The organism is Ralstonia sp. NFACC01 (genome assembly GCF_900115545.1).
Lineage (GTDB): Bacteria > Pseudomonadota > Gammaproteobacteria > Burkholderiales > Burkholderiaceae > Ralstonia > Ralstonia mojiangensis.
In genome coordinates this window covers 566728-680564 of the sequence record NZ_FOWV01000001.1, presented here as the reverse complement: position 1 = coordinate 680564, position 113837 = coordinate 566728, and the positions used below count along the sequence as shown (strand labels likewise).

Sequence of the window (113837 nt, the reverse complement as noted above, 5' to 3'; positions counted from 1 at the left end):
CAGTAGCGGTTGTATTCCGCGCGGCTCAGATAGAAGTTCTCGCGGATGTAGTACGAATAGATCTTGCCTTCCTGCTTGCAGTAATTCAGAAAGCTGAAGCGGCTTTTCGGGTCTGCCAGACTCACCAGATCAGCCAGAAAGGGGTTCTGCAATGTGGTGTTATCAATCAGCATGCCAGGGTGCCAATTGAATTCTTCAGCGCGCTCCAGAAATACACCGTCCAAACCATCAATCGGCTCTGCCAGACAGGCCAGACTTAAATTGAATGGCCCTAAACCAATTGCAATAAAATCATAAACATCGGACCTCATCACGCTTGAACCTCCCGATTTGCAAAGACTGCATTTACCAAACGACAGCACCAGGAACGCGACTGGGCAAGCGCAGCGAACGCGCACGCCCTCCGTCGGCCGGCGGCTTGAGGCCGTGCCTAGGCCGGGTGAATTCAGGTGGGGGTTTGATCACAGCCGATGCGTGCCGGCCGCTGAATGATCATGAATATCGCAAGCGCGATATCGGGAACATATTCGAAATGCCCGGCGATGCAATGCAAGCAATCGCCGGACAACAAGCTAAGTCACAATACTACACAGAAAACGGAATGCTTGTGTGAAGAAAAGGTAATTACCATTGATAAGAAATAGTGGCCATCACATTGCGCGCATCACCCCAATAACAATAGGCATTGCTCAAGCAGGATGCCACGTAATTCTTATTAAAGAGATTCTTGGCAGACAATTGCAGCTTGGCACCCTTGAGCGACGGATCCCAACGTGCAAGGTCAATGCGCAACATCAGGTCCACCAGCGTATACGGCGGCACCTTGAAGCTGTTGGCGTTGTCGCCCCAGCTTGTGCCGACGTAGCGCAAGCCCATGCCGGCGGTGTAGCCCGGCATGAAGCGCCAGTCCACCCAGGCCGACGCCATATGGCGCGGCACCTGATACGGCGTGTTGCCTACGAAGCCCTCAGCCGACTCGATGAACTTCATGTTGGTGAAGGTGTAGTTGGCCAGCACCGACACGGTGTCCGTCACCTGCGTGCGCGCTTCCAGTTCGACGCCGCGCGTGCGGATCTTGCCGCTGGGCACGTAGTAGATCTGTCCCACCGGCTTGGTCGCCACGTTCTCCTGGTCAAGGTTGAACACAGACGCTGCCAGCAGCGTGCTTGAGCCCTTCGGCTGATAACGCACGCCTGTCTCGAACTGCTGGGCGGTGGCCGGTTGCAGCAGATTGCCCCGCTGGTCTGCGCGCAGGCTCGGGTTGAAACCATCCGAGTAGCTGAAATACGGTGCGATACCGTTGTCAAACAGATAGACCACGCCCGCACGTTTGGTGAACTTCGAGCCGCTCCATTCCGACGGCGTGCCAGTACCGTACAGATTGGACGCCTTGGCGTGGTCCTCGCGCACGCCGAGCGTGAAGCGCCAGCGGTCGATTGCAATCTGATCCTGCAAGTACAGGCCAGTCTGCTCAAGCCAACGGTCGATGGGCGAAGCCGTCACGCCGGTCACGCCGGGGCTGCCATACACCGGATTGAAGGCATTGATCGGGTCGGCGCTGCCGGATTCCCAGAAGCCATCGACGTGACGCTTCTGATAATCGAGGCCGAACAGCATCGTGTGTTTCATCGCGCCCGTGGCGAACTTGCCCTCCAACTGGTTATCAACCGTGTATGCGTGCGTGGCTTCCTTGGCGCCCGAATAGTAGCGCGTCAGTTCGTCCGCACTGGCCCAGCCGAAGCCGTAAATCTGGCGCAGGCGCGTATCGCCGAACACGTAGCGGAAGTTCTGGCGCACAGTCAGTTGGTCATTGAACGCATGCTCAAACTGATAGCCGACCATGCGCTCAGTACGACGATATTTTTCGACGGTTGGATCGCCATCGAAAAAGTAGCGGGAGATGTAGCGGCCGTTGCGCGGGAAGAGGCTGCCTTCGGCCGGCACACCGCTGTGATAGCCGCCCTCCGGATCGTGCTGCAAATACGCTTGCAGCAGCAGATGCGTATCAGGCGTGAAGTTGATCGCCAGCGACGGCGCAATCGCAAAACGCTGCTCGCGCACGTGGTCGAACTGCGTGTCCATGCCGCGCGCCAGGCCGGTCACGCGGAATGCCATCACGCCGTTCTGGTCGATAGGTCCTGAGATATCGAACGCCCCTTCCAAACGGTTGCGATTGCCCACCGTGAGCTCCACCTCGTGGTACGGCTGGAAGAGCGGCTTCTTGCTCGTCAGCGCCACCACGCCACCCGGCGACGCACGACCGTACAGGATCGAACCCGGCCCCTTAAGCACGTCAATGCGCTGGAGGAAATACGGATCGACCTGGAACGAGCTGTAACTGCCCTGGTCACTCATCAGGCGCAGGCCATCGAGCAAGGTGTTGTCGACACTGCTGTCGCTAAAGCCGCGCAGCGCAACGTAGTCGTAGCGGTTGGATGCGCCCACCAGTGCGGTGAATGCGCCAGACGTGTAATTGAGCGCCTCTGAAATGCCGCGCGGCTTCTGGTCGTCCAGTTGCTGCTGCGTCACCACCGAAATCGATTGCGGCGTTTCGATGATCGGCGTATCGGTCTTCGTGCCCGCCGCGCTCTGCCTGGCAACGAAGCCTTTGCCGGGACTTTGCGCCGTCTCGCCTCGCCCCACTGCTGTGGTCGCGGGCAGCGTGGCACTGATTTCGCCGGTGGTACGCTGCGCCATCACTTGCGGTGGCAGAACCCCCGCCAGCAGCACTGCGCAACTCAGCCGTGCAGCAAGCGCTATCGGGCCCAGCCTCGTATGGCAAATCGTGTCGGATGGAAAAACCGTTGTTGTGTTCGTTTGCTTTGGCATGGTGTGTTGGAAGATGCGTGTGGTCTCCACACCTATCGACGATCCACACTGCGAAAGCGGAACTGGCTTGAGAAATTTCTTTCGATCAGGTCATCGCACATGTCGCACAACGCTCCACGGCCTGCACAAGATACTTACGCACCATGCGCGTTGACTTGCCAAGCTGTTCGGCAATGCACGCATGGGACTCCCCTTCGATGTAGCGCAACCGCACCGCCTCGCGCGCACTGGGCGACAGCGTTTCCAGCATCGCGCTTGTGTGCTGCAACGCCTGCGCCTGCGCCAGGCGTTGCTCTGGCGACGGTGCATGCTCGAACTGCGCAGACCTCAATGTCAATTCGTCCAGGCATGCGCATTCGACGCGTCGATGGCGCGCCCGGTCGATCATCAAATGCTTGGCGGTAGTCGTCAGATACGCGCGCGGCTCGCGTACTTCGTTCAGCTTGTCGGGCGCAGCCAGCACACGCATGAAGGTGTCGTGCATTACGTCCGCCGCTTCTTCCGCGCACGCGAGCTTTTTGCGCAGCCACGCAAAAAGCCAATCGCAGTGCTGCATATAGAGCGCGTCGATGGACGTATTGGTGTCGTACAGCGGCTCTGGCTGAACGGCAGGCATGCGGGCTCCCGGAAATTAACCGGACGCACGCAGAACACGCACGCATCGCGTCCATACAAATGAGAATCATTCTCATTTTATGGGCGCAAAACCCTCTTCGCAAACGGGAATTCGAAAGGCAGTGCTCAGAATCGGCGGGAGGCTGCTACGTGACGCTAGACCACATCCTCCGGGGACCGGCGCCTCCAAGCCATAAGCGCAACCGCCAGCGCAGCCACCGACAGGCCGATTGCCAGCCCAGTCAACCGCCCGGCGCGACGGGCTTCATCGGCTTGGTGGCGCGCCTCAATCGCCTGGCGCACGGTTTCCCAGAAGGCCTCGCGATGCTCGTTCTCGTCAAAGATGGACATGGCACGCTTCCCCGTTTCGTATGGCTCGCCTTGCCATCGTAGGGAACGCGCGGCAGGTGCGCCACCGCACATTTCGTGTAGGACACGGTGCCCACCGCAACTCAGACAGCAGCGACCGGCTTGGCCCCAGGGCCCGCGAGCCGCCGAGAGACATCGGCATCACCCTGCCCCAGGTCCATCGCATCTGCGCGTTCGGCGGTGGACAACTCGTCTGCGCGATAGCCCGTGCGGTTGAGCAGCACCAGCGTGCACGCCAGCGACACCAGCGCATACAGCGCCGACGACACCGCCACGCCCACGATATTGCCGCTGCTGTTGAGCATCCACTGCGCGAACACGGGCGTGCCGCCACCCACCACGAGCGAACACAGTTGATACGCCAGCGACAGGCCTGTATAGCGGATGCGCGTCGGGAACACGCGCGCCAGAATGCCGCCGATAGCACCGTAGAACATTGAATGCGGAATCGTTGCCAGGCACATGCCGAGCAGCGCAATCCAATACAGCTTGGTCTCGATGGCAAAGAACATCACTGGCATGAGCAGGAACTCAGGCAGCACCATCAGGCAGATGGCTCGACGCATGTCCATGCGCGAAACCAGCCATGCACCGATTGGCTGCGTGATGAACTGGACCACCAACGCAATCGCGATGATGCCGAGGAAAGTGTCCTGCGCGTAGCCGAGTTCCTTCGTCGCCCATGCGAGCGCGAAATTGCTCTTCAGGTACGTCACGTGAATGAGCGGCAGCGTGCCTGCACTCAGCAGCACGAGGCCCCAGTGGTCACGCACCACGTCTTTGAGCGGCAATTTGACGGTCTTCTTCTGCGCCAGCACGCGCTTCATGTCATCCGACTCTTCCAGCTTCAGGCGGATGACCATGCCGACAATCACCAGCAGCGCCGACAGTAGGAACGGCACGCGCCAGCCCCACAGCATGAACTGCGGTGTCGGCAACGCGCTCAGGGCAAAGAACACCAGCGTCGCCAGCAGGTTGCCCGTGGGCGAACCCTGCTGGGCAAACGCCGAGTACAGAATGCTCTTGCGCTTGGGTGCGCTCTCGCTGGCGATCAGCACCGCGCCGCCCCACTCACCGCCCACCGCCACGCCCTGGATCACGCGCAGCACCACCAAGCCCACCGGCGCCCACATGCCAATCTGCGCATAGCCCGGGAGCAGGCCGATTCCCATCGTCGCCAAGCCCATCAGGATGAGCGTGATGATGAGTGTGGTCTTGCGGCCAATCTTGTCGCCCAGATGGCCAAAGATGATCCCGCCGATGGGCCGTGCCGCAAAGCCTGCCCACAGCGTGACGAACGACAGCAGTGTGGCGATGCCCGGGTCCAGCGTCTTGGAGAAGAACACCTTGCCGAAGACAAGTGCGGCAGCAAGGCCGTAGATGTAGAAGTCGTACCACTCGATGGTGGTGCCGATAAACGCGGCCACCGCAGCGCGGCGCGGTTGCAGGTTTGCGGCCGCGTCGGTCTGGGGCGCAGGCTGGTGAAGCATGTTTGTCTCCTTGGTGGTACTGCCGGTTTGGCGCAGCCTCTGCTGGGCTGACTGCCTTGTTGTGGTGAACCTGCTTTATTTCATTTCAGAACACCAGCCTGAAACAAGCGCTGACGGGTGTCTGCGTCAATGCCCAGCGACGCGAGCACGGCATCGGTATCAGCACCGAGTGCGGGCGGAGCGCTGCGATACGTTGCCGGCGTGCGCGACAGCTTGATGGGTGATCCAATCCCACGGTACGTCCCCAACTCGACCACCATCTGCCGGTGCAGCGTATGCGGATGGCGCGCGACCACATCGACACTCAACACGGGCCCGCACGGTACGCCGCCATGGACCAGGTCTTGCGCAAGCGTCTCGCAGTCGAAGCCCGCCAGTTGTGCTTCCAGCGCGTGCTTCAGCTCCGCCCGATGCGCGCAGCGGCTACGGTTGTCGGCAAAGCGCGCGTCTTGCGCCAGTTCCGCCGCGCCGATATGCGCGCACAGCTTGGCGAACTGGCGATCGTTACCCACCGCCAGAAAGATCGGCTCGGTGCCAGTCTGGTAGCTGTCGTACGGCGCGATGTTCGGGTGCGCATTGCCGCTGCGCTGGGGTACCTTGCCCGAGCCGAAGTAGTTCGGCAGATGAGGATGCAGCAGCGATACGCCGCAGTCATACAACGCGATGTCGATCGATTGCCCGCGCCCGCTCTTCTCGCGCTCGGCCAGCGCAAGCAGGATGCCGGCGAGCGCGTTGAGCCCCGTCACCATGTCGACGATCGGCAAGCCGACGCGCATGGGGCCGCCGTCGCGTTCGCCGTTGACGCTCATCAGGCCGGCCATGGCCTGGATGGCGGCGTCGTAGCCGGGTAGCCCACCGAGCGGGCCGTCAGGGCCGAAGCCGGAAACGGCGCAGTGGATCAAGCGCGGAAAGCGCGGTTGCAGGTCGCGCTCGAAATCCATACCCCAGCGGGCGAGCGTGCCAGGCTTGAAGTTCTCGACCAGCACGTCGGCGTCCTCCAGCAATTGCCAGAGCACGGCGCGGCCCTCTTCGTTCGACAGGTCGACCGAGATACCGAGCTTGTTGCGGTTGACGCCGTTGAAGTACCAGGCGGTATCGCTTTCGTCGAAGGGCGGGCCCCAGGTGCGCGTCTCGTCGCCAACAGGTGGTTCGAGCTTGATAACCTGCGCGCCGTGATCGGCGAGTGCCTGCGTGCAATATGGGCCACCGAGCACGCGGCTCAGGTCGATGACCTTCAGGCCGTGCAGTGCGCCGTGGATTGCGCTCATTGCGCGTCTCCTGTCGGCAAGGCCCGCACGGCGAGCGCAAATGACACCTCGCGCTGCTTGACGAGCGCATCGAGCAGCAATGCGTCATCGTTCTCGGGCAAGGCCAGCGGATCGACCGGCAGCAGTTTATGACGCAGCACCAGATGCGCAAGCGCCAGCCGGCGATGGTCCGGCGCCAGACGCACGCCTTCCACCGCCATGAAGATAGCCGTAGTGATGTGATACAGCGCAGAGCCGGCCTGACGCACCAGTTCGTCGCTGCCGTCTTCAGCCACCTTGGCGATTGCGCGGCATACGCGGTCGAGCATAGCGCGCAGCAACTCATCGCTTTGCGGCGGCAGCGTGACGCCATCGAGCATGCCGATGAGATAAGCGCGCAACGGCTCCAACGCGCCTTCGCGCCTCACAGCGCGTGCAATGTCAAGCGCGACGATGTTGCTTGTACCTTCCCAGATAGAGCCCAGATGGGCGTCACGCACGAGGCGCGCATCGCTCCACTCTTCGATGTAGCCGGTGCCGCCGCGCACTTCCATCGCGTCTCCGGTTACGCGGCGCGCATCGCGGCACGCGCGGAACTTGATGAGCGGCGTCAGGATGCGCACACATTTGGCGGCTTGCGCCTCGCCTGCATCGGCCAGCGGCAGCAGTTGCGCGATCTGCATGAACATCGACCGCGCCTGCTCCGTCGGCAGCAGCATCTTCAAAAGCTGGCGCTGCATCAACGGCATGTCGATCAGCTTGCGGCCAAAGGCTTCGCGGTTGCGCGCAATGTGCAACGCTTCGGTGGTGGCGCGGCGCATCAGTCCCGCAGCGCGCACGCCGTTCGACAGGCGCGACATGTTGATCATGTCGGCCATCTGGTGGAAGCCTCGGCCGATCTCGCCGATCAGGTATGCGGTGGCGCCCTCAAGCACGATCTCGCCGCTGGCCATCGAGCGGGTGCCTAGCTTGTCTTTCAGGCGGACGATGCGGTAGTGGTTGCGCGAGCCATCGCGCAGCGTCTTGGGCAACAGGAACAGCGCCAAGCCGTTGATGCCGGATGGCGCACCGTCGGGTCTGGCGAGCACCATGGCGAGATCGGCATCGGCGTTCGAGCAGAACCATTTGTCGCCGTACAGGCGCCACGTTTGCGTGCCGTCGGGCGCGGTTTCCAAGGCGGCACGCGTGGCGATGCGTGCGACGTCCGAACCGGCCGCCTGTTCAGTCATGAACATCGCGCCCTGGTACAGCACATCAAAGTCGCGCGAAGTCAGCATCGGCAGATAACGCGCCACCAACGCCGGATCGCCGAACTTGCGCAATGTGCGCGTGAGCGAATCCGTCATGCTGACGGGGCAGCACAGGCCGAACTCGGCCTGCACGAACAGATATGTGAGCGCGTATTTGACCAGCGGCGGCGGTGCGTCGCCGGCATGGCTCATCGATGCGAGACCAAGCTCGGCATAGGCCACGCGTTCGAGCGCAATGTAATCGGGGTGCTTGTCGATGCTTTGCAAGGCTTCGCCGCGGCGGGTGCGGTGGCGTAGCTGCGGCGGGTTGTGATCCGCGCTGATGGCCCAGGCGTCAAGTTCGTCCGAAGCGCGCTGGCCGAGCGAGTTAAGCTGGGGCTCCAGCTCGCGGTATCGGGCGTCGCCCAGATACAGGCGCAAGAGACGCCCGAGGTCCGGATCGACGTGAAAGAAATTGATGCCCCGGCTGTCGGGGATATTTTGATGGCCGCTGGGATGAATCATAAGCGGCTCGCGGGCGATGTCGTTCATGCGGGGGCCTCGCTGTCTCCTGTTTTGTCCGGCCAGCATAGAAACGCCATCGATAATCGTCCAATACAGGTTTTATCCGGTACGATAAATATCTCTTATCGTTCAACTAGGCCGCCATGGACCTGAAACAGCTGCGCTACTTCGTTGCCGTGGCGGAAGAACTGCACTTCGGGCGTGCGGCGCAACGGCTGTTCATCTCGCAACCGGCGCTGAGTTTCGACATCCGCAAGTTCGAGGATCAACTGGGCGTGCAATTGCTCGCGCGCACCAACAAGAGCGTGGCGCTAACCAACGCCGGCCAAGTGCTATTGGACGAGGCCCGCAAGCTGTTGCAGCAAGCGGCGGAAGTCGAGCGCATCACGCAGCGCTCCGCGCACGGGCTGGCGGGGCGGCTTCGTGTCGGCTTTGTCAATTCGATGCTGTATCGCGGCCTGCCACGCGCGGTGGAGCGCTTCGAGGCCGATCACCCCGCCGTGGAGATCATCCTGCGCGAGATGAACACCGGCGAGCAGGTCCAGGCGATCCAGCGCCAGCAGATCGACCTGGGTTGCGCGTACTGGGGCACGTTTCCCGCCGAAGTCGTTTCCACGCCGATCTTCTCGGAACCTTTCGTCGCCTGCTTGCCCGCTGGCCACGCGCTGGCGCGTCGCAAGAGCGTGGGGCTGGACTCGCTTGCGCAAGAGCCGTTCATCCTCTTTCCACGCACCGTGTCGCCGCACTATCACGACCTGATCATCGCGCTGTGCGTAGATGCTGGCTTCAGCCCCGTGATTCGTCACGAGGCACGGCTGTGGCAAACGGTGGTGACGATGGTGGGGTTCGGCATGGGCGTGGCGCTGGTACCCAAGACGCTGCAGCACGCCGGCGACGCGCGCGTCAGCTTTGTTCCGCTGGCTGGCGGCAAAAAAGAATCGCCCGTGCTGTCATTGCGACGCACGGGCGATGCAGAGCCGGTAGCAAGCCGCTTTCTCGAGTACCTCGAAGCCGCTGCGCAAGAGAACGTGAAGCCTTGAAGGCTTAACTCACAGCGTCTTGCAGAGGAAGATCCGGCTCGTACCGGGCGGGTCGCAAGGGACCTCTCCAAACCGTACCCAGCCGTTGCGTTCGTAAAACTGTGGTGCCTGAAAGCTGATCGTATAGACCACCGCCGAGCGGCAGCCGCGGCGGCGGCCCTCTTCTTCAAACCTGCGCAACACCTCGGTGCCAATGCCCATGCCGCGCAACGTCTCGGGCAGATGGAACAGATCGAGAAACAGCAACCCCAGCGATGTCCGCCCGCTCGCGCCGCCCACCACGTCGCCGCTCTGCGGATCGCGGACCAGCACCGCTAGCGGTTGCCGGTCGCCATAGCCGACGTGTTGATCGTTGAAGTGGTTCAACCCTTTGCCGATGACCTGGATCGATTCATCATCCGCCGCGTCGGTGACGATGATTTCCGGAGCATGCATACCGGCCCTACTGTGTTCGGGCCGGCAGGCTGACGGGGCTCGACTGCGCTGGCGGACGCATATGCGGCATCATGTTCGCGTTCAGGTGGTACATCACCCAGAGCGAACCGCTGAGCGTAATGACCACAAGCACCAGCGTGAACATCAGCGACAGCATGTTCCAGCCGCCCTCGGACTTGGCGTTCATGTGCAGGAAGTAAATCATGTGCAGCACGATCTGCACCGCGCCGATGAGCAGAATCGCCACCGCCGTGGTCGATGATCTGTCGAAGACGTTCCCCATCACCAGCCAGAACGGAATTGCCGTCAGGAAGACGGACAGCACAAAACCCGTCAGGTAACCGCCCAGCGTGGCGTGCGGTCCGACCTCTTCTTCGTGGTGATGACCATCGTGGGCATCACCATGTCCGTTCATCGTTTGATCTTGCGCGCTCATGGCAGCGTTCCCATCAGGTAGACGAAGGTAAAGACGCCGATCCAGACAACGTCCAGAAAGTGCCAGAACATCGACAGGCACATCAGCCGGCGCTTGTTGGCTGTGATCAGCCCGTGCTTTGACACCTGCAGCATCAGCACGATCAACCAGATCAGGCCAAACGTTACGTGCAGCCCGTGCGTGCCGACCAGCGAGAAGAACGAGGTCAGGAACGCGCTGCGCGTCGGCCCCGCGCCCTCGTGTATCAGGTGCGCAAATTCGTAAAGTTCCACCGCAAGAAACGCAGCCCCGAAGGCCCACGTGATGGCCAGCCAGATCTGCATGGCGGAGACCTTGTTCTGCTGCATCTGCAACATCGCAAAGCCGTAGGTGATGGACGACAGCAGAAGGAACGATGTGTTGAGCGCCACCAGTGGCAGCTCGAACAGCTCTGCCCCGGTGGGCCCGCCTGCATACTCGCGGCCCAGCACGCCATACGCGGCAAATAGGCACGCAAATATCAGGCAGTCGCTCATCAGGTACAGCCAGAACCCGAGCAGCGTGCCATTTGGCACATGCGGTTCTTCGGTGACGTGGAACTGGTAGCCGCCCGGCGGTACGTCATCTACCGTGGTGGTACCCGTAGGGCCGGTCACATGCAGAGGTGCGGTCGTGTCAGCCATGGCCTGCCATCAGTTGGGTGCGCGATGCTTCGGTCCGGATCACCTCTTCCGTCGGGATGTAGTAATCGCGCTTGTAGTTGAAGGTGTGAATGATTGCCGAGACGATCGTGGCCCCGAATGACAGGATGGCCAGCCACCAGATATGCCAGATCAGCGCAAAGCCGCACACCGTGGACAGCCCCGCGAGCACGATCCCTGCGGCGGTGCCCTTCGGCATGTGAATGGGCTTGAAGCCCTCCTGCGGACGCCGGTAGCCGTACTGCTTCATCTGCCACCAGGCATCGGCGTCATGTACGAGCGGCGTGAACGCGAAGTTGTACTGCGGCGGCGGTGACGAGGTCGACCACTCCAGCGTGCGGCCGTTCCAGGGGTCGCCGGTCGTATCGCGCAGTTCCTCGCGGCGCCGGAAGCTGATCACAAGCTGGATCAGGAAGCAGGCGATGCCGATGGCGATCAGCAGCGCGCCAAAGGCGGCGATCTGGAACCAGATCTGCAACGACGCATCGTCGAAATGGTTCATGCGGCGTGTCACGCCAAGCATGCCAAGCCAGTACAGCGGCATGAACGCGAAATAGAAGCCGACAAACCAAAACCAGAACGAAGCCTTGCCCCACGACGACACGAGGCGGTAGCCAAATGCCTTGGGGAACCAGTAGGTGATGCCTGCCATGAGACCGAACAGCACACCGCCAATGATCACGTTGTGGAAGTGTGCGATCAGGAACAGGCTGTTGTGCAGCGAGAAATCCGCGGGCGGCACCGCCAGCAACACGCCGGTCATGCCGCCCACCACGAAGGTGACCATGAACCCGATAGTCCACAGCATCGGCGGCTCGAAGCGGATCTTGCCGTGATACATCGTGAACAGCCAGTTGAAGATTTTGGCCCCGGTCGGGATCGAGATGATCATCGTCGTGATCCCGAAGAACGAGTTGACGCTGGCGCCCGACCCCATGGTGAAGAAGTGATGGAGCCAGACCAGGTAAGACAGCACGGTGATCACGACCGTTGCGTACACCATCGACGCGTAGCCGAACAGACGCTTTCGGCAGAACGTGGCCACCACTTCCGAGAAGATGCCGAATGCAGGCAGCACCAGGATGTAGACCTCGGGATGGCCCCAGATCCAGATCAGGTTCACATACATCATCGCGCTGCCGCCCTGCTCGACCGTAAAGAAATGGGTGCCGACATAGCGGTCCAATGCGAGCAGCGTCACGGCGGCCGTCAGCACTGGAAACGCTGCAACGATCAGCGCGTTGGTGCACAGCGCCGTCCACGTGAAGATCGGCATGCGCATCAGCGTCATGCCGGGCGCACGCATCTTGACGATGGTGACCAGCAAGTTGATGCCTGATAGCACGGTCCCAACGCCCGCTATCTGCAACGCCCATATGTAGTAATCGACGCCCACGTCGGGGCTTGCAAGGATGCCCGACAGCGGCGGATAAGCCAGCCAGCCGGTGCGGGCGAATTCGCCCACGAACAACGACATCATCACCAGGACGGCACCGCCCGTGGTCATCCAGAAACTGAAGTTGTTGAGGAACGGAAACGCCACGTCGCGCGCGCCAATCTGCAACGGCATGACAAAGTTCATCAGCCCCGTCACCAGCGGCATGGCCACGAAGAAGATCATGATCACGCCGTGCGCGGTGAAGACCTGGTCGTAGTGATGCGGCGGCAGGTAGCCAAGGTTGTCGCCAAACGCTATCGCCTGCTGGATCCGCATCATGACGGCATCGGCAAAGCCGCGCAGCAGCATCACGATGCCCAGCACGACGTACATGATGCCGATCTTCTTGTGGTCGATGCTGGTGAACCATTCACGCCAGAGGTAGCCCCAGACGCGGAAGTACGTCAGCGCTCCAACCACCACAAGGCCGCCAAGCGCGACGACCGCAAAGGTAGCGAGCAGGATGGGCTCGTGATACGGAATGGCCTCCCACGTCAGGCGGCCAAAGATCATGTTGGCGAGTTCGGAACGCTCGGGCATGGATGTCACCTGGGCCTGTATTGACCAATTCTGGCCGATCAATGTTGGCGAAAAACGTCAAAGGGACTGAAAGAGCTGAAAAGCGCAAAGGGCCGGAACGACTCAGGGCCCTCGGCTACCGCAACAGCCTTCGACCGTCGTTGATGGCCGCATCCGGCGCAAACATCGGCATGGCATCGGCCGTATTGCTGGCGGTACAGATTTCAGCCGACGGGTCGAAGCGCCTTACGTTGCGGTTGCTCGCCATGGTGTCTGCCAGGCATGCCTGGCCATCCACACAGCGGTTCAGGATGCGGTCATAAAGGTCTGGCGCCACGCTGGCGTAGCGCTGCACGGGCTCGCTCTCGCTGGGCTTGGCCAGCTTCAGATAAGAGTCCTTCGACAACGGCGTGCCCGACGACTTGACCTGCTGGACCCACCGATCGAACTCTTCGTTCGACAGCCCATGGAACTTGAACCGCATGTGCGAAAAGCCTGCGCCGCTGTAGTTGGAAGAGAACCCGTCATACACGCCGGGCCGGTTGATCACCGCATGAAGCTTCGTTTCCATGCCCGGCATCGCATAGACCATGCCTGCCAGCGACGGCACGAAGAACGCGTTCATGACCGTGGTAGCCGTGATCCGGAACGCAATGGGGCGGTCGACCGGGGCGGCCAGCTCGTTGACGGTGGCAATGCCCTGCTCGGGATAGACGAACAGCCATTTCCAGTCCATTGCCACCACTTCCACGGTGAGTGGCTTGGTCTCGGCAGGCACCGGACGATTCTGATCCAGCCGCGTTAGCGGCCGATACGGATCCAGTTGATGGGTGCTGACCCAGGTGATGGCGCCCAGCGTGATGATGATCAGCAGCGGCGCGGCCCAGATGGCCAGCTCCAGCACGGTGGAATGGTCCCAATCGGGGTTGTAGTTCGCGTTTTCAGCGCTTTCCCGATATCGCCACGCAAACAGCAGCGTGAGAAAGATCACGGGCACGATGATCAGCAACATCAGGCATGTCGCAATGATGATCAAGTCCCGCTGTCGTACCGCCATGTCGCCAGCCGGCGACAACAGCACGGCGTGGCTACAACCTGTAAGGGTCACCAACAAGGCAATTGCTGCACCTCGCCAAAGCGACCTTCCCGTAATTCCAAGGGGTGTCACTACTGCATTGAAGCGTGGCATGGGTCTCGGAAGTGGCGTTTGGTTAACGTCGCGCTGGGATGGCCCAACGATCTTTCGACTTGTCGTTGCAGTTTAGGCGCTATTCTGGTCTTGTGATGACGGACTTTTAGATCGCCGTACGACACCCCCCTCCCCCGAAATCTCGATGGAGACTCCACGATGGCAAGTCTGACCCACCAGCATCGCGCGTCGCCCACTGCACCTCCGGCACCAGGTCACCATGACGTTGCACCGGCAGAGATCGCCATAGGCGTCGTGATCGGGCGAGCGTCGGAGTACTTCGACTTTTTCGTCTATGGCATTGCCTCGGTGCTGGTTTTCCCTACCGTGTACTTTCCGTTTGCGAGTGAACTGGCTGGGCTGTTGTTCAGCTTCACGGTGTTCTCGTTCGCCTTTATCGGCCGCCCATTCGGCACGGCGCTATTCATGCGCATCCAGCGCCGATGGGGGCGCAGCACCAAGCTGACGGCATCGCTGTTCCTGCTTGGCACGGCCACGGTGGGCATTGCGTTCTTGCCGTCGTATGCGTCGATCGGCCATTCGGCAATCTATCTGCTGGCACTGTTCCGCTTCATGCAGGGCATCGCCTTTGGCGGTTCGTGGGACGGCCTGCCATCGCTGCTTGCACTGAACGCACCGGAGAACAAGCGCGGCTGGTACGCCATGGTTGGGCAACTGGGTGCCCCCACCGGCTTCATCATTGCAGGCGCGCTGTTCCTGTTCCTCTACACCAGCCTGAACTTTCAGGAATTTATCGAGTGGGGCTGGCGCTATCCCTTCTACGTCGCCTTCGCCATCAACGTGGTGGCGCTGTTTGCGCGGCTGCGGTTGGTGGTCACGCACGAATACACGCAACTGCTTGAGGAAGAAGATCTGGAACCCATCAGCACTCTGCAGATGGTGAACGCCCAGGGTTTCAATATCTTCCTGGGCGCCTTTGCTGCATTGGCAAGCTACGCGCTATTCCACCTGGTCACCGTGTTTCCGCTGTCATGGGTGTCGCTGCGCAAGACACAGACGGTGCCTGCCGTGCTGACCGTCCAGATCATCGGCGCAGCGATTGCGTTTGTGGGTACGCTGGTCTCCGGCCTGATCGCAGACCGTTTCGGCCGACGCACCACCTTGGCGGCCATGGCCGTGCTGATCGGCATCTTCAGCCTGGCCGCGCCGTGGCTGCTCGATGGCGGTGTTGCTGGGCAGGACATTTTCATTCTGGTCGGCTTTGGTCTGCTGGGGCTGTCGTACGGACAGGCGGCCGGCGTGGTGACGTCCAACTTCGAAAGTCGATTCCGCTACACCGGTGCTGCGCTGACGACCGATTTTGGATGGCTGTTCGGTGCGGCATTCGCGCCGCTCGTGGCGCTAGGTTTGTCGTCGCTGTTCGGGCTCGGTGCGGTGAGCCTGTATCTGCTCTCAGGCGTGGTTGGGACGTTGGTGGCGCTGAGGATCAATAAGGCGCTCGGAACGCCGGATGCGTAGTGCCGTTGTCTGGACAAATCTCAGAATGAGGTGAGCGGCGCGGCGGGGGCTCGAATCCTCCATGGTTTGGCTTGCCCATGCGCCAAGAACTGAAACACTGGCAAAGTGCTGGCAAGTCAGACTTGCGGCCGAGGAACCCGCATGACCGTGACGCGTATGGACAACGTCGGTATTGTCGTTGCCGACATCGATGCCGCCATAGAATTCTTCGCCGAACTCGGCCTCGAACTTGAGGGACGCGCCCCGATCGAGGGCGACTGGGCAGATGGCGTCACGGGATTGCCCGGCATGCGCGTTGAGATCGCCATGATGCGCACGCCGGACGGTCATAGCCGCGTGGAGATTTCTCGCTTTCTGAACCCGCCCGTGGTCGCCGATCATCGCGTCGCGCCTGTCAACGCACTCGGTTATCTGCGGATCATGTTCACCGTCGACGACATCGACGGTACGCTCGCCCGGCTCGAGAAACGCGGCGCCACCATTGTCGGGGACGTCGTCCAATATGGCGACGTCTATCGGTTGTGCTACATCAGGGGACCAGAGGGAATACTTCTCGGGCTCGCCGAGCAACTGGGCACGTAACGCCTGGCCGCCGGGCACGCCAGCTGCTACCAATCCGCAGTGCGCAAGGGCGCATTTTCAAAGGAGCGGATCATGAACAAGGACCAAGTGAAAGGTACTGTCGAGAAAATGAAGGGCAAGGTCAACGAGGCCGTGGGTAAAGCGACGAACAATCCTGCGCGGGAATTGAAGGGCGACCTTCAGCAGGCTGGCGGCCAAGCGCGCAAGGATGCGGGAGACGTCAAGGAAGCAGCGAAGGATATTGCGAAGAAGTCCCGCTAACTGGCGTGCGCGTGGGCGCGGGACGCTGGCGCTGATGCGCATGACCAAGAAAAAAGGGCGACGAGTTGGTCGCCCTTTTTTCTTGGCTCGCAGGGGGCCGGATATGCTGCCCTCGCACGCGCAACGGCTCAAGGTCGCCCCCAAAGATGGGGGCAAATCGAGTGTAAATCTGGCAAGAGAACGGTTAGATTTTTAATGACCTAAAAATCTAAATCGTTGATCTTCAAAGGAGTTTTGGTGCGAGGGAGGGGACTCGAACCCCTACACCATTGCTGGCGTCAGGACCTAAACCTGGTGCGTCTACCAATTTCGCCACCCTCGCCGGATGGATCGCGGCGCCCCTAGCTAGGGCGCCGGAAAGGAAGCCCGCGATTATATCGCAGTCGGCCGGGGGTTTCCATCCCCCACCCCGCATGGCGTGGTAGAGGGGTTGGAGTCCCCTCCCTCGCACCTGCTCCAAGAACGCAAACGTCAGGCTGCGGGCGCCGCCGCCTGCGCCTCGGGCCGCTTGACGCGGAACCACGCCGCATACAGCGCCGGCAGGAACAGCAGCGTCAACACCGTGGCGATGATCAGGCCACCCATGATGGCGGCCGCCATCGGCCCCCAGAACACGCTGCGCGACAGCGGAATCATTGCCAGCACCGCCGCCGCAGCGGTCAGGATGATGGGCCGGAAGCGCCGCACGGCCGCCTCGACAATGGCATTCCACGTCGGCACGCCGGCCGCCACGTCCTGCTCGATCTGGTCCACCAGAATGACCGAGTTGCGAATGATCATCCCGATCAGCGCGGTAATGCCGAGTTGCGCAACAAAGCCCATCGGCGCACGCAGCAGCAGCAACGTGGCTGCCGCGCCAATCAGCCCCAGCGGCCCGGTCAGGAACACCATCACCGAGCGCGAGAAGCTGTGCAGCTGCAGCATCAACAGCGTGAAGATGATGAAGATGCACAGCGGCATCTGCGCAGCGATGGACGCACCCGCGTTGGCACTCTCCTCTTCCGCGCCGGCAATCTTGATCTGATAGTCCGGCGGCAAGTCGGCGCGAATCTTGTCGAGCAGCGGGTTGATCTGCGCTGTCACGGTCGGGCCTTGCACGCCGTCCACCACGTCGGATTGCACGGTGATGCCGTAGTCGCGGTTCTCACGCCAGATCACGCCGGGCTCCCACGCGAAGCCAACTCGCGCCACTTGCGTCAGGGGCACCGTACGGCCACTGCTGGTCGGGACTTGCACGCGCTGCAGTGCGTCGAGCGTGTTGCGCTCGTCCTCCTGCGGACGCATCACGATGTCGAGCAGCTTGTCGCCGTCGCGGTACTGGGCGATGGGCGCACCGGACATCACCGTCTGCGTGACCTGCGAGATGGACCCCGTCGACACACCCAGCGCGCGCGCCTTGTCCTGGTCGATGTCCAGGCGCAGCACCTTGACGTTTTCGTTCCAGTTGTCGTTCACGCCCACCGTATTTGGGTTGGCGCTCATGATGGCCTTGACCTGATCGGCAATCTTGCGCACGCCGCCAATGTCCGGGCCCATCACGCGGAACTGCACCGGATACGGCACCGGCGGCCCATTCGGCAGCAGCTTCACGCGGCCACGCAGATGGGGGAATTGCGACTTGAGCAACCCGATGACGTGTTGCCGCACGCCCTCGCGCGCCTCCAGCGAAGTGGGCATCACGATGGCCTGCGCCACGTTGGTCTGCGGAAGAATCTGGTCCAGCGGCAGATAGAACCGCGGCGCGCCGGAGCCGATGAACAGCGTCACGCTGTCAACGTTCTGCTCCTTGCGCATCAGCGCCTCAAAGCGTTTCGCTTCGGCTTCGGTCTGGTTGAAGCTGGAGCCCTCCGGCAACCACAGCTCCACCATCAGCTCGGGGCGGCTGGAATCGGGGAAGAACTGCTTCTCGACATACTTGAAGCCGAACACGCCAAGACCGAATGCCACCAGCGTGATCACGATCACCGTCTTGCGATACTCCACGCACCAGTTCACCCAGCCGCGGAAGCGGTTGTAGAACGGCGTGTCGAACAGCTCGTGATGGCCACCGCCTTCCACATGCGATTTGGTCCGCAGCAGCAGGAAGCCGAGATACGGCACAAACACCACTGCGGCAAACCACGAGAGCACCAGCGCCAATGCCGTCACGGCAAAGATGCCGAACGTGTATTCACCCACCGTCGAACGCGCGAGTCCCACCGGAAGGAACCCCGTGGCGGTGATCAGCGTGCCGGTCAGCATCGGCATGGCGGTCGAGGTGTACGCGAAGGTGGCCGCCTCCATCTTGGAGAAGCCCTCTTCCAGCTTGCGCACCATCATTTCCACCGCGATGATCGCGTCGTCCACCAGCAGACCCAGGGCGATGATCAGCGCACCGAGCGAAATCTTGTGCAGCCCGATGTCGAAGATGTTCATGAACAGGAACGTCACCGCCAGCACCAGCGGGATCGTCAGGCCCACCACCAGGCCCGGCCACACGTCAATGCGCAGCTTCGGCTTGGTGTGCAGACCCAGCGAGAGGAAACTCACGCCCAGCACGATCACCACGGCCTCGATCAGCACATGCACGAACTCGCCCACCGAACTCTGCACCGATTTCGGCTGGTTCTGCACCTGCTGCATCTCGATGCCCATCGGCAGCTTCGCGCGGATCTTGTCAACCGTCGCGCGCAAGTCCTTGCCAAGCTGAATGATGTCGCCGCCCTTGGTCATCGAGATGCCCAGGCCGATCACCTCCTTGCCGTTGAATCGCATCTTGGCGTGCGGCGGGTCGACGTAGCCGTGCTTGACCGTGGCGATGTCGCCCAGGCGGATGTTTGTCGTGCCGCCAGGGCCGCGCAGCGTCAGGTTCTCCAGATCGCGGATGTCCGAGAACTGGCCCGACAGGCGGATCTGCACGTTGTCGGTCGGCGTGACCAGCACGCCGCTGGGGCCGATGTTGTTCTGCTGGCTGATCTGCGTGGCGATGCTGTTGATGTCCATCCCCATCTGCGCCAGCTTGGCCTGCTGGAACTCGATGTAGATCTTTTCGTCCTGGTCGCCCAGCAATTCGACCTTGGCGACATTGGGCACGCGCAGCAATTGCTGGCGAATCGCATCGGCGTAGTCGTTGAGCTGCCGGTATGTAAAGCCATCGGCGGACAGCGCATAGATCGAGCCATACACGTCGCCGAAATCATCATTGAAGTACGGCCCGCGCACGCCTTGCGGCAACGTGGGCGCGATATCGCCCACTTTCTTGCGCACGGTGTACCAAAGCTGCTGCGTTTCCTTGGCAGGCGACGTGTCGGCCAGTTGGAAGGTCACGAGCGTTTCGCCTGGCTTGGAGTAGCTGCGGATCTTCCAGGCGTACGGCACTTCCTGCAGCGCCTTCTCGATCTTGTCGGTCACCTGGCGCGACATCTGCTCGGCCGTGGCGCCGGGCCAGAAAGCCTGCACGACCATCGCGCGGAAGGTGAAAGGCGGATCTTCATCCTGCCCCAGTTTGGAATACGCAAAGATGCCGCCGAGCAACAGCGCCACCAGCAAGAAGCGCGTGAGCGGTTGATGTTCAAGCGCCCAGCGTGACAGGTTGAAACGGGAATGTTCCATACGCGCGAAGGTTGGCGTGTTGGGGCGGGAGCCGGATGCGGCTTACCGGCGCGGCGTGATGGCGGACTGCGCCGACGGCTGATCGGCCGGCGCCATCGGCATCACCTTCTGGCCGGCCTTGAGCAGGTGCACGCCAGCGGTCACGATGGTCTGGCCGGGCTGGAGCCCACTCGTCACCAGCAGCACGTTGTCGCGCGGCGCGCCCACCGTCACCGGCACGGGCTTTACCGTTTGCGATGCGGCGTCGTACAGCCACACCACGTTCTTGCCTTGATCCTGCAACAGCGCGCTGATCGGCACGCGTACGCCCATGCCGCCGCTGTCTGCGCCACCGCCGGGCCGCACAAACGTGGCCACTGCCGTCATGCCGAGTCTCAGTTCAGGCGGCGGATTCGGTACCGAAATCTTCACGGTGTACGTGCGCGTGAGCGGGTCGGCCGCCGGTGCAATCTCGCGCACCTTGGCCGGAATGCTGCGCGACTGGTCGGCCCACAACTTGACGCTTACCTCGGGCGATTTGCGCAGCGTATCGACCTGGTCCTCAGGAATGCCGACCACGACTTCCTTCTCGGCCGTCTGAGCCACGCGCACGACCGGCTGACCGGCCGACACCACCTGCCCGACTTCGGCATCGACGCCCGTCACCACGCCATCGGCGTCGGCTTCAAGCGTGGCATATCCGGCTTGGTTCACCTGGTTGCGATAGCCGGCCCCGGCTTGCTCGTAGCGAGCCTGGGCGGCGTCATAGTTGGCTTGATGGCGCTGCTGTTCGGCCGCGCTGATGAAGCCCTTGGCGAACAGCTCGGAATAGCGTTTGAGATCCGCCGCAGCCAGATCGCGGTCGGTCTTGGCGGCGGACAACTGCGCCTGCGAAGATTGCTGGGCGAGGGCCAGATCAGTCGGGTCGAGCCGCGCGAGCACCTGGCCTTTCTTGACGGTGGCGCCCACATCCACCAGGCGGGCGACGATTTTGCCCGGCACGCGGAAGCCCAGGCGCGATTCAATGCGTGGGCGCACGTCGCCTGAGAACTCCGCCGTGCCGGCGCCCTGCTCGCTGGTGACCGTCATGGTGCGCACAGGGCGCACTTCGGGCACCTTGGGCGCCTCCTTGCTGCAGCCGGCCAGCAGTGCCGCGCCAATCAACAAGGCGGCCGATGTCAACATCGGCAATGAACGCGTGCGCGGCCGAGACCGCGTGTCGGAGAAACCGGTGGAGTCGGAATGCGGGTACGGCAAACGCAACGCTGGCATGACACGCTCTCAGTAAATAACTGACCGGTCAGTAATATACCCACGGCAATGCGCAGGGTCAACGACACGGCCGCGTCTGATTGACTTTTCTTGGCACCTGCTCAAGCAAGGCTTTGCGGCATGCTGCGCTGCAACGCGCTGTAGAATGGCCGCCCTGCTTCAAATCTCAACACGACGGCCCTTCCGTGACCCCCGACGACTACTGCGCCGACAAGGCCGCACCGCCCGGCAGCGACGTGTACTACAGCGTATTGTTTCTGGCGCCCGAACGCCGCCGCGCGACCATCGCCCTGGAAGCCGTGCGCCGCGAGCTGGAAGACGCCGTGCGCGATGCGAGCGATCCGGCGGTCGTGCAATCAAAGCTGCAGTGGTGGCGGCAAGAGCTGGCGCGGCTGTTTGACGGCCGCCCCGAGCACCCGGCGGCCAAGGCATTGCTGCCGCATCTGGCCCGCTACGATATCGGCGCCGTGCATCTGGGCGAATTGCTGGCCGGCGTCGAGGCCGATGCCATGCAGAACCGCTATCTGGATTGGCCCAATCTGCGCCGCCACGGCGATCAGGTGGCTGGCGTGGCAGGTCGGCTGACGGCTCGCATTGCCGGACAGGCGCATGCGCGCACGCTTGAATTCGCGCGGCTGATGGCGCTGACCGAACAGCTTGTCCACTTCATCCGGAACCTGGGCGAAGACGTGCGGCACAACCGCATCTACATCCCCGTGGATGAGCTGCAGCGCTTCAACGTCCCGGCCGCCGATCTGTTCAACCGCCGATATGCAGAAGGCTTCAAGCCGTTGATGACCTTTCAGGCCGAGCGCGCCCGGGCAACGTACAAGGAAGCGCTCGCCGCGCTGCCAGCCGAAGATCGCCGCGCCCAGCGCTCGGCGCTGATTCGCGGCGTGCTCGCCATGCGCCTGCTTGACGAAGTGGAAGCGGACGGCTTCCGGGTGCTCACGCAGCGCACGGACCTGACGCCGCTGCGCAAGCTGTGGCTGGCCTGGAAGACGCAGATCCGCGGTTGATCAGGCTTTGATGAGATCCAGCGGCGCAAACCGTCCCGCCAGCACCGGCTGCGAATCCATCCCCCACCAGCGCTCCAGCACCGTGGCATAAAGCGAGCGGAAATCGACCGACGGGTCGAGATTGCCGCCGCCGTCCAGGCGTTCCAGCACCGGCCCCTGCCCTGCCAGCCCGCCCTTGACGCGGCCGCCGGCCACGAAATGCGCGGCGGCCGTGCCGTGATCCGTACCGTTGTTCAGGTTTTCGCGCGGGCGGCGGCCAAACTCGGAATACGTGACGATCAGCGTGTCATTCCAGCGGCCCAGCTCCGTCAATGCGCTCTTGAGCGAAGCGACGCCTTCGCCCAACTGCCGCAGCAGGTTCGCCTGCGTGCCCTGCTGGTTGGTATGGGTATCAAAACTGCCGAGCGACAGGCACACCACGGCAACATCCGCACCGCCATGGCCCGGCGCTGCCACCACCTGCATCGCCGCCTTGATCGAGTTGCCGAACCCGCCGTCGGGAAAGTGCGTCTGGAAAGCAAACTTGCCGGACTTTGGACGCAGACCGTCGGCGGCTTTGACAATGTCTGCCTCGACTTTCAGCACGTGTGCGAGCGTCGCATTGCCCATCGCGTGCGAAGGCATCGCCAGCTTGGCTTCATTGAGGAACGCATCGGGATTTGCCAGCGCCACGGCACGTGCGCCGCCGTCGAGGGGGCCAAGATCAGCGCTGCCGATGATTACGCCATCGGCACCGAACGATGGCGGCACGGGCTTCGCGGCAAATGCACGCGTCAGCCAGCCTTCGCGCAGGTATTGGTCGGAGCGCGAGGCCGTATCCCAGATCTCGATCGAGCGAAAGTGCGAGAGATTCGGCTGCGGATACGACAACCCCTGCACGACCGACAATTCACCCGCCTGCCACAGCGGCATCATTGCCTGCAAAGACGGATGCAGCCCGTAGCGGTCATCCAGTTGCAGCACCTGCTCCCGCTTGACGGCGATGCGCGGCCGCAGCGCGTAGTACTGCGCGCTTGTGTACGGCACCACGGTGTTCAGCCCGTCGTTGCCGCCCTTGAGTTCGATGAGGATGAGCAGGTTGCCATAGCCCTTGCGCTTGTCCTGCCCTTGCGCAAAGACAATCCCCGGTACTGCGCCACCCATGCCGAGCATGGCGCCTGCCTTCAGAAAATCGCGACGTTCCATGATGTGTGCTCCTGCGGCGGTGGCGTTACTTCAACTGGTAAGCCGGGTCCATCATCAGCGTGCGCAGGTACGCCGTACCGGCCAGCTTGACGGGAATCGGCGCGGTCGGCTCGATCGGCAACACCGCACGCTGGATGGAGATGCGCGGTGCAAGTTGCGGCGGGTCATCTCCATCCGCGCCAAACTGCGCAAGCCACTTGGCTGAGTTGAACGACACCATCGTCTGCGACTGCGCCAGCTTGAAGCGACCTTCCTGCCCCATGCCCTTGAGCGCCTGGCCCAGGCCCTGCACGGTGCCGCCCTGCTTCAGGTCTTCGCGCATGGCGGCCACCATCATGCCTGGCTTCTGCTGTTGCGCCTGTTGCTTGGCCGGGGGCGCCTTCATCTCGGTCGAGCGGAACAGTTGATCAAGAAACTGCTTGCGCCCCAGCAGCGTGGTCGAGTTGATCCAAGCATCGCCGCCGGGCCAGCCCTTCACGTTGGGCGGGGCCAGCAGGTTCTGCCCCAACTGCGCAGACTTGATGGCAAACGGCGTCGGGTCGGTGTACTGCACATTGAACTGCTTCAGCGTGCCGACAATCATCTCCACCGGCGACTTCACCAGCGTCGCGTGCGATTGCGGCGCCCAGAACGCCGGCGTCAGGAACAGCCCGCGCAATGCCACTTTGATGTCGTAGCCGCTTGCCCGGAAGGCATCGGCCACGCGCTGCGCCTGTGCCGCATCAACGTCCGGCGAAACGAACTCATGCCAGAGCTTGGTGACGATGAAGTTGGCCGTCTCGGGGCGCGACAGGAGGATGTCGAGCATCTGGTCACCGTCGTAATCGCCGCTCTGGCCGAACACCGTCTTCACGCCCGTGTCATGAATCTGCGGCCGCCAGATGTAGGCGAAATCGTGCTCGCGGTCGATGCTCCAGCCCGTATAGGTGCGCGCGGCTTCCTTGATGTCCTGCTCGGTGTAATGGCCCTCGCCGAGCGTGAACAGCTCCATCACCTCACGAGCGAAGTTCTCGTTCGGCTTGCCCTTGCGGCTTTCGGCGCCATCCAGGTAAATCAACATCGCCGGGTCTTTACCGATGGCGTGCAGCATCGTGCCGAAGTTGCCCACCGCGTTCTGCCGCAGCAGCACGTTCTGCCGGTACATCAACTGCGCAAACGGCACCTTTTGTGAACTGGAAACGAAATGGTTGTGCCAGAACAGCGTCATGCGCTCGGTCAGCGGTGACGGCGTCTTGATCATCTCGCCCATCCACCACGCGCGCAGCTCCAGCTCGTGCGCAGCGTTCTTTTGGCGTGCCGCCTTGCGGGCGTCTTCGTCCGGCAGCTTGTTGTACGGGATGATCGGCTCGTTCACCCACGCTGGGGGCGCTTGCGTGGCAACGGTGCCCGTCTGGGCAAGGACGCGGTCGACGGCTTCGCGGTGCGTGAGTCCGGCATAGGCGTCGAGTTCGCTTTCGGAAGGCGCAAAGCCAACGCGGGTGAGGAAATAGCGCGCATCGTCTCGGTCTAGGCGCTGCTCGTCGGCGGCGGGCGCCTTGGCTTGCGCGCTGTGGCGATGTGGCTTGTTCTGCGTTGCCGCATACGCGGGCTGCAGTGAAAGCGCGCCGGCTGCGGCCAGCGCCAAGAAGATCGTGGTGCTACAGATTCGCATGTCGGTCCCCCGAAACGACCCTACTGCTTTGCCGGGGCAGCGATTCGTGCGCCTTTCCTCGGCCCCTACCTAGCCGCCACGGTGGTAGATATCCCGCGTGACGTCATAGATGTTCTGACGCAATTGCTTGCGCTCCTCGGGAGACAGCTTGCGTTGCCCAGACCCACGATCAGCATTCTCACCACGGCGGTTTTCCATCGCGGCGGCACGGCGGCTGCGTTCATCGCCGCCATGCCCGCGCGCCGGACCCTGCCCCCCCTTTTTTTCCTGTGCGCCGGCCTGCATCGCATGCCCGCCGCCGAAAAAGCCGCCGAATCCGCCAAAGCCACCGCGATCACCGCGCGCGTGCGCCTGCGAGCCGGCCGCACAGAGGGCAAGAACACAGGTCAACAGCGCCGCGCGCCGCCGAAACATCACTGAGCGATTCGAAAAAGGGAGTTGAGAAGCCACGTCTTTGTTGCTGGAAACCGATGCGCCATGCATCATTGCGCGACAATCGATAACAGGCAACCGCATTGCACGCCAGTCCCCTCCGCAGGGGGAAACAGACCCCAAACCGTTGCGAGGAACTGCCAAGGCAGTGTAGCTGCGCGTCCTACAGACTGTTCGCGTGACTCGGTAAATAATGTAACCGTCTGTTTCAATTGGGCTTTTACTGCCTCCTGTTGTCGATTGGGCCCATGTTTTTGTCGTTACCATAAGCGCCATGGAAAATTCCGGTCAAAAGATTCTCGTCGTCGACGACGACCCTCGCCTACGCGACCTGCTGCGCCGTTACCTGGGGGAACAGGGCTTCACGGTGCTGGTGGCAGAAAATGCCACGGCCATGAACAAACTCTGGCTGCGTGAGCGCTTCGATCTGCTCGTGCTCGACCTGATGATGCCGGGTGAAGACGGCTTGTCGATCTGCCGTCGCCTGCGCGGCGCAAACGATCAGACGCCGATCATCATGCTCACCGCCAAGGGCGAAGACGTCGACCGCATTGTCGGCCTCGAAATGGGCGCGGACGATTATCTGCCCAAGCCCTTCAACCCCCGCGAGCTGATCGCCCGCATCCACGCCGTGCTGCGCCGCCGCGGTCCGGCTGAAATCCCGGGTGCGCCGTCGGAGACGCCTGAAACCTTCGCCTTTGGCGATTTCGTCCTTAACCTGGCCACGCGCACGCTCAAGAAAAACGACGAAGAGATCACCCTCACGACGGGTGAATTCTCCGTGCTGAAGGTGTTCGCACGCCATCCGCGCCAACCCCTATCGCGCGAAAAACTGATGGAAATGGCGCGCGGCCGCGAATACGAAGTGTTCGACCGCAGCCTTGACGTGCAGATTTCGCGCCTGCGCAAGCTAATCGAACCGGACGCCAGCAACCCCCGCTTCATCCAGACCGTGTGGGGCCTGGGCTACGTGTTCATTCCCGACGGCGCCAAGTAAGCACCCGAGCAACCTTTCTTTTCCGCATCCGACTTGCGCATCCCGCGTCCGGCCGCGTTGCGGCGTCTGCTGATCAGTGTGTTTGGTTCGCTGTTCTGGCGAACCTTCATGCTGATCGCATTGCTCATCGCGATCTCTCTGGGCGTGTGGTTCCAGAGCTTCCGTATTTTCGAGCGCGAACCGCGCGCGCAGCAGATCGCCATGCAGGTGGTCAGCGTGGTCAAGCTCACGCGGGCGGCGCTGCTGTATTCCGATCCGTCGCGACGCCGCTTCCTGCTACTCGATCTCGTGCAGAACGAGGGCATCAAGGTCTACCCGCGCGAGAAGGAAGACGAATACCGCGAGCCTCACACCAATCCGTATCTGACACAGCTCGTCCAGCAGGAAATCCGCAACCGGCTCGGCGCAGATGCGGTAATCGCCACGGCCGTCAATGACATCCCGGGCGTGTGGGTGAGCTTCCAGATCGAGGGCGACGACTACTGGGTTGCCATCAGCCCGGACCGTTTTGAGCACGTGCCTGGGTTGCAATGGCTGTGGTGGTCGATGGCGGCGCTGGTGCTGTCGGTGCTTGGCGCAGCGTTCATTACGTCACGCGTGAACCAGCCGCTCAAGCGCCTGGCCGATACGGCGCGCGCCATCAGCGCGGGGGATGATCCGAAGGCGCTGCCCGAAGGCGGCGGCACCGAAGTGGCGCAGGCGAATCACAGCTTCAACCAGATGGTGCGCGACCTCAAGCAGCTTGAGGCCGATCGCGCCGTCATGCTGGCCGGCATCTCGCATGACCTGCGCACGCCGCTTACGCGCCTGCGCCTGGAAACGGAGATGAGCCCCGTCGACGAGCAAACGCGCGAACTGATGGTGGCCGACATCGAGCAGATGGACGCGATCATCGGCCAGTTCCTGGACTACGCGCGCCCGAGCGGCGAGATGCTCGAAGACGTGGACCTGACCGAACTCGTGCGCGACACGGCGCCCGTCTACTCCGCACACGACGATATCGACCTGACGCTCAAGCTCGCGCCCGAGGCCATCGCCCGCTGCAACCGCATGGAAACGCAGCGCATTCTCGACAACCTGATCGAAAACGCACGACGCTACGGCAAGACCCCCGGCACGAATCGCGCCGAGATTACCGTCAGCACCTTCCTGCAAGGCAACGAGGTTGTATTGTGCGTGGCTGATCGCGGTGCGGGTGTGCCGACGGATCAGCTTGCGTTGCTCACCCGGCCGTTCTACCGCCTCGAATCGGCACGCAGCGAAGCCAAGGGCGCCGGGCTGGGCATGTCGATCGTCAATCGCATCTTGCAGCGCAGCGGCGGTCGCCTCGTGCTTGAGAACCGCACGCCGCCCGAAACGGGGCTGCTCGTGAGCGCCTGCTACTCGCGCGCCTGATCCGGCACACCGCCTGGCTGGCGCGTCCCGGCACATCCGGGCACACCCCCTGCTTCCCACCGCTGTCATGCGTCGCCGATCAGGTGCGGCGGCAGGCAGCGCTATGGCTGGCGTTGAGAATATCAATTGGCCGGTTTTGAAATCATCGCCAATACTCCAGCCGCCAGGCTGCACGCCTGCGCGTTCTTCGTCTCCGTCCGAACGCCTCAGCCGGACCGGACGGCCGGTGAGCGTGTGTTTGCAAATCCCCGTTTGGGTTCTGCACCCATTGCCACACAACTCCAGGAGAAGCTCATGAAGACCATTGGTGACAAGCTCGAACCGTTCAAGGTCGTCGGCGTCAAGCCCGGGTTCAACAATCACGAGGAGAACGGCCAGTCGGCGTTCGAAGACATCACCGAGACCTCGTTCCCAGGCAAATGGAAAGTCATCTTCTTCTATCCGAAGGACTTCACCTTTGTCTGCCCGACCGAAATCGTTGCCTTCGCCAAACTGAACGATGACTTTGCCGACCGCGACACCGTCGTGCTCGGCGGCTCGACCGACAATGAATTCGTCAAGCTCGCATGGCGCCGCGAGCACAAAGACTTGAACAAGCTGAATCAGTGGTCGTTTGCGGATTCGACAGGCGCCCTGGTCGACCAGCTTGGCGTACGCGAGCACGAGGCCGGCGTGGCGTTGCGCGCCACCTTCATCGTCGACCCGGACAACGTGATCCAGCATGTGTCGGTCAACAACCTGAACGTGGGCCGCAATCCGGACGAAGTGCTACGCATTCTCGACGGCCTGCAAACGGATGAGCTGTGCCCGTGCAATCGCGCGGTTGGCGGCTCGACGCTGTAACGGCCGCGCAGCGCCCTACTCAGCCGAAGCCCGCCCTTGCTGCGGGCTTTCCTTTTCGGTGCTCGCTGACGGGAGGCATTCATGGAATTTTTGCAGACGCTCAAGAGCCGGATTCCGGACTACGCCAAAGACATCCGCCTGAACCTGGACGGCACGATCGCGCGCTCCTCGCTGGAGGGCAATGACGCGGTGGGCGTCGCGTTGGCTGCAGCTTTTGCCACGAAGAGCAAAGTGCTGACCGATGCCATCCGCAATGCCGGGGTGCTCTCACCCGAAGAGGTGAACGGCGCGCTGACCGCTGCCGCGCTCATGGGCATGAACAACGTCTGGTATCCGTACGTCGAGATGGCCGACGACTCCGACCTCGCGCAGCAGAAAGCGGAGTTGCGCATGAACGCCTACGCCAACAACGGCGGCGTCGACAAGCGCAGGTTCGAGATGTACGCCCTGGCCGCGTCCATCATCGGCAAATGCCATTTCTGCATCAAATCGCACTACGACTTGCTGAAGAATCACCAGGGCATGAGCGCGCAGCAATTGCGCGATGTCGGCCGCATTGCGGCTGTCATCAACGCGGCGGCGCAGGTCATCGCCGCCGAGTAACGCGCCGATTGCACAAACGAAAAACGGCAGCCCGGTTCGCTCCGGTGCTGCCGTTTGCCTGGGCGCGATGGCAACGCGAAGTCAGTCCTGATCGGCGGCTTCTGCGCGATAGATCAACACCACCGCCTGCGCGACGATGCCTTCCTCCTTGCCTTCAAAGCCAAGCTTTTCGTTGGTCTTGGCCTTGACGTTGCACCGCTCGGGCGCAATGCCCAAGTCCTCAGCGAGGTTGGCGACCATGCCAGGCACATGTGGCGCGAGTTTCGGCTTCTGCGCGATGACGGTCGCGTCGACATTGCCGACCGCATAGCCGGCCTTGTGCACGCGGCGCACGGCTTCGCGCAGCAGCACGCGGCTGTCGGCGCCGGCAAACGCCGGGTCCGTGTCGGGAAAATGCCGGCCGATATCGCCCAGGCCGGCGGCGCCGAACAGCGCGTCGGTAATCGCATGCAGCAGCGCGTCGGCATCGGAGTGGCCGAGCAGGCCGCGGGTGTGCGGAATCTCCACGCCGCCCAGGATGAGCTTGCGGCCCTCCACCAGCGCGTGCACGTCGTAACCCTGGCCAATGCGGATGTCCATCCAGTTCATGCTTGCGATGCCTCGTCGGGTTGTGCGCTCTGCGCGAGGATGGCCTCGGCGAGCGCGAAATCGTCGGGATACGTCACTTTGAAGTTGCGCAGCGCGCCCGGAACAAGCAGCGGCGGATGGCCGGCGGCTTCAATCGCGCTGGCTTCGTCGGTGACGATGCGATGTTGCAACAGCGCTTCCCGCAAGGCGCGCTCCAGCAGACCAAGCGGAAACATCTGCGGCGTCTGCGCTTGCCACAGTCCATCGCGCGGCACGGTCGCGCCGATGTGCTGTGCTGCATCAGCACGTTTGAGCGTGTCAGCCACGGGCAGTGCAAGGATGCCCCCCGCAGCTTGCGTGCCTTCGGCCTCTACAGCCGCAACCAAACGTGCGATCAGGGCGGGCGTCAAACCGGGGCGCGCCGCGTCGTGAACGAGCACCCAATCGTCATCGCGTGCACCCAGACCTCGCAACGCCGCCAACCCGTGGGCGACGGATGCGTGGCGCGAATCGCCACCGCAATCGACCTCCACCAGCTCGGGCGCGTCAAAACCACCGTCGGGAAATCGCTGCGCCAGCGGTTGTGCGCCGGGCGTTGTCACCACAAGCACGGTGTCGATTTCGGGGCTGGCCAGGAACGCCTGCGCCGTGTGCCACAGCATCGGCCGCCCGGCGATCACCTGATATTGCTTGGGCAGGTCACCGCCGGCACGCGAGCCGGTGCCAGCCGAGGGAATCAGCGCAAAACGGCGTCGGCCAGGGAGGGAGATCGACATGACAGGCGGGAAAGTGAACGTGGGCGCAGCATTTGCGTGGGTTTTGGCCTCGCCAAGCGCGCGATTGCCGCGGATTTTATAATAGCGGTCTGCGTCACGACACCCCGCCTGCACATGCCGGCGGGGTGTCGTGCTTTGTCTTGCAGTCGTGCCCCACAAAACCTGACACCTCATGTCCGATTTTTCGCTCTCCGCCCTGCCCGCCGTCAAACCGGGCTCGCGCTTCGTCTTCAGCGGCCTGCAGGGCGCGGCCGACGCCCTGCTGCTTGCGCGCTACCTGGAGCAGCATCGCGCCGCCGTGCCGATGCTGGCGGTGGTCTGCGCCAATGCCGTCGATGCCCAGCGCCTGGCGGAAGAGCTGCGCTGGTTTGCCCCGCAGGCGCGCGTGAAGCTGCTACCGGACTGGGAAACGCTGCCGTACGACAATTTCTCGCCGCACCAGGATTTGATCTCCGAGCGGCTTGCGACGCTGCATGACCTGCAGAACGGTGCGTGCGACATCCTGCTGGTGCCGGCCTCCACGGCCCTGCAACGCGTAGCGCCCCCGTCATTCCTGGCCGCCTACACGTTCTTCTTCAAGAAGGGCGAAAAGCTGGACGAGGCCGCGCTGAAAGCGCAATTCACGCTGGCCGGCTATGAGCACGTCAGCGCGGTGATGCGCCCAGGCGAATACTCCGTGCGCGGCGGTCTGATCGACTTGTTCCCGATGGGCTCGCCACTGCCATATCGGCTCGACCTGTTTGGCGACGAAATCGAGACCATCCGTTCGTTCGACCCGGATACGCAGCGCAGTCTCTACCCGGTGAACGAAGTCCGCCTGCTGCCGGGCCGCGAATTTCCGATGGACGAGGCCTCGCGCACCGCCTTCCGTGGACGCTGGCGCGAGGTGTTCGAGGGTGACCCGACGCGCTCGCCCATCTACAAAGACATCGGCAACGGCGTGCCCAGCGCCGGCATCGAGTATTACCTGCCGCTGTTCTTTGAAGAGACCGCGACGCTGTTCGACTACCTGCCCGGCGCCACGCACCTTGCCTTCGTGGGCGACATCGAAGGCGCGGTGCGCCGCTTCTGGGCCGACACCACGCAGCGCTACAACTTCATGCGCCACGATCGTGAACGGCCGCTGCTGCAGCCGTCAGCGCTGTATCTGGACGAAGAAGCGTTCTTCGTCGCGGCCAAGCCGCACGCGCGTCTGGTGTTGCGCGCGGAGCCCGGCGATGCACCGCTTTCGCTGCCGTTGCCGAACGTTGCCGTCAACCGCCGCGCGGAAGACCCGCTGGTCAATCTCGAATCGTTCCTGATGCGCAGCAATTGCCGCGTGATGATCTGCGCCGAATCCGCAGGCCGTCGCGAGACGCTTGCGCAAATGCTTGCCGCCAGCGGTCTGCATCCCGAAGGCGTCGCGGACTTCGCCGACCTGATGAGCGGCGATGCCAAGTTCGTGCTGGGCGTGGCACCGCTGTACCAGGGTTTCATCCTCGGCGACGAACGCATCGCGCTGATCACCGAGACCGAGCTGTACGCCCAGACCGTGCGTCGCACTGGTCGCCGCAAGCAGGAACAGGCCACCGCCGTCGATTCGATGGTGCGCGATCTGGCCGAGCTGAAGATCGGCGACCCCGTGGTGCACAGCGAACACGGCATCGGGCGCTACCAGGGGCTGGTCTCCATCGACATGGGCAACGGCGAGGAAGAATTCCTGCACCTCGACTACGACAAGGGCAGCAAGCTTTACGTGCCGGTGCATCAACTGCACGTGATTTCGCGGTATTCGGGCGCCGATCCGGAAACCGCGCCGCTGCATTCTCTAGGCTCCGGTCAATGGGAAAAGGCCAAGCGCAAGGCGGCGCAGCAGATTCGCGATACGGCAGCCGAACTGCTGAATCTCTACGCGCGACGCGCGTTGCGCCAGGGCTTCGCCTTCCCGCTCACGCCCGAGGATTACGCCACCTTTGCCGAGAGCTTCGGCTTTGACGAAACACCCGACCAGGCCGCCGCCATCGCTGCCGTAATCGCTGACATGACGTCGGGCAAGCCAATGGACCGCCTCGTCTGCGGCGACGTTGGCTTCGGCAAGACGGAAGTCGCGCTGCGTGCCGCGTTTGTTGCGGTGATGGGCGGCAAGCAGGTTGCCATCCTGGCGCCGACCACGCTGCTGGCCGAACAGCATTACCAGACGCTGGTCGACCGCTTTGCCGACTGGCCAGTGCGCATAGCCGAGATCTCGCGTTTCAAGAACAAGAAAGAGATCGACACCGCGATCGAAGCCATCAACGCCGGCACCATCGACATCGTGATCGGCACGCACAAGCTGCTCTCGCCGGATGTGAAGTTCGACCGGCTGGGACTCGTCATCATCGACGAAGAGCATCGCTTTGGCGTGCGCCAGAAGGAAGCGCTCAAAACGCTGCGCGCCGAGGTGGATGTGCTCACGCTCACCGCCACACCGATCCCGCGCACGCTGGGCATGGCGCTGGAAGGCCTGCGCGATTTCTCGGTGATCGCCACGGCGCCGCAAAAGCGTCTGGCCATCAAGACGTTCCTGCGCCGCGAGGAAGACGGCGTGCTGCGCGAGGCCATCCTGCGCGAGTTGAAACGTGGCGGGCAGGTCTATTTCCTGCACAACGAAGTCGAGACTATCGAGAACAAGCGCGCCAAACTTGAAGAGCTGATTCCGGAAGCGCGCGTGGTGGTCGCTCACGGCCAGATGCACGAGCGAGAACTGGAGCGCGTGATGCGCGATTTCGTGGCCCAGCGCGCCAACATCCTGCTGTGCACGACGATCATCGAGACCGGCATTGACGTGCCGACCGCCAACACGATCCTGATCCACCGCGCCGACAAGTTTGGCCTGGCGCAGTTGCACCAGTTGCGTGGCCGCGTCGGGCGCTCGCACCACCAGGCGTATGCGTATCTGCTGGTGCATGACGTAGACGGTCTGACCAAGCAGGCACAACGCCGCCTTGAAGCCATTCAGCAGATGGAAGAGCTCGGCGCAGGCTTCTACTTGGCGATGCATGATCTGGAAATCCGTGGCGCCGGCGAAGTTCTGGGCGACAAGCAATCGGGCGAGATTTCCGAGATCGGCTTCCAGCTCTACACCGACATGCTCAACCAGGCGGTGAAGTCGCTCAAAGCCGGCAAGGAACCCGATCTGATGGCGCCGCTTGCGGCGACCACCGAGATCAACCTCGGTACGCCGGCCCTGCTGCCGCAAGACTATTGCGGCGATGTGCAGGAACGCCTGTCGCTGTACAAACGCCTGGCCAACTGCGAAAGCAGCGAGACGATCGACAACATCCAGGAGGAACTGATCGATCGTTTCGGCAAGCTGCCGCCGCAGGCGCAATCGCTCATCGAAACGCACCGGCTGCGCATTGCCGCCGCGCCGCTGGGCATCCGCAAGATCGACACGGGCGCGAATGCCGTCACGCTGCAGTTCATACCGAACCCGCCTGTCGACGCCATCAAGATCATCGATCTCGTGCAGAAGAACCGGCAGATCAAGCTGGCAGGGCAGGATCGCCTGCGCATCGAAAACATTCCCGCCGAATTCGCCGCGCTGACGCAGACCATTCGCCATGCCATGCGGCAATTGGCGTGATCCGGTAGCATCCGCCGATCAGAACAAGGAAACCATCATGAGCACCGCCCCCACACCGTTCTCTACCCTCGACTGGACGAACAAGCTCGTCAGCTTCGACACCACGAGCCGCGGCTCGAACCTGGCGCTGATCGAAACCGTGCGCGACTACCTGCGCGGCGTCGGAGTCGAATCGCATCTGTCGCATAACGACGATGGCAACAAGGCCAATCTGTTCGCCACGATTCCGGCCGCGGACGGCAGCATGCAAGGCGGCATTGTGCTGTCGGGCCATACCGATGTGGTACCCGTGGACGGCCAGAAATGGGACAGCAACCCGTTTGCGCCGGAAGTGCGCGACGGCAAGCTCTACGGGCGCGGCGCATGCGACATGAAAGGGTTCATCGCCGCGTCGCTGGCGCTGGTTCCATCGTTGCTGCAGGCCAGGCTGCGCGAGCCAGTGCATCTTGCACTGTCATACGACGAGGAAGTCGGCTGCGTGGGTGCCCCGCGCATGATCGAAGACCTGATCGCCCGCGGTATCAAGCCCGCCGGCTGCATCGTCGGCGAGCCCACCTCCATGCGCCCGATCGTCGCCCACAAGGGCATCAACGCCTACCGCTGCCGCGTGCACGGCCGCGCCGCGCATTCGTCGCTCACGCCGCAGGGTGTGAACGCCATCGAATACGCCGCGCGCATTATCTGTTTCGTGCGTGACCTGGCCGATGAATTCCGCGCCAAAGGCCCGTTCGATGACGCGTTTGACGTGCCTTTCACCACGGCATCGACGGGTCTCATCAACGGCGGGATTGCGCTGAACACGATTCCCGCGCTGTGCGAGCTGGTATTCGAATTCCGCAACCTGCCGGGCGTGGATGCGCCGGCCATCCGCGCGCGCGTCGAGCGCTATGTGCGTGAAACCATCGAGCCCGCCATGCAGCGCGAGCACCCGGATGCCCGCATCGAACTCGACGAGATTGCAGCCGCGCCGTCGCTGGACGCCTCGGAGCAAGCCGCCATCACGCAGCTTGTGCGTGTACTGACCGAAGACAACGACAAGCGCAAGGTCGCCTATGGCACCGAAGCCGGCCTCTTCCAGCGCGCCGGCATTCCGGCCGTGCTGTGCGGTCCGGGCAACATCGAGCAGGCGCACAAGGCCAACGAATACGTCGAACTGGCCCAGCTCGACGCCTGCGACCGCTTCCTCGCCAAGGTGGCGCGCAGCCTCATGGCCGAGACCGCGTCCGCCTAACGCTTACAGAGCAACGCCTCACCTTTTGGTGGGGCGCATGCCGCCCGGGGCGTTCGCTACAATAACGGGCTTCCCCGGCGCCGAACCGCCGCATCCCGCTCCTGTCACTCCATGCCCGTCATTCTGCAAAGCCTGTCGCCGCTGTCGACCGGCGACATTGAATCCATCCGCAGCCTGTTCGGCAGCGCCACCTATGAGATGCGCGCGCCCAACGTCGCGGCCATCGAATGGGTGCACGAACTGCCCAGCGAATTGCGCGTCCAGCTTGATGCCATCTGCGCCAACCTGAAGCTGGACTACGCTTGGATTCCCGACGAATGGACGTTCGGCGATTTCCGTGTGCTCGCGATGGACATGGATTCGACGCTCATCACCATCGAGTGCATCGACGAAATCGCAGATTTCTGCGGGCTCAAACCGCAAGTCGCCGCCATCACCGAAGCGTCGATGCGCGGCGAAATCAAGGATTTCAACGAGAGCCTGACGCGCCGCGTCGAACTGCTCAAGGGCCTGGATGCAAGCGTGCTGGAGCGGGTCTACGCCGAGCGCCTGCAGCTCTCCCTTGGCGCGGAAAAGATGCTCAAGGCCGTGCAGGCGCTGGGCATCCGCACGCTGCTGGTGTCGGGCGGCTTCGAATTCTTCACTTCACGCCTGCAGGAGCGTCTGAGCCTGGACCGCACGCGCGCCAACACGCTGGAAATCGTGGACGGCAAGCTGACCGGCCGCGTGCTCGGCGAAATCGTCAATGCAGATGTGAAGGCGCAGACGCTCAAGGCGTTCTGCCAGGATCTGGGCGTGTCGCCGCACAACGCCATCGCCATGGGCGACGGCTCGAACGATCTGAAGATGATGGGCGTGGCCGGTCTGTCGGTCGCGTTCCGCGCCAAGCCCATCGTGCAGGCGCAGGCCGACGTGGCGTTCAACGTGGTTGGCCTGGATGGGCTGTTGAATCTGTTCCCGCAGCAGTAAGCCGCTACGGGAATTCCCACCTGCGGGAACGCGTTATTCCGCCCGCAGGTGCGTCTCCATCGCCTGCTTCAAATCCGCAATCAGATCTCGCGGATCTTCCAGCCCGATATACAGCCGCACGAAACCGCCCGCGTTCTCCCAATCGGCTGGCGGCCAGGCAGTCGCCGTGCGCATCGACGGGATGTTGTATGGCAGCGCCAGACTGTGCGCCCCGCCCCACGAAAAGCCGATCGCAAAGTAGCGCAGGCCTTCGATAAAGGCATCGATCTGCGCCTGCGAATAGCGTTCATGCAGCACGATCGAGAACAATCCGCTCGCGCCGGTAAAGTCGCGTTTCCAGTTTTCATGGCCCGGACAATCGGGCAGCGCCGGGTGCAGTACGCGCACGACTTCGGGTCGGTCCGCCAGCCATTCGGCCACTTCGCGGGCATGCGCGTCATGGGCGGCCAGGCGCGTCAGCAGGCTCGGCAGACCACGCAGCACGAAATAGCAATCGTCTGCCGAAACGCCCCAGCCCATGCGCATTCGCGTGGCAAGCAGCTTGTGGTGCAGCGCTTCGTCGTTCGTGATAGCGGCACCCATCAGCACATCGCTGCCGCCTGATTGGTACTTGGTCAGCGCCTGCACGGAGATGTCGATGCCGTGCTCGAACGGCTGGTAGTACACGCCGCCGCTCCAGGTGTTGTCGATGGCGGTGATGGCGCCGGCCTTGCGCGCCACCTCGGCGATGGCCGTGCAGTCGGGCACTTCCATCGTTACGGATCCGGGCGCTTCGAGCCACACGAGCTTGGTGTTGTGGCGCATCAGGTCGGCAATGCCGGCGCCGATCATCGGGTCGTAATAGCGCACGGTGATGCCAAACTGGCGTGCCATCCATTCGCCGTGGTCACGGTTGGGGCCGTAGGCGTTGTCCGGAATCAGCACATCGTCGCCGGATTTGATGAGCGAGAAGTACACCAGCGAAATCGCTGCTAGCCCCGAAGGCAGCAGCAAGGTATGCGAACCGCCTTCGATCTGCGCCAGGGCCTGGCACAGCGTGTCGGAAGTGGGCGTCGCATGCAGCCCATAGCGCCAGTGCACCACGCTGCCGCTACCGAAGGCACGCATGTCGGCAAGATTCTTGAACACCACTGTCGACGCACGATGCGTGGCATGCGAGAACGCCGTGAAACCCGGCGGAATATGCAGGTCCGGATGCACGGCCTGGGTCGCGGGAAACATTGGCGGGAGCTTGGTGTCGTCGGTCACGTGGTTTCCTGTTGGATGGCGTATGAGCGGCTTCGGGCGGCTTACCAATGCGCGCTTGATCGTGTTGGATTGCCGGCTGGCGGTGCGATCTGACCCGGCCCGGCCGGAACCAGCGGCGTCATTGGCGTGGCTGGCGTCGCCGCATTGCTGTTGGCTGCGGCATCGTACGGCGGAATCACGACCACCGCGACGGGCCGCAGCACAAACGGCAGCGTACGGCCGTCGTGCGCGACGTCCGTCCACGTGCCGCGCACGACGCCGTGACCGTCGATGGCGCCCTCCCATGCGCCGGTGACGTGCGTACCGTCATCGGATTCCTCCATGAGAAAGCCGCCGTTTTCATATTCGCCGGTCACCAGGCGCACGCCCGCCGCATTGCCCGGGACGTATTCGCCGTGGACGCTGTCGATCTCACCGGACTTGCGGCCAAGACGCATGCGGATCGGCATGTCGCCGATCACGCCGGTATAGACGGGATATTTTGCGTAGTCGGGCTGGGGTTGCAGCACACGGAGCGGTGGGGTCTGCGCCGAGAACCCGTTGTCTCCCTTCCTGGCCTGAGCGCGGCGCTGGTCGCCATCGGCAATGGCGCGGTTCAGGCCCAGGTCACCTGGCTGCACGTTGGTGCTGCCGGTCGATACGTCGTAGCCGTTGTTGGCGGCCGGCGTCTGCGCGGACACCGGCGCCACGCCTGCAGCCAGCACCAGCGCAAGCAGCGCGCCGGTGGGCCAAATCAGGCGTTCAATCGAAAAAATGGGTTCAGATGCGCTCGAACACCGCCGCAATGCCTTGTCCTCCACCAATACACATGGTCACCAGCGCGTAGCGACCACCGATGCGCTGCAGCTCGTGCAGCGCCTTGACCGTGATAAGCGCACCCGTTGCGCCGATCGGGTGGCCGAGCGAAATGCCCGAACCGTTCGGGTTGACCTTGGCCGGGTCCAGGCCGAGTTCCTTCGTCACCGCGCAGGCTTGGGCGGCAAATGCCTCGTTGGCTTCGATCACATCCAGATCCTTGACCGACAGGCCTGCGCGCTCCAGCGCCTTGCGCGTGGCCGGCACCGGGCCGATACCCATGATCTTCGGATCCACGCCAGCGTGGCCGTACGACACCAGCCGCGCCAACGGCTTGAGCCCGCGCTTCTCTGCCTCCGAGCGCTCCATCAGCACCAGCGCGGCAGCCGCGTCATTCAGGCCCGAAGCGTTGCCTGCCGTGACCGTGCCGTTCTCTTTCGTGAAGACCGGCTTGAGCTTGGTCATATCGTCGATGGTCGCGTCGTGGCGGACGTGCTCATCGGTATCGAACTGGATATCGCCCTTGCGCGACTTGATCGTCACCGGAACGATTTGGTCTTTGAAGTAGCCGGCCTGGATGGCGCGCGATGCACGCTGGTGCGATTCCAGCGCCGTCTGGTCTTGCTGCTCGCGGCTGATGCCGAATTCGCGGGCGACGTTCTCCGCCGTCACCCCCATGTGGATCGCGTGGAACGGGTCGTGCAACGCGCCCAGCATCATGTCGACCATCTTGGCGTCGCCCATGCGCGAACCCCAGCGGGCGGCGGGCGCAAGGTACGGCGCACGACTCATGCTTTCCGCACCGCCGGCAATGGCAACGTCGGCGTCGCCCAGCAGAACGGTTTGCGCGGCGCTCACCACAGCCTGCAAGCCCGAGCCGCACAGGCGGTTCACGTTGAATGCAGGCGTTTCGGCCGACACACCACCGTTCACGGCGGCCACGCGCGAGAGATACATGTCGCGCGGCTCGGTGTTGATCACGTGGCCAAACACCACGTGGCCGACCTCCTCACCCTTCACGCCTGCGCGGGCCAGCGCCTCGCGCACGACGAGGGCGCCCAGTTCGCACGGCGCCACATCCTTCAGGCTGCCGCCAAACGTCCCGATTGCGGTACGAACGCCACTCACCACCACCACTTCACGTGCCATTGCTGTCTCCTGAGCCATCGAAATTGGATGGCGGCCAGTATAAACGCACGACCGTTCGCAAAATTTAGGTACGACTACCTAAGTGGGTCAGACCTCGCCCCACAGGTCGTGGCCGTCCGCGCCGGTAATCTTGACCGACACGAAATCGCCCGCCTTGTAGCGCTTGTAAGGCTTCGACGGCGGCGCGATATAGACCAGGCCGTCGATCTCCGGGGCATCCGCCGACGAACGGCCAATGCCACCGTCCTGATTCACCTCGTCCACGAGCACACGCAGCGACTTGCCCACCTTGCGCTGCAGACGGCGTGCAGACACGCGCTCGGCGACTTCCATGAAGCGCGCGCGGCGCTCCTCACGCACCTCATCGGGCAGCGCGCCCGGCAGATCGTTGGCGGTGGCACCTTCGACCGGCGAATACGCGAAGCAACCCACGCGGTCCAGCTCTGCCTCGGCGATGAAGTCGAGCAGCGTTTGGAACTCTTCCTCCGTTTCACCCGGGAAGCCTGCGATGAATGTGCTGCGGATAGTCAACTCGGGGCACACCTCGCGCCAGGCACGGATGCGGTCCAGCGTTTTCTCGGCGTTGGCCGGGCGCTTCATGCGCTTGAGCACGTCGGGGTGGGCGTGCTGCAGGGGTACGTCCAGATACGGCAGGACCTTGCCTTCGGCCATCAACGGCATCACCTCATCGACGCTCGGGTACGGGTACACGTAATGCAGGCGCACCCAGGCGCCGTACTGCGACGCCAACTCGCCAAGCGCACCCACCAGTTCGGTCATGCGCGTCTTCAGCGGGCGGCCGTTCCAGAAGCCCATGCGGAATTTGACATCGACGCCATAAGCGCTGGTGTCCTGCGAGATGACGAGCAGCTCCTTTACGCCGGCCTTCAGAAGGTTTTCAGCCTCCAGCATCACTTCGGCCACCGGGCGCGAGACGAGATCGCCGCGCATCGACGGGATGATGCAGAAGCTGCAACGGTGGTTGCAGCCCTCGGAAATCTTCAGATACGCGTAGTGCTTGGGCGTGAGCTTGATGCCCTGCGGCGGCACCAGATCGATGAACGGATCGTGCGGCTTGGGCAGGTGCGTATGCACCGCTTCCATCACCTCGCCCAGCGCATGGGGGCCCGTCACAGCCAGCACCTTCGGGTGCACGCTCGTGATGATGTCCTGGCCAGCGGCGTCCTTCTTGGCACCCAGGCAGCCGGTGACGATCACCTTGCCGTTCTCGGCCAGCGCCTCGCCAATCGCATCCAGGCTTTCCTGCACAGCCTCGTCGATAAAGCCGCAGGTGTTGACGACCACCAGGTCCGCCCCGCCGTACGTGCCGGAGATCTCATACCCCTCCGCGCGCAGTTGGGTGATGATCTGCTCGGAATCGACCAAGGCCTTGGGGCAACCGAGACTGACGAACCCCACCTTGGGGCTCTGGGTACTGACGTCGGACATGGGAACAACCTGATGTGGGAGAGGATTTGCGCTGCGCACGTGGATGTGCCGCGCGGTTGCGTATTTTAACCGTTCGCCGCGCCGGGGCGGCCAAGCCGAAGCTGCATCTGTTCGATCACGCACTCGATTTCCAGCGCGTCTTGCAGTCTGCGGATCGCATCGTGCAGTTCCGAGGCCTGCGGCCACGTCCGCTTCAGATAGCTGAGCCACAATTTGACGCGGCCATGCTCATGTTTGGCCGAGATGCGCGCATGCAGCTTTTTCAGATAATCGGCGAGGTAGCCCAGCACAACCGGCCATTCCGCCGCAGACGGCGTTTGATCCATCTGCCCGCGAATGCGCTGAGCCAGGAACGGGTCAGACACGGCGCCGCGCCCGATCATCACGTCATTGCAGCCGCTGACGGCCCGGCAGCGCTCCCAATCAGCCACGGTCCAGACTTCGCCGTTGGCCGTCACCGGAATGCTCACGGCGTCGGCGATGCGTGCAATCCAATCCCAATGGGCGGGTGGACGGTAGCCATGGTCGCGCGTGCGGGCATGCACCACGAGCGATTCGGCACCGCCTTCCGCCAGGGCCGTCGCACAGTCAATCGCACGGGAAGTATCGGAAACGCCGAGCCGCATCTTGGCCGTCACCGAAATATTGCCCGGCACGGCGGCCCGCACGGCATGGACGATGTCGTACAGCACTTCCGGCGTAGCGAGCAGCATGGCGCCGCCGCCGTGTCGGTTCACGACCTTGGCCGGGCAACCGAAGTTAAGGTCGATGCCGTGCGGCGTGAGGGACGCCGCGTATGCCGCATTGCGTGCCAGCCATTCCGGATCGCTGCCGAGGAGCTGGATGGTCATCGGTGTGCCGCTGGCGGTATAGCCGCCGTTGCGGATCTCGGGCGCCTCACGTTCGTACGTGCGCGCCGGCAGCAGCGAGCCCGTCACCCGGACGAACTCCGAGACGCATCCGTCGTAGCCGCCAGCTTGGGTCAGCACGTCGCGCATGACGTAATCCGCGACCCCTTCCATCGGGGCAAGCAACAGGCGGCTCATGCGAAAACGGAAGACGGCCGGCGCACAGGCCGGGAGCGGACATCGAACATGGGGAGACCGAAGGGGGGAATCGTGATCGTCGGAGAGGCGTATGCCTCACCTGAAAGACACGTATTTTACCTTGCCGCCCTCACCCACGCCCGCCCAACAAAAAAGGCGAACCGCCATGCGATTCGCCTCGTTTTACCAGCCCGCCGAACTTACTTCTTTTCGGGCGGCTGGTTGAACGGGAATGTCCCGAACATGTTCTTGGCTTGGCTCTGCATCTGCTCCTGCATTTGCACGAACAGGTTTTTGCTCTGCTCGATGTAGTTGCTCATCATGCCTTGCATCATCGGCCCCTGCATGTTCATGAATTGCGACCACATGTCAGGGTTGAAGGAGTTGCCGCTGTACAGATCCTTCGAGTTTTCGGCCAGCTTGCTCTGGATGTCGACAAACGCCTGGATGTTCTTTTCCAGGTACGTGCCCATCATGCCCTGCATGGCGTTTCCATAGAAACGGATGATCTGAGCGAGCATCGCGCCGGAGAACATCGGCACGCCGCCGGTTTCCTCTTCCAGGATGATCTGCAGCAGGATGCTGCGGGTCAGGTCTTCACCGGATTTCGCATCGACGACGCGAAACTCTTCGGTTTCCATCACGAGTTGCTTGACGTCTGCCAGCGTGATGTACGTGCTGGTTTGGGTATCGTAGAGCCGGCGGTTGGGATATTTCTTGATCAGCCGTTCGGTGCCCTTCTTGCTGGTGGCCATCGTGCCTTTCCGTGTTGGCGATGCTGCTGCGGTGCAGCCGATGCAGTGCGAAATGACTGCACCGAGCGATGCAGCAAAATACGCGGTTGCCCGGCTGTTCCGATCTGCGCGCAAATGCTGCATTCAAGAGCAGCGCAGATGCATCCGGTTATGATCGGACGCCCCGTGTCTCCCTGCGGAGCGCCTCCGTGACTGGATTCTATGCGGATCGCCCTGCAAAGAAAAGGCGACCTCCCCCGGTAAAAACCCGCAGCATTTTGATGCGGCTCATGCACTCGGACAGTGTCCGGAGAGGACGCAAAAAGCCTGCTGCGATGCAATCGAGCATCGCAGCATGCAGGTAAAGGCAAGGGAAAAATTGCTGCACCCATGCTGCAGCATCGCCGCAGCACGGGCATTGAGCGTCAGCCCATGTGCAGGCCGCCGTTGAGGGAGAAGTCCGCGCCTGTGGAGAAGCCAGACTCTTCAGATGCCAGCCATGCGCAGATCGAGGCGATCTCCGTCGGCTCGCCCAAGCGCTTGACCGGGATGGTGCCAATAATCTTGTCGAGCACATCCTGACGAATCGCTTTCACCATGTCGGTGGCGATATAGCCCGGCGACACGGTATTGACCGTCACACCCTTGGTTGCGACTTCCTGCGCCAGCGCCATCGTGAAGCCATGCAAGCCGGCCTTGGCCGTGGAGTAGTTGGTCTGACCAAACTGCCCCTTCTGGCCGTTCACCGACGAGATGTTGACGATACGGCCCCAGCCGCGATCAGCCATGCCGTCGATAACCTGCTTGGTCACGTTGAACAGCGAAGTCAGGTTGGTGTCGATCACCGCATCCCAGTCGGCGCGGGTCATCTTGCGAAACACCACGTCGCGCGTGATGCCGGCGTTGTTGATCAGGACATCCACCTCGCCCACTTCGGCCTTGACCTTGTCGAACGCGGCCTTGGTGGACTCCCAATCGCCGACGTTGCCCTCGGACGGCACGAAATCGAAACCAAGCGCCTTTTGCTGTTCGAGCCATTTCGCCTTGCGCGGCGAGTTCGGGCCGCAGCCTGCGACAACGGTGAAGCCGTCGCGCGCCAAGCGCTGGCAAATCGCCGTTCCGATACCGCCCATGCCACCGGTGACGTATGCGATGCGTTTGGTCATGTCCACTCCTAGTCCTTGTTGTTAGAACTGCCAGGCCTCTTGCCGGGCAGCGGATGCTCAGGTTTCTCGGATTGGCGTGTACGGTATTCGTTCCACCCCACGCCAATCCCACTGCAAAAGACTTACGGACGTTCAACCGCCAGCGCCACGCCCATGCCGCCGCCGATACACAGCGAGGCCAAGCCCTTCTTCGCATCGCGCTTCTGCATTTCGTGCAGCAGCGTGACCAGGATGCGGCAGCCCGACGCGCCGATCGGGTGGCCGATCGCAATCGCACCACCATTGACGTTGACCTTGGACGTATCCCAGCCCATCTGCTGATGCACGGCCAGCGCCTGAGCGGCAAACGCCTCGTTGATCTCCATCAGGTCCAGGTCGGCCACCGACCAGCCGGCGCGCGACAGGCAGCGCTTCGATGCCGGTACCGGCCCCATGCCCATGACCTTCGGGTCCAGGCCAGCACTCGCGTACGCACGGATCGTTGCCAGGGGCGTCAGGCCCAGCTCCTTGGCCTTGGCGGCCGACATCACCACAACAGCGGCGGCGCCATCGTTCAGACCCGAGGCATTGGCAGCCGTCACGGTGCCGGCCTTGTCGAAGGCAGGCTTCAGCCCTGCCATCGATTCGAGCGTGGCGCCATGGCGGACGAACTCATCCTGCGTAAAGGCAATCGGATCACCCTTGCGCTGCGGGATCAGGATCGGAACGATTTCGTCATTGAAACGGCCCGACTTCTGCGCAGCTTCAGCCTTGTTCTGCGATGCCACGGCAAACTCGTCCTGCGCTTCACGCGTGATGCCGTATTCCTTGGCGACGTTCTCGGCCGTGATGCCCATGTGGTACTGGTTGTAGACGTCCCACAGCCCGTCCACAATCATCGAATCGATCAGCTTGGCATCTCCCATGCGGAAACCATCGCGCGAGCCCGGCAGGACGTGCGGCGCGGCGGACATGTTTTCCTGGCCACCGGCCACGACGATCTCGGCATCGCCCGCGATGATGGCGTTGGCGGCCAGCATTACGGCCTTCAGGCCCGAGCCGCACACCTTGTTGATGGTCAGGCCGGGCACCATGTTCGGCAGCCCAGCCTTGATGACGGCCTGACGCGCCGGATTCTGGCCCGAGCCGGCAGTCAGCACCTGCCCCATGATGACTTCGCTCACCTGGTCGGGTGACACCTTGGCGCGCGCCAGCGCTTCGCGGATAACGGCCGCGCCAAGCTCGGGCGCAGCGATCTTCGCCAACGAGCCACCAAACTTGCCCACGGCGGTGCGTACCGCCGATACGATCACAACATCGGTCATTTGCTTACCTTCCACTGTCGAAAGAGAGGGTCGTTGGACGCCGTCAGCAGCCGAAGCCGCGACGGCAACGGGGGTTCATGCGCGCGATCTTACGCTTTCTGTTTGACGTAGCGGCCAGGCGCCGGCTCGATGGCCGGGTAATCCGCATTGCCATAGCTCTTGGGTGCACTCTTCTGCGCACCGGCGTGTGATGCCAGCCATGTTGACCAATCCGGCCACCAACTGCCCGGATGCTCCTTGGCACCCTCGAACCACGCATCGGCGGTATCGGGCAGCTTGGCATTGATCCAATGCGAACGCTTGTTGGCCGCGGGCGGGTTGATCACGCCTGCGATATGTCCCGAGGCGCCCAGCACGAAACGCCGCTTGCCCTTAAGCAGCGGCACAGAGCCATAAGCGGACTTCCACGGCACGATGTGGTCTTCACGCGATCCGTAGATGTAGACCGGCACGTCGATCTTGCCTAAATCCACCGGCGTGCCGTTCACCTTCAGCTTGCCTGGCGTTTTGAGGTCGTTCTGCAGATACGTATGGCGCAGGTACCAGCAGTACCACGGGCCAGGCAGGTTGGTCGAGTCGCCATTCCAATACAGCAGGTCGAACGGCGCGGGCGTCTTGCCCTTTAGATAATTCTCGACAACGTAGTTCCAGACCAGATCGTTCGGACGCAGGAACGAGAACGTGTTTGCCAGCTCCACGCCACGCAGCAGGCCCGGGCCGGTCGGCGCATTGCTGCCGATGGTCTTCTCACGCATTTCCACCTGGGCCTGATCGACGAACACGTCGAGAATGCCGGTGTCCGTAAAGTCGAGCAGCGTGGTCAGCAGCGTCAGGCTTGCGGCCGGATGCTCGCCGCGCTCCGCCAGCACGGCCAGGGCCGTCGACAGGATCGTTCCGCCCACGCAGAAGCCCAGCACATTGATCTGGTCCTGCGCAGAAATTTCGCGCGCTACGCGGATGGCCTCGATCGCGCCGCCTTCGATGTAGTCATCCCACGTGCGGGACGCCATGCTCGCGTCCGGATTGCGCCATGACACCAGGAAAACGGTATTGCCCTGCTCCACCGCATAGCGCACGAGCGAATTGGCCGGCTGCAGGTCCAGGATGTAGAACTTGTTGATGCACGGCGGCACCAGCAGCAGCGGGCGCGCATGCACCTTGGCTGTCAGCGGCTTGTATTGGATGAGCTGGAAATAGTCGTTCTCGAAGACGACGGCGCCTTCGCTGTTGGCGACATTGCGGCCGATCTCGAACGCCGTTTCGTCGGTCTGCGAGATCTTGCCGCGCTCCATGTCCTGCAGCATGTTCAGGATGCCGGTACGCAGGGATTCGCCACGCGATTCAATCAGATGCTTCTGCGCCTCAGGGTTGGTCGCAAGGAAGTTGGACGGCGACATGGCGGCCGTCCATTGCGACACGGCAAAACGAACGCGCTCGCGGGTCTTGGTGTCAGCTTGCACGGCGTCGGCCATTTCCATCAGGGTGCGGGCGTTGAGCACGTAGAACGCAGCGGCGTAGCCGTACAGCGGGCTCTTGCGCCACGCGTCGTTCGAGAAACGGCGATCAGACGGCGCCACGGCCTCGGCGCTTTCGCCGGTGCTCATGTGGCGCCAGATCTGGAGCCACTCTTCGAGATATTTCTGCTGGATTTCGGCCAGCCGATCATGCGGGATCAGCGCGAAGGGAACTGCGCCTTCGCCCATCGCTGCGCCGTTGAACTGGCCAAGACCCTGCGCCGCAGCACCGGGTTGTGCGAAGGCGCCCGCAAAGGCCTGCCATTGCTTGAACTGCTCTGCCCACTGCGTAGGGTCCGACAAGCTCTGCCAGGGAGCTTGAGTGTGGGCGCTAGATGCTTTGGATGATGTCGATTGACGCGATGCCATAGTGCCCTCGATCCGACGATTGCGCCGCTCCGGTTGGAACGGCGGCGCAACTCGTAGTATTGCGGGGCATTGTTGCCTTGCCGTTTCAAGGCTGTCAATCGGAGTTAGTTAATGGTCGGCCGGAAACGCCCAGCCAGCGCGGGTTTTGGCACATTCGCCGAAAATGACTCCGACCGAATGGCTAAGCGCAGAGCCGGGGCTATGGTCCAATTTGCGCGATTTCGTGCGAGACTGCCGCATTACGCCAATGCCGGGCACCGCTTTTTCTCATGTATATCGTCGCCATCGCCTGGCTCTACGTCGTACTGATGATGTCCTTGACTGAGCAATCTTGGATTGCAGGCATCGGCACATTTGTCTTCTACGGCGTGGCCCCGTTATCGCTCTTCCTGTGGATTGTCGGCACGCCGGCACGCAGACGACGCCGAAAAGCCCAGGAAGCCGCGCACGACAAAGCGGACACCACCCCCACACTGAGCAGCGACACAGGCGACGGCGCCGCCTGAGCGCTCACTCTGCGCGCCAGATCAGCGTCGCCATGCGGCCGGTGGTGCGCTCCCGGCGGTACGAATAGAAGCGCTCGGCGTCCCTCATTGTGCACAGGCCGCCGCCGTACACGTCGGTACAGCCAACGCGTGCCAGCCGCAGCCGGGCCAGCGCATACAGGTCAGCAAAGAACTTGTCGGCGGATGCGCCTTCCAAGAAAGCCGCCTGGGTGGCTGGTAATTCACCGGGCTGAGCGGCGTCGATAAACGCCTGGCGCACTTCCGCACCCACTTCAAAACACGATGGCCCAATGGCCGGCCCCAGCCATGCCAGCCACGTTGGATCAGCTTCCTGGCCGCTGGCGCGCAACCGTTGCAGCATCGCATCCAGCGTGCGCTCGATGACGCCCCCGCATAGACCGCGCCAGCCCGCATGCGCCGCACCCACGGTTACGCCGCGAGCGTCGCTCAGCAAGACAGGCAGGCAATCGGCCGTCATGACCACGCAGACGCGATCCCGCCACGACGCCACCGCCGCGTCGGCAACCACAGGCGCAGACGTGCCGACGAGCTGATCAAGATCCGCCACGCCGGTGCCGTGCACTTGCTCCATCCACGTCGGCTCGACGGGTAGCGCTGCACGCAAGATGCGGCGATTCTGTTCAACGGCTTCGGGCGCATCACCGACATGCCGGCCAAGGTTCAGGCCACCGGGCAAGCCACCCGCCAATCCGTAAGGCCCTGCGCTGACGCCACCCAGGCGGGTCGTGGCCAGCGCTTTGACATGCGGATGCGCGGGCCAGTTGGGGACGATCCAGTCAGTTGATATCGGCATCGGGATCCAGGTCCAGGGCTTCCAGCAGATCGGCGAAATCATCCGGCACGCCAACTTCCCAGTGCACTGATTTGCCCGATGCAGGATGTACGAGCCCCAGGCGCACCGCGTGCAGCGCCTGCCGTGTAAATGGCACCGGTAGCGGCGCCTTGATCGTCTGCGGCTTGCCACGGCGGAAATTGCGCGTGTATACAGGATCGCCAAGCAGCGGATGCCCCTCCGATTCAAAGTGCACACGGATCTGGTGTGTACGACCGGTCTCAAGCTGGCAGCGCACCAGAGATACCTGCGCCCGCCCGAGGTCCACCACGTCCAGCGTCTTGAAATGCGTGCGCGCCGGCTTGCCGCTGGCCGTCTCGATGATCGCCATGCGCGTGCGGTCACGCGGGTCGCGGCCGATCGGAGCGTCAATCGTGGCCTCTTCGGGCGTTTCGCCCCACACGAGTGCGAGATAAGTCCGCTTGACAGTACGTGCCTGAAGTTGGCGGACGAGGTCCGTCTGTGCGGGCAGCGTGCGGGCGACCACCATCAGGCCGGAAGTGTCCTTGTCAAGGCGGTGGACGATACCGGCGCGCGGCAACTCCACCGCGTCGGGATAGCGGTGCAGCAGGCCGTTGAGCACCGTGCCGCTCCAGTTGCCGGCGGCCGGATGCACCACCAGCCCGGCAGGCTTGTTGATGACGAGCAGCGTGTCGTCTTCGTACACCACATCAAGATCGATGGGCTCGGCAACGAAGGCGCTTTCGTCTGCCGCGCGTTGCGGGACGACTTCGATGCGGTCACCACCGGAGATGGCCGCGCGAGGGCGCACGACTTCCCCCCGCAGGCGCACCGCACCTGCGTCAATCCATTGCTGCAGGCGGCTGCGCGAATAGTCAGGCAGCAGCTTGGCAAGCGCCTTGTCCAGGCGTTCGCCGTGCATGGCTTCGGGAATCTCGACGATGATCGGTTCGGCAGCCGGTGCCGCATCGGCGGCAGGCAAATCGAGCGCCTCATCATCGAGGGCGTCTTCCGTCTCCGGCGCAGCGAGGGAAACGTCAGCCAGTGCGTCGTCTGACACAGGGCTTGGGCTATAATGCTTGATGCGATTTTTCATTCAGAAAAGGTGCCCATGTCGGTCACGAGCGTAAAGCAGGCGCGTATTGGCAGTCGAATCGGCAGTCGAATCCGCGCACAAATCGGAGCAGTGTTGGTGGCAGGCGTTACATGTCTGACTATCTCGGCCTGCGGCATCCTGCCGGAACAGCAAGACGAAACTGCTGGCTGGTCAGCCAACAAATTATATTCGGAAGCGAAGGATTCGCTCGACGGCGGCGACTACGCCAAGGCGGTCAAGTACTACGAAAAGCTCGAAAGCCGCTATCCGTTCGGGCCGTACGCCCAGCAAGCCCAGATCGAAACCGCCTACGCCAACTACAAGGATGGCGAGACGGCTGCCGCGCTGGCCGCGGTGGATCGCTTCATCCAGTTGCACCCGAATCACCCGAGCGTCGATTACGCCTATTACCTCAAGGGCCTGATCAACTTCAACGACAACCTGGGCTGGCTCGGCCGCTTCTCGAACCAGGACTTGAGCGAGCGCGACCCGAAGGCGGCACGCGCAGCCTACGACGCGTTCAAGACGCTGATCACGCGTTTCCCGAACAGCAAGTACACGCCGGACGCCACCCAGCGCATGCAGTACATTGTCAACGCGATGGCCGAGCATGAAGTGGGCGCCGCACGCTACTACTATCGCCGCGGCGCCTACCTGGCTGCCGTCAACCGCGCGCAGGACGCCATCAAGGATTACGACCGCGCCCCGGCAGTGGAAGAAGCGCTGTACATCATGATGAAGTCGTATGAAGCGCTGGGCATGAAAGACATGCGCGACGACACCGAACGCATCATCAAGCAGAACTACCCGAAGAGCGATTTCCTCGCCTACGGCCAGCGCAAGAAAGACAAGCCCTGGTACCAATGGTGGTAAGCAAGGCTTGAACAGCACAGCAAAAAGCCCGGTCGATTGGCCGGGCTTTTTGTTTGTGCACGCAGATCAGTCTTCAGACCCGCCGGCAGCCGCCTCTTCCGAATCTGGCCGCAGCGAACGCAGAAAATCGGCAGCCGTCTCGGCCTCGCGCGTACGCTTGAACGGCGGCAGGCTCTGCCAGATCTGGCGACCGTAGTTCTTCTCAACGAGCCGCGGGTCGCAGATCATCAGCACACCGCGATCGGTCTCCGAACGAATCAATCGCCCTGCGCCTTGCTTGAGCGTGATGACTGCATGCGGCAGTTGGTGCACGGCAAACGGGCTCAGCCCCTTTTTTTCAAGCGCCTCCATGCGCGCGCTCAGCACCGGATCATCGGGCGGGGCAAACGGCAACTTGTCGATGACGACCAGCGAGAGCGCCTCGCCGCGTACATCCACGCCCTCCCAGAAGCTCTGGCTGCCGATCAGCACGGCGTTGCCCAGCGCCCGGAAGCGGTCCAGCAATTCCGTACGGCTGGCCTGGCCCTGCACGAGCAGCGGGAAATCCCAGCCGCGTTGGGCGAATTCATCTCCCAACCGCTCGGCGGCGCGATTCACGGCGCGCAGCGTTGTGCACAGCAGGAACGTCTTGCCGCCCGCCGCTTCAATCAGCGGCAAGGTGGCGTCGAGCACCGCATCGGTAAAACGCGGATCGCTCGGCTGCGGCAGATCACGCGGCACATACAGCAAGCCTTGCGATGCGTAGTCGAACGGGCTGTCGAGCGTCATGGAGCGATCACGATCCAAGCCCAACTGCGCAGCGTAGTGCGTGAAGTTGCCGCGCACCGAAAGCGTGGCCGAGGTAAAGACCCACGCGCGCGGCTGGCCCGCACGTTGGCGCGAAAAAATCGGCGCGATCGACAACGGTGTCAGGTGCAACTGCACGGAATTGGCGAATACCTCGACCCAGCGCACATGCTCGTCAACGGGGGCCGCACTTTCGCTGTCCGCGCCCGCGTCATCCCCTTCTTTCTTTGGCGCCTTGGGCGGTTTTGGATCGACCCACGCCTCAAGTTTTTCACACAGCGCCACGGCGCGGCGATGACATTGCTCGATGGTTTCGGCGCGCTCAGCCTGGGCTTCCAGCGCGCCGGTAAAGTCGGAAAGTGCCTGCTCCAGCTTCGACAACACCTCGTAGAACGGCTTGGCGAGTGCCGCATCATTGTCGATCTGCTTGATAGACAGGCGAGAACCGTCCTGGCGGAAGACCAGGCGCAGATCACGCGCAGCACGCTCCAGCGGCGCGGCAATCGCAACCCAATCCACCGCATCGCGGGCATGCGAAAGGCCTTCGGCCACGCTGTCACGCGCAAGCTCGAGAATCTGGTTCGTCGAGATGGTCTCGCCAAAGAACAACGTGGCGGTTTCGGGCAGCTGGTGGGCTTCGTCGAAGATGATCGTGTTGGCGGCAGGCAGCAGTTCAGCCATGCCGGTGTCCTTCAACATCACGTCTGCGAAGAACAGGTGATGGTTCACCACGACCACGTCGGCCTGCTGCGCCTCCTTGCGGGCGCGCATGACGAAGCAGTCTTTGTAATACGCACAGTCCGAACCCAGGCAATTGTCGCGCGTGGACGTGACGAGGTTCCACACCGGCGCGTTCTCGGGCACGCTGGCAAGTTCGGCCTTGTCGCCGGTTTTCGTTGTCTTCAGGAAGAGGTTGATCTGGCGCAGCCACGCGGCGTCCTGGCGCGAAGAAAGGCGCCCGTTCTGCGACGTGCGCTCCACGTGGTAATGGCAGACGTAGTTGGCGCGCCCCTTGAGCAGCGCCACCGACACCGGCGCATTCAGCGCCTTGCGCACCGTCGGGATGTCGCGCAGGAAGAGCTGGTCCTGCAGGTTCTTCGTCCCGGTGGAGACGATCACCTTGCCACCCCACAGCATCGCGGGAACAAGGTAGGCGTACGTTTTGCCCGTGCCCGTACCGGCCTCGACGATGATCGAATCGGCGGCTTCGATGGCGTTGGCAACGGCCTGCGCCATCGTCAGCTGCGCACTGCGGGGCCGGTAGCCATCGATACCCTTGGCCAGCGTGCCGTCATCGGCAAAGAGCGTCGCCAGTTCAACATGATGGGCATCGGCAGGTAGCGAGGCGGCGGGAGCCGAAGCGTCGCTGGTATCGGCGTCGGAATCAGCCGACGGCTCGGCCAGCGGGGAAAGCGAAGTCAACGCGGAATCCGTGGAGTCAAATGACGGAGGCCGCACGTGATTGCGGCCTCTCGGAATGAAAATCGAACCAACTTTGGGCAGGCGCTAGGCCGGCACGTCCGGCTCAAGCTGCAACTGTAGCAGGGTGATGGTGTCCTTGAGTTTCAGGCGACGTTTCTTGAGACGGCGCAGCTGCAACTCGTCGTGATCGGCTGTAGCCGCCAGCCGGTCGATCAGAAAATCGAGATCGCGGTGCTCGATCTGCAACTCAATGATGCGACGCGAGATCGTATTCAGATCGCTGTCCATCGCTTTCCTCCCGGAAACCCGGCCTTGGCTGAAGTTTAGAACCCCAGCGGACTGGTGTTGTTCTGGTTTTGCTCGTTGCGGCGCTTGGTTTGTTCGCGGCGCTCTTCCAGTTCTTTCTGGCGCTTCACGGCGTCTTGCTGCTTTTCCTGGAACTGCTTCGCGCTTTCGGCACGCTTGGCGGCGTTTGCAGCGCCCTGCTCCTGCGCGGCCTTCAGCTTGGCGTCGTAATCCGCCTGCTTCTTGGCCGCGGCCTGCGCGTTGGCGGTACGCTGCGGCGCTTCGGCCTGGCGCTGCGCTTCATTCAGGCGCTGCTGCTCCTGCTTGTTCGAGAAATCGGTGCGGTTCTTCTGCTCGGCGGCTTCACGCTGGGGGCGTTCGGCGTTGTACTGAGCCTCGCGGATGGCGCGTTCCTGGTCGCGGCGGGCAGCGCGGTCGGCACGCTCGGCTTCGTCCAGCGCAAGCTCGCGCTCGCGGATGGTGTGCAGTTCCGTGCGGCGCACATCCTTGGCCTTGTCGATGCAGCGCGTGACGAGGAATTTGTCGTAGCAAGCGCGTTCGGCCTCGGCGTACCGGTATTCAGCCCACGCTTTGGCGTTGTTGATGCGATCGTGCTCGGCGCCAAAGTCGGGCGGGGTGGCGGGCACAGCGGCAGCCGGCGCAGCGACCGGCTGGGACTGGCTCCATGCAGGCGTGGCAAGCAGCGCAACACTGAGCACGGACGCCGGCAGAACCAGCTGGGAGGCGCGGCGCGCAGCAGCGCGGCGACGGGCAGAAAACAGGAGCGTAGGCATAACGCGCATTTTATCACCGCGCCTGTGCGGCAAACGCCGCGCGGCCACGGATTTACGCTCAGGAACAGGGTTCGCGTTGTGGCAAAATGCGCGGCTTTCCATCGCACTCTCTGGAAGCAATGACTGATTCCGTGTTGCAGAAGATCGTCTCCCGCATCGCCACTGAACTGGCGGTCAGGCCGCAGCAGGTTGCCGCCGCCGTGCAACTGCTGGACGAAGGCGCCACCGTGCCCTTTATTGCGCGTTACCGCAAGGAGGTGACGGACAACCTGGACGACACGCAACTGCGCAACCTGGAAGAACGCCTGCTGTACCTGCGCGAACTGGAAGACCGCCGCGCGGCCATCCTGGCTTCCATTGAAGAGCAAGGCAAGCTGACCGATGCCCTGCGTACCGCCATCGAGGCGGCCGAGACCAAGCAGGTGCTGGAAGATCTCTACCTGCCCTACAAGCCGAAGCGCCGCACGCGCGCTCAGATCGCTCGCGAATGCGGCTTGGAGCCGCTGGCCCAGGCACTGCTGGCCGACCCGACACTCGACCCTCAAACCGAAGCCGCCAAGTTCGTCAACGGCAATCCGACTGCCGATGGCGGCGTGCCGGACGTGAAGGCCGCGCTGGACGGCGCGCGCGACATCCTCTCCGAGCAGTTTGGCGAGACGGCGGAGCTGCTGGGCAAGGTGCGCGACCACCTTTGGAATCAGGGCCAGGTTTCGTCGACGGTGGTCGAAGGCAAGGAAAGCGCCGAAGAAGAAAAATTCCGCGATTACTACGCATACAGCGAGCCGATCCGCAACGTACCGTCGCACCGCGCGCTGGCGCTGTTCCGCGGCCGCAACGCGGGCGTGCTGTTCGTCAAGCTCGGGTTGGGCGAAGAACAGGACGCGTTAATCCCCCACCCGTGCGAAGTCATGATCGCGCGCCATGTCGGCATCGAAAACAAAGGCCGCGCGGCGGACAAGTGGCTGTCGGACGTGTGCCGCTGGTGCTGGCGCGTAAAGGTCCAGCCGCATATCGAAACCGAACTGCTCACGCAACTGCGCGAATCCGCTGAGGCCGAGGCCATCAAGATCTTCGGTCGCAATCTGCACGACCTGCTGCTGGCCGCGCCGGCTGGCCCCAAGGCGGTAATGGGCGTCGACCCGGGCATCCGCACGGGCTGCAAGATCGCAGTGGTGGACCACACCGGCAAGCTGCTCGAAACCGCCACGATCTACCCGCACGAACCGCGCCGCGACTGGAACGGTTCGCTCGCAACGATGGCCCGTCTGGCCAAGCAGCACGGCGTGGCACTGGTTTCCATCGGCAACGGCACAGCAAGCCGCGAGACCGACAAGCTGGTGCAAGACCTCATGCGTAACGCTCCGGAGCTGAAGCTGACCAAGATCGTGGTGAGCGAGGCCGGCGCGTCGGTGTATTCAGCGTCGGAACTGGCGGCCAAGGAATTCCCGGAGCTGGATGTGTCGCTGCGTGGCGCGGTGTCGATCGCGCGTCGCCTGCAAGACCCGCTGGCCGAACTTGTGAAGATCGACCCGAAGTCGATCGGCGTCGGCCAGTATCAGCATGACGTGAACCAGCGCGAACTGGCCCGCGCGCTGGACGCCATCGTCGAGGATTGCGTCAACGCGGTCGGCGTGGATGTGAACACGGCCTCTGCCCCGCTGCTGGCGCGTGTATCGGGTCTGAACTCGATCCTCGCCAAGAACATCGTCGAATATCGTGATGCCAACGGCGCATTCACCAACCGCGACGCGCTCAAGAAAGTACCGCGCCTGGGTGACAAGACGTTCGAGCAGGCCGCCGGCTTCCTGCGCATCAATGATGGCGACAATCCGCTCGATCGCTCCTCGGTGCACCCGGAAGCGTATCCGGTGGTCAAGCGCATCCTGGACAGCATCAAGAAAGGCATCGGCGACGTGCTCGGCAACTGCGAGGCGCTGCGCGGCCTGACCGCGCGCGACTTCACCGACGAGAAGTTCGGCCTGCCGACCGTGGTCGACATCCTCTCGGAACTGGAGAAGCCCGGCCGCGACCCGCGCCCCGAGTTCAAGACGGCGACATTCCAGGACGGCGTAGAAGACATCAAGGATCTGCAGCCCGGCATGGTGCTCGAAGGCGTGGTGACGAACGTGGCAGCGTTTGGCGCGTTCATCGATATCGGCGTGCATCAGGATGGACTGGTACACGTGTCGGCGCTGTCGACCAAGTTCGTGCGCGACCCGCACGAGGTGGTCAAGCCCGGCCAGATCGTCAAGGTCAAGGTGATGGAAGTGGACGTGAAGCGCAACCGTATCGGTCTGACCATGCGCTTATCCGACGAGCCCGGCCAAGCGCCTGCGCGTACCAGCGGCGGCGATCGCCCGAGTAGTGGCGGCAATCGCCACGGCGGCCAGCAGCGTCGCGCGCCGGAACCGTCCGGCGCCATGGCGGAAGCCTTCGCCAAGCTCAAGCGCTAACGCAGATTCTGTTTAGCGGAACCCGCCCGGTTTTCAGACTCGGCGGGTTTTTTCATGGCTGGGCGCGCCCGTTACACATCCTTACGCGCATGGATATTTTCTAACACTCGCGCGTCGGCGCCACGTCTTTTCCGCCCGTTATGGAGACACAGGCACACACCGCCTGGCACCCACGAGGAGAAACTCCATGAAGACGAGCCACACCCTGATCGCTGCCCTGCTTGCTGTTGCCGGTACCGCCGCTTTCGCACAGACCACGCCGCCCGCTCCTGTGTCGCCTGTTACGCAAGTCCAGCAAGACAATCAGAAGATTCATCAGGACAACCGTGACATCCGTCACGATAACCGCGACATTCGCCACGACCGCGCCGATATCGGCAAAGACAAGGCTGCCCTGGCTGACGAACGCGCCGAGCGCAATACCGCGCAACGCCGCGAAAACCGCGATCTGGCAAATGGCAACGTCAAGGGTGCCGAATACTGGAGCAAGCAACGCGCTCAAGATCAGCATCAGGTCAACGCCGACCGCCGTGACTTGCACCAGGACCGCAAGGACCTGCACGCCGACGTCAAGGATCGCAACCACGACATACACGCCCGCAACCACGAAGTGCACAAACGCGACCGCGATGCCTCGAAGATCTAACCCGGACATCGCCTGACATCCAAACAAAACGGCCCGTGCGTCTCTCTCGCACGGGCCGTCTGTTATGCAGCGATACGATCGGTCAGATCTCGACCTTCGTGCCCAACTCCACCACGCGGTTTGCAGGGATGTGGAAGAAGTCCGACGGCTTGGCGCCGTTCTGATGCATCCACGCAAACAGACGCTCGCGCCACATCGACATGCCCGGCAGCTTGGACGGCACCACCGATTCACGCGCAATAAAGAACGACGTATCCATCAGCTCGCAGCGCGTGCCAATCTGCGGTTGACCCAGTTCGAGCACACGGTACACGTCCGGCGTTTCCTTGAAGCCGTACTCCGCCTTGACGATGTAGATGCCGCTGCCCAAGTCGCGCACGGACACGCGGCGCTTGTCGTCCACGTAGGGAATATCGCGCGTGACGAAGCTGATGAAGATCACGCGCTCGTGGAGCACGCGGTTGTGCTTCAGGTTATGCAGCAACGACACCGGCACGAACTCTGTATTGCCGGTGAGGAAAACGGCCGTGCCCTCGACACGATGCGGCGGATGCGCCAGCAATCCGGCCAGGAACGGCTCGAGCGGGATGCCGTCCTCCAGGCTGCGAGCGCGCAGAAGTTTCTTGCCCTTGTACCAGGTCATCAGCAGGAAGAACACACCGGCGCCCAGCGTCAGCGGGAACCAACCGCCATCGCGGATCTTCAAGAGGTTGGCCGAGAAGAACGCCATGTCGACCACCAGGAAACACAGGCTGACAAGCGTCACCAGCACCGGATGCCAACGCCAGACTGAGCGCATCACCACTGCCGCCAGCACTGTCGTGATGACCATCGTTGTGGTCACGGCAATGCCGTAGGCGGCGGCCAGGTTGTCGGACTTTTTGAACGCCAGCACCACGCCCACCACTAGGATCAGCAGCATCCAGTTGACCATCGGCACGTAGATCTGGCCGATCTCGGCTTCCGAGGTGTAGCGAATGCGCATGCGCGGCACAAAGCCAAGCTGAATTGCTTGGCTCGTCAGCGAGAACGCGCCCGAAATCACAGCCTGCGAGGCAATGACGGTTGCCGCTGCAGCAAGCACGACCATGGGGAGTTGCAGCGCTTCTGGCACCGAACGGTAGAACGGGTTTTCGATGGTGCTCGGATCGGTCAAAAGCATCGCGCCTTGGCCGAAGTAGTTCAGCAACAGGCTCGGCGCCACGATGAAGAACCACGCCCAGCGGATCGGGCGGGCGCCGAAGTGGCCCATGTCGGCGTACAGCGCTTCAGCACCGGTCAGTACCAGGAACACCGAACCCAGCACGATGAACGCCTGCAGCGCATGGTCGTGCAGGAACGAAATCGCATACATCGGGTTGACGGCCCCGAGGATCTGCGGCGCCTTCACCAGATTCATCATGCCCAGCGCGGCCAGCGCAGCAAACCACAGCAGCATCACCGGACCGAACAGCTTGCCGACCACCGACGTGCCGCTGCGCTGGATGAGGAACAGCACTGCCAGGATCACGAGCGTGATCGGCAATACGAACGGCGACAAGGCGGGCGCGGCGATTTCAAGTCCTTCCATGGCGGAGAGGACCGAGATGGCCGGCGTAATCACCGCATCGCCGTAGAACATGCACGCACCGAAGACGCCCAGCATCATCAGCAGCGACATGCGCTTGGAATTGGTATTGGCCGTACGCAGCGACAGCGCCATCAGCGCGAGGATGCCGCCCTCGCCGTTGTTGTCGGCACGCATGACGAACAGCACGTACTTGAGCGACACCACGATCACCATCGCCCAAAACAGCATGGAGATGATGCCGAGCACCGCCCCGCTGGAAAAGGGAATGCCGTGCTCGGGGCTGAAGCACTCCTTGAGCGAATACAGCGGGCTGGTGCCGATGTCTCCGAACACCACACCCACGGCACCAATCACCATGGCGCGCAGGTTCACGTTGGTCTGGGGCGACCCTGTTGCTGTAAGAGCTTGACTCATGAACTTGGAAATCGGCCGAATTGCTGGCCGCTCAAAAAATCGTGCATTGCACAATGAGGGCGGATTGTACTCCCCGCCTCCATCACGCCAACCCCTCAAACGGGCATTCGTTGCCGCAGTGCATCACGATGCACAGCCATATTGGTAAAGCATTCTGCAAGGCTGAAAGAACGTTGCCCAGGCATGCACATCCCCGAATGAAGCACATTGTGCAGCGCCGGGCGGCCGCCTTGGTGCGCTGGCAACATGTCGTGCTTGCTGTGCTGCACATAGCCGAAAGTAGGACTGCAGCCGACAGAACTTTGTAGGAAAATGCCTGACAAACCTTTATTGCAAAATAACGTTGAGTGGCTAGCACCCGGCTAGCCCAACGCTTCTGACTCGGGGACGGCCTTGCCCCACTCATCTATTCGCATCTTGGGGCGTTCCAAGCCTTCGCTGACCGCACTGATTGTGCTGCTGGTCGTGGCTGCCCTATTGTTTGCGATTCCGCGCATGATCCTGCCCTGGGCGCAATCGGCCTTCGTGCAGCAGCTCGATCCCACGGTGTGGGCCGATTACGCTGGCCCGTACGACATGGCAGCCGCGGTGGTGGCCACCAGCGCGATCATCATCTTCCTGCTTCGCCGCTAAGCACGACCGTCAACGCGCGAGTGCGCGAGCGCATTCCGCCACAAGCGCCGGGCCGCGATAGATCAATCCCGTATAGAGCTGTACCAACTGCGCGCCAGCGTCGACCTTCTCGCGGGCGTGCTCGCCAGCGAGGATGCCGCCCACGCCGATGATGGGCACTGCATCGCCCAGCAAGCTATGCAATGCGCGAATCACCCGCGTCGAGCCTTCACGCACCGGCTGGCCGGACAGTCCGCCCGCCTCTTCCGCATGCGCCAGGCCGGCGACGGCCTCACGACTGATTGTGGTGTTGGTCGCAATCACGCCATCCATCTTGTGGCGCAACAGCGCGTCGGCAACGTTGGCAATCTGGTCGTCATCCAGGTCCGGCGCAATCTTCAATGCCACCGGCACGTAGCGCTTATGCAGGTCTGCCAGACGCTGCTGCGCATCGCGCAGCGTACCGAGCAGGCTGTCCAGCTCGCTCGCGCCCTGCAGTTGACGCAGGTTCTTCGTGTTCGGCGATGAAATGTTGACTGTCACGTAGCTCGCATGCGGATACACACGCTCGAGGCAATGCAGGTAATCGTCGACAGCGCGCTCGATGGGCGTGTCGGCGTTCTTGCCGATGTTCAAGCCGAGCACGCCGCCTGCCTCGCGCCACTTTGACGCCTTTACGTTATTGATAAACGCATCGACACCGCCGTTGTTGAAACCCATGCGATTGATGAGCGCGTTGGCCGCCGGCAAGCGGAACATGCGCGGGCGCGGGTTGCCCGGCTGCGCACGCGGCGTGACCGTGCCAACTTCAATGAAGCCGAAGCCGAGCGCGCCGAGCGCATCGATATACGCGCCATCCTTGTCCAGGCCAGCAGCCAGCCCGACTGGATTGGGAAACCTCACGCCCATCACCGTGCGCGGCTGCGGGGCTACGCGTCCGCCAATGCAGCCCGAAAGCCCCATCGCGTGTGCCCGCTTGAGTTGGTTCAGCGTGAAGTGATGCGCGTCTTCAGGATCCATCGAAAACAGCAGCGGGCGGACAAGCGGGTACAGGGCGTTGAGCACGATCAGAATCAAGAGAAGAACGCGAAAGGCCGCATTGTAAACGGCCAGCACGCCGCAATGCACCGTGCGCGCCGCTTTCGAACATGGCCGCGCACGATGTGCTCAAACATCAGTCCGCGCCTGCCTTTGCGGCCCATTAGAGGGGCAACACGCACCATCAAAATGCATGCAGCACGAGAAAGGTGTTGCATCGCCGCACGGATCTCGCTATAATTTTTTATTCGACGGACGCGGGGTGGAGCAGTCTGGCAGCTCGTCGGGCTCATAACCCGAAGGTCGCAGGTTCAAATCCTGCCCCCGCAACCAGCCAGAAAGTCGAATGCGTTTCTACGGACGCGGGGTGGAGCAGTCTGGCAGCTCGTCGGGCTCATAACCCGAAGGTCGCAGGTTCAAATCCTGCCCCCGCAACCAACCAAAGTAGAACGGCTCGCTCCAAGACCTGAGCCGAATCATGAAGCCCGCATACAGCGGGCTTTTTGTTTTTCTACGTTCCTAACGCGCCGTTTTGCGTGCAACTCAGTCGATACTCCCGGCCCACCCTGCGCCGCGCGGGGACGCTTCGCCGCGGTGATACACTGAGACATTCCACCCGCGACGATTCCCTATGAAATTCTGTTCCAACTGCGGCCAATCAGTCGTCTCGCGCATTCCTGCCGGTGACAACCGACTGCGCGACGTTTGCGACCATTGCAATACGATTCACTATGTGAATCCACGCAACGTGGTCGGCACCGTGCCCGTTTGGAACGATCAGATCCTCCTGTGCAAGCGCGCGATCGAGCCGCGCTACGGTTTCTGGACCTTGCCCGCAGGCTTCATGGAAATCGGCGAGACGACCGCGCAGGCCGCCAACCGCGAAACGCAGGAAGAAGCCGGCGCCAATGTCGAAATCGGCGAGCTGTACTCAGTGCTCAACGTGCCGCACGTGCATCAAGTGCACTTGTTCTACCTGGCCAAACTGAACGATCTGGATTTCGCGCCGGGGGAAGAAAGCCTGGAAGTCGCGCTCTTTAATGAAGCCGACATCCCCTGGGATGACCTGGCCTTCCCGACTGTCATCCACACGTTGCGTTGCTTCTTCGCCGATCGCGCGGCCGGCAAGCTGGCCGACGGCAGCTTCCGCCTCCACACGCTCGACATCTACAAGCCGATGCGCTCGGCCGCGATCGACACGCCGGCCACGACGCCGTAACACCTAACTCACGTTGTCCGCATCATGATTGCCTGGCTGGATCCGCATGATCCCTTCCCGCCGGTCGATCGCGCGCTCGGGCCAGAGTCTGAAGCGCCGGGGCTGCTCGCCGCCAGCGCAGAGTTATCGCCCCAACGGCTGCTGATCGCGTATCGGCAAGGCATTTTTCCATGGTATGCCCAGGGCCAGCCGGTGCTGTGGTGGAGCACCGACCCGCGTATGGTGCTGCGCCCCGAAGATTTTCGCGTCTCAACTACGTTTCGCAAGACACTGCGCCGCGTGCTTGACGACCCGGCTTGGGAAATCCGCATCGACCACGGCTTCCGTGAAACGATGGTCGCCTGTGCCACCACGGCCCGCCCGGGGCAACATGGCACGTGGATCACCGAAGATGTCATTCAGGCGTATACCGCCCTGCACCGCCGCGGCTATGCGCACAGCGTCGAGACGTGGCACGCCGGGCAACGCGTGGGCGGCCTGTACGGCGTGGCGCTTGGCCGCATGTTCTATGGCGAATCGATGTTCGCCCGCCGCACCGATGCTTCGAAAATCGCGCTGGCGGCGCTGTGCGCCTTCCTCGGCGGTCGGGGCGTCGCGATGATAGACTGCCAGCAGGAGACCGACCATTTGGCGTCGCTGGGCGGTGCCCCGGTGCCGCGCGAGGCGTTTCTCGCACATGTGCGGGAGGCGGCCAACGCGCCGGCCATTGTGCCGTGGCACTTCGACAAATCGGTGCTCCGCCGGTGGACTGTGCGCAATGAGCAAGCTTAAGGAACTCCCCCTCTCGGCATTGCAGTTCTATGCCACCGCGCCTTACGCATGCAGCTATCTCGATGGCCGCTTGGCGCGCTCGCAGGTCGCCACGCCGGCGCACCTGATCAATGCAGACGTCTATTCGAAGCTCGTGCGCGCTGGCTTCCGGCGTAGCGGCATCTTCACCTACCGTCCACATTGCGACGACTGCCATGCATGTACGCCATGCCGCGTCGTCGTTGATCAATATTCACCGACGAGAGCGCAACGCCGCGCCGCCGAGCGGCATCAAGGGCTGGAAGCGTTGGTGGCACCGCTCACCTATGTCGAAGAGCACTATCAGCTCTATCTGCTGTACCAATCGGTCCGCCATGCGGGCGGTGGTATGGACCACGACAGCCGCGATCAGTACGAGCAGTTCCTGTTGCAGAGCCGGGTGAACTCGCGTTTGGTGGAGTTTCGCGAGCCGCCCGAATCGCCATCGGCGGGCAAGCTGCGCATGGTGAGCATGATCGACGTGCTGGAAGATGGGTTGTCGTCGGTCTACACGTTCTACGACCCGATCGAACAGAAGGCGAGTTACGGGACGTACAACGTCTTGTGGCAGATCGCCCAGGCGCAGGCGCTGGACCTGCCCTACGTCTATCTCGGCTACTGGATCGAACAGAGTCGGAAGATGGCCTATAAAGCGCTGTTCCAGCCGCTGGAACTGCTCGTCAACGGCGAGTGGCGGCGGTTTGAAGACGTGGCGCCACCGGCCACGGAATGATGATCAGCGGGATGTGCGCTCGATTCCCACGTCGACCACACCATACGTACTGATACTGGAACTCTGGCTGTATTGATCGCGCGAAGTCGTACAACCTGCCAAGGCGGCGCCCACGCAAGCCAAACCTGCCGCCCACAATGCGGCGCGCTTCCACCAAGTCATTTTGCTCATAGGTCGATTCCTCTCAGGGCGCGGTCGAAAGCCGCTCGGCGAGCACAGTGTTGTATGCGCGGACCATCCCGGGAATCAGGAACATGTCCACCAGCACCCACAGCCCGCCGATGACGGCCAGCACCCAGCCAGCAGTGTTACCCATGTCGCGAAACGCCAACCATGTGCCGCCGATGTTGGCGATGGCCTGTGCGACGCCGCTGCCCGGCCGCTTCAGATAAAAGCGATGCGCTCCGAGGAAGCCCAGCAGAAACCACCACAGGTAAGCCACGCCCGAACTTTTCTTCTGGGCGTCGTACAACATGATTTCGCGGGCGGTCTGGTTCATGGCATGGGCTGACACGGGAATAAGCTGTCAGACACTAGCACGCATCCCGCGTTCCATGTCGCCTCTCGATTACATGCTGGCGAGCTTGGCCTCAGCCTTGTCCGTCCACAAACGCATTTCGGCCAGCAACGACGACGGCGAGAACGAGCAGCTTTCCTCACCAAACGACACCGCCATATCCAGCCGCTGCAGCAAGGAACGCCGCACCTGGTCGTACGCCGGTGGCAAGATCGCCAGCGGCGCGAGTACGGCATCGTCGCGCCACTGCTTGAGCACGTGCGGCAGGTCGGTCGACTTTGCGTGACGATCGAGCGCGTCGCGCAATGTTTGGAGGGATTCAGCGGTGGTCATGCTCGGGCCTTCTTTTCACGGTACAGCTCGCGGAACGTTTTGCCCGCGGGGGCCGGCATATCACGTGTATCGGTCCAACCTTTGCCGATGGGCAGCGAGTGGATCAGTTTCTTGTCGCCGCCCATCCAGCGCAGCACGCGTGCGGCAACCCAGGTGCCGGCTGAGTACAGTGCCGGTCGCCGTGCCATGAAGCCCCACATGCGCAAGCCAAGGCGCTCCGATTGCGGGCGCAGTTCGCGCTCCATTTGTTTCTCGCGCAGCGTGCGCAGCAAATCCGACAACGGGATGGACGCAGGGCACACGCGGTTGCATTCGCCGCACAGCGTGGCCGCTTGCGGAAGGTCCAACGCGTTCGACAGCCCAACGTAGCTTGGCGTCAGCACGCTGCCCATCGGGCCCGGATACACCCAACCGTACGCATGACCGCCGATCTTCTGATAGACCGGGCAATGGTTCATGCACGCGCCGCATCGGATACAGCGCAGCATCTCCTGGAAGTCGCCGCCGATGAGGCCGCTGCGACCGCCGTCGACGATGACGAAATACATATGCTCCGGGCCATCCTTCTCCCCGGGCGCGCGCGGGCCTGTGAGCAGCGAGAAATAATTCGAGATCGCCTGCCCCGTGGCTGAACGCGGCAGCAGGCGCATGACGGTGGCCAGATCTTCGAGCGTCGGCAGCACCTTCTCGATGCCCGTCACGGCAACATGCACGTGCGGCATGATCGTGCACATGCCTTCGTTGCCTTCGTTCGTGACGATCGCAACGGAACCCGTCTCAGCAATGATGAAGTTGCCGCCCGTCACGCCCATGTCAGCGGACAGAAACTGGGGCCGCAGCACTTCGCGCGCCTCGCGCGTCATCTCCGGAATATCGGTCAAGCGCGGCTTGTTGTGCGTCTTGGCGAAGAGATCGGCGATCTCCTCCTTATCCTTGTGCACCACCGGCGCAATGATGTGCGACGGCGGCTCGCTGTCATTGATCTGCAGGATGTACTCGCCCAGATCGGTCTCGATGCTCTGCACGCCCATCTCGCCGAGCACCTGGTTCAGGCGCATCTCTTCGGTCACCATCGACTTGCTCTTGATGACCTTCTTGACCTCGTGCTTGCGAGCGATTTCTGCGACCAGGCGCGCGGCATCGGCGGTGGTTTCGGCAAACAACACCTTGGCGCCACGACGCGTCGCTTCTGCCTCGAACGTAGCGAGCCAGAGGTCGAGATTTTCTAGCGCGCGGTTGCGGCGCTCCTTCAGCGCTTCACGCGTGGCTGGAAAATCGATGTCCTGGATGGCCGCCGCGCGTGCGGTGACGAACTTGGTTGAGAGCTTGGTGAGGTTCTGCTGCAGGCGCTTGTCGGCGAGCTTCTGCCCGGCGCGCGCCTTGAATTCCATGCTGCGGACTTGCATGCGATTGCGTCTCCGTCGTGTTCTTGGCGTTGCGATTTACGCGTCGCCGGCAAGGACTTGCGCGATGTGCAGCACACGCGTGTGCGTGTCGCCCGTACGGCGCAGCCGGCCTTCGATGTTGAGCATGCAGCCCACATCACCGAGCACCACGGCATCGGCGCCGCTGGCCTTGATGTTGGCGCATTTTTCATCCGCGATGGCGGTGGAGATATCGCCATACTTGATCGAGAACGTGCCGCCGAAACCGCAGCACGCTTCGCAGGCGGGCATCTCGGTCAGTTGCACGCCCGGCAGTTTGCCGAGCAGCTCGCGCGGCTGCGCTTTCACGCCCAGCTCGCGCAGGCCGGAGCACGAATCGTGGTACGTCACGTGGCCGTGAAATTCGGAATCGAGCGCCTCGACACGCGCCACATTGACGAGAAAGTCGGTTAACTCATACACACGCGGCGCCAGGCGCTCGTAGCGGCCTGCGAGCTCCGGATCGTCTCGAAAGAGATCGGCGTAGCCCTTGCGGATCATGCCGCCGCACGACCCAGACGGGATGACGACGTAATCGAACTGTTCGAATTCCTTGAGCGTTTTCTCCGCCAGATCGCGCGCCAGTGGCCGATCGCCGGAGTTGTAGGCGGGCTGGCCGCAACAGGTCTGCGCGGGCGGCACAACGACGTCGTAGCCGGCCTTTTCCAGCAGCTTGAGCACCGAAAACCCGATGTCGGGCCGCATCAGATCAATGAGGCAAGTGACGAACAAACCTACGCGCATGGGAGTCTCTTGTGTTCTGCGGGAAGCTGCCATTATGCGCCCGCTGCCCTGTCCGGCGCGGCCCTCAAGGCACAGAACTTCTTCATGTCAGCGGTGAGTGCGCTTCACGAGGCCCTACCAAGCACAGCCGGTGGCCGACTGAGAAAGCCCTCGAAAATACCCGGAATCATGCGTCGGGATGGTGCGAATTTTCACATTGTGGGATAGAATTTTGCATCGCATCCGCAACCCACTGCACCCATGGCAGAAGCAGATAAGGACCCCGGCAAGACGTCCATCCAGGTCATCGAACGCATGATGATGCTGCTCGACGCGCTTGCCGATCACGCCGATCCGGTCAGCCTGAAAGCGCTGTCCGCCAGCACCGGCCTGCATCCCTCCACCGCGCACCGCATCCTCAACGACATGGTGGCTTGCCGCTTCGTCGACCGCTCCGACCCGGGCAGTTACCGTCTCGGCATGCGTTTGCTGGAACTCGGCAACCTCGTCAAGGCACGCCTCTCGGTGCGTGAAGCGGCCCTCGCGCCGATGCGCGCCCTGCATCGCCTGACCGGCCAAACCGTCAACCTCTCGGTGCGCCAGGGTGATGAGATCGTCTACATCGAGCGCGCATATTCCGAGCGATCAGGCATGCAAGTAGTGCGTGCTATCGGTGGCCGCGCGCCGCTGCATTTGACTTCGGTTGGCAAGCTGTTCCTGGCTGCAGACGAACTCGGCCGTGTGCGGGCCTATGCCACGCGTACCGGTTTGTCTGGTCACACTCGCACCTCGATCACGGACTTGCCCAAGCTCGAACGTGAACTCAACTGGGTGCGCACCAACGGCTACGCACGCGACAACGAAGAGTTGGAACTCGGCGTACGCTGCATCGCTGCCGGTATTTATGACGATTCGCGGCGGCTGGTAGCAGGTCTGTCGCTGTCTGCACCGGCAGACCGCTTGCAGGACAGCTGGCTCGACAATCTCAAGGACACCGCGCTACAGATTTCCAAAGGCATGGGTTACACGTACGACGAGGACGCCGTACGAGCAGAGTGAGCCGCCGGTTTAGCCAACAAAAAAAGCGCGTTCGATGACGCGCTTTTTTTGTTGGGTGACGCCGAGGCTCAAGCGCCGTGCTGCTCCGATGCCAGCACGGTTGTGGGCTGCGTCGACACAGGTACATTCCGCAACGGCGCAGCAGCTTGCGTGGCCGGCTCGATGTGCGGATTGCGCTCCAGCCAATTGCGCACGCGTGTGGCATCCGCAAAGCGCGTGAGATTGCCAGCCGAATCCAGGAACACCATCACGACGTTGCGGCCGTGCACGTTGGCCTGCATCACGAGGCAGCGGCCCGCTTCGTTGATGAAACCGGTCTTCTGCAGACCAATATCCCATTCGCCGCCACGCACCAGACGGTTGGTGTTGACGTAGTGCAGCGTGCGGCCGTTGGCGTTGACCGTATGTTCAGGCGTGGTCGTGAATTGGCGAATGGTCGGCACCTTGTAGGCAGCCATCACGATCTTGGCCAGATCCTGTGCGCTCGACACGTTGCTGCTCGATAGGCCGTTCGAATCGACATAGTGCGTGTCGTTCATGCCCAGCTCGTGCGCCTTGCGGTTCATGGCGGCAACGAATGCCGGACGACCACCCGGATAGTTACGGCCCAGCGCTGAGGCTGCGCGGTTTTCCGACGACATCAGCGCCAGCAGCAGCAGATCTTCACGCGTGAGCATCGTGCCGAAGCGCAGACGCGAGCCGGTGTTGCGCTCGTAGTCGCGATCTTCATCGGTGATTTCAAGCAGCTCGTCCATCGGTTGATGAGCGTCGGTCACGACCAGCGCCGTCATCAGCTTCGTGATCGAGGCAATCGGCAGCACGGCCGACGAATTCTTCTGGAACAGCACTTCGCCGTTGTTCTGGTCCATCACCAGCGCGACGGAGGAACGCAGCGCCAACGCGTCGGGCGTCGAGCGCAGACCCATCGCCTCGCCAAGCGTCGGCGACGCCGGCACAAAGGCTGCGCGCACCGGACGTGCACCGCGCTCGACCATGATCACATGGCGCTTGCCTTTGACGGTGACGACCTTGCGGACTTTGGTGGACGCGGCGTCATCGCTGCTCGCAGCCGCGACTTTGGCGCTGGCCTTGCGATTGACGACGGTCTTGCCCGTGGATTTGACTTTGGCTTTCTTGCTGGCGGCGGGCTTTTTGTCGGTCGTGGCGGCGTTGGCCACGGTAGCGACGGAGACGGCAGCGAGCGCGACGGTCATCAGCGAAACAAAGCCGAGACGTCGAAAAAATGAGGAAACAGACCGTGACATGGTTCGATCACCCGCGCGTGAGATGGCGCAAGTGTAGGCAAAAACAAAATTCTTAGCAAGATGAAGGACTTAGCTCACGGCCTTAAAGTTTGACCTCTGGAGCCTTATCATTCGGTCATCATTTCGACGCAATTGTCTGCTGTGGCAAAGTTCCAATCGCGAAGAAAGTTGCTTAAGCCGCACATGATGTGCGGTGCGGAATCAGCAACGGACGCTGAAGGTACCCCGTGAGTTCCGTCGCACATGCCGACAATCACGGTTTACAACCAGCCCCAACACTTCCTCACAACACGCGCGCGTCATACGCAGAGTCGCAGATCAAAGTCTAACGATGGATCGGTCGTATCTGTTGACATAATTCGACGACTTTTCACCGCCAATTCTCGCTTTGCGCGAAGATGTGCGCTGTAGCGTGCAGGCTGCGGCGCGATGACGACGTCAGTCGAGGAAGCGAGTGAAGTCGGAGACAGGTGCACGTTCGGTGACGAGGGTGTTCTCGATGGCTGCAGGATTCGCGTAGCCCATCGACATGCCGCAGACGACCATTTCGTCATCGGTCAACCGCAGATGCTCGGCGATGATCCGATGGAACTGGGTGAAAGCAGCCTGTGGACACGTATCGATGCCGCGAGCACGCGCACCCACCATCACGGCTTCCAGAAACATGCCGTAATCCAGCCAGCTGCCCTGCTCCATCACCCGGTCGATCGTGAAGATGATGCCGACCGGCGCATCGAAGAAGCGGAAGTTGCGCGCGTGCTGCGCGTGCATGCGCTCCTTGTCGGCGCGCTCGATGCCGAGCAAGCCATAGAGATCCCAGCCGACCTTGCGGCGCCGACTTTGGTACGGATCAATCCATGTGCGCGGGTAGTACGGATACTCCTCGCGATGCAGCGTATCGGCCTCCGGGTGTTCATACGCCGCCAACACGGATTCGGACAAGCGCGCCTTCGATTCGCCCGTCAGCACATACACCTTCCATGGCTGCGTGTTGCTGCCTGACGGCGCACGGCGCGCCACATCAAGGATCGCTTCGATATCTTCACGCGCCACCGGCGTAGGCAGGAACGCGCGAACAGACCGACGCGACGTGATGGCCTGATCGACAAGTTCGACTTCTGCGGAGGTGGGCCGTCGGTCGGTCATGGCGATGCGCAAAATCTCAAGCAGTGACATTGGAGACAAGCGGCTCGAGCACGGCACGCAGTGCATCCGGCAGCGCCACCGGCCGACGCGTTTCGCGGTCAACGTAGACATGCACGAAATGGCCCTGCGCTGCGGCCTCTTGCGCGTCGCCGCGGAACAGGCCTACCTCATAGCGCACGCTCGTATTGCCCAGGCGCGCAACGCGCAGGCCCGCCACCACAGGGTCTGGAAACGACAACGGCGCGAAGTAGTTACATTGGGTCTCGATGACGAGGCCGATGGTGTCGCTGCGCTCGGGGTTCAGCACGCCCTGCTCGATCAGGTAGGCGTTCACCACGGTGTCGAAGTAGCTGTAATAGACGACGTTGTTGACGTGGCCGTAGACGTCGTTGTCCATCCAGCGCGTGGTGATGGTTTGGAAGTGGCGATAGTCGTCGCGCGTCTGGCGTGGCGTGCTCATGGGCAGCGGGCAGGTGGCCGTGGAAAGTGATCAGGATACGCCAGCCGCTGAGCCTCGGTCACTTGCGGATGACGAGCGCCACACCGCACGCGGCAATCACCATGCCCAACGCAGCGAGCGGCGGAAATCGCTCGCCAAACAGCGCCCACGCCATCACGGCGGTCGTCGGCGGTGTGAGATACAGGAGCGACGTCACCTTGGTGGCCGCGCCTTGGCGGATCAGCACGAACAGCAGCGAGATCGCCCCGATCGACAGCGCCAGCACCGACCACACCAGCGAGCCGATCATCGGCAGCGTCCAATGCACCTCACGCGTCTCAAACACAAACATGAACGGCAGACACAGCAGCGCCGAGGCCCCGAACTGAATGCACGCGCCCATCCGCAGGTCGAACACCGGGCAATGGCGCTTTTGATACAGCGTGCCGACGGTGATCGACAGCAACGCGCCCACGCAAAGCGCAAGCGTCGTCACGCCGACGCCCGCCAGATGCAGCTTGTTGGCCACGACCAGACCCACGCCCGCGGTGCCGCACAGCAGCCCCGCCCATTGTCGGCGCGACACGCGCTCCCCACGTAGTGATACATACAGCGCAGTCAGAATCGGCTGCATGCCGACGATCAGCGCCGTCATGCCTGCCGGCATGCCGAGCTTGACCGCTGCCCAGACGCCCGCCAGGTAGCCCCATTGCATCAGCAAGCCGGCCACCGCGATGTGGCCGACGGCCGCCCAGTCGGTTTCGCCTGTGCCGGCGTGGCGCGGCAGCGGTACGCGCGCCAGCCAGACCAGCGGCAGCAGGCACACCAGCACGCCCACGAAGCGTAAAAACAGGAACGTGATCGGCTCGGCGTACGGCATCCCGTACTTGGCCACGATAAAGCCAGTGCTCCAGATCAGCACGAACAGCCACGGCATGGCGACAAAAAACAGAGAGCCACGCGCTGAGGCTGGCGCGACGGAAGACACTTGGGTCATGCGGAAAGCGGAAGAGAGGTCGATGCGCCAGCGGCCTCGTCGCGTGCTGCCCAGCGCTGTGCGTGGCGGGCAGCCAGCGCGATGGTCTGCGCGTGGACGGCCACGGTATCGTCGATATTGTTGCCGTAGCCGCCCGCCATGGTAACGGCAACCGGTATGCGCCGTTGATACCCGAAATCGAAGACTTCCTGGTCGCGCCGGGCCAAGCCATGCAGCGTCAGCTTGAGCCGGCCGAGCCGATCGCCCTCATGCGGATCCGCGCCGGCCAGATAGATGATCAATTGCGGCTTGAAGCGCCCGGCCAGGATGTCGAGTGCGCCGGTCAACGCTTGCAAATAGTCCTCGTCGCCACAGCCATCGTGCAGGCCGATGTCGAGATCCGACGCTTCCTTGCGGAACGGATAGTTCTTCTCGCCGTGCAGCGACAAGGTGAAAACGGTGGCGTCATCGCGCAAGATCGACGCCGTGCCGTTGCCCTGATGTACATCCAGATCAATGATGGCGACCGGAAAATCCGCCGGCGTCCTGCCTGATTGGCGCTGCATCCAGCGCGAGGCAATGGCTGCGTCATTAAATACACAGAATCCGCCGCCCTTGTCCGCGTAGGCGTGGTGCGTCCCGCCCGCCAGGTTGACGGCGATCCCGTCCGCCAGCGCGGCCTCGCTCGCGGCCATCGTCGCGCCGGCCGACCGGCGGCTGCGCTCCACCATTTCCGACGACCAGGGAAACCCGATCTCGCGCTGGCGCGCCGGGTCAAGCCGACCGGCGCTTACCGCCTCAACATATTCGGGCGTGTGCGCCAGCAGCAACGCGTCGTCCTCGGCGCGCGGCGCTTCATACAGAGACAGCCCCGGCACGTCGGCCAAAACCCGTGCCCGCAGGTCGCTGTATTTGCGCATCGGAAACCGATGGCCCGGCGGCAGCGGCAAAACAAAATGGTCGGTGTAGAAGGCCCGCATGTGAATAACAAATCGCAACGCAACAAAAATGGCACTCGGGCGCATCCTAACCTACGCTGCACTCGTATGTTTTTTGAGACGGAATTACCGCCGGAAGTGGTCAAATGCCTTTCTCCTGCACCACGGACGCGCATTTTTCTGCCACAAAAAATTACACCAAACGGTTGGTCGCGCAATTCCTGTGCACGAAAAATCAACGAATTCTGATTTTTGTGCGATGCACAAAGGACGCTTGACACTGGTTTGACATTCAACAACAATGAAATTGTTGCGATGCACCATCCCTAATTCATCGCGATGTCGCCTGGAAGGCCCGACGCTGACCGTCATGCTTTGTACATCTGGGCGATCTAAATTTTCATTTTGATTCCCCGACCCACCTTTGTATTTGGAGAGACAACATGCTGACTCAGGAACAGATCGCTGCGGCGCACAAGGCCAATCTGGAAACGTTCTTCGGCCTGACCAACAAGGCATTTGAAGGCGTCGAAAAGCTGGTCGAGCTGAACCTGCAAGTCGTCAAGGCTACCCTGGCCGAAAACGTCGAACACGCCAAGAAGGCACTGACCGCTAAGGATGCTCAAGAGCTGCTGTCGGTGCAAACCGCCGCTGTGCAGCCGCTGGCTGAAAAGGTTCTGGCTTACAGCCGCCACCTGTACGAAATCGCTTCGGACACGCAAACCGAATTCAGCAAGGCTGCTGAAGTGCAAATCGCTGAAAATAGCCGCAAGCTGCAAGCGCTGGTCGACAACGTGTCGAAGAACGCTCCGGCCGGTTCGGAATCGGCAGTTGCCCTGGTGAAGTCGGCTCTGTCGGCTGCCAACAACGCCTACGACTCGGTGCAGAAGGCTACCAAGCAAGCCGTGGAGCTGGCTGAAAGCAACTTCCACGCTGCTGCCAACGCTGCCAGCAAGGCAACCGCCCAAGCTTCGGCCCAAGCGCGCGCTGCTACCGGCAAGAAGTCGGCAACGACTGCTGCCTAAGCGCTAGGCTAGCGTAGTTACCCGGTTGTTCAAGCGGGCCTCCCTCGGGAGGCCCGTTTTGTTTTGGCCATCGAGCCACTCCTCCAAACACGTCGTTTGCGCGCATTTGCGCGGAACCGAAACGCACGCCCCGCGGTCCATTCCACCGTGTTCGTTAGATTGTCTCCTCGGTCCCGCTACCGAAACCTGTCCTCAGTGGTGATCAGTGGGTACCTTTAGCCCGGCTTCGGCCGGGTTTTTTATGTGCGCCTGAAACGTCTCTGCCCTTCAAATTGCGAACTTTGCAGGCGGCCAACGCTCCATTCTGTATCGCAGCCCACCGCCCCTCCCCCCTTCCCAATGTCTCGCGAATCCCTCGCCAAGCGAAGTCTGATCGTCGCGGCTGCGCTCATCCTGCTGTTAGAAGAGTGGATCTGGAACGTCATGCAGCGGGCGACTGCTCGCTTGGCGGCCCACCCCTGGGTCCAAGCGGCGGAGCGGAAGTTGGCGCAGCTGGAGCCTATCGAAGCTCTCTGCGCATTTGCCCTGCCTATGCTGGCGTTGTTGCCGTTCAAGCTGGCCGCCGTATACGTGCTGGCGCGGGGCCATCTCATTGCAGGCACCTTAGTTCTGGTCGCAGCGAAAATCGTCAGCACGGGGCTGGGTGTACGCATCTATGCCGCCGTGCGACCGCAATTGCACACGATCGCCTGGTATGCCCGCTGGGAATCCGCCTTCCTGGCTTGGAAGCAGCGCATGGTTGCCACTCTGCAGGCAACGCCGACCTGGCAAGCCCTGCAGGTACGAATTGCCGTCTGGCGTGCCCGTCGACATGGGTTGATACAACAGATATGGCGCCGCCTGATCGCAGCCCTGCGCCTGCTACGTCGGCATCGGCGTCCAGCTGATCCTCGGCACTGACGCGCCGCCACATCGCCCCCAAAAAAAGGGCCGCCCAATCGAGCGGCCCCTCCTTTTTGCCAGCCGGATTTTAGGGTGGCTCCCAAAACATGACGGTTAATTGCATTTCAACGCTTGCGAGTGGGCGGCACGTCCGTGCAAACGCCTTCGTAGATTTCTGCAGCCATCCCCACCGATTCACCCAACGTCGGATGCGGGTGGATGGTCTTGCCGATATCCACGGCATCTGCGCCCATCTCGATGGCCAAGCAAATCTCGCCGATGAGGTCGCCTGCATGTGTGCCAACGATGCCGCCACCGATGATGCGGTGGGTTTCCTCGTCGAAGATGAGCTTGGTGAAGCCCTCGTCGCGGCCGTTGGCAATCGCGCGGCCCGATGCAGCCCAGGGGAACACGCCCTTGCCGTACTTGATGCCCTGCGCCTTGCATTGGTCTTCGGTCAGGCCTGCCCAGGCTACTTCCGGATCGGTATAAGCGACCGACGGAATCTGCTTGGCGTCGAAATACGCCTTCTCGCCGTGCGCAGCTTCGGCCGCCACGTGGCCTTCGTGCACGGCCTTGTGTGCCAGCATCGGTTGACCCACGATGTCGCCGATCGCGAAGATGTGCGGCACATTCGTGCGCTGTTGCTTGTCCACTTCGATGAAGCCGCGGTCGGTCACGGCCACGCCGGCGTTTTCCGCGCCGATGCGCTTGCCGTTCGGAGCGCGGCCCACGGCCACCAGCACCGTGTCATAGCGTTGCGGCTCGGCCGGTGCAGCTTCGCCTTCAAACTTGACGTAGATGCCGTCCGGCTTGGCTTCCACTCCGACCGTCTTGGTCTTGAGCATGACCTTGTCGAAGCGGCTCTTGTTCATCTTGTCCCATACCTTGACGAGGTCGCGATCAGCGCCCTGCATCAGGCCGTCGAGCATTTCCACCACGTCGATGCGGGCGCCCAGCGTGCTGTACACCGTGGCCATTTCCAGGCCAATGATGCCGCCGCCAATGACCAGCATCTTGGCCGGCACTTCGCGCAGCTCCAGCGCGCCAGTCGAATCGACGATGCGCGGATCTTCCGGAATGAACGGCAGCTTCACGGCCTCGCTACCCGCAGCGATGATCGCCTTGGCGAAGCGGATGACCTTCTTCTCACCGGTGGTCGCTTTGCCGGCGCCATCCGTCAGCTGCACTTCCAGATGGTTCGGGTCGAGGAACGTGCCGATGCCGCGCACGACCTGTACCTTACGAGCCTTGGCCATGCCGGCCAGCCCGCCGGTCAGCTTGCCGATGACGGATTCCTTGTGCTTGCGCAGTTGGTTGATATCAACCGTGGGCTCGCTGTAGACAATGCCGTGCGCGGCCATGGCCTTGACTTCGTCCATGACTGCCGCCGTGTGGAGCAGCGCCTTCGACGGGATACACCCCACGTTCAGGCAAACGCCGCCAAGCGTGGAGAAACGCTCCACCAGCACAGTGTTCATGCCCAGGTCCGCACTGCGGAAGGCTGCCGAGTAGCCGCCCGGGCCGGAGCCGAGGACGAGCATGTCACATTCGATGTCGGCGCCGCCAGCGTGCTTCGCCGCCTGCGGCGCGGGTGCCGATGCTGCCGGTGCGGCAGCAGGCGCTGCGGCCGGAGCCGGTGCTTGAGCAGGCGCCGGAGCAGCAGCCGCGCCGGCTTCAGCCGTCGCGATTACCGTGCCCTTGCTGACCTTGTCGCCCACCTTGACCTTCACGTCGACGATCTTGCCGGCCACGTCCGACGGCACTTCCATGCTGGCCTTGTCGGATTCCAGCACGATCAGCGACTGCTCGGGCGCCACGGTATCGCCCGCCTTGATCAGCACTTCGATGACTTCCACCGCATCGAAATCGCCGATGTCCGGCACCTTGATTTCCACCACGCTCATTCCTGACTCCTTGTTCTTGTCGTCGGCACCCGGCTTCGCCCGGGCCCGCTGACGCTTTTCAATCCTGCAGACGGACTGTGTGCACCTCGATCGGGCCGCCCGAACTCTTGTCGAACTCCACGCCTGCGGACACGCCCACCCGTGCAACGTCCGCCGCCGACTTGCCCGGCATATCGAACACCGCCGACATGGCACCCAGTGCAAAGTTGCGCCCCGAACCGATGCCCCAAAAACGGTCGAACGCAAACACTTCGCGGTACGAATAGACGCCGTAGATGCCGGTTGCGTTGGCGATCAGACAGGTGATCTGTGACGACTCGTAGGGGTCGTCGTCGTCTTCCTTGGTGTTCACGAAATACTCGTCCTTGAGCTTTTCATGCACCTTGAGGAAGGTCCGGAAGACGTCGTCACGCGTGCCGAGGCGGCACTCATCTGCCAGACCCGCCAGCAGACTCCGCATGACCGGGAAGTGGGCCGTCGTGCCCGCCAGCGCGATCAGAGAATCGCCCACCTGGAAGATCTTCTGGTTCTGCTCGTAGCCACGCGCCAGGCGCGTATCGCCGAACGTCACCAGTGAATCGGCCGCAATCGCCACTTCGCCGTCTTTCTTGACCACCACGCACGTCGTCATGTCGTCCTCGCCATCAGTCCACTGACCAGTCCGCCGACCGCTGCAAACCCAACCGGGCCGGCACGCACAGGCCCGAAGCCAGATGCGTGCCGCGCCCGCGTGGGCTTACAGGCTGACGCGGCGGAAGTCCGCCAGCACGCTGGCCAGATACGCGTTGAAGCGTGCAGCCTCCGCGCCGTCGATCACGCGGTGATCGTACGACAGCGACAGCGGCAGCGTCAGGCGCGGCACGAATTGCTTGCCGTCCCAAACGGGCTTCTGATAACCACGCGACAGGCCAAGGATGGCCACTTCCGGTGCGTTGATGATCGGCGTGAAGTTCGTGCCGCCAATACCACCCAGCGACGAGATCGAGAAGCAGCCGCCCTGCATCTGGTCCGGTTTGAGCTTGCCTTCGCGGGCTGCCTTCGACAGATCGGCCATTTCCTTCGCGATGTCGATCAGGCCCTTCTTGTCCGCATCGCGGATCACCGGCACCACCAGCCCATTCGGCGTATCGGCTGCAAAACCGATGTGGAAGTACTGCTTGAAGACCAGGTTGTCGCCGTCCAGGCTCGCGTTGAACGTCGGGAATTTCTTCAGCGCGCCCACGACCGCCTTGATCACGAACGCCAGCATCGTGAACTTCACGCCGGCCTTTTCGTGGTCCTTGTTCATCTGCACGCGGAAGGCTTCCAGCTCGGTGATGTCCGCTTCGTCGTTGTTGGTGACGTGCGGAATCATGACCCAGTTGCGGTGCAGGTTTGCGCCGGAAATCTTCTTGATACGCGACAGCGGCTTGGGATCGACCGGACCGAACTTGGTGAAGTCGACCTTCGGCCATGGCAGCAGGTTCAGCTCGCCACCGCCGGCCGGTGCACCCGCGGCAGCCTTGCCCGGTGCCGCGGCCTGACCGCTCATCACACCCTTGACGTAGCGCTGCACGTCTTCCTGCGTGATGCGATTCTTCGGACCTGTACCGCCCACGAGATTCACATTGACGCCCAGCTCACGCGCGTACTTGCGCACCGAGGGGCTGGCGTGGGCCGCCTTGCCGACCGTACCGACGGTATCGGCGGTGTACGTAGCGGGCGCTGCGGCCGGAGCAGCTGCGGGCGCAGCCGCGGGGGCCGGGCTCGGTGCAGCGGCAGCCGGTGCGGCTGTGGGTGCCGGTACTGGAGCTTGCGCAGGTGCCGGCGCAGCGGCAGCACCGCCCGCACCCTCCAGCACGACGATCAGCGTGCCTTGCGACACGGCATCGCCCACCTTCACGCGGATTTCCTTGACGGTACCGGCGGCCGGCGACGGCACATCCATCGTGGCCTTGTCGGACTCAAGCGTGATCAGCGACTGCTCGGCTTCCACCTTGTCGCCCACCTTGACGCTGATCTCAATGACCGGTACGTCGGTGTAGTCGCCGATGTCCGGCACCTTCACCTCAACCGTACCGCCACCCGCAGCAGCGGGCGCTGGGGCCGGAGCTTGTGCGGCAGGTGCGGGCGTCGGCGCCGCAGCGGCCGGAGCCGGTGCGGGTGCCGCTTGAGGTGCCGGGGCGGGCGCGGCGGCAGCGCCCTGCTCTTCGAGCAGCAGCACCAGCGAGCCTTCCGACACGGTGTCACCCACCTTGATCTTCACTTCCTTGACGACGCCGCTCTTGGGCGAGGGCACGTCCATGGTCGCCTTGTCCGATTCCAGCGTAACCAGCGAATCTTCGGCGTTGACGGTATCGCCCGCCTTGACCAGCACTTCGATCACCGGGACGTCTTTGTAGTCGCCGATGTCCGGCACCTTGATTTCTACGACTTGACTCATTCTTCTGTCTCCAGAGGGTCTGGCGGCGAGAGCATCCGGCGGCGGACACGCGTTGCCCCGCAGGCTACCGCATCGTGCAGGCAAATGCACGTTGCGGGAAGTCTGTCGGGGCGGTGCCCGGCCGGACGCAACCCGCGCGCCCGGCGGCTCCGTTATACGGTCATCGGGTTGGGCTTGTTCGGATCGAGGTTGTACTTCTTCAGTGCCTCGGCCACCTTTTCGCGGGGCAGCACGCCTTCATCGGCGAGCGCCTTGAGCGACGCGACCGTCACCCAGTAGCGGTCCACCTCGAAGAAGTGGCGCAGCTTCTCGCGGGTATCCGAGCGGCCGAAGCCGTCGGTGCCCAGCACCACGTAGCGACGCGGCACAAAGGCGCGGATCTGCTCGGCGAAGGTACGAACGTAGTCGGTCGAAGCGATGACCGGACCGCGTGCGTTCTTGAGCAGCTTCTCAACGTGCGACTCGCGTTGCGGCTCGGTCGGGTTGAGCAGGTTCCAGCGCGCGATGGCGTTGCCTTCGCGGGCCAGCTCGGTAAAGCTCGGGCAGCCCCACAGGTCGGATTCGACGCCCCAGTCCTTCTTGAGCAGATCGGCAGCGGCAATCACTTCACGGAAGATCGTGCCCGAACCCAGCAGTTGCACGCGCGGTGCGTTGCTGTTCTCGACGCCCTTCTTGAACTGGTACATGCCCTTGATGATGTCGCCCTCGACACCCGCCGGCATTTCGGGGTGCTCGTAGTTTTCGTTCATCACCGTCAGGTAGTAATAGACGTCTTCCTGCTCGACATACATGCGACGCAGGCCGTCTTGCATCACCACCGCCAGTTCGTACTGGAAGGTCGGGTCATACGAGATGCAGTTCGGGATCGCAGCGTGGTACACGTGCGAATGGCCGTCTTCATGCTGCAGGCCTTCGCCGTTCAGCGTGGTACGGCCAGCGGTACCGCCCAGCAGGAAGCCGCGCGAGCGCATGTCGCCAGCGGCCCAGCAAAGGTCACCGATACGCTGGATGCCGAACATCGAGTAGTAGATGTAGAACGGGATCATCGCCACACCATGCGTCGAATACGACGTGGCGGCGGCGATCCAGTCGCACATGGCACCGGCTTCGTTGATGCCTTCCTGCAGCACCTGACCCGTCTGCGATTCCTTGTAGAACATCAGCTGGTCGTGATCCTGCGGCACGTATTTCTGGCCTTCCTGGTTCCAGATACCGACCTGACGGAACAGACCTTCCATGCCGAACGTACGCGACTCATCCGGCACGATGGGCACGACGTGCTTACCGATGTTCTTGTCCTTCAGCAGGATGTTCAGAATGCGCACGAAGGCCATCGTCGTGGACACTTCGCGGCCTTCGCCGGTGGCCTTGAGCAACGCGTCGAACGCAGCCAGCGCGGGAATCTGCAGCGGGTCAGCCTTCTGACGGCGAGCCGGCAGGTAGCCACCCAGGTCCATGCGAGCCTTGCGCATGTATTCGAGTTCCTTCGAGCCTTCTTCGAACTTGACGTACGGAACGTGCTCGAGCTGGTCGTCGGCAACCGGAATGTTGAAGCGATCACGCAGCTTGCGGATAGCGTCCACCGGCATCTTCTTCTGCTGGTGGGCGATGTTCATCGCTTCGCCCGCCTCACCCATGCCATAGCCCTTGATGGTCTTGGCGAGAATGACGGTCGGCTGGCCCTTGTGATTGCTCGCCGATTGGAACGCCGCGTAGATCTTGTGCGGGTCATGGCCGCCGCGGTTCAGCGCCCAGATGTCGTCGTCGGACCAATCGGCCACCATGGCCTTGAGTTCCGGCGTGTTGAAGAAGAACTCGCGCACATAAGCGCCGCTCTTCGACTTGAAGGTCTGGTATTCGCCGTCGACGCATTCCATCATGCGGCTCATCAGCAGGCCCTTCGTGTCGCGGGCAAGCAGTTGATCCCAGCGGCTGCCCCAGATGACCTTGATGACGTTCCAGCCAGCGCCGCGGAATTCCGATTCCAGCTCTTGAATGATCTTGCCGTTACCGCGCACCGGACCGTCCAGGCGCTGCAGGTTGCAGTTGATCACGAAGACGAGGTTGTCCAGCTTTTCACGGCCGGCCATGCCGATTGCGCCCAGCGATTCCGGCTCGTCGGTTTCACCGTCGCCCAGGAACGCCCAGACCTTGCGGTTTTCCCAGTTCTGGATCAGACCGCGGCTGGCCAGGTACTTGGTGAAGCGCGCCTGGTAGATCGCCATGATCGGGCCCAGGCCCATCGACACGGTCGGGAATTGCCAGAAATCCGGCATCAGCCAGGGGTGCGGGTACGACGAGATGCCCTTGCCGTCCACTTCCTGGCGGAAGCTGTCGAGTTGCTCCTCGCTCAGACGGCCCAGCAGGAAGGCGCGCGAATACACGCCCGGCGCCGAGTGGCCCTGCACGAAGACCATGTCGCCGCCGTGCTTGTCCGACGGGGCGTGCCAGAAGTGGTTGTAGCCGACGTCATACAGCGTGGCCGCCGAAGCGAACGACGAGATGTGGCCGCCGACGTTGGTGTCCTTGTTCGCGCGCAGCACCATCGCCATGGCGTTCCAGCGCGTATACGAGCGGATGCGGTGCTCAATTTCCTGGTTGCCAGGAATGCGGTCCTGGTTCTCGACCGGGATCGTATTGATATAGGGGGTTTCTGCGTGCAGCGGAGACGTCACGCCGTTGATGCGTGCGTATTCGATCTGCTTGTCGAGGAGGAACGCCGCGCGTTGCGGGCCTTCCGCGCCGATGACGCCTTGCAGCGCCTCCAGCCATTCCTTGGTTTCCTGGGGATCAGCGTCGCTGGCGCTCGTGGCACCCAGGACTTGTTCTGGTACGGCCGACATGGCGGTCTCCTTGGTAGCAGTAACGGTAGTTGCGTCTCTTGTGAGGCACCCCACTGCCGCGCGCGTCCGCACGCACGCACGCAGGGAGCCACCCCGACTTTTGCGCTGATTCTATGGGCACCCGCAAACGCAGCACAAGCGGAATTTTCAAATTGCGATATGGTTTTTTATAATGTGGAATATTGCCGCAACGCAAAACAAATCACTTTTGACATTGCGGTGCAGCATTTTCCGAGCGAACGAGACAGCTCACCAATCGGTTTCCCCAAGCGACCCGCAAGTTGATTGCCGTTACACTTGGTTTTGCGCAGTTGCACAGATGCCCACTCCTTTACCTCCGCAGAATTCCGGCGTTCGTCCGCCCATCATGCTTGCCCCCTCCCACGCTTCGCAGGACCCGGCCGCCAAGCCCGAGCCGTCAACGCCTGCTGCGCCTGCGCCCATTTCCGTGAACGCGTCTGAATTGCCTTCAGACGAAATCGTGCGCCCGAACATGCCCCGCCGCCTGTGGCTGACGCGCCTGGGGCGGCTATGGACGACCAATTGGTTCATGTTCATCCCGCTGGTGGCGATCGTCCTGTTTGCCGGCGCGATGATTTTCATCCTGTATCAGTTGCACGCCACCGAGGTGCAGCAGCAGCGCGACGCCCTCTACCGTGATGCCGCCTGGGCCGAGCAGAAGGTGCGCCTGTCGCTGCAAAGCAATCAGGATCAAGTGGCCGCCCTGGCGCGCGATATCGGTGCCGCGCAACTTGACCCAAGTGCCTACCGCGATGCGGCCCGCCAGCTCTTGCGCGAGAACCCTGAACTCGTCTTCATCAACTGGCTCGATGCCACGCGCCGCCCGCGCTGGGCGTTCCCGTCCACTTCCGAATTCACCGCACGCGTGCGCGAAACGCGCGACCATCCGCTCGAACCCGAAATCCAATCCGCCTACGACGCTGCCCGTGAGACGCAGCGCGCCGTCTATTCCCGCCCCATCCAGAACGAGCGCGGCGAGAGCTTCATGCTCATGGAAGTGCCGATCGTGCGGGACAACGAATTCCTCGGCACGGTGGGCGCCATGTATTCGGTCACGGGGATCCTCACGCAACTGCTGCCGGGCGAGCTGACCGACCGCTACCGCTTCTCGCTGGTCGACAAGAACAACGTGATCCGCGCGAGCACGTCGTTGCGGCCGGTGCCCAAGGCCGCCGCGTCGTATGAAGTGCTGCTGGATCCGCCGGGGCATTCGCTGTCGCTGCGTGCCGAGGCGTATCCGGCACCGTCCAACCTGCCCAACAACATGCTGATGTGGCTGGTGGCCGGCCTGTCGTGCTTCGTGATCTGGAGCCTGTGGAGCGTGTGGCGCCACACCAGCCGCCGCTCGGAGGCGCAGCGCGCATTGCTGGCGGAAACATCATTCCGCCGCGCCATGGAGAACTCCATGGTGATCGGCATGCGCTCGCTCGATCTCAACGGCCGCATCACCTATGTGAACCCCGCGTTCTGCCGCATGATCGGGTGGACGGAAGCGGAACTGGTCGGCCGCATGCCGCCGTTCCCGTATTGGCCGCCCAACGAGATTGGCGAGATGCAGAAGCACATCGAGCTGACCCTGCGCGGCAAGGCGCCTGCCAACGGCATGGAATTGCGCATGATGCGCCGCGACGGCACGAGCTTCTATGCGCGGATGTACGTCTCGCCGCTCATCGACGCACGCGGCCGGCACACGGGGTGGATGAGTTCCATCACGGACATCACCGAGCCCAAGCGCGCCCGCGAAGACCTGGCTGCCGCGCACGACCGCTTCACCACGGTGCTGGAGAGCCTGGACGCGGCCGTGTCCGTGCTCTCGACCGACAAGGCCGAGCTGCTGTTCGCCAACCGCTACTACCGCCAGCTTTTCGGCTGGGAGGCGTTCGGCCACCTGCAGCTCTCCGGCAACGACGTCAACACGGAAGACGTTTCCAGCGATGCGCTCGACTTGGTGGACGCCTATGCCGGCCTGCCCGCCTCCGAACTGACACCGCACGCGGCGGACGCGCGAGAAATCTACGTGCCATCGATGCAGAAGTGGTTTGAAGTTCGGCGCCGCTACATCCAGTGGGTCGACGGCCACCTCGCGCAGATGCAGATCGCCACCGACATCACCGTGCGCAAGGCCGCTGAAGAAATGACCCGCCAGCACGAAGAACGCATCCAGTTCACCAGCCGTCTGACGACGATGGGAGAGATGGCCTCGTCGCTGGCACACGAACTGAACCAGCCGCTGGCAGCCATCAACAACTACTGCATGGGTGCGGTCGGCCGCCTGAAGTCCGGGCGCAGCACCCCGGAAGAGTTGATCCCGGTGCTGGAAAAGACCTCCGCCCAGGCCGTGCGTGCCGGCACCATCATCCAGCGCATCCGGGGCTTTGTGAAACGCAGTCAGCCGCAGCGGCGCGAATCCGACCTGCGCGACATCGTCGCCGACGCCGTAGGCCTGGCCGAACTGGAGGCCACTCGGCGCGGCATCACCATCCTCACGCGCCTGCCGGGCGACCTGCCGCATCTGTACGTCGATCCGGTGCTCATCGAGCAGGTGCTCGTCAACCTGCTCAAGAACGCCGCCGAAGCCATGGCCGCCCACCCGCGCCTGCGCGCCGCCAGCGTCCTGCGCCTGCACGCCAACCTGATCAACGACCCGGAAAATTCCGTGCTGATCGAGGTGATCGACCAGGGCCCGGGCGTGGACGACAGCACCAAGGAGCGGCTGTTCGAGCCGTTCTTCAGCACCAAATCCGACGGCATGGGGATGGGGCTGAATATCTGCCGCTCCATCATAGAATCCCACCTCGGCAGGCTCTGGGTAGAAAACAATGCCGATGGCATCGGCTGTACGTTTAAAATCATCCTGCCGCTGAATCCGCTGTAATCGTTTTTAAAACATAGAACGTAGACCGAGGACTCCTCCATGAGCACAACGCCCGCCGCAGTTGCGCCGCGCAACGAAACCGTGTTCGTCGTCGATGACGATGAAGCCATGCGTGACTCGTTGACGTGGCTGCTCGAAGGCAACGGCTACACCGTCCGCACCTACCGCAGTGCCGAAGAATTCCTGGTCGACGACAAACGTGGCGAAGGCGTCGGCTGTCTGATCCTCGACGTACGCATGCAAGGCATGAGCGGCCCCGAGCTGCAAGACCGCCTGCTGGCCGAGAACAGCCGCATGCCGATCGTTTTCGTCACGGGCCACGGCGACGTGCCAATGGCCGTGTCGACCATGAAGAAAGGCGCGGTCGACTTCATTGAAAAGCCGTTCGACGAATCCGAACTGCGCGAGCTGGTTGAGCGCATGCTCAGCAAGGCCCGCAGTGAAGACTCGGTCGCGCGCGAGCAAAAGGCCGCCAAGGACCTGCTCGGCCGCCTGACCACGCGTGAGCAGCAGGTCCTGGAGCGCATCGTCGCCGGCCGCCTGAACAAGCAGATCGCCGACGATCTGGGCATTTCCATCAAGACGGTGGAAGCGCACCGCGCCAACATCATGGAAAAGCTCAACGTGAACACCGTGGCGGACCTGCTGCGCCTGGCCCTGTCGCGCAACGCCTGAATCGGCTGCAGGAAAACCCAAGCGATCATCCGGGCGGCCGGAAGGGAGGCGGCGATTTATAATCGCGGTTTGCCCTCTCCCTCCTCCGCCCAGCCATGACCGCCCAACTCATTGACGGCAACGCGCTTGCCAAACAACTCCGCGCCGAGGCCGCACAACGCGCCGCCGCCCTGACCGCGCGCGGCCACCAGCCCGGCCTCGCCGTCATCCTCGTCGGCGAAGACCCGGCCAGCCAGGTCTATGTGCGCAACAAGATCAAGGCGTGCGAAGACAACGGCTTCCTGTCCAGCTTCGACCGCTACCCTGCTGACCTGTCCGAAGCCGACCTGCTCGGCCGCATCGACGCGCTGAACCGCGACCCGCGCATCCACGGCATCCTGGTCCAACTGCCGCTGCCCAAACACATCGACAGCCACAAGGTGCTCGAAGCCATCGCGCCCGAGAAGGACGTGGACGGTTTCCACGTGGCCAATGCCGGTGCCCTGATGACCGGCGCCCCGCTGTTCCGCCCCTGCACGCCGTACGGTTGCATGAAGATGCTGGAATCGATCAACTACCCGGTGCGCGGCGCCAATGCGGTGGTGGTCGGTGCCTCGAACATCGTCGGCAAGCCGATGGCGATGCTGCTGCTGCAAGCCGGCGCCACCATCACGATCTGCAACAGCAAGACGCGCGACCTGGCCGCGCACACGCGTGAGGCCGACATCATCGTGGCCGCCGTGGGCCGCCGCAACATCATCACTGCCGACATGGTCAAGCCGGGCGCCGTCGTCATCGACGTGGGCATGAACCGCGACGATGCCGGCAAGCTGTGTGGCGACGTCGACTTTGCCGGCGTCAAGGAAGTCGCTGGCTATATCACGCCCGTGCCGGGCGGTGTCGGTCCGATGACGATCACCATGCTGCTGATCAATACCCTGGAAGCCGCCGAGCGCGCTGCTGAAGGAGCCGCGCTGGCGGCGTAAGCTTCACCTTGATCCAGTTGGAAACGGAAAAAGCGTCCCCACCTCTTGGATCGGACGCTTTTTTTGTCCCCCGAATTTCTCTACCGAGCCTGCCATGACCGACATTTCGCCCAAGGTTGCCACCCCGGCCAACAATCCGCTGCTCGATTTTTCTGGTCTGCCGCGCTTTGCGGACATCCGCCCCGAACACATCACGCCGGCCGTCGACGTGCTGCTTGAGCGTGCTGCATCGGCGGTCGCGCAGGTCAAAGACCCCGCCACGCCTGTGAGCTGGAACACCGTCGTCACCGCACTGGAGGACGCGACCGAGCCGCTGGGCCGCGCCTGGGGCATCGTCAGCCACCTGAGCGCCGTCGCCGACACGCCGGAGCTGCGTGAAGCCCATGCCGCCAATCTGCCGCGCGTGACAGAGTTCTGGTCGGGGCTGGGCCAGGATCTGGAACTGTTCGAGAAGTACAAGGCGATTGCCGACAGCGCGGAATACGCCACGCTGTCGCCTGCGCGCAAGAAGCTGCTTGAGAACGAGTTGCGCGGCTTCCGCCTGGGTGGCGCGGAATTGCCCGAAGACCAGAAACCGCGTTTTGCCGCCATTCAGGAACAGCAGGCGCAACTGACAAAAGCCTTCAGCGACCACGTCCTGGATGCGACCAACGCCTACGCGCTCGTCATCGACGATGAAGCGCGCCTCGCCGGCCTGCCCGACGACGCCAAGCAGGCGGCACAGGAAGCGGCACGCCGCGACAATCCCGATGCGACCGGTTGGAAGTTCTCGCTGCATTTCCCGTCGTACTTCCCGGTGCTGCAATACGCAGACGATCGCGCGCTGCGCCGCACACTGTACGAAGCCAACGTCACGCGCGCATCCGAACTTGGCGCCCAGTACGGCGGCGGCAAGGCCGAATGGGACAACACCGCCAACATGGCTGAACAGCTCACGCTGCGCACCGAAGAAGCGCACATGCTGGGCTATCGCAATTTTGGCGAGGTGTCGCTCGTGCCGAAGATGGCCGATTCGCCCGAAGACGTGCTGCGCTTCCTGGGTGAACTGGCCGACCGCGCACGTCCGTTTGCCGAGAAGGATTGGGAAGAGCTGCAGGCCTTTGCCAAAACCACGCTCGGCATCGACAAGCTCGAACCGTGGGACATGGCCTACGCCTCGGAAAAACTGCGCGAGGCACGCTACGCATTCTCCGAGCAGGAGGTGAAGCAGTATTTCCCAGAACCCGCGGTACTGGACGGCCTGTTCAATGTTGTGCAGACGTTGTTCTCGGTGAAAATTCAGCCGGAGGCGGCCGAGGTATGGCACCCCGACGTACGCTTCTTTCGCGTCGAATCTGCCCAGGGCGAGTTGCTCGCACAGTTCTACATCGACCTGTACGCGCGCGAAGGCAAGCGTGGCGGTGCGTGGATGGACGACGCGCGCGGTCGCAAGCTGCTGGGCGAAGCAGGCGTGCAAACCCCGGTGGCTTACCTCACGTGCAACTTCTCCGGCCCGGTCGGCAACAAGCCCGCGCTGTTCACCCACGACGAGGTCATCACCCTCTTCCACGAGTTTGGTCACGGCCTGCACCACATGCTCACGCAGGTGGATGAGCTGGGCGTGTCGGGCATCAACGGCGTGGAATGGGATGCGGTGGAGCTGCCGTCGCAGTTCATGGAGAACTTCTGCTGGGAATGGGAAGTGCTCTCGCGCATGACGCGTCATGTGAATTCCGGCGAGCCGCTGCCGCGCAAGCTGTACGACAGCATGCTGGCCGCGAAGAATTTCCAGAACGGCATGGCGACGCTGCGCCAGATCGTGTTCTCGACGTTCGACATGCACCTGCATACAGACTTCGACCCCAAGGGCACGACGTCGGTGCTGGAGCTGTCGCGCCAGATCAACAATCGCTTCCACGTGGTGCCGCAGGCCGAGCTGTCGCGCTGGCCGAACACGTTCAGCCACATCTTTGCGGGTGGCTATGCGGCGGGTTACTACAGCTACAAGTGGGCCGAGGTGCTATCGGCAGATGCCTATGCGGCGTTTGAAGAAGCCAGCAAGCTGGGCGGCTCGGTGCTCGATGCGGAAACCGGCGCACGCTATCGCCGTGAAGTGCTGGCCGTGGGTGGCAGCCGCCCGGCCATCGAATCGTTTACGGCCTTCCGCGGTCGCGCCCCTAGCATCGATGCACTGCTGCGTCATGGCGGCATGATGGCGGAAGCCGCGTAACGGACTGCTGCGCCAGCCATGACAACGCCGCTTCGTGCCAACGCCGAAGCGGCGTTTTTCATTCGAGCCCGCTGCGCTTGATGGCACAATATCGCACCCCTGAACGGCGCCGAACTGTGCGCCGTCGCCATTTGCAAGGACCGAGCCCTCATGCGTGTCGCCACCTGGAACGTTAACTCCCTGAAGGTCCGCCTACCGCACGTGCTGCAATGGCTGGGCGAGCGCGAAGCCGACGCCACCCCCATCGATCTGCTCTGCCTGCAGGAACTGAAGCTACCCGATGACCGTTACCCCCTGGCCGAGCTGGACGCCGCCGGCTATGCCTCGTTGTTCACGGGTCAGAAGACGTACAACGGTGTCGCCATCCTCGCGCGCAAGGCGTCGGTGCCTGAAGGCCGCGATGTGGTGAAGAACATCCCTGGTTTTGCCGACGAGCAGCAGCGCATCGTTGCCGCCACGTACGACGTCGACGGCGGCCCGGTGCGCGTGATTTCTGCTTACATTCCGAACGGGCAGGCGCTCGACTCCGACAAATTCGTCTACAAGCTGCGCTGGCTGGAGGCACTGCAGGCCTGGCTGACGAGCGAGATGGCGGCAAACCCGCGACTGATGCTGCTGGGCGATTTCAACATCGCTCCCGAAGACCGCGATGTGCACGACCCCAAAAAGTGGGAGGGTCAGAACCTGGTGTCGCCTGAAGAGCGGGCGGCGTTTCGAGCGATGCAAGGCGCTGGGCTCGTCGATGCGTTTCGCATGTTTGAGCAGGAAGACAAACTGTTCTCGTGGTGGGATTACCGCATGTTCGGGTTCAAGCGCAACGCCGGCCTGCGGATCGACCACATCATGCTTTCGCCTGAACTCGCCAAGCTGTGCGAGTCGTGCCATATCGACCGCGTGCCGCGCACGTGGGAGCAGCCATCAGACCACACGCCCGTGGTCGCTGCCTTGCGTCGCGCATAAGGAGCGCCCCGCATGGCTTCTGCCTTCAAGCACCGCAATCTCCCGCATCTCCTGCTGCGCGCCCGTGAGACCTTCATGGCGCGCTTTCGGCCGATCCTGCGCGAGCACGGCATTACCGAGCAGCAATGGCGCGTGCTGCGTACGCTCAACGATACCGGCGACATGGAGCCCAACCAGCTCGCCGATGCATGCCTGATCCTGAGCCCAAGCCTGACGCGCATGCTGGCTGCGATGGAACAGTCCGAGATGATCGTGCGGACAAAGTCGTCGGTGGACCAGCGCCGACAGGTGATTTCGCTCACCCCCAAGAGCCGCCAGTTCCTGGCCGATGTGGAGCCGCAAGTGGATGCGGAATACGCACGCATCGAAGCGCAGTTGGGTCGCGCACGCCTCGACGCGCTCTACACCACCATCGACGAGTCGATCCACGCCATGGAAACACACACGCCGATGGGACGTTTCACAGGCGACGAGTAACGCCCGTCAATACACGCTGCCGGCCTGCGGCTTGGCAGCGTTCTCCCCCCTGAACGCCTGCGCCAGTTGTTCGGCGCTACGCGCCAGCAGCGTGACATCCGTCCCGACCGCAACGAAGGTCGCTCCGAGCGACAGGTAATGCTTCGCCTGCGCCTGATCCGCTGACAGAATGCCCGCCGCCTTGCCGGACGCGACGATGCGTTGAATTGCGCCGTCGATCGTCTTGCGGACTTCTGGATGCGCCGGTGCGCCCAGGTGCCCCATGGATGCCGCAAGATCGCCAGGGCCAATGAAGACGCCGTCGACGCCTTGCACGGCAAGAATCGCGTCGAGATGCTCCAGGCTCTCTGCCGTTTCGACCTGAATCAGCGTGCACATCTGAGCGTCGGCCTGGTGGAGGTAATCGTCTACGCGGTTCCAGCGCGATGCGCGAGCCAGCGCGCTGCCAACGCCACGAATACCGTTCGGTGGATAGCGCATGGCTTCCACCGCCGCACGCGCCTCGTCGGCGTTCTGGACCATCGGCACGAGCAGCGTCTGCGCGCCGATATCCAGCAGGCGCTTGATCTCGACCGGATCGTTCCAGGCAGGCCGCACGATGGGATGCGACGCGTATGGTGCAACCGCCTGCAATTGCGCGAGTGTCGATTGCAGTTGATTGGGTGCGTGCTCGTTGTCGATCAGCAACCAGTCGAACCCGGCACCCGCCACAATCTCTGCCGGGTACGGATGCGTCATTGCGAGCCACAGGCCGATCTGCGGCCGGCGCTCGGCCAGCGCGCGCTTGAAGCTGTTCACCGGGAGTTGCATCGCGAGGGCATCCTTTGAGCGTTAGACGGTTAGACGGTCAGACGAAATGGCAGGCAATGCTGCCAAGCGGACCATAATCGCAATGGAATGTATCACCGGGCCGGGCTGGCACCGGCCGCGTGAACGATCCGCCAAGAATGACCTGCCCCGGCTCCAGCGCGACGCCGTGCGGCGCCAGCTTGTTGGCCAGCCAGACGACACCGTTGGCCGGGTGGTTCAGCACGCCGGCTGCCACGCCTGTCTCTTCGATGACGGCGTTGCGCGAAAAGATGGCACTGACCCAGCGCAGGTCCACATCGCGCATGCGGATGGGCCGGCCGCCCGTCACGACGCCAGCGTTCGCAGCGTTGTCGGCAATCGTGTCGAACACCTTGCGCGGGCGCCCGCTGTCGGGATCGATCGATTGCGAGCGCGCGTCGATGATCTCGAGCGCCGGTATCACGTGGTCCACCGCGTCGTACACATCGAACAGCGTCACCTCCGGCCCTTCCAGCCGCTTGCCGAGCACAAAGGCAAGCTCCACTTCCACACGCGGCACGATGAAGCGGCTGGTGGGGATCTCGCTCCCCTCGGCAAAGAACATGTCGTCGAGCAGCGCGCCGTAGTCCGGCTCGTCGATCTGTGAAGACTGCTGCATAGCGCGTGACGTCAAGCCGATCTTGTGGCCCTTCAGGCGTCGCCCTCCCGCCAGCTTCATCGCGACCCATTCGCGCTGGATGGCGTAGGCGTCATCGATGGTGATGTCGGGGTGCTCAAGCGAAACCTGCCGGATCTGTTTGCGGTCGATCTCGGCCTGGTGCAAGCGGCGCGCGATCGTCTGGATGGTCGTGGTGTCGAGCATGCGTCAAGCCTTGGGAAAACGCGCGTGGATGTTGTTGTGCTTATAGCTGCCGCCCTCGTCAAACTCGGCCAGCTCCATCGACAGCGCTAGATAACGGCGCCCGAAGGCCTCGGTAAAATGTACCTTGACTGCCTCGAACAGCGCATCGCCGGCGGCCTTCTTGACCTCGGGAGTACGGCCCGCTGCAATCTTGAGCGTGACATGAACGAAGGCGTCATCCTCTTTGCCGTCGGCCACGCGGTAGTCGGTCAGCTTCATGGCGCGCGATCGGATCCCGCCGGTCGAAAACACGCCGTTCTGCGCCATCAGCGTCTCGTTCATCGCCTGCAGCAATTCCGGAATGCGGGCGTCGTCGCCCAGGTTGTCGGTGTATTCGACGATGACATGCGGCATGTCGATCTCCTCAGGCTTCAACTTGCTCACGTCCGGGCAACGGGAAGATCGCGTTGATCTGGCCCGTGCCGGAGCTGGCGAAATATTCGGTGATGACCTCGACGCCCCTGTCATAGGCGTCCCAGCCAAGCAGGCCGAGCAGCATGGCTGTGTCGTGCATGCCGCCCTCGCCTTCACACAGCGATGCGTACTCGGGCAGCATCGCGCAGAAGGTCTTCCAGTCGCCCTGCTTCCACAGCTCGACCACGCGCAGGTCGACCTGCTTGAAAAACTCGCGGCTGATCTGGTGAATGGATTCTTCGGAGCTTCCGTTGCCGTTGAAACGGTGCGAGAGCGATCCGCTGGCAAGAAATGCGACGTTGCTGTCGCTGGCCTCGATGGCTTCAAGCAGCGCGGCGCCAAAGCGGCGGCTTTCTTCCAGTGTGTGCCACGCGCACCAGCCCGCGATCGACACGACCTTGAAGTGCTGGTCGCTGTTCATGTACCGCATCGGCACCAGCGTGCCGTACTCAAGCTCAAGGCTGTCGATTTCGTGCGCACGCGTGAACACACCGCGCGCCGATGCCGTCTCCGCAATCAATCGACCAAGCGCCGGGTTGCCCGGATACGCGTACCGCATGTCCTTAATGAAATGCGGCAGCTCGTTGCTCGTGTAGACACCTTCGAAGCGCGCATTGCAATTGACGTGATAGCCGGCGTTAACCAGCCAGTGCACGTCGGACACGACGATGGTGTCCACGCCCAGGTCACGGCAACGCTGTCCGATGATGCGGTGGCCCTCGATGGCCGCCTCGCGGCAGCCATGATGCTTGCCCGGCAGCTCCGACAGGTACATCGACGGCACGTGGGTAATCTTCGCGGCCAAGGCCAGCTTGCCCATGGTGTCTCCTTCCGCCCTTGTTGTGTGGTGTGACCGGCGGCGCGTCAAACGCCCCAGCGCGGGATATGGTGGCTGCCCATCGAGATACAGACGTTCTTGATTTCGGCAAACACCTCCAGACTGTACTCGCCGCCCTCACGCCCCGTACCGGACGCTTTGACACCGCCGAAAGGCTGACGCAAGTCGCGCACATTCTGGCTATTGACGAACACCATGCCGGCCTCGATACCGCGCGCCACACGGTGCACTTTGCCGACGTTCTGCGTCCAGATGTACGAGGCCAGACCGTATTCCACGTCATTGGCGAGTTTCAGGCCATCGGCCTCGTCCTTGAACGGGATCAGGCAAGCCACCGGGCCAAAGATCTCCTCCTGGGCGACTCGCATACGGTTGTCGACGTTGGCCAGCACCGTGGGCGCGACGAAGTTGCCGTTCTTGAGGTGGTCGGGAAGGCCTGCGGGCTTTTCCGCGCCGCCGGCGAGAATCTTCGCGCCCTCCTGCTCGCCCAGGCGGATGTAGCCCGTGACCTTCTCCCAATGCGCGCGCGTGATCATCGAGCCGACATGGGTCTTCTCGTCCGCTGGATCGCCCACCACAAGCCGCTTGGCACGCTCGGCAAACTTGCGTACGAAATCGTCGTAGACGCTCTCTTGCACGAAGATGCGCGAACCGGCCGTGCAGCGCTCGCCGTTGATCGAGAAGATGGTGAACAGCGACGCATCCAGCGCGCGGTCCAGGTCCGCATCATCGAAGACGAGCACGGGCGATTTGCCGCCCAGCTCCATCGAGAATTTCTTCAGACCGGCACGCTCCATGATCCGCTTGCCGGTCGTCGTGCCGCCCGTAAACGACACCACCCGCACATCTGGATGGCGCACTAGTGCGTCGCCGGCAGTCGCGCCGTAGCCTTGCACCACGTTCAGCACACCCGGCGGAATACCGGCTTCCAGCGCCAGGCGACCGAGTTGATCCGCTGTCAGCGGCGACAGTTCCGACATCTTCAGCACGGCCGTATTGCCCAGCGCCAGGCACGGCGCGACCTTCCAGGTGGCCGTCATGAACGGCACGTTCCAAGGCGAGATCAACGCGCACACGCCCACCGGCTGATACAGCGTGTAATTCAGCATCTGATCATCCACCGGATACGTGCGGCCGTTGACCTGCGTGCACACCTCGGCGAAGAAATGGAAGTTCTCGGAAGCGCGCGGAATGAGCTGCTTGCTCGTCTGCGCGATCGGCAGGCCGGTGTCCATCGTCTCCAGCGCGGCCAGGTGCGGCACGTTCTGCTCGATCAGCTCGCCCAGTCGGCGCATCAGCTTGGCGCGCTGCTTGGCCGGCGTGTTGGCCCAGGCCGGAAATGCTGCCTTGGCTGCCGCTACCGCCGCGTTGATCTCGGCTTCACCGCCTGACGCCACCTCGACGATGGCCTCGCCCGTTGCCGGGTTAGTCGTGATGAAACGCTCCACGCTGTCGACCTGACGGCCATCGATCCAATGCTTGACAGGGTCCATGTTGACGGCGCTCATGCGGGCTCCTGGTTCGGTTCTTCGGCAACGATGGTGCTCACCAGCCTGCCGATGCCTTCAATTTCTGTGATGACTTCGTCGCCGGGTTGCGTGTCGGCCAAGCCCTCCGGCGTGCCAGTCAAAATCATGTCGCCGGGGCTGAGCGTCATGAAGCTGGAGAACCACGCTATCAAGGCAGGAACGTCGAAGATCATGTCGCGCGTGTTGCCCTCTTGCGTGACTCGGCCGTTGACGGTGGTGCGTAGCGCGAGATTCATCGGGTCTGGCACATCGTCTCGGTCTACCAGCCACGGCCCGATGGGCGTGCAGGTGTCGCGGCTTTTCACGCGCAGATTCGGGCGGTAATAGTTCTCGAGATAGTCGCGGATGGCGTAGTCGTTGGCCATCGTATATCCGGCCACGTAGTCATAGGCATGCTCGCGCGGCACATTACGCACGGTCTTGCCGATGACCACGACCAACTCGCATTCGTAATGCATGAACGCAACGCCAGCGGGGCGCACGGTATGGGCGCGATGGCCGATCAGCGTATTTGGCCCTTTCAGGAAAGCGAGCGGCTCCTCGGGCGCTTTGAAGGCCAGCTCCTTGGCGTGGTCGGCGTAGTTCAGGCCCAGCGCGAAGGCGGTGCGGGGTTCCACCGGCGGCAGCCAGACGCCCTCGGTTTCGCGCAAAACACGGCCGTCGGCCAGTCGCAGGCGGGTGTCGTCGCCGGGCATGGCGGTGGCGAGATGGATCGCGCCGTCATAGGCAATACGCGCGTGTTTCATCGCGAAACCTCCGATTGGCGGATCAACGTCGTCGTCAGCGTGCCAATGTGGGCGATGTCGATATCGATGCGATCCCCTGCGCGCGCCAGCGGCGGATTCTCCGGCATGCCAACGAGCAGCACATCGCCTGCTTCAAGCGTCATGAATGCCGTCACGTCGGCGAGCAGTTGGGCGACGGGCCGCACCAGCGTCGACGTGTTTGCACGCTGTTTGATCTCACCGTTGATGCGCACGGTGATATCAAGCGCATCGGCGTCGAGCACATCTTCGCGGTCGACCATCCATGGTCCCATCGGGCAAAAGCCATCGCGGCACTTGTGGCGGATCGCCGGGCGATAGTAGCTCGCATGCGGCACGGTCAGGTCGTTGACGACGGTGTAGCCGGCGATGAAATTGGCGGCCTGCAGCGCTGGCACGCCCGTGGCGGTACGACCGATCACCACTCCCAGGCAAGCACCGGCCCAAACGCCATCCACGTCTGCCGGCAGAGCAACATCGTGGTCATGGCCAATGCGCGTGTTAGCCGGCTTGAGATACAGGATGGGCGCCTTGGGCGGGGCCTGGTAAGGCGGTGCAGATAGCGCGTCGCCCAGCGCATCCAGTTCGCCGCGGTAGTTCAGCAACGCGCCGACCACGGTACCTTCGACCGGCGGCAGCCAACGCAAGGAAACAGCAGGCTCTGCCGCGGATGCGAACACCCGCTCCACGACTTGCCCCTGCGGCAATATCACTCTGCCTCGCAGCATGGTGTCTCCTGCCCTCTCATATAATTAACATGTTAATCATCTGATTGGATTGCGGCCCTGTCAAGTCGGGAAACTGAGGCGCAATGAAAAAGCCGGTCACGCGGACCGGCTTTTCAGGCGGCGGACGATGTGTCCGCCATGCAGAGGCATCGGGCACGCCGATGTCTACGGGAGCAATCGATCAGACTCAGGCCACGGCAATATGCGCGCGCTTGACCACGACCGGTTGCGGCAAATCATCTAATCCATGAGATCGCTGCACGCCGTCTGCAATGAGTACGCGGGCGGCATCCTGGATCCGCTCTTGGCCAGCCTCGAAGGCTGCCTGAAGCGACAACACCTGATCACCTTCCAGGCCTTCCCAAAGCGCCTCACGCGTTGCCACGCAAGTCACCTTTTCACCGTCGACCAGTGCGTCGAACAGCAGGCCTTCGTTGTTGATGTCGTACGCCTCTTTCTTTTCGAACTTGATTTCCATCGTCAAAGCCCTCCGATTGCAATGGACAACAACGCACACGCTGTTGCGTGGAAACTTTGCGGGGGGGCCGGCAAGGTTTCGTCAGACATCGTGTCTGGCTGCATAAATCATTTTAACCACAGCTTGCGATGCACGTGCGAGCGTCATTTGTAGCATCGCAGCCGTTGAATGGTGGCTTGACGCCGCTATCCCAGGCGGCATCAGGCCTCGCGCGCCTCTTCGTCGCAGCTATGCTTTTTTGTCAGGGCCGCGCGCTTGCCAATTTGAGCAAAGCGGAAGCCACACGCAAGGCGCGTGCCGGACGAACAGCCAAAGTGTGCCTGCCAATGCAACCACATGGTTTGCGACATGTCGATGTCAGCGCGGAATGCGTTGGAACCCTCGCCAAAAAGCGCGCGGGTTGAACGCAATACATCGACGTTGTAATAGTTGCGCGCCGACTGAGGGGAAAACCACTCACACCCCTCAGTCGGCGATTCGAACGACAATGTTTGACCGCGTCGCAGCCATGTCGTCAGGGAATGGATGCGCCCTTCTTGGTCAGAGCACGGTTTCGGAAACCGGCGCAGCGCCATGTTCCGACGTGTGCAGCAGCGAACGACGACGCGCATACCCGAAGTACACCAGCAAGCCGATCGCAACCCACACCACAAAGGCGATCCAGGTAACGGCCTGCAGGTGGCCCATCAGGAACAGGCACATGCCGATGGCCAGCAGCGGCACCACCGGCACGCCGGGGCAACGGAAGCCACGATGCAAGTCCGGACGCGTGCGACGCAGCACCAACACGGCAACGGCGATCAGCGAGAACGCCGCCAGCGTGCCAATGTTGATCAGTTCTGCCAACACATTCAGCGGCACGAATGCAGCGATCACAGCGAAGACGATGCCCACCACCCAGGTGTTCAGAAACGGCGTCGCAAAGCGCGGATGGATGTGCGACAAGCGCTTGGGCAGTAGCCCGTCGCGCGACATGGCGAAGATGATGCGGGTCTGGCCATACGCCATCACCAGAATCACGGTCGTCATGCCGATGATGGCACCCAGATCGACAAAGCCCGCCACCCAGCCTTCACCGGCCATCTGCAACGCCAGCGACACGGGGTGATCCACGCCCGCAAACTTCGCGAACGGCACGATGCCCGTCATGATGGCGGCCACAAGCACATAGAGAATCGTGCAGACCGCCAGCGAACCAATGATGCCGATCGGCAAGTCGCGCTTGGGATTGCGCACCTCTTCGGCCGCGGACGTCACCGCATCGAAACCGATGAAGGCGAAGAACACGATGGCCGCCGCGCCGAACACGCCTTCCATGCCGAACGGCATAAACGGCTGCCAGTTGGCGGGCTGCACATGGCGCACGCCCACGACGATAAACAGCAGCACCACCGTCACCTTGATTGCGACCATGATGTTGTTGGCGCGCGCCGATTCGCGAATGCCGAACGACAGCAGCGTCGTGATCAGCAGCATGATCACCAGCGCCGGCAGGTTGAACAGCGTCTGCACGCCCGGAATTGCACCCGGTGCAGCGGTGAGCGCCACAGGCAGATGAAGGCCGAAGCCAGACAGCAGCGATTGGAAATAGCCGGACCAACCCACCGAAACAGCGGATGTGGCCAAGCCATATTCGAGCATCAGATCCCAGCCGATGATCCAGGCGACCAGCTCGCCCATCGTGGCGTAGGCATATGTATAGATGGAGCCCGACACGGGAATGGTCGAGGCGAATTCGGCGTAGCACAGCGCGGCAAATCCGCAGGCGAGCGCTGCGACGATGAAGGACAACGTTAGCGCCGGTCCTGCGGTCAGCGCGCCAGTGCCGGTAAGCACGAAGATGCCGGTGCCGATGATGGCGCCGACGCCCAGGAACGTCAGGTCCAGGGGCCCGAGGACTTTCTTCAGGCCGGTATTGCTGTGACCCGTGCGGATCATGTGATCCACGTTTTTGGTACGAAACAAACTCATTGACTGCGTCTCCTGTCTGCGTGCTGCCGAATGTGACGGCATGCACTGTCGCGCACGTGTGGTGCGCGGCGGCGGATTATGCAAAAAAGCGGGCATTCTACCCGCTGGCGACATTCCGCCCTTCTATCGCCGTCATGCAGACAGGAAAATAGGACAATTCGTATCCGATTGCCGGCTCGGCCGGTTCAATCTCAGTCAGTGCGGGCCAGGTCTTCGGCAAACAGCGGTTGCTGGCGCGCATGCGCATCCGACTCATATAGCCGCACGCCCACGCCGAGCAGTCGCACGGGAATGCCGCGGCGTTCAAACCCCTGAGCCAGCAGCTTGGAGAACACCGGCAAGGACACCTGGGGCGAGATGCATTCCACTGTCGTGCCACGAAAATCGGCAAAACGCAGCTTGACGTAGGTTTTGTGGATCATGTTGCCTGCGCGGGCACGCTCGACGCGGGCGGCAAGCTGCTCGACGAGGACAATCAATTCGCGCTGGCAATCATCAAGTGTGCGCAGATCGGTGGCGTAGGTTTCTTCCACACTGACCGACTTGCGGACTTGCGAGGGTTGCACCTGCCGATGATCGATGCCGCGGCAAAGGTCGTGCAGCCGGAAACCGAATACGCCGAAATGCTGCTGTAAGCGGTCGGTGCCCCAGGCGCGCAAGTCGCCGCAGGTTTCCGCACCCAGGCGGCGCAGCTTGGCAGCGGTCACCTTGCCGACGCCGAACAGGCGGTCGACGGGCAGCTCCGCAACAAACGCATCGATCTGCTCCGGCCGCACGACGAACAGGCCATCGGGCTTGTTCCAGTCACTGGCGATCTTGGCAATGAACTTGTTGGGCGCAACGCCCGCCGACACGGTAATGCCGATTTCTTCGCGCACGCGGCGGCGGATGTCTTCTGCGATGCGCGTGCCGCTGCCCGCAAGCATGGGGCTGTCGGTCACATCCAGGTACGCTTCGTCCAGCGAGAGCGGCTCCACCAAGGGCGTGTAGCCGTGATAGATGGCAAAGATCTGGCGCGCGACCTGGCGGTACTTTTCCATCGACGGCGGCACGATCAGCAAGTCCGGACAGCGTTTGACGGCCTGCGCCATGGGCATCGCCGAATGGATGCCAAACTTGCGCGCCTCGTAATTGCAGGTTGCGACCACGCCGCGCCGCTCCGGCCGCCCACCCACGGCCAGCGGCTTGCCAACTAGGCGCGGATCGTCGCGCATTTCGATGGCAGCGTAAAAACAATCGCAGTCGCAGTGGATGATCTTTCGCACGGCACAAGGCCAGAACCGGCCGCGGGAAGCCGCGTCGGTGTCGGGCTTGCTCGCTCAGGAGGAACGCAAGCGTATCAGCTTCCGCCGGCTGCGCACGCAACGCCGCGCAACAATGCATTTCGCCGATATTGCAACGCAACATCGGCGAATGAGGGGCCGGGAAGAGGACGGCTTAGCGGCCGATGTCGTGCGAAACGGCGCCGAGTTCGTCGTTCAGCGCGTGCTGCTCATCGCCAGACAAGCCGCCGCGATGCTGGCTGGCCATGTCGTTGGCTTCCTGGCGGATGCGGCGCAGGCGGTCGCGCAGGCCGTCAGCGCGGTACGGATCGATGTAGCCCTGCGATTGGCGAACGTCGATACGGTGGAATTCTTCCGCAAGACGGCCCTGTACCTGGTCAAAGCGTGCGCGCGGGTCTACCGGTGCCGCGACGGGAACCGGCTCACGCACCACCACCGTGCGCGTGGGCTGCGGTGGCGCCACGACACAACCGGCCACGGAGGCCGCCAGCACTGCGCACAGGGTCAGACGCGGAAGAATCGACATGATTGGGCTCGTATTGTCGTTGTAGAAACGCGCAGTCGCGCGAGGACTGGCGCTATCTTACGAACCGCTTCACGCAAAGCTGTGACGATTGGTAACAGCAGATTACTTCCGCGACAGCTCCGGTGGTTCGACCGGCGGCGGGGGTTCATCGGGCGATGGCAGATCGGGGGGAATTCCCGGCGGCGAAGGCTCGTCGGGCGGGGGAACGGTATGTGCGGGCAGCACGCAATTGACGGACATGGTTTCCCTCCGGGCAAAACGCATTGACAATCTAGTACGCGATTCCCATGCCAACAAGTCACTCCACCCAACCTATGCACGACCTGCCAACCGCTCGCTTTCAGGATCGCACACTCATCCGCATCGGCGACTCGCGTGCTGACGGCTCCATGCTGCTGCTCGCGCCGGAAGCCGGCGGCCGGCTGGTGCGCTGGCGCCATCGCGGCGAAGACATCCTCTTCTGGCCCGAACCGGCCGATTGGACAAATCCAGCCAAAGTGCGTGGCGGCAATCCGCTGCTCTTTCCCTTCATCGGCCGGCATTTTGTGGAGGGCAAAGTCGGCCGCTGGCGCGACGCGCGCGGGCAACTTCATGAGCTCCCGCAACACGGCTTTGCACGCGACCTGCCGTTCGAAATGGAAGATGCAAGCGACGCACACATCGTCTTACTGCTGCGCGACAGCCCCCAGACGCACCAAGGCTATCCATTCGCCTTCGAATTTCGCGTGACGTACCGGCTGATTGACGACGGGCTGGAGGCGACCTTCTCCGTCAAGCATCTGGACGAAGGCGACGCGCATGCGCCCATGCCCTTCTACGCCGGCCATCATTTCTACCTGGCGCTACCGCATGCACTGCGCGGCGCGACCGAATTGTTGATGCCGTCAGCGAGGCTGTCACGCCAACTGCCCGATGGCAGCCTCGACAGACCCGAGCCGGGGCGCGGGACCTACCAGCTAGACGACCCAGCCCTGCAAGACCGATATCACTTGCTCGATGACGCCGGCGCAGCCACGCTGGTCATTCCGCCGCATGCGGAAGCGCCGCTCGGGCGGCGTATTCGCTTCGAGGTGGACGGCGCGCCGGTGCCCTGGCACGCCATCACCACCTGGACAGAAAACGCCACGTCGGACTTCTACTGCGTCGAACCATGGATGGGCTTGCCGAATGCGATCCACCACGGCGAAGGCCTGCACCTGCTCGCCCCTGGCGAGACCCGGCAGGCGACCTGCCGGCTGCGGATCGCACGGTAGCCAACGCGGTCAGGCCTTCTCGTAGGCCTGCACTGCGTCCATGACACGCGCCGAGTACACCAACGCTGCCCCGGCATTGAGCGAAATCGCTACGCTCAGCGCGTCGGCAATCTCCTCATGGGTTGCGCCATGCTTGATCGCCTCGGCGGTGTGCACGGTGATACAGCCATCGCAACGTGTGGTCACTGCCACGGCCAGCGCGATCAGTTCGCGCGTCTTTGCATCCAGACTGCCCGTCGTCGCAGCCGACAGCGTCTTGTAGCCCTTGACCGTATCCGGCGTGATTTGACCGATCTCGCCAATGCGACCCAGCAATTCCTTCCGATACTCGACCCAGTTCAGCATGATGTGCTCCGGTGGTGTGGCGCTGGCCCGATGCCGCGCCGTTGGAAAGAGTATTGTCTTTATGTGCGATCCATTGAATACTTAATTCAGGCAATTTTTGTCGCAATCGTCTCAATGGACGCACTCAGCCAATTCATTCAACTCACCCGGCCGCAGGCGAGCCTCGATTTGCGGTGCCTGTTCCAAGGGCCCTTCTCGATCCCCCACGATCCGGAGCCAAATGGCCAAGTACTGTTCCATCTCGTGCTGTCGGGCAGTTGCGTGGTCGACACGGGTGGTCACACGCTTACGCTGCGGGAAGGCGATTTCGTCCTCTTCCCGCGCGGCGCGGCCCACACGATTCACAACACCGGCGCTGCGGATGCGCCCGCCCGCAAGCCTCGCACATCGCACGACGGTATGTTGCCGCTCCGCCAAACCGGCCGCGGTGCCGCCGAGGTCGACCTGCTCTGCGGCCGCTTCACTCACGAAGCGGGTTCGACCACGCTGCTGGTCCGTACGCTGCCCGATCCACTGCACGTGTCATTGATTGCTAGTGCGTCGTTTCCGGCGCTGCAAGCACTCATTGGACTGATGCGCGACGAAGCCGAAACACGCGCACCTGGCGCGCTGGCGATTGTCACCTCGCTCAGCCAAGCGTTGCTGACGATGGCACTGCGCGTGTACGGCCAGCGCGAAAACGCCAGCTCCGGCACGCTGACGCTGCTGTCGGACGCGCGCCTCGGCCCATCGATACAGGCGATGCTTAGCGCGCCGGAACGCGCATGGACCATCGACGCCCTCGCCGATCTGGCGGCCATGTCGCGCGCCACCTATGCGCGGCACTTCAAGGCGCGCGCCGACATGACGGTGTGGGACTTTCTCACGCGTGTCCGCATGACGCTGGCCTGCGACGCGTTGGTCCATACGCAGCTCAGTGCGGGCGAAATCGGCGCGCGCGTCGGTTATCAATCCGAAGCGGCGTTCGGCAAGGCGTTCAAGCAGCAACTGGGAGTGACGCCAGCGCGGTATCGGCGGGCGACGGGTTGATCGTCCGCCATCGCTAGCGCTCGGGCTTGCGGCGAGTGCGCGTGCTCGCGGTGCTTTGCGACACGTTGGGCTGGCGTGCCGGGCGCGTTCCCGTGGCCACCCATTCGCCGTAGAAATCGATCTTGCCGTCGATCAGCGCGAGCGAGCGCGTCCACTCTGCAATCGTCTGCGCGACCTGCGCGCGATGCGCAACCAGCAACGCATGCCGAGCTTTCAAGGTGCTTCGGCCCTCGCACACCAGCGCCGTGTATTCGCGCATCTGCGCGACCGACATCCCCGTGTTGCGCAGACGCTCCATCAACTCAAGCCAGTTGACGTGCTGCTCGGTATAAACACGTCGCCCCTTTGCATCGCGTGCAACACCAGGAATCAACCCCTGCGCCTCATACCAACGAATCGTATGAATGCTGCGGCCCGTGCGTTCAGCCAAGGCACCGATCAGCAAACGAGCCGGGTCGCGCTCAGCCATGGGACTCAGTGGAGACGTCCACCGGAGTACCAAGGGCTCGGTTGACGAGATCAGTGTCGAAGTATTCGATCAGTTCGTGCATCTTGCCCTCTTGCATGTGGATGACGAAACAGTACTGATTGTTATAGGCAACGCCATCGCGCGTCGTGTTGCGGCCTTGCGCTTCTACAACCACGGTATCGCCATCGGCTGTGAAGCGGTGGGCAACCGTCGTAATGCGACCAAGCTTCGCTCGCAGCGGAGCGAACAGCTCATCCAGCACCGTCTGCTTGCCTGCATAACGTCGCGACCACTGCGTCGTGCCAGTGCAAACCCAGCTGAAATCATCCGCCATGAGATCAACGAAGGGCTTGGCGTTGCTCACAGCCAGTTCGGCAAAAGCGGCTTGCAGGATCTGCTTGTTCTCGAGTGCGTTCATGGGAGTCTCCTAGTGTGAACGCTCTGATTACAGGTGCTAGAGCGCACTCTAGCGCAAGGACTTTCTTTGCCGCAGCCATGCGGAGCACCATCACACGGCGCCCGATCGAACTGCGAGCGAACTACTAGTCATGGGCGCTAGGCCTCTGTTATACTTTCAGGCTTCGGGGCGTAGCGCAGCCTGGTAGCGTACCTGCATGGGGTGCAGGTGGTCGGAGGTTCAAATCCTCTCGCCCCGACCAAACAAAAGCCAGTGTAATCAAGCGATTACACTGGCTTTTCTATTTCTCCGCGCAGCGCAGTTGGGGCCGAATATTTGACAGTGTCCAATATTCGAGTGCGCCGATCCGTCGCTCCGTGCCGCAAATCCTCCAGTCCGCGCCCGCCTCGCGCTCGTACGAGTCGCAGGTGTAGCTGCCGTTCCGCAGCCCAGGACCGCACCCACAGCACGGCGAAAACCACCTTCGAGGGATGCGCTGCACTCATTGATTCCTCGTCGCAGTGCCAAACGTCCGCGCCTCCAGCTTGGCGCCGACACACGTGTGCTGCAGATAGCAGACGCGCTCTGCCTCGTCCAGCTTGACGCGCTACACTCACCTGCGGCATAGCGGAGATCGGTTTGCCGGGTGGAAGTGGCTGGACATCATCGCGCCGGCGCCCAATTCCTCCAGCCCCGCGGAAAACGCCTAACAAGAAGACGCGAACATGCACATCACCAGCACCCGTAACGCCACCCTCATTGCTGCACTCGTGCTTTGCCTTGCCCAGCCAGTCAACGCTCAAACAGACAAGCCGTCGCCCTATGCCGAGGTTGGAATTCCCGCATCGTCGCGCATATGGTCGAGCGAAGACTACATTAAGACCGCACGTATTCTGGCGACCGGTGCAGTGCCTCTGCCGCGTTTCTCGACCAAGGATGGCGCAGACCTCCTCGCCAGGATGACCGCATTGGAGAACTTGGCGATCTTGCACAACCACAGCGTACCGATCGAGCCTCGTTTTGCGGACTACGACAAGTACTTGGCGGGCGGCAATGCGATTCGCAAGGTGTACACGGACGCAGCATTCAAGGCCAATCCGCCCAAAGATGAGCTTGCTGCGCTGATGGCATTTCTCCTTCACTTGGCGACCACAGGCTTTGAGTTGGCGAATGAATATCTCGCCACCGTGCCAAGAGATGATCAATACCCCAAGCGGCTGGAAGGTCTAGAAAGAATGAAGGTTTTGCTGACCTCGCTAGTCGCCAATGCGCAACGCATGTCAGAGAACGAGAAGGCCGTCGAACCACGAGGTCGATCGCTTTTGCTCAAAGCGTTGAGCGACACGCTTCCCATTACCAAAAGCGCCTTTTCTTCGGACTACAAGATAGAGCTCTTTCTAAACCTTCGGGCAGATCGTGACTTTTACGACGATCCGGGCGACAAGCAGCTATGCGCCGCGATGTTGGCGGAATTGGGCGAGTCAGTCCTCCTCCCGGAAACCGGAACAAATAGCAGGTAGCCCGCCCAGGTGCGCCCCGCTCCACGTCTGCATTGTCTACGTTGACGCGTAGCATCCGGCCTACGATACTGTATAAACATACAGTACTCGTACCATGCCCTACCCCCTCCGCATCGAATACCCCGCGCTCAGCACCGAGCAACTGAAGGCCATCGGCGACCGCTATGGTCACGACCCCGTCGTGCGGCGGCTGGTGATGGAAGTGCAGGCGCTGCGCAACCTCGTCTATCGCGTGCACCAGGTCGCCGAGGCCGCAGGCCCGGGCGGCCGGACAGACGGATTCGGCATTGCCGTGGCAGCGCTGCACAAGGAGCTCGCGGCGGAGACATGGTTTCACGAGCACGTTGCAGAGATAGAGGCACGACGCGCGTCCCGCCCGGCCGAGCCCTCTCCCCATGAGCGCCGGGCAATGCGCAACGCTCGCAAATGGTGACGGTGCGCCCATGTCGAAACCCATCCGCGAGCGCTTTCCCGCGCTCACCCTTGCCGAGCTCCACAAGCTGGCCGAAGAACACCGCGACAACGAAACCGTCATGCGGCTTCTCTGGGAGATCCGCGCGCTCCACAACGTCGGCTATCACGCTTGGCGCTTGGAAACCGAACAGTATTTCGTCTACCCGGACAATCCGCTCGGCGCCGCGCTTTTGGCCTTGCGGGCAGTGCTGCAACAAGAGAGCTGGCTGTCGGAGATGATCGTGAAAATCAGAGGCACGCGCGGTCCAGGCGACGGCTGGTGAGCCGCCATGCTGCCATGGCAAAATAGCTGCAGCGCAATTCAGTGCATCCTGAAAACGAGCCTCAATTCAACGCCTTGCGCGATGTACTGGCCGAATCGCTAGACATCTTGCTCAATCATTCATACCTTGATGCTGTTGGACGCGCCGCGCAGACGGCGCCCTCTTTCAGGAGAGGGGGGACACAATAATGGGGTCCCATGGAACTAGTCGTAAAAGCACAGAGAGGCCACGTCGAAATACGCACCCAGCGACGAAGCGACGGTAGATGGGCCAGTGAATTTCGCTACGTGCCCAATGGCGGAGCACCGCTGGAATGGAGGTCTGCTTGCTCCCCCGAAGGCTTCGTGACAGAAGGCATGGCACTGAGTGCTGCGATTCTGCTGGGCAAGCAAACCGCTGAAGAAATCAGTTCTGCCCTGCCCGCCGCTACATAGGCAACCGCCCGCTCGGGAAGCGGTTTGGCACAACAGCACACCGTCGCCGCTTCCCTACACGCTTCACGCAGAGCGGCAACAGCTGTTCCACCGCAAAGATGCGCACCCATGTGCTACTCCGCCCAAATCGAAGCCGACTATCGACGGTTCGTACACGAGTACGGCGCCATCATGTCGCTCGACGAATTCACGCGGATGGTGATGGAGTACTTCGCCAACCCGAAGATGCGCGTCCCCAAGGCGATGACCGTGCACTTCCTCGAATCGCCCGGGACAGAAGAAGAAAAGAAGATCGCCGAGGTCATCCGCGCGCGCATGGCCGCAGACGAAATCGCGCTGCTGCAGGAGCTGGCCAAGCAGACCGAACGGCTGGAGAAAGCCCAGCAGGCCCTCGCCGCCAAGGCCACCAAGAAGGCCGCTGAAGACGTCCGCATCGCCACCAACAAGATCGCGGCGGCCAAGGGCAAACTCGAAGAGCTCAAGAGCACCGAGCTCAAGCCGCGCGACTCGCGCATCTACCCCGGCTGGTACGCGCCCGTCATGGTGATGGAGAACGGCCGGCGCGTCGTCAAGCCGATGCGCTACCAGTGCCGCCCCGCCGGCAAACCGGCCTTCTACGACGAGCAGTACCCCGGCACCTACAACGCGCGCCGCGACAACCTGCGCGGCTTCTGGAAAGGCCAGTACGGCCACACGCACGGCCTTGTCTTGGTCGACGCCTTCTATGAGAACGTGAGCGGGCCAGACGGCAAAAACGTCGTGCTCGAATTCCGCCCCGACCCGCCGCAGACGCTGCTCGTCGCCTGCGTGTGGTCACACTGGCGCGCGACCAAGCCCGGCGAAAAGGATCTGCTGTCGTTCGCCATCATCACCGACGATCCGCCGCCGGAGATTGCAGAGGCCGGGCACGACCGCTGCCCGATTCCGATCAAGCCGGAGAACATTGATGCGTGGTTGAACCCCGAGCCGCGCAGCCTCGATGCGGTAGATGCGATTCTTGAGGACATGCTGCGGCCGTATTACGCACATCGCACAGCGACGTGACAAAGACGCGGCAAATCGGTTCGGTTTTCATTAGATCAGATAGTAATTAGTTGAAATCGATCTGCGAACGGTATGCCTTAAAGTCCCGACACCAAAATACCAATGCGAGCCAACAATGGTGGGGATTCACGGGCTGATCACGAACGTATTGCAGCGGACTTCCTCTGCAGTCCGACTGTCCATCGCTGTTGCGATAGCAGCGGCTTCACTGTCCGCACAAGCTGACAACGCGATTCCGATGTTCATCGGCGACGACGGCTATCTGTCCCAGACGGTGGAAGGCATCTGCGTTCCCGCGCACTCGCCGAAAACAATGTCGACCGGATGGGGCGAGTACGACGTTGTTGGCAGCAAGGTGTCCGGCCCGAACAGTTGCGAACTGAGCCTCGTTGTAAGGGTGCCCAGTGAGTGGAGTTCTCCACGCACTCTGACTCGAGGCTGGCCGGTGTATACCCAGCTTGCCTGCCCAGACGGCTCGCTCACCCCGGATAACGTTTGCACGCCTCGCCCACCTGTCCAGGCTTGCACCGTTGCGTATCCGGTTATCCCCGGTACAGGAACAAAAATCCTCGTCGAGAATGACAGTGCCAGCGCGGAGCTTCCTCTAACGCGGGCCTATCGCTCGTTCGTGACTTTTGGCATCAACGCCGGCACGGGCAAGTGGCTCTTCAACTGGCAACGCGCGCTTGATACCAACATCGCCCGATTCCAAACGCCCCAGGTTTCTGCGTGGCGCGATGACGGCTCGATTCTCTACTTCCAAAAGAACGGCGCTGTCTGGTCAACTGCCAGCAGCAGTGACACCCTACAGGCAGTCATTGATGGAAATGGGGCCACGACCGGATGGCTCTACAAGGTTGGCCAAACCGGCGTTGTAGAGACATACGATGCCGACGGTCGCTTGCAATCCGTACGGGAGCGTAACGGGCGTACCACTCAGCTGGCGTATGACGCGTCCAAGCGCCTGACGACGGTAACAGCTCCGAGTGGCCGTGCTTTGACATTCGCATACGACGCCAGCGGCCGCGTCGCAACTGTCACCGCTCCAGATGGCGCTGTCACAAAGTACGCCTACAACGCCTCCGGCATGCTGACGACCGTCACATGGCCGGACAACAACATCCGCCAGTACGTTTACGAAAACACGCGCTTCCCGACTGCCTTGACCGGCGTGATAGACGAAGCTGGTGTTCGCTATACAACGTATGCCTACGATGACCGAGGGCGAGCCATCAGCAGCGAGGTAACGCCCGCCTCCGATCGCTACCAGTTCCAGTATCCATCGAACGGACAGACGATCGTCACGCTTCCATCGGGCACAACCAGCACATACACCTTCCTGCAACAAAACGGTGTCCTATTGCCAACGGGAGTCTCCGCACCCTGCCCGACTTGCGGCAGCACAGCGCAGAGCACCAGCTACGACTCCAACAACAACCCGACGAGCAAGATAGGCTACGACGGTTCTGCAACGTCATACAGCTACGACTCGCTTGGACGAGAGACACTGCGCGTCGAGGGCGCCGGAACAGCGAATGCGAAAACCACCACTACAGAGTGGGACCCTCAGCAATGGCTTGTGACTCGAGTTGCCGCGCCAAACAAGATTGAGGTGTTTTCTTACGATGCAAACGGGAATCTCCTTTCCTACACCCTCACACCAACCAATGATGCCAATGGTGAGCAGGGATTCAGCGCCCCTGCATCGGGCGCCATTAAGCGCACAGACTGGACTTACGACAATGGCGGCCTTGCCTTAACGGCAACCGAACGCACGGACGGAGTTGCGACCGGCACATGGACGTTCACCTATGACGGCAATGGCAATCTCCAAACACTCACAAATCCCGACGGAAAAACCGGCCGCATTACGCTCTATGACGCAGCTGGCCGCGTACTTGAAGCGACGGATGTAAATGGCATCGCCATCAAGCTGAGCTACAACTCTCGCGGGTGGGTGACTGCCTACGATTATGGTGAGCAGCACATTCGATACGAGTACGACGCCATCGGCCAGCGGACTGCCATGGTTGGCCCGCAAAACTTGGTTATGCGCTACGTCTACGACGCGGCGCACCGCCTGACGCAGATTCTGGACAACATTCCGACGGCCCAAAGCGACACGCACACTCAAACCGCAAGCCCATTTGCTACGTCTGCTACCCAGCGCTCTAGAACACAGTCCATTGGTGACATGGTCAGACATGGCTGGAACGCAATGCTCGCTTGGATGAAAAAGCAACTCGCTGGACTGATCGCCTCCGCGCATGCGCAAGTGATACCGGCACCCGGCGCTGGCGGCCTAGTATTGCCACCCATTCCAAACGTATCGCTTCCGATCAAAGGGCCGCAGTACCCCGAAGACAACCTCGATCCAAATGCTGGCGCGGTGATGTCGAAGACCCGCCCGCCAGGCATGAGCTCGCTTGAGGAACGACACTACGATAGGACGTGCGCAAACAGCCAAGATCCATGCGTTGCCCTGAAAGCGTCGGCTCAGAAGGCTATCGCCCAGGCTAAAGTGAAAATGAACAACATGCTGTACGACACCATGCTGTACAAGTATGCCTACGACACCCCAAATCCAGCCGTGACAGGAACCAATACGACCTGGAAGGGCCATGCCGACGATCTGGACGGCCGAATTTCGAACATATGGGCCATGATCTCCTTGGGGAGAAAAATGGGTTGTGATATGTCGGCAGAGACGGCCGCGGCTATGACTTTGTTGACTCCTGGAGCTCCTCTCTAACCATGCAGATTGATATCGACTTCAGCATTTTCGACTCCCCGACCACCGCGTACGGCAACGTGACCGGGACCGTTGACGTCCCCTCGCCGCCCAGCGTCGGAGACGTCGTCGACCTGCGTGCTAATGGCAAGCATGTGGAGCCCCTGGGTGACTTCACCGGAAAACTGAAGGTCATCTCCGTGGTTCCGGTGGACGATTCCGGGGCTCTGCTCTACGGCCTAGAAGACGTTGTAGTTGCATCGCGCGGAGAGGCGAAAGAGTTGGCAAATCGGCTGGAGACTGAGCTCGGCTTGTTCTGCGTAGATTACGATCGGTAGCGAACCGCTGCTTCACAGACGCCTCCCCTTCCGACGGACGCCTTCATGAACCTATACCTGTTCGCTGCGTTCGCCGTTGCACTTGGCGGCGGAGCAGTGTTGCTCCGTCGGAAGCGAAGCAACGCCGGCCTGCACGCTTTGTCGCAGCGGATCTCGCTCACCGATGCGGAGATCTACAGCCAGTTCTACGCTGGGCGCAATCTCGACGAGTCCGCAGTTCGTTCCGCCTGGAACGAAATTGCAGAGACGCTGCGGGTTCCCGCTGACAAGTTGCGTCCGACTGACAAGTTCGGAACCGACATCGGTGTTTGGTCGATAACGAGCGAAGAATTGGACACGCTGGGCGACTTGGCAGCGCAACGAGCAGCACGTCAGGGAAAGGAAGTCGACTTCGCCGCCCTGACCACCGTCGATGATTATGTAAGTGCATTCGCGACGAGCGCCGGGCTCGGTCAATTGGCCCCCACGCTGAGCGGCTGAGCGGCGCGCGGCCGGCAAACGAACAGCCCAAGGCCGTTCGCATGCTCGCGCTAGAACAACCCCACCGGCTCCGCCGCCCGATCCCAGCTGTAAATAATCACCTCCCGCCGCGCCACCCCCTGCCCTCCACCCACGGTGTAATTGATATCCACCGCCTCCATCTCGAACCCCGCAAAACACCTGCGGATATCCGGATGGTCATTCAGGCTCACGATGGCTTTGCCCTTCAAGCCGCGCATGAGCGCTGCCATGCGCTCGTACTCGCTGAACGGAAAATCGACGCCATAACCCTCCGTCTCCCAATACGGCGGGTCGAGGTAGAACAGCGTATGCGGCCGGTCGTAGCGCTCGATGCAGTCGGCCCAGCTCAGGTTCTCGATTCCCTTGCTTGTTCACTGATTTGCTAGAGCAGGCTAAAGCACTACATGAATTAATTTCGAAACAGCTTCTAAGCTTTTTTTCTTGTCCGCGCCTCAACGGGGTCTGCCTGCGCACGGCGGCCACGGCCGCACCGTTACGCGTGTTACGGCAGGCGCAGTTGGGGTCCGCAGTGCTGAGGCCTATGCTCCGCCAACCGATCCGGGCCCGGATTGGCAACCGTCAGCATGACGAAGTCCAACCTCCAATTGAATGCTTAGATATGCGACACAAACTTGCGTGCCTGATCGCGGCGCTCTGCCTGCTGCTTCCCCTAGCTGCCCATGCCCTCACTGAATCGACGATCGACGCCAAAGCATTGTTCGATGCCGCCGGCGTCGATGGCACGATGGTCATCTACGACGTGCGGCAGCAGCGCACGCTGACCTACAACCCTAAACGGGCGGCAACCGACTATTCGCCCGCCTCGACGTTCAAGATATTCAACTCGCTGATTGCGCTGGAAACCGGCGCTGTGGCCGACGTGGACCATGACATGCTGCCTTGGGACGGCAAGGTCATCATGCACAACGGTAAGCCGTTCCTGCCACCGGTGTGCGACGGCGACATGTCAATGCGTATGGCGCTGAAGAACTCGTGCATACCCGCCTATCAGGCGCTCGCGCGGCATATCGGCTCGGCCCAGTATCGCAAGTACCTTGAAGCGGCGCACTTCGGCAATGCGGACGTCGAAGGTCCGGTGGACTGGTTCTGGCTGAACAACCATCTCAAGATCACCGCGTATCAACAAGTCGAGTTTCTGCGCGAAGTGGCGGCACGCAGGGTACCGATGATCTCCGCACGCAGCTACGACCTGCTCGATGACATCCTGACTGTCGAGAAGACGCCAGAATATACGTTGCGAGCCAAGACCGGATGGGTAACGGTGCCGGGCCAGGTCGAAGTCGGGTGGTGGGTGGGCTGGGTGACGCGCGGCGACGACACCTACGTGTTCGCGATCAACCTTGATCTGCCGACGCCCGAGGTTTTACCAAAGCGTCAGGAAATTGCGCGCGCCGTGCTGAAGCAGGTGGGCGCGTTGCCGTGAGCCGCTTGATGGGCGATCGAGATGGTATGGGTAATTTCGCAACAGCTTCTAAAGGTTGATGATGTAGCCCCGCATAGATTCAAGCCAATGAAGGCAGTAAAAGTCGCCGCAACGACTCGCCGCTCAACACGTCGACGGCAAGCGACGTCTCGGTCATGGTGAACACGGCGGCCCGCTATCCGGCCATCGTGCGTGCCACGACTGACCCCCGCAGCGTCGTCCCGATCGACGGCAAGCTCGTCGAGTACCAGAACACGAATCCACTCGTTGGGCAAAAATGCTGGGACATCGCGTTATCGAAGACCGGCTATACCGACGCGGCCGGACGTTGCCTGATCATGCGGCTTCGCTCGGTTCGGGACAGCGTCACGATGGTGTTTCTGGACGCCGGGCCGGCTGCGTTCCCTGCGCGCGACGCGATCAACATCCGTCGCCTCCTGCTCGCCCACAAGCTGGCTTGACGTTCGTCGCGCTAACCGCGTTTCCTCACTCTGACTAACTGGACCTAACCTTGACTCACTCGATCACGCGTCGAAAGCTGTTGATTGGATTGCCGCTGCTTTTGCGCGAAGCGGGCACGGTGTTCGTGCAGTGGGCCACGAGCGCGGCATGACCGACGTCTCCACGCGAAACCGGAAGATCGATTTCCTCCGTGGCATCTCGATCCTGCTCGTGCTGTTTCACCACTTCAATATCGCCTATCGGCTGGACGACACTTTTCTGTCGCGCGTATTCGGCTGGGAGGCGGTTCGGGCCGTTGTGAGAAACGGCAACTACGGGGTCACGATGTTTTTCGTGATTTCGGGCTATCTGATCACGAGCAACGCAATTCGTCGCTGGTCCGAACTCGGCCAGGTCGATGTCCGGGCGTTTTACGGCTTACGCATTGCGCGCATCGTTCCGTGCCTGTTGCTGCTATTGGTTGTCGTCAATGCGCTAGCGCTAGCCGGCATCGCCGTCTTCCGGAACCACTTGCCGGCCGGGACACCAGTTTCGTTTTGGCTAGTAAATCTGGCTTCGTTGACGTTCTGGATGAACATGTTGATCAGCACGCACGGTTGGACCAACTATGCGCTCGGCGTGTTGTGGTCGCTTTCCATCGAGGAGGTGTTTTACCTCTCGTTTCCTCTGCTTTGTCTCGCGTTTCGCAGGGAGGCGCAGCTCGTTGCTTTCTGGCTCGCGTGCATCGTCGTCGGTCCGGCTTACCGTTTCCTGCATCAAGGTGACGAGGGTGGTTATCTCTACGCGTATTTCGCCTGCTTCGACGCAATCGCCACCGGCTGTTGCGCGGCGCTGCTCGCGAGGCGCGCCGTGTGGTGTGGCCGCGCGTGGAGCGTGTTGGCGTGGCCGACGGCGGTGGCCATGACGTTCGTTTATCTGGCCTGGCCGATCCACGAAAGCAACGTGTTCGGTGTCACGGCAATGGCCTTCGGCACTGCGGTTTTGCTGCTGGCCGCAAATGATCGCCCGGACGGATCAATGGTACGAAGCACGCGTGCGTCCACTGTGCTAGCAGGGTTCGGAAGGCTTAGCTATGAACTCTATCTGTTTCACCTTATCGTGCTGGGCCTGTTGCGGACGATTTTCCCGCCTTCCGGCGTGACGGGCGACGAGAAACTGGCGGTTCTGGTCGGTTATCTGTTGCTTTCTGCCTGCCTGAGCGTATCCATCGCGCGAATGTACGCTGAGCCGTCGAGTCGCATTGTGCGCCAGTGGCTGATTCCGAGAAGATCTCGACCTAATAGCGAGTACAACGAGCGGAATCAACCTGACGTCGAACAGCCTCAATCTCGAATCGAGTGAACAGGTTGAGCGACCGGTTCTGATCGGCGGGCGGCCGGTCCCGTGACCACCACCAATGTCCGAGTTTGGCCGGGAGCGGTCGCAAAAGGCTGGCTAACGTGAACATCGTAACCGGCCCAGGCGAGGCTGCTGGCTAGGAAAGCAATCAACGCAACAATGGCGCGCATTTCTCTACTACCTATCGATCCC

Annotated in this window: 105 protein-coding genes, 4 tRNA genes and 1 pseudogene (2 of these 110 only partly in view); 44 read left to right on the top strand and 66 right to left on the bottom strand. The window is 62.4% G+C overall.

Annotated features, from left to right (window positions below):
* From BM136_RS03290 to BM136_RS03260, 7 genes are all read right to left on the bottom strand, one after another.
* Positions 1-311, bottom strand: the 5' portion of a protein-coding gene (locus tag BM136_RS03290; RefSeq protein WP_092970232.1) for a lysine N(6)-hydroxylase/L-ornithine N(5)-oxygenase family protein. It extends 1069 nt beyond the left edge of the window; only the first 311 of its 1380 coding nucleotides appear in the window; the start codon lies at positions 309-311; its stop codon lies off the left edge, out of view.
* Positions 312-624: 313 nt separating this feature from the next.
* The gene (locus BM136_RS03285; RefSeq protein ID WP_254775602.1) at positions 625-2697 is read right to left on the bottom strand and encodes a TonB-dependent siderophore receptor; all 2073 of its coding nucleotides are present in this window, start codon (positions 2695-2697) and stop codon (positions 625-627) included.
* Positions 2698-2914: 217 nt separating this feature from the next.
* Positions 2915-3445, bottom strand: coding sequence for a sigma-70 family RNA polymerase sigma factor (locus BM136_RS03280; RefSeq protein WP_092970228.1), 531 nt, complete (start codon positions 3443-3445; stop codon positions 2915-2917).
* 155 nt (positions 3446-3600) lie between these two features.
* Positions 3601-3795, bottom strand: coding sequence for a hypothetical protein (locus tag BM136_RS03275; RefSeq protein ID WP_092970226.1), 195 nt, complete (start codon positions 3793-3795; stop codon positions 3601-3603).
* A 101-nt stretch (positions 3796-3896) separates the two neighbouring features.
* Positions 3897-5303 (bottom strand): MFS transporter, encoded by a 1407-nt coding sequence (locus BM136_RS03270; RefSeq protein WP_092970224.1) that lies wholly within the window; start codon positions 5301-5303, stop codon positions 3897-3899.
* 80 nt (positions 5304-5383) lie between these two features.
* Positions 5384-6571 (bottom strand): CaiB/BaiF CoA transferase family protein, encoded by a 1188-nt coding sequence (locus BM136_RS03265; protein WP_092970222.1) that lies wholly within the window; start codon positions 6569-6571, stop codon positions 5384-5386.
* Positions 6568-8331, bottom strand: coding sequence for an acyl-CoA dehydrogenase family protein (locus BM136_RS03260; RefSeq protein ID WP_092970220.1), 1764 nt, complete (start codon positions 8329-8331; stop codon positions 6568-6570). Before BM136_RS03260 ends, BM136_RS03265 begins: the two co-directional genes overlap by 4 nt.
* Positions 8332-8447: 116 nt before the next feature.
* Here BM136_RS03260 and BM136_RS03255 point away from each other — a divergent pair, with 116 nt between their 5' ends.
* Positions 8448-9344 carry a LysR family transcriptional regulator gene (locus BM136_RS03255; RefSeq protein ID WP_092970218.1) on the top strand — a complete coding sequence of 299 codons (897 nt, stop codon included), beginning with the start codon at positions 8448-8450 and terminating at the stop codon, positions 9342-9344.
* A 9-nt stretch (positions 9345-9353) separates the two neighbouring features.
* Here the strand turns inward: BM136_RS03255 and BM136_RS03250 are convergent, their stop codons facing one another.
* The 5 genes from BM136_RS03250 to cyoA form a co-directional block, all read right to left on the bottom strand.
* Positions 9354-9779 (bottom strand): GNAT family N-acetyltransferase, encoded by a 426-nt coding sequence (locus BM136_RS03250; protein WP_092970216.1) that lies wholly within the window; start codon positions 9777-9779, stop codon positions 9354-9356.
* A gap of 7 nt (positions 9780-9786) precedes the next feature.
* Complete coding sequence (cyoD, locus tag BM136_RS03245) at positions 9787-10215, bottom strand: cytochrome o ubiquinol oxidase subunit IV (RefSeq protein ID WP_092970214.1); 429 nt, start codon at positions 10213-10215, stop codon at positions 9787-9789.
* Positions 10212-10877, bottom strand: a complete 666-nt coding sequence (cyoC, locus tag BM136_RS03240; RefSeq protein ID WP_092970212.1) for a cytochrome o ubiquinol oxidase subunit III — start codon at positions 10875-10877, stop codon at positions 10212-10214. Before cyoC ends, cyoD begins: the two co-directional genes overlap by 4 nt.
* Positions 10870-12873, bottom strand: a complete 2004-nt coding sequence (gene cyoB / locus BM136_RS03235; RefSeq protein WP_092970210.1) for a cytochrome o ubiquinol oxidase subunit I — start codon at positions 12871-12873, stop codon at positions 10870-10872. The genes cyoC and cyoB overlap by 8 nt, the downstream gene beginning before the upstream one ends.
* Before the next feature lie 115 nt (positions 12874-12988).
* A complete protein-coding gene (gene cyoA / locus BM136_RS03230; RefSeq protein ID WP_092970208.1) occupies positions 12989-14041 on the bottom strand; it encodes a ubiquinol oxidase subunit II in 1053 nt (350 codons plus the stop codon).
* A 159-nt stretch (positions 14042-14200) separates the two neighbouring features.
* Here cyoA and BM136_RS03225 point away from each other — a divergent pair, with 159 nt between their 5' ends.
* The 3 genes from BM136_RS03225 (at position 14201) to BM136_RS03215 (ending at position 16363) form a co-directional block, all read left to right on the top strand.
* Positions 14201-15520, top strand: coding sequence for an MFS transporter (locus BM136_RS03225; RefSeq protein WP_092970206.1), 1320 nt, complete (start codon positions 14201-14203; stop codon positions 15518-15520).
* A 141-nt stretch (positions 15521-15661) separates the two neighbouring features.
* Positions 15662-16102, top strand: coding sequence for a VOC family protein (locus BM136_RS03220; protein ID WP_092970204.1), 441 nt, complete (start codon positions 15662-15664; stop codon positions 16100-16102).
* A 72-nt stretch (positions 16103-16174) separates the two neighbouring features.
* Positions 16175-16363, top strand: a complete 189-nt coding sequence (locus BM136_RS03215) for a CsbD family protein (RefSeq protein ID WP_027681365.1) — start codon at positions 16175-16177, stop codon at positions 16361-16363.
* A gap of 235 nt (positions 16364-16598) precedes the next feature.
* Here the strand turns inward: BM136_RS03215 and BM136_RS03210 are convergent.
* The 3 genes from BM136_RS03210 to BM136_RS03200 form a co-directional block, all read right to left on the bottom strand.
* Positions 16599-16685: transfer RNA gene (locus BM136_RS03210), tRNA-Leu, on the bottom strand.
* A 149-nt stretch (positions 16686-16834) separates the two neighbouring features.
* A complete protein-coding gene (locus tag BM136_RS03205) occupies positions 16835-19954 on the bottom strand; it encodes an efflux RND transporter permease subunit (RefSeq protein WP_092970202.1) in 3120 nt (1039 codons plus the stop codon).
* A 42-nt stretch (positions 19955-19996) separates the two neighbouring features.
* Positions 19997-21205, bottom strand: coding sequence for an efflux RND transporter periplasmic adaptor subunit (locus BM136_RS03200; RefSeq protein WP_092970200.1), 1209 nt, complete (start codon positions 21203-21205; stop codon positions 19997-19999).
* 185 nt (positions 21206-21390) lie between these two features.
* On the opposite strand from BM136_RS03200, the gene hpnD reads away from it, so the two are divergent.
* Positions 21391-22224, top strand: a complete 834-nt coding sequence (gene hpnD / locus BM136_RS03195) for a presqualene diphosphate synthase HpnD (RefSeq protein WP_092970733.1) — start codon at positions 21391-21393, stop codon at positions 22222-22224.
* Here hpnD and BM136_RS03190 read toward each other — a convergent pair whose 3' ends face one another.
* From BM136_RS03190 to BM136_RS03180, 3 genes are all read right to left on the bottom strand, one after another.
* Positions 22225-23409, bottom strand: coding sequence for a DUF1501 domain-containing protein (locus BM136_RS03190; RefSeq protein ID WP_092970198.1), 1185 nt, complete (start codon positions 23407-23409; stop codon positions 22225-22227).
* 25 nt (positions 23410-23434) lie between these two features.
* Complete coding sequence (locus tag BM136_RS03185) at positions 23435-25060, bottom strand: DUF1800 domain-containing protein (RefSeq protein ID WP_092970196.1); 1626 nt, start codon at positions 25058-25060, stop codon at positions 23435-23437.
* 69 nt (positions 25061-25129) lie between these two features.
* Positions 25130-25576 (bottom strand): hypothetical protein, encoded by a 447-nt coding sequence (locus tag BM136_RS03180; RefSeq protein ID WP_092970194.1) that lies wholly within the window; start codon positions 25574-25576, stop codon positions 25130-25132.
* Positions 25577-25766: 190 nt separating this feature from the next.
* Between BM136_RS03180 and ompR the strand changes: the two genes are divergently transcribed.
* The 4 genes from ompR to BM136_RS03160 all read left to right on the top strand — a co-directional run bounded on the left by ompR (position 25767) and on the right by BM136_RS03160 (position 29330).
* The gene (gene ompR / locus BM136_RS03175; protein ID WP_004627064.1) at positions 25767-26489 is read left to right on the top strand and encodes an osmolarity response regulator transcription factor OmpR; all 723 of its coding nucleotides are present in this window, start codon (positions 25767-25769) and stop codon (positions 26487-26489) included.
* A gap of 33 nt (positions 26490-26522) precedes the next feature.
* Positions 26523-27884, top strand: coding sequence for an ATP-binding protein (locus tag BM136_RS03170; RefSeq protein ID WP_092970192.1), 1362 nt, complete (start codon positions 26523-26525; stop codon positions 27882-27884).
* A gap of 294 nt (positions 27885-28178) precedes the next feature.
* Positions 28179-28727, top strand: coding sequence for a peroxiredoxin (locus BM136_RS03165; protein WP_092970190.1), 549 nt, complete (start codon positions 28179-28181; stop codon positions 28725-28727).
* An 81-nt stretch (positions 28728-28808) separates the two neighbouring features.
* Positions 28809-29330: a carboxymuconolactone decarboxylase family protein gene (locus BM136_RS03160; protein WP_092970188.1), complete on the top strand. Its 522-nt coding sequence runs from the start codon at positions 28809-28811 to the stop codon at positions 29328-29330.
* Between the two features lie 81 nt (positions 29331-29411).
* Here BM136_RS03160 and ispF read toward each other — a convergent pair whose 3' ends face one another.
* A complete protein-coding gene (gene ispF / locus BM136_RS03155) occupies positions 29412-29918 on the bottom strand; it encodes a 2-C-methyl-D-erythritol 2,4-cyclodiphosphate synthase (protein ID WP_045202941.1) in 507 nt (168 codons plus the stop codon).
* Positions 29915-30673 (bottom strand): 2-C-methyl-D-erythritol 4-phosphate cytidylyltransferase, encoded by a 759-nt coding sequence (ispD, locus tag BM136_RS03150; RefSeq protein WP_092970186.1) that lies wholly within the window; start codon positions 30671-30673, stop codon positions 29915-29917. The genes ispF and ispD overlap by 4 nt, the downstream gene beginning before the upstream one ends.
* Positions 30674-30845: 172 nt before the next feature.
* On the opposite strand from ispD, the gene mfd reads away from it, so the two are divergent.
* The 3 genes from mfd (at position 30846) to serB (ending at position 36477) form a co-directional block, all read left to right on the top strand.
* Positions 30846-34277: a transcription-repair coupling factor gene (gene mfd / locus BM136_RS03145; RefSeq protein WP_092970184.1), complete on the top strand. Its 3432-nt coding sequence runs from the start codon at positions 30846-30848 to the stop codon at positions 34275-34277.
* A gap of 37 nt (positions 34278-34314) precedes the next feature.
* Positions 34315-35508, top strand: a complete 1194-nt coding sequence (gene argE / locus BM136_RS03140) for an acetylornithine deacetylase (RefSeq protein ID WP_092970731.1) — start codon at positions 34315-34317, stop codon at positions 35506-35508.
* 111 nt (positions 35509-35619) lie between these two features.
* Positions 35620-36477, top strand: coding sequence for a phosphoserine phosphatase SerB (gene serB, locus BM136_RS03135; protein WP_092970182.1), 858 nt, complete (start codon positions 35620-35622; stop codon positions 36475-36477).
* Between the two features lie 33 nt (positions 36478-36510).
* On the opposite strand, the gene BM136_RS03130 is transcribed toward serB, so the two are convergent.
* The 9 genes from BM136_RS03130 to phaC all read right to left on the bottom strand — a co-directional run bounded on the left by BM136_RS03130 (position 36511) and on the right by phaC (position 47251).
* The gene (locus BM136_RS03130; protein ID WP_092970180.1) at positions 36511-37725 is read right to left on the bottom strand and encodes a cystathionine beta-lyase; all 1215 of its coding nucleotides are present in this window, start codon (positions 37723-37725) and stop codon (positions 36511-36513) included.
* A gap of 41 nt (positions 37726-37766) precedes the next feature.
* Positions 37767-38510 carry a hypothetical protein gene (locus BM136_RS03125; protein WP_092970178.1) on the bottom strand — a complete coding sequence of 248 codons (744 nt, stop codon included), beginning with the start codon at positions 38508-38510 and terminating at the stop codon, positions 37767-37769.
* Positions 38485-39669, bottom strand: a complete 1185-nt coding sequence (gene bktB / locus BM136_RS03120) for a beta-ketothiolase BktB (RefSeq protein WP_092970176.1) — start codon at positions 39667-39669, stop codon at positions 38485-38487. The genes BM136_RS03125 and bktB overlap by 26 nt, the downstream gene beginning before the upstream one ends.
* Before the next feature lie 87 nt (positions 39670-39756).
* On the bottom strand, positions 39757-41118 hold the full coding sequence (gene rimO, locus BM136_RS03115; RefSeq protein WP_009240757.1) for a 30S ribosomal protein S12 methylthiotransferase RimO: 1362 nt from the start codon (positions 41116-41118) through the stop codon (positions 39757-39759).
* Between the two features lie 65 nt (positions 41119-41183).
* A complete protein-coding gene (locus BM136_RS03110) occupies positions 41184-42164 on the bottom strand; it encodes a tRNA dihydrouridine synthase (RefSeq protein WP_175537068.1) in 981 nt (326 codons plus the stop codon).
* Positions 42165-42364: 200 nt separating this feature from the next.
* Entirely contained in the window at positions 42365-42919 is a 555-nt protein-coding gene (gene phaR / locus BM136_RS03105) for a polyhydroxyalkanoate synthesis repressor PhaR (protein ID WP_024975563.1), read from the bottom strand.
* A 404-nt stretch (positions 42920-43323) separates the two neighbouring features.
* Entirely contained in the window at positions 43324-44064 is a 741-nt protein-coding gene (locus tag BM136_RS03100; RefSeq protein ID WP_024975562.1) for a 3-ketoacyl-ACP reductase, read from the bottom strand.
* A 122-nt stretch (positions 44065-44186) separates the two neighbouring features.
* Positions 44187-45368 (bottom strand): acetyl-CoA C-acetyltransferase, encoded by a 1182-nt coding sequence (locus BM136_RS03095; RefSeq protein WP_092970174.1) that lies wholly within the window; start codon positions 45366-45368, stop codon positions 44187-44189.
* A gap of 89 nt (positions 45369-45457) precedes the next feature.
* The gene (gene phaC / locus BM136_RS03090; RefSeq protein WP_092970172.1) at positions 45458-47251 is read right to left on the bottom strand and encodes a class I poly(R)-hydroxyalkanoic acid synthase; all 1794 of its coding nucleotides are present in this window, start codon (positions 47249-47251) and stop codon (positions 45458-45460) included.
* A 269-nt stretch (positions 47252-47520) separates the two neighbouring features.
* On the opposite strand from phaC, the gene BM136_RS03085 reads away from it, so the two are divergent.
* Positions 47521-47757 carry a hypothetical protein gene (locus tag BM136_RS03085; RefSeq protein WP_092970170.1) on the top strand — a complete coding sequence of 79 codons (237 nt, stop codon included), beginning with the start codon at positions 47521-47523 and terminating at the stop codon, positions 47755-47757.
* Between the two features lie 4 nt (positions 47758-47761).
* Here the strand turns inward: BM136_RS03085 and pgeF are convergent, their stop codons facing one another.
* Complete coding sequence (gene pgeF, locus BM136_RS03080; RefSeq protein WP_092970168.1) at positions 47762-48571, bottom strand: peptidoglycan editing factor PgeF; 810 nt, start codon at positions 48569-48571, stop codon at positions 47762-47764.
* A complete protein-coding gene (locus BM136_RS03075) occupies positions 48555-49667 on the bottom strand; it encodes an RluA family pseudouridine synthase (protein WP_045202956.1) in 1113 nt (370 codons plus the stop codon). The genes pgeF and BM136_RS03075 overlap by 17 nt, the downstream gene beginning before the upstream one ends.
* 15 nt (positions 49668-49682) lie before the next feature.
* Here BM136_RS03075 and BM136_RS03070 point away from each other — a divergent pair, with 15 nt between their 5' ends.
* Complete coding sequence (locus tag BM136_RS03070; protein WP_175537067.1) at positions 49683-50540, top strand: outer membrane protein assembly factor BamD; 858 nt, start codon at positions 49683-49685, stop codon at positions 50538-50540.
* Between the two features lie 66 nt (positions 50541-50606).
* Here BM136_RS03070 and BM136_RS03065 read toward each other — a convergent pair whose 3' ends face one another.
* From BM136_RS03065 to BM136_RS03055, 3 genes are all read right to left on the bottom strand, one after another.
* Positions 50607-52748 carry a DNA repair helicase YoaA gene (locus BM136_RS03065; protein WP_175537066.1) on the bottom strand — a complete coding sequence of 714 codons (2142 nt, stop codon included), beginning with the start codon at positions 52746-52748 and terminating at the stop codon, positions 50607-50609.
* Between the two features lie 84 nt (positions 52749-52832).
* A complete protein-coding gene (locus tag BM136_RS03060; RefSeq protein ID WP_027681294.1) occupies positions 52833-53036 on the bottom strand; it encodes a DUF465 domain-containing protein in 204 nt (67 codons plus the stop codon).
* Positions 53037-53071: 35 nt separating this feature from the next.
* On the bottom strand, positions 53072-53836 hold the full coding sequence (locus BM136_RS03055; protein ID WP_092970164.1) for a hypothetical protein: 765 nt from the start codon (positions 53834-53836) through the stop codon (positions 53072-53074).
* Positions 53837-53946: 110 nt separating this feature from the next.
* Between BM136_RS03055 and BM136_RS03050 the strand changes: the two genes are divergently transcribed.
* Together BM136_RS03050 and BM136_RS03045 are read left to right on the top strand one after the other, a co-directional pair.
* Positions 53947-56280, top strand: a complete 2334-nt coding sequence (locus tag BM136_RS03050) for a Tex family protein (protein WP_092970725.1) — start codon at positions 53947-53949, stop codon at positions 56278-56280.
* 187 nt (positions 56281-56467) lie between these two features.
* On the top strand, positions 56468-56926 hold the full coding sequence (locus tag BM136_RS03045) for a hypothetical protein (RefSeq protein WP_092970162.1): 459 nt from the start codon (positions 56468-56470) through the stop codon (positions 56924-56926).
* Between the two features lie 82 nt (positions 56927-57008).
* Here BM136_RS03045 and BM136_RS03040 read toward each other — a convergent pair whose 3' ends face one another.
* Entirely contained in the window at positions 57009-58910 is a 1902-nt protein-coding gene (locus BM136_RS03040; protein ID WP_092970160.1) for a potassium transporter Kup, read from the bottom strand.
* A gap of 393 nt (positions 58911-59303) precedes the next feature.
* Between BM136_RS03040 and BM136_RS03035 the strand changes: the two genes are divergently transcribed.
* Positions 59304-59543, top strand: a complete 240-nt coding sequence (locus tag BM136_RS03035; RefSeq protein ID WP_092970158.1) for a hypothetical protein — start codon at positions 59304-59306, stop codon at positions 59541-59543.
* A gap of 9 nt (positions 59544-59552) precedes the next feature.
* Here the strand turns inward: BM136_RS03035 and BM136_RS03030 are convergent, their stop codons facing one another.
* Positions 59553-60587, bottom strand: coding sequence for a quinone-dependent dihydroorotate dehydrogenase (locus BM136_RS03030; protein ID WP_092970723.1), 1035 nt, complete (start codon positions 60585-60587; stop codon positions 59553-59555).
* Positions 60588-60816: 229 nt separating this feature from the next.
* On the opposite strand from BM136_RS03030, the gene BM136_RS03025 reads away from it, so the two are divergent.
* The 5 genes from BM136_RS03025 (at position 60817) to BM136_RS03005 (ending at position 63301) form a co-directional block, all read left to right on the top strand.
* Positions 60817-60893 (top strand) — tRNA-Met (locus BM136_RS03025).
* Between the two features lie 28 nt (positions 60894-60921).
* Positions 60922-60998 (top strand) — tRNA-Met (locus tag BM136_RS03020).
* A 193-nt stretch (positions 60999-61191) separates the two neighbouring features.
* Positions 61192-61779 carry an NUDIX hydrolase gene (locus BM136_RS03015; RefSeq protein ID WP_092970156.1) on the top strand — a complete coding sequence of 196 codons (588 nt, stop codon included), beginning with the start codon at positions 61192-61194 and terminating at the stop codon, positions 61777-61779.
* Between the two features lie 24 nt (positions 61780-61803).
* The gene (gene aat / locus BM136_RS03010) at positions 61804-62550 is read left to right on the top strand and encodes a leucyl/phenylalanyl-tRNA--protein transferase (RefSeq protein ID WP_092970154.1); all 747 of its coding nucleotides are present in this window, start codon (positions 61804-61806) and stop codon (positions 62548-62550) included.
* On the top strand, positions 62537-63301 hold the full coding sequence (locus BM136_RS03005; protein ID WP_092970152.1) for an arginyltransferase: 765 nt from the start codon (positions 62537-62539) through the stop codon (positions 63299-63301). The genes aat and BM136_RS03005 overlap by 14 nt, the downstream gene beginning before the upstream one ends.
* 184 nt (positions 63302-63485) lie before the next feature.
* Here the strand turns inward: BM136_RS03005 and BM136_RS03000 are convergent, their stop codons facing one another.
* The 4 genes from BM136_RS03000 to BM136_RS02985 form a co-directional block, all read right to left on the bottom strand.
* Positions 63486-63800 (bottom strand): TM2 domain-containing protein, encoded by a 315-nt coding sequence (locus BM136_RS03000; RefSeq protein WP_024975544.1) that lies wholly within the window; start codon positions 63798-63800, stop codon positions 63486-63488.
* 69 nt (positions 63801-63869) lie between these two features.
* Positions 63870-64151 (bottom strand): hypothetical protein, encoded by a 282-nt coding sequence (locus tag BM136_RS02995; protein WP_092970150.1) that lies wholly within the window; start codon positions 64149-64151, stop codon positions 63870-63872.
* Complete coding sequence (locus BM136_RS02990; protein ID WP_092970148.1) at positions 64148-65557, bottom strand: LutB/LldF family L-lactate oxidation iron-sulfur protein; 1410 nt, start codon at positions 65555-65557, stop codon at positions 64148-64150. The genes BM136_RS02995 and BM136_RS02990 overlap by 4 nt, the downstream gene beginning before the upstream one ends.
* A gap of 36 nt (positions 65558-65593) precedes the next feature.
* Positions 65594-66319: a (Fe-S)-binding protein gene (locus BM136_RS02985; RefSeq protein ID WP_092970146.1), complete on the bottom strand. Its 726-nt coding sequence runs from the start codon at positions 66317-66319 to the stop codon at positions 65594-65596.
* Between the two features lie 240 nt (positions 66320-66559).
* On the opposite strand from BM136_RS02985, the gene BM136_RS02980 reads away from it, so the two are divergent.
* Entirely contained in the window at positions 66560-67357 is a 798-nt protein-coding gene (locus BM136_RS02980; RefSeq protein WP_092970144.1) for an IclR family transcriptional regulator, read from the top strand.
* A 68-nt stretch (positions 67358-67425) separates the two neighbouring features.
* Here the strand turns inward: BM136_RS02980 and pbpG are convergent, their stop codons facing one another.
* From pbpG to BM136_RS02955, 5 genes are all read right to left on the bottom strand, one after another.
* Positions 67426-68622 (bottom strand): D-alanyl-D-alanine endopeptidase, encoded by a 1197-nt coding sequence (pbpG, locus tag BM136_RS02975; protein ID WP_092970142.1) that lies wholly within the window; start codon positions 68620-68622, stop codon positions 67426-67428.
* A 438-nt stretch (positions 68623-69060) separates the two neighbouring features.
* Complete coding sequence (locus BM136_RS02970; protein WP_092970721.1) at positions 69061-69768, bottom strand: nitroreductase; 708 nt, start codon at positions 69766-69768, stop codon at positions 69061-69063.
* A gap of 16 nt (positions 69769-69784) precedes the next feature.
* Complete coding sequence (locus tag BM136_RS02965; protein WP_092970140.1) at positions 69785-70228, bottom strand: acyl-CoA thioesterase; 444 nt, start codon at positions 70226-70228, stop codon at positions 69785-69787.
* Between the two features lie 58 nt (positions 70229-70286).
* On the bottom strand, positions 70287-71204 hold the full coding sequence (locus BM136_RS02960; protein ID WP_092970138.1) for a DMT family transporter: 918 nt from the start codon (positions 71202-71204) through the stop codon (positions 70287-70289).
* Positions 71201-72208, bottom strand: coding sequence for a histone deacetylase family protein (locus BM136_RS02955; protein ID WP_092970136.1), 1008 nt, complete (start codon positions 72206-72208; stop codon positions 71201-71203). Before BM136_RS02955 ends, BM136_RS02960 begins: the two co-directional genes overlap by 4 nt.
* Positions 72209-72564: 356 nt before the next feature.
* On the opposite strand from BM136_RS02955, the gene BM136_RS02950 reads away from it, so the two are divergent.
* Together BM136_RS02950 and BM136_RS02945 are read left to right on the top strand one after the other, a co-directional pair.
* Positions 72565-73146, top strand: a complete 582-nt coding sequence (locus tag BM136_RS02950) for a phasin family protein (protein ID WP_024975535.1) — start codon at positions 72565-72567, stop codon at positions 73144-73146.
* A 339-nt stretch (positions 73147-73485) separates the two neighbouring features.
* On the top strand, positions 73486-74046 hold the full coding sequence (locus BM136_RS02945) for a hypothetical protein (protein WP_092970134.1): 561 nt from the start codon (positions 73486-73488) through the stop codon (positions 74044-74046).
* A 107-nt stretch (positions 74047-74153) separates the two neighbouring features.
* Here BM136_RS02945 and lpdA read toward each other — a convergent pair whose 3' ends face one another.
* From lpdA to aceE, 4 genes are all read right to left on the bottom strand, one after another.
* Positions 74154-75935, bottom strand: a complete 1782-nt coding sequence (gene lpdA / locus BM136_RS02940) for a dihydrolipoyl dehydrogenase (RefSeq protein ID WP_092970132.1) — start codon at positions 75933-75935, stop codon at positions 74154-74156.
* 58 nt (positions 75936-75993) lie between these two features.
* Complete coding sequence (locus BM136_RS02935) at positions 75994-76566, bottom strand: Ntn hydrolase family protein (RefSeq protein ID WP_092970130.1); 573 nt, start codon at positions 76564-76566, stop codon at positions 75994-75996.
* 105 nt (positions 76567-76671) lie between these two features.
* Positions 76672-78357, bottom strand: coding sequence for a dihydrolipoyllysine-residue acetyltransferase (aceF, locus tag BM136_RS02930; RefSeq protein WP_092970128.1), 1686 nt, complete (start codon positions 78355-78357; stop codon positions 76672-76674).
* Positions 78358-78509: 152 nt separating this feature from the next.
* Positions 78510-81200 (bottom strand): pyruvate dehydrogenase (acetyl-transferring), homodimeric type, encoded by a 2691-nt coding sequence (gene aceE, locus BM136_RS02925; RefSeq protein WP_092970126.1) that lies wholly within the window; start codon positions 81198-81200, stop codon positions 78510-78512.
* Positions 81201-81567: 367 nt separating this feature from the next.
* Between aceE and BM136_RS02920 the strand changes: the two genes are divergently transcribed.
* The 6 genes from BM136_RS02920 (at position 81568) to hpaR (ending at position 89382) form a co-directional block, all read left to right on the top strand.
* On the top strand, positions 81568-84096 hold the full coding sequence (locus tag BM136_RS02920) for a PAS domain S-box protein (RefSeq protein WP_092970124.1): 2529 nt from the start codon (positions 81568-81570) through the stop codon (positions 84094-84096).
* A 39-nt stretch (positions 84097-84135) separates the two neighbouring features.
* On the top strand, positions 84136-84771 hold the full coding sequence (locus BM136_RS02915) for a response regulator transcription factor (RefSeq protein WP_024975528.1): 636 nt from the start codon (positions 84136-84138) through the stop codon (positions 84769-84771).
* A 95-nt stretch (positions 84772-84866) separates the two neighbouring features.
* The gene (folD, locus tag BM136_RS02910) at positions 84867-85736 is read left to right on the top strand and encodes a bifunctional methylenetetrahydrofolate dehydrogenase/methenyltetrahydrofolate cyclohydrolase FolD (protein ID WP_009240794.1); all 870 of its coding nucleotides are present in this window, start codon (positions 84867-84869) and stop codon (positions 85734-85736) included.
* 94 nt (positions 85737-85830) lie between these two features.
* A complete protein-coding gene (locus BM136_RS02905; RefSeq protein WP_092970122.1) occupies positions 85831-87945 on the top strand; it encodes a M3 family metallopeptidase in 2115 nt (704 codons plus the stop codon).
* Positions 87946-88095: 150 nt separating this feature from the next.
* A complete protein-coding gene (gene xth, locus BM136_RS02900) occupies positions 88096-88905 on the top strand; it encodes an exodeoxyribonuclease III (protein ID WP_092970120.1) in 810 nt (269 codons plus the stop codon).
* 12 nt (positions 88906-88917) lie between these two features.
* Positions 88918-89382, top strand: coding sequence for a homoprotocatechuate degradation operon regulator HpaR (hpaR, locus tag BM136_RS02895; RefSeq protein ID WP_092970118.1), 465 nt, complete (start codon positions 88918-88920; stop codon positions 89380-89382).
* Positions 89383-89388: 6 nt separating this feature from the next.
* Here hpaR and hpaI read toward each other — a convergent pair whose 3' ends face one another.
* The 12 genes from hpaI to BM136_RS02835 form a co-directional block, all read right to left on the bottom strand.
* Positions 89389-90192, bottom strand: a complete 804-nt coding sequence (gene hpaI / locus BM136_RS02890; RefSeq protein ID WP_092970116.1) for a 4-hydroxy-2-oxoheptanedioate aldolase — start codon at positions 90190-90192, stop codon at positions 89389-89391.
* Positions 90193-90229: 37 nt separating this feature from the next.
* A complete protein-coding gene (gene hpaH / locus BM136_RS02885; protein ID WP_092970114.1) occupies positions 90230-91033 on the bottom strand; it encodes a 2-oxo-hept-4-ene-1,7-dioate hydratase in 804 nt (267 codons plus the stop codon).
* 3 nt (positions 91034-91036) lie between these two features.
* Positions 91037-91426: a 5-carboxymethyl-2-hydroxymuconate Delta-isomerase gene (locus BM136_RS02880; protein WP_092970112.1), complete on the bottom strand. Its 390-nt coding sequence runs from the start codon at positions 91424-91426 to the stop codon at positions 91037-91039.
* Positions 91427-91436: 10 nt separating this feature from the next.
* Positions 91437-92306, bottom strand: a complete 870-nt coding sequence (gene hpaD / locus BM136_RS02875) for a 3,4-dihydroxyphenylacetate 2,3-dioxygenase (RefSeq protein ID WP_092970110.1) — start codon at positions 92304-92306, stop codon at positions 91437-91439.
* A gap of 44 nt (positions 92307-92350) precedes the next feature.
* Positions 92351-93832 (bottom strand): 5-carboxymethyl-2-hydroxymuconate semialdehyde dehydrogenase, encoded by a 1482-nt coding sequence (gene hpaE, locus BM136_RS02870; protein ID WP_092970108.1) that lies wholly within the window; start codon positions 93830-93832, stop codon positions 92351-92353.
* On the bottom strand, positions 93829-94599 hold the full coding sequence (locus BM136_RS02865) for a fumarylacetoacetate hydrolase family protein (protein ID WP_092970106.1): 771 nt from the start codon (positions 94597-94599) through the stop codon (positions 93829-93831). Before BM136_RS02865 ends, hpaE begins: the two co-directional genes overlap by 4 nt.
* Positions 94596-95345, bottom strand: a complete 750-nt coding sequence (locus tag BM136_RS02860; protein WP_092970104.1) for a fumarylacetoacetate hydrolase family protein — start codon at positions 95343-95345, stop codon at positions 94596-94598. Before BM136_RS02860 ends, BM136_RS02865 begins: the two co-directional genes overlap by 4 nt.
* 187 nt (positions 95346-95532) lie before the next feature.
* Complete coding sequence (locus BM136_RS02855; protein WP_092970102.1) at positions 95533-95823, bottom strand: DUF1488 family protein; 291 nt, start codon at positions 95821-95823, stop codon at positions 95533-95535.
* A 200-nt stretch (positions 95824-96023) separates the two neighbouring features.
* Positions 96024-96311 carry a hypothetical protein gene (locus tag BM136_RS02850; protein WP_139219341.1) on the bottom strand — a complete coding sequence of 96 codons (288 nt, stop codon included), beginning with the start codon at positions 96309-96311 and terminating at the stop codon, positions 96024-96026.
* Between the two features lie 52 nt (positions 96312-96363).
* Positions 96364-97794, bottom strand: a complete 1431-nt coding sequence (locus BM136_RS02845) for a branched-chain amino acid transporter BcaP (protein WP_092970098.1) — start codon at positions 97792-97794, stop codon at positions 96364-96366.
* Between the two features lie 191 nt (positions 97795-97985).
* On the bottom strand, positions 97986-99059 hold the full coding sequence (dinB, locus tag BM136_RS02840) for a DNA polymerase IV (RefSeq protein WP_092970096.1): 1074 nt from the start codon (positions 99057-99059) through the stop codon (positions 97986-97988).
* 172 nt (positions 99060-99231) lie between these two features.
* Positions 99232-99603: a hypothetical protein gene (locus BM136_RS02835; protein ID WP_092970094.1), complete on the bottom strand. Its 372-nt coding sequence runs from the start codon at positions 99601-99603 to the stop codon at positions 99232-99234.
* Between the two features lie 314 nt (positions 99604-99917).
* Here BM136_RS02835 and BM136_RS02830 point away from each other — a divergent pair, with 314 nt between their 5' ends.
* Complete coding sequence (locus BM136_RS02830) at positions 99918-100856, top strand: aldose epimerase family protein (protein ID WP_092970092.1); 939 nt, start codon at positions 99918-99920, stop codon at positions 100854-100856.
* Positions 100857-100865: 9 nt separating this feature from the next.
* Here BM136_RS02830 and BM136_RS02825 read toward each other — a convergent pair whose 3' ends face one another.
* Positions 100866-101201, bottom strand: a complete 336-nt coding sequence (locus tag BM136_RS02825; protein WP_012435915.1) for a carboxymuconolactone decarboxylase family protein — start codon at positions 101199-101201, stop codon at positions 100866-100868.
* A 114-nt stretch (positions 101202-101315) separates the two neighbouring features.
* Between BM136_RS02825 and BM136_RS02820 the strand changes: the two genes are divergently transcribed.
* On the top strand, positions 101316-102230 hold the full coding sequence (locus tag BM136_RS02820; RefSeq protein ID WP_092970090.1) for a cupin domain-containing protein: 915 nt from the start codon (positions 101316-101318) through the stop codon (positions 102228-102230).
* A gap of 13 nt (positions 102231-102243) precedes the next feature.
* On the opposite strand, the gene BM136_RS02815 is transcribed toward BM136_RS02820, so the two are convergent.
* Together BM136_RS02815 and BM136_RS02810 are read right to left on the bottom strand one after the other, a co-directional pair.
* Entirely contained in the window at positions 102244-102699 is a 456-nt protein-coding gene (locus BM136_RS02815) for a MerR family transcriptional regulator (protein ID WP_092970088.1), read from the bottom strand.
* Positions 102692-103117 (bottom strand): nuclear transport factor 2 family protein, encoded by a 426-nt coding sequence (locus BM136_RS02810; protein WP_092970086.1) that lies wholly within the window; start codon positions 103115-103117, stop codon positions 102692-102694. Before BM136_RS02810 ends, BM136_RS02815 begins: the two co-directional genes overlap by 8 nt.
* Before the next feature lie 164 nt (positions 103118-103281).
* Here BM136_RS02810 and BM136_RS02805 point away from each other — a divergent pair.
* From BM136_RS02805 to BM136_RS02765, 8 genes are all read left to right on the top strand, one after another.
* Positions 103282-103358: transfer RNA gene (locus tag BM136_RS02805), tRNA-Pro, on the top strand.
* Positions 103359-103821: 463 nt separating this feature from the next.
* Positions 103822-104616 carry a hypothetical protein gene (locus BM136_RS02800; protein ID WP_092970084.1) on the top strand — a complete coding sequence of 265 codons (795 nt, stop codon included), beginning with the start codon at positions 103822-103824 and terminating at the stop codon, positions 104614-104616.
* A 94-nt stretch (positions 104617-104710) separates the two neighbouring features.
* Positions 104711-105049: a hypothetical protein gene (locus tag BM136_RS02795; protein WP_092970082.1), complete on the top strand. Its 339-nt coding sequence runs from the start codon at positions 104711-104713 to the stop codon at positions 105047-105049.
* Between the two features lie 10 nt (positions 105050-105059).
* Entirely contained in the window at positions 105060-105353 is a 294-nt protein-coding gene (locus BM136_RS02790; protein WP_092970080.1) for a hypothetical protein, read from the top strand.
* 542 nt (positions 105354-105895) lie between these two features.
* A complete protein-coding gene (locus BM136_RS02780; RefSeq protein WP_092970076.1) occupies positions 105896-106831 on the top strand; it encodes an SOS response-associated peptidase family protein in 936 nt (311 codons plus the stop codon).
* Positions 106832-107069: 238 nt separating this feature from the next.
* Entirely contained in the window at positions 107070-109583 is a 2514-nt protein-coding gene (locus BM136_RS02775; protein ID WP_175537065.1) for an RHS repeat domain-containing protein, read from the top strand.
* A gap of 2 nt (positions 109584-109585) precedes the next feature.
* The gene (locus BM136_RS02770; protein WP_092970072.1) at positions 109586-109900 is read left to right on the top strand and encodes a hypothetical protein; all 315 of its coding nucleotides are present in this window, start codon (positions 109586-109588) and stop codon (positions 109898-109900) included.
* 45 nt (positions 109901-109945) lie between these two features.
* Positions 109946-110380 carry a hypothetical protein gene (locus tag BM136_RS02765; protein WP_092970070.1) on the top strand — a complete coding sequence of 145 codons (435 nt, stop codon included), beginning with the start codon at positions 109946-109948 and terminating at the stop codon, positions 110378-110380.
* A 50-nt stretch (positions 110381-110430) separates the two neighbouring features.
* On the opposite strand, the pseudogene BM136_RS02760 reads toward BM136_RS02765, so the two are convergent.
* Positions 110431-110760, bottom strand: a pseudogene (locus tag BM136_RS02760) (DNA adenine methylase); the annotation flags it as partial.
* 260 nt (positions 110761-111020) lie between these two features.
* On the opposite strand from BM136_RS02760, the gene BM136_RS02755 reads away from it, so the two are divergent.
* From BM136_RS02755 to BM136_RS02745, 3 genes are all read left to right on the top strand, one after another.
* A complete protein-coding gene (locus BM136_RS02755; protein ID WP_092970068.1) occupies positions 111021-111845 on the top strand; it encodes an OXA-1206 family carbapenem-hydrolyzing class D beta-lactamase in 825 nt (274 codons plus the stop codon).
* Positions 111846-111922: 77 nt separating this feature from the next.
* Positions 111923-112306, top strand: a complete 384-nt coding sequence (locus tag BM136_RS02750) for a serine hydrolase family protein (protein WP_302848160.1) — start codon at positions 111923-111925, stop codon at positions 112304-112306.
* A gap of 148 nt (positions 112307-112454) precedes the next feature.
* On the top strand, positions 112455-113648 hold the full coding sequence (locus BM136_RS02745; RefSeq protein WP_092970064.1) for an acyltransferase family protein: 1194 nt from the start codon (positions 112455-112457) through the stop codon (positions 113646-113648).
* A gap of 174 nt (positions 113649-113822) precedes the next feature.
* Here BM136_RS02745 and BM136_RS25735 read toward each other — a convergent pair whose 3' ends face one another.
* A protein-coding gene (locus tag BM136_RS25735) for a DUF2199 domain-containing protein (protein WP_139219340.1) crosses the window boundary here: on the bottom strand, positions 113823-113837 show its end. Its footprint extends 141 nt past the window's final position; the window shows 15 of its 156 coding nt (coding positions 142-156); the start codon falls outside the window, past its right edge — the gene reads right to left on this strand; it ends in the stop codon at positions 113823-113825.

What these genes read in the sequence shown, in the direction of transcription:
- BM136_RS03285 (WP_254775602.1), bottom strand. Translation starts at nt 2,697, where the DNA reads ATGGCGCAGCGTACCACCGGCGAAATCAGTGCCACGCTGCCCGCGACC.
- BM136_RS03280 (WP_092970228.1), bottom strand. Translation starts at nt 3,445, where the DNA reads ATGCCTGCCGTTCAGCCAGAGCCGCTGTACGACACCAATACGTCCATC.
- BM136_RS03275 (WP_092970226.1), bottom strand. Translation starts at nt 3,795, where the DNA reads ATGTCCATCTTTGACGAGAACGAGCATCGCGAGGCCTTCTGGGAAACC.
- BM136_RS03270 (WP_092970224.1), bottom strand. Translation starts at nt 5,303, where the DNA reads ATGCTTCACCAGCCTGCGCCCCAGACCGACGCGGCCGCAAACCTGCAA.
- BM136_RS03265 (WP_092970222.1), bottom strand. Translation starts at nt 6,571, where the DNA reads ATGAGCGCAATCCACGGCGCACTGCACGGCCTGAAGGTCATCGACCTG.
- BM136_RS03260 (WP_092970220.1), bottom strand. Translation starts at nt 8,331, where the DNA reads ATGAACGACATCGCCCGCGAGCCGCTTATGATTCATCCCAGCGGCCAT.
- BM136_RS03255 (WP_092970218.1), top strand. Translation starts at nt 8,448, where the DNA reads ATGGACCTGAAACAGCTGCGCTACTTCGTTGCCGTGGCGGAAGAACTG.
- BM136_RS03250 (WP_092970216.1), bottom strand. Translation starts at nt 9,779, where the DNA reads ATGCATGCTCCGGAAATCATCGTCACCGACGCGGCGGATGATGAATCG.
- cyoD (WP_092970214.1), bottom strand. Translation starts at nt 10,215, where the DNA reads ATGAGCGCGCAAGATCAAACGATGAACGGACATGGTGATGCCCACGAT.
- cyoC (WP_092970212.1), bottom strand. Translation starts at nt 10,877, where the DNA reads ATGGCTGACACGACCGCACCTCTGCATGTGACCGGCCCTACGGGTACC.
- cyoB (WP_092970210.1), bottom strand. Translation starts at nt 12,873, where the DNA reads ATGCCCGAGCGTTCCGAACTCGCCAACATGATCTTTGGCCGCCTGACG.
- cyoA (WP_092970208.1), bottom strand. Translation starts at nt 14,041, where the DNA reads ATGCCACGCTTCAATGCAGTAGTGACACCCCTTGGAATTACGGGAAGG.
- BM136_RS03225 (WP_092970206.1), top strand. Translation starts at nt 14,201, where the DNA reads ATGGCAAGTCTGACCCACCAGCATCGCGCGTCGCCCACTGCACCTCCG.
- BM136_RS03220 (WP_092970204.1), top strand. Translation starts at nt 15,662, where the DNA reads ATGACCGTGACGCGTATGGACAACGTCGGTATTGTCGTTGCCGACATC.
- BM136_RS03215 (WP_027681365.1), top strand. Translation starts at nt 16,175, where the DNA reads ATGAACAAGGACCAAGTGAAAGGTACTGTCGAGAAAATGAAGGGCAAG.
- BM136_RS03205 (WP_092970202.1), bottom strand. Translation starts at nt 19,954, where the DNA reads ATGGAACATTCCCGTTTCAACCTGTCACGCTGGGCGCTTGAACATCAA.
- BM136_RS03200 (WP_092970200.1), bottom strand. Translation starts at nt 21,205, where the DNA reads ATGCCAGCGTTGCGTTTGCCGTACCCGCATTCCGACTCCACCGGTTTC.
- BM136_RS03190 (WP_092970198.1), bottom strand. Translation starts at nt 23,409, where the DNA reads ATGGAACGTCGCGATTTTCTGAAGGCAGGCGCCATGCTCGGCATGGGT.
- BM136_RS03185 (WP_092970196.1), bottom strand. Translation starts at nt 25,060, where the DNA reads ATGCGAATCTGTAGCACCACGATCTTCTTGGCGCTGGCCGCAGCCGGC.
- BM136_RS03180 (WP_092970194.1), bottom strand. Translation starts at nt 25,576, where the DNA reads ATGCGGTTGCCTGTTATCGATTGTCGCGCAATGATGCATGGCGCATCG.
- ompR (WP_004627064.1), top strand. Translation starts at nt 25,767, where the DNA reads ATGGAAAATTCCGGTCAAAAGATTCTCGTCGTCGACGACGACCCTCGC.
- BM136_RS03165 (WP_092970190.1), top strand. Translation starts at nt 28,179, where the DNA reads ATGAAGACCATTGGTGACAAGCTCGAACCGTTCAAGGTCGTCGGCGTC.
- BM136_RS03160 (WP_092970188.1), top strand. Translation starts at nt 28,809, where the DNA reads ATGGAATTTTTGCAGACGCTCAAGAGCCGGATTCCGGACTACGCCAAA.
- ispF (WP_045202941.1), bottom strand. Translation starts at nt 29,918, where the DNA reads ATGAACTGGATGGACATCCGCATTGGCCAGGGTTACGACGTGCACGCG.
- ispD (WP_092970186.1), bottom strand. Translation starts at nt 30,673, where the DNA reads ATGTCGATCTCCCTCCCTGGCCGACGCCGTTTTGCGCTGATTCCCTCG.
- mfd (WP_092970184.1), top strand. Translation starts at nt 30,846, where the DNA reads ATGTCCGATTTTTCGCTCTCCGCCCTGCCCGCCGTCAAACCGGGCTCG.
- argE (WP_092970731.1), top strand. Translation starts at nt 34,315, where the DNA reads ATGAGCACCGCCCCCACACCGTTCTCTACCCTCGACTGGACGAACAAG.
- serB (WP_092970182.1), top strand. Translation starts at nt 35,620, where the DNA reads ATGCCCGTCATTCTGCAAAGCCTGTCGCCGCTGTCGACCGGCGACATT.
- bktB (WP_092970176.1), bottom strand. Translation starts at nt 39,669, where the DNA reads ATGGCACGTGAAGTGGTGGTGGTGAGTGGCGTTCGTACCGCAATCGGG.
- rimO (WP_009240757.1), bottom strand. Translation starts at nt 41,118, where the DNA reads ATGTCCGACGTCAGTACCCAGAGCCCCAAGGTGGGGTTCGTCAGTCTC.
- BM136_RS03110 (WP_175537068.1), bottom strand. Translation starts at nt 42,164, where the DNA reads ATGAGCCGCCTGTTGCTTGCCCCGATGGAAGGGGTCGCGGATTACGTC.
- phaR (WP_024975563.1), bottom strand. Translation starts at nt 42,919, where the DNA reads ATGGCCACCAGCAAGAAGGGCACCGAACGGCTGATCAAGAAATATCCC.
- BM136_RS03100 (WP_024975562.1), bottom strand. Translation starts at nt 44,064, where the DNA reads ATGACCAAACGCATCGCATACGTCACCGGTGGCATGGGCGGTATCGGA.
- BM136_RS03095 (WP_092970174.1), bottom strand. Translation starts at nt 45,368, where the DNA reads ATGACCGATGTTGTGATCGTATCGGCGGTACGCACCGCCGTGGGCAAG.
- phaC (WP_092970172.1), bottom strand. Translation starts at nt 47,251, where the DNA reads ATGGCATCGCGTCAATCGACATCATCCAAAGCATCTAGCGCCCACACT.
- BM136_RS03085 (WP_092970170.1), top strand. Translation starts at nt 47,521, where the DNA reads ATGTATATCGTCGCCATCGCCTGGCTCTACGTCGTACTGATGATGTCC.
- pgeF (WP_092970168.1), bottom strand. Translation starts at nt 48,571, where the DNA reads ATGCCGATATCAACTGACTGGATCGTCCCCAACTGGCCCGCGCATCCG.
- BM136_RS03075 (WP_045202956.1), bottom strand. Translation starts at nt 49,667, where the DNA reads ATGAAAAATCGCATCAAGCATTATAGCCCAAGCCCTGTGTCAGACGAC.
- BM136_RS03070 (WP_175537067.1), top strand. Translation starts at nt 49,683, where the DNA reads ATGTCGGTCACGAGCGTAAAGCAGGCGCGTATTGGCAGTCGAATCGGC.
- BM136_RS03060 (WP_027681294.1), bottom strand. Translation starts at nt 53,036, where the DNA reads ATGGACAGCGATCTGAATACGATCTCGCGTCGCATCATTGAGTTGCAG.
- BM136_RS03055 (WP_092970164.1), bottom strand. Translation starts at nt 53,836, where the DNA reads ATGCGCGTTATGCCTACGCTCCTGTTTTCTGCCCGTCGCCGCGCTGCT.
- BM136_RS03050 (WP_092970725.1), top strand. Translation starts at nt 53,947, where the DNA reads ATGACTGATTCCGTGTTGCAGAAGATCGTCTCCCGCATCGCCACTGAA.
- BM136_RS03045 (WP_092970162.1), top strand. Translation starts at nt 56,468, where the DNA reads ATGAAGACGAGCCACACCCTGATCGCTGCCCTGCTTGCTGTTGCCGGT.
- BM136_RS03040 (WP_092970160.1), bottom strand. Translation starts at nt 58,910, where the DNA reads ATGAGTCAAGCTCTTACAGCAACAGGGTCGCCCCAGACCAACGTGAAC.
- BM136_RS03015 (WP_092970156.1), top strand. Translation starts at nt 61,192, where the DNA reads ATGAAATTCTGTTCCAACTGCGGCCAATCAGTCGTCTCGCGCATTCCT.
- aat (WP_092970154.1), top strand. Translation starts at nt 61,804, where the DNA reads ATGATTGCCTGGCTGGATCCGCATGATCCCTTCCCGCCGGTCGATCGC.
- BM136_RS03005 (WP_092970152.1), top strand. Translation starts at nt 62,537, where the DNA reads ATGAGCAAGCTTAAGGAACTCCCCCTCTCGGCATTGCAGTTCTATGCC.
- BM136_RS03000 (WP_024975544.1), bottom strand. Translation starts at nt 63,800, where the DNA reads ATGAACCAGACCGCCCGCGAAATCATGTTGTACGACGCCCAGAAGAAA.
- BM136_RS02995 (WP_092970150.1), bottom strand. Translation starts at nt 64,151, where the DNA reads ATGACCACCGCTGAATCCCTCCAAACATTGCGCGACGCGCTCGATCGT.
- BM136_RS02990 (WP_092970148.1), bottom strand. Translation starts at nt 65,557, where the DNA reads ATGCAAGTCCGCAGCATGGAATTCAAGGCGCGCGCCGGGCAGAAGCTC.
- BM136_RS02985 (WP_092970146.1), bottom strand. Translation starts at nt 66,319, where the DNA reads ATGCGCGTAGGTTTGTTCGTCACTTGCCTCATTGATCTGATGCGGCCC.
- BM136_RS02980 (WP_092970144.1), top strand. Translation starts at nt 66,560, where the DNA reads ATGGCAGAAGCAGATAAGGACCCCGGCAAGACGTCCATCCAGGTCATC.
- pbpG (WP_092970142.1), bottom strand. Translation starts at nt 68,622, where the DNA reads ATGTCACGGTCTGTTTCCTCATTTTTTCGACGTCTCGGCTTTGTTTCG.
- BM136_RS02970 (WP_092970721.1), bottom strand. Translation starts at nt 69,768, where the DNA reads ATGACCGACCGACGGCCCACCTCCGCAGAAGTCGAACTTGTCGATCAG.
- BM136_RS02965 (WP_092970140.1), bottom strand. Translation starts at nt 70,228, where the DNA reads ATGAGCACGCCACGCCAGACGCGCGACGACTATCGCCACTTCCAAACC.
- BM136_RS02960 (WP_092970138.1), bottom strand. Translation starts at nt 71,204, where the DNA reads ATGACCCAAGTGTCTTCCGTCGCGCCAGCCTCAGCGCGTGGCTCTCTG.
- BM136_RS02955 (WP_092970136.1), bottom strand. Translation starts at nt 72,208, where the DNA reads ATGCGCCCGAGTGCCATTTTTGTTGCGTTGCGATTTGTTATTCACATG.
- BM136_RS02950 (WP_024975535.1), top strand. Translation starts at nt 72,565, where the DNA reads ATGCTGACTCAGGAACAGATCGCTGCGGCGCACAAGGCCAATCTGGAA.
- BM136_RS02945 (WP_092970134.1), top strand. Translation starts at nt 73,486, where the DNA reads ATGTCTCGCGAATCCCTCGCCAAGCGAAGTCTGATCGTCGCGGCTGCG.
- lpdA (WP_092970132.1), bottom strand. Translation starts at nt 75,935, where the DNA reads ATGAGCGTGGTGGAAATCAAGGTGCCGGACATCGGCGATTTCGATGCG.
- BM136_RS02935 (WP_092970130.1), bottom strand. Translation starts at nt 76,566, where the DNA reads ATGACGACGTGCGTGGTGGTCAAGAAAGACGGCGAAGTGGCGATTGCG.
- aceF (WP_092970128.1), bottom strand. Translation starts at nt 78,357, where the DNA reads ATGAGTCAAGTCGTAGAAATCAAGGTGCCGGACATCGGCGACTACAAA.
- aceE (WP_092970126.1), bottom strand. Translation starts at nt 81,200, where the DNA reads ATGTCGGCCGTACCAGAACAAGTCCTGGGTGCCACGAGCGCCAGCGAC.
- BM136_RS02920 (WP_092970124.1), top strand. Translation starts at nt 81,568, where the DNA reads ATGCTTGCCCCCTCCCACGCTTCGCAGGACCCGGCCGCCAAGCCCGAG.
- BM136_RS02915 (WP_024975528.1), top strand. Translation starts at nt 84,136, where the DNA reads ATGAGCACAACGCCCGCCGCAGTTGCGCCGCGCAACGAAACCGTGTTC.
- folD (WP_009240794.1), top strand. Translation starts at nt 84,867, where the DNA reads ATGACCGCCCAACTCATTGACGGCAACGCGCTTGCCAAACAACTCCGC.
- BM136_RS02905 (WP_092970122.1), top strand. Translation starts at nt 85,831, where the DNA reads ATGACCGACATTTCGCCCAAGGTTGCCACCCCGGCCAACAATCCGCTG.
- xth (WP_092970120.1), top strand. Translation starts at nt 88,096, where the DNA reads ATGCGTGTCGCCACCTGGAACGTTAACTCCCTGAAGGTCCGCCTACCG.
- hpaR (WP_092970118.1), top strand. Translation starts at nt 88,918, where the DNA reads ATGGCTTCTGCCTTCAAGCACCGCAATCTCCCGCATCTCCTGCTGCGC.
- hpaI (WP_092970116.1), bottom strand. Translation starts at nt 90,192, where the DNA reads ATGCAACTCCCGGTGAACAGCTTCAAGCGCGCGCTGGCCGAGCGCCGG.
- hpaH (WP_092970114.1), bottom strand. Translation starts at nt 91,033, where the DNA reads ATGCTCGACACCACGACCATCCAGACGATCGCGCGCCGCTTGCACCAG.
- BM136_RS02880 (WP_092970112.1), bottom strand. Translation starts at nt 91,426, where the DNA reads ATGCCGCATGTCATCGTCGAATACACCGACAACCTGGGCGACGACGCC.
- hpaD (WP_092970110.1), bottom strand. Translation starts at nt 92,306, where the DNA reads ATGGGCAAGCTGGCCTTGGCCGCGAAGATTACCCACGTGCCGTCGATG.
- hpaE (WP_092970108.1), bottom strand. Translation starts at nt 93,832, where the DNA reads ATGAGCGCCGTCAACATGGACCCTGTCAAGCATTGGATCGATGGCCGT.
- BM136_RS02865 (WP_092970106.1), bottom strand. Translation starts at nt 94,599, where the DNA reads ATGAAACACGCGCGTATTGCCTATGACGGCGCGATCCATCTCGCCACC.
- BM136_RS02860 (WP_092970104.1), bottom strand. Translation starts at nt 95,345, where the DNA reads ATGCTGCGAGGCAGAGTGATATTGCCGCAGGGGCAAGTCGTGGAGCGG.
- BM136_RS02855 (WP_092970102.1), bottom strand. Translation starts at nt 95,823, where the DNA reads ATGGAAATCAAGTTCGAAAAGAAAGAGGCGTACGACATCAACAACGAA.
- BM136_RS02845 (WP_092970098.1), bottom strand. Translation starts at nt 97,794, where the DNA reads ATGAGTTTGTTTCGTACCAAAAACGTGGATCACATGATCCGCACGGGT.
- BM136_RS02835 (WP_092970094.1), bottom strand. Translation starts at nt 99,603, where the DNA reads ATGTCGATTCTTCCGCGTCTGACCCTGTGCGCAGTGCTGGCGGCCTCC.
- BM136_RS02830 (WP_092970092.1), top strand. Translation starts at nt 99,918, where the DNA reads ATGCACGACCTGCCAACCGCTCGCTTTCAGGATCGCACACTCATCCGC.
- BM136_RS02825 (WP_012435915.1), bottom strand. Translation starts at nt 101,201, where the DNA reads ATGCTGAACTGGGTCGAGTATCGGAAGGAATTGCTGGGTCGCATTGGC.
- BM136_RS02820 (WP_092970090.1), top strand. Translation starts at nt 101,316, where the DNA reads ATGGACGCACTCAGCCAATTCATTCAACTCACCCGGCCGCAGGCGAGC.
- BM136_RS02815 (WP_092970088.1), bottom strand. Translation starts at nt 102,699, where the DNA reads ATGGCTGAGCGCGACCCGGCTCGTTTGCTGATCGGTGCCTTGGCTGAA.
- BM136_RS02810 (WP_092970086.1), bottom strand. Translation starts at nt 103,117, where the DNA reads ATGAACGCACTCGAGAACAAGCAGATCCTGCAAGCCGCTTTTGCCGAA.
- BM136_RS02800 (WP_092970084.1), top strand. Translation starts at nt 103,822, where the DNA reads ATGCACATCACCAGCACCCGTAACGCCACCCTCATTGCTGCACTCGTG.
- BM136_RS02795 (WP_092970082.1), top strand. Translation starts at nt 104,711, where the DNA reads ATGCCCTACCCCCTCCGCATCGAATACCCCGCGCTCAGCACCGAGCAA.
- BM136_RS02790 (WP_092970080.1), top strand. Translation starts at nt 105,060, where the DNA reads ATGTCGAAACCCATCCGCGAGCGCTTTCCCGCGCTCACCCTTGCCGAG.
- BM136_RS02780 (WP_092970076.1), top strand. Translation starts at nt 105,896, where the DNA reads ATGTGCTACTCCGCCCAAATCGAAGCCGACTATCGACGGTTCGTACAC.
- BM136_RS02775 (WP_175537065.1), top strand. Translation starts at nt 107,070, where the DNA reads ATGTTCATCGGCGACGACGGCTATCTGTCCCAGACGGTGGAAGGCATC.
- BM136_RS02770 (WP_092970072.1), top strand. Translation starts at nt 109,586, where the DNA reads ATGCAGATTGATATCGACTTCAGCATTTTCGACTCCCCGACCACCGCG.
- BM136_RS02765 (WP_092970070.1), top strand. Translation starts at nt 109,946, where the DNA reads ATGAACCTATACCTGTTCGCTGCGTTCGCCGTTGCACTTGGCGGCGGA.
- BM136_RS02755 (WP_092970068.1), top strand. Translation starts at nt 111,021, where the DNA reads ATGCGACACAAACTTGCGTGCCTGATCGCGGCGCTCTGCCTGCTGCTT.
- BM136_RS02745 (WP_092970064.1), top strand. Translation starts at nt 112,455, where the DNA reads ATGACCGACGTCTCCACGCGAAACCGGAAGATCGATTTCCTCCGTGGC.